Source organism: uncultured Winogradskyella sp., from assembly GCF_947495255.1.
Lineage (GTDB): Bacteria > Bacteroidota > Bacteroidia > Flavobacteriales > Flavobacteriaceae > Winogradskyella.
This window is the reverse complement of sequence record NZ_CANLYI010000009.1, coordinates 1-115,343: the sequence shown is the minus strand read 5'-3', so window position 1 is coordinate 115,343 and position 115,343 is coordinate 1. Positions and strand designations below refer to the sequence as shown.

General features: G+C 31.1%; 103 protein-coding genes (1 of these 103 running past the window's edge). 48 read left to right on the top strand and 55 right to left on the bottom strand.

From position 1 onward, the window contains the following. Positions 1–834, top strand: partial view of a peptidase M61 gene (locus Q0807_RS15485; protein ID WP_299111396.1) — the end only. It extends 1,062 nt beyond the left edge of the window; the window shows 834 of its 1,896 coding nt (coding positions 1,063–1,896); its start codon lies beyond the left edge, outside the window; its stop codon occupies positions 832–834. Positions 835–1,004: 170 nt separating this feature from the next. Here Q0807_RS15485 and Q0807_RS15480 read toward each other — a convergent pair whose 3' ends face one another. Beyond that, positions 1,005–1,778: a TIGR02757 family protein gene (locus Q0807_RS15480; RefSeq protein ID WP_299111394.1), complete on the bottom strand. Its 774-nt coding sequence runs from the start codon at positions 1,776–1,778 to the stop codon at positions 1,005–1,007. 238 nt (positions 1,779–2,016) lie between these two features. Here Q0807_RS15480 and Q0807_RS15475 point away from each other — a divergent pair, with 238 nt between their 5' ends. Then, positions 2,017–2,568: a hypothetical protein gene (locus Q0807_RS15475; RefSeq protein WP_299111392.1), complete on the top strand. Its 552-nt coding sequence runs from the start codon at positions 2,017–2,019 to the stop codon at positions 2,566–2,568. Between the two features lie 30 nt (positions 2,569–2,598). Further along, positions 2,599–3,195, top strand: coding sequence for an ASCH domain-containing protein (locus tag Q0807_RS15470; RefSeq protein ID WP_299111390.1), 597 nt, complete (start codon positions 2,599–2,601; stop codon positions 3,193–3,195). Positions 3,196–3,212: 17 nt separating this feature from the next. Here the strand turns inward: Q0807_RS15470 and Q0807_RS15465 are convergent, their stop codons facing one another. Continuing rightward, positions 3,213–4,253: a GMP reductase gene (locus tag Q0807_RS15465; protein ID WP_299111388.1), complete on the bottom strand. Its 1,041-nt coding sequence runs from the start codon at positions 4,251–4,253 to the stop codon at positions 3,213–3,215. A 199-nt stretch (positions 4,254–4,452) separates the two neighbouring features. Between Q0807_RS15465 and Q0807_RS15460 the strand changes: the two genes are divergently transcribed. Beyond that, positions 4,453–6,510 carry a M48 family metalloprotease gene (locus Q0807_RS15460; protein ID WP_299111386.1) on the top strand — a complete coding sequence of 686 codons (2,058 nt, stop codon included), beginning with the start codon at positions 4,453–4,455 and terminating at the stop codon, positions 6,508–6,510. Between the two features lie 8 nt (positions 6,511–6,518). Here Q0807_RS15460 and Q0807_RS15455 read toward each other — a convergent pair whose 3' ends face one another. Both Q0807_RS15455 and Q0807_RS15450 read right to left on the bottom strand, forming a co-directional pair. Next, on the bottom strand, positions 6,519–6,899 hold the full coding sequence (locus Q0807_RS15455; RefSeq protein ID WP_299111384.1) for a RidA family protein: 381 nt from the start codon (positions 6,897–6,899) through the stop codon (positions 6,519–6,521). A gap of 118 nt (positions 6,900–7,017) precedes the next feature. Beyond that, the gene (locus Q0807_RS15450; RefSeq protein ID WP_299111382.1) at positions 7,018–9,786 is read right to left on the bottom strand and encodes a putative LPS assembly protein LptD; all 2,769 of its coding nucleotides are present in this window, start codon (positions 9,784–9,786) and stop codon (positions 7,018–7,020) included. A 108-nt stretch (positions 9,787–9,894) separates the two neighbouring features. On the opposite strand from Q0807_RS15450, the gene Q0807_RS15445 reads away from it, so the two are divergent. From Q0807_RS15445 to bshA, 14 genes are all read left to right on the top strand, one after another. Next, positions 9,895–11,022 (top strand): N-acetylmuramoyl-L-alanine amidase, encoded by a 1,128-nt coding sequence (locus Q0807_RS15445; RefSeq protein WP_299111380.1) that lies wholly within the window; start codon positions 9,895–9,897, stop codon positions 11,020–11,022. 54 nt (positions 11,023–11,076) lie between these two features. Further along, positions 11,077–12,024, top strand: coding sequence for an MlaD family protein (locus tag Q0807_RS15440; protein ID WP_299111378.1), 948 nt, complete (start codon positions 11,077–11,079; stop codon positions 12,022–12,024). An 11-nt stretch (positions 12,025–12,035) separates the two neighbouring features. Then, positions 12,036–13,349: a (Fe-S)-binding protein gene (locus Q0807_RS15435; RefSeq protein ID WP_299111377.1), complete on the top strand. Its 1,314-nt coding sequence runs from the start codon at positions 12,036–12,038 to the stop codon at positions 13,347–13,349. Beyond that, the gene (locus tag Q0807_RS15430; RefSeq protein WP_299111376.1) at positions 13,342–13,542 is read left to right on the top strand and encodes a hypothetical protein; all 201 of its coding nucleotides are present in this window, start codon (positions 13,342–13,344) and stop codon (positions 13,540–13,542) included. Before Q0807_RS15435 ends, Q0807_RS15430 begins: the two co-directional genes overlap by 8 nt. A 69-nt stretch (positions 13,543–13,611) precedes the next feature. Continuing rightward, positions 13,612–14,394 (top strand): (Fe-S)-binding protein, encoded by a 783-nt coding sequence (locus Q0807_RS15425; RefSeq protein WP_299111374.1) that lies wholly within the window; start codon positions 13,612–13,614, stop codon positions 14,392–14,394. Between the two features lie 39 nt (positions 14,395–14,433). After that, entirely contained in the window at positions 14,434–14,919 is a 486-nt protein-coding gene (locus Q0807_RS15420; RefSeq protein WP_299111371.1) for an ABC transporter ATPase, read from the top strand. Positions 14,920–15,045: 126 nt separating this feature from the next. Next, positions 15,046–15,270 carry a hypothetical protein gene (locus tag Q0807_RS15415; RefSeq protein ID WP_299111369.1) on the top strand — a complete coding sequence of 75 codons (225 nt, stop codon included), beginning with the start codon at positions 15,046–15,048 and terminating at the stop codon, positions 15,268–15,270. 158 nt (positions 15,271–15,428) lie between these two features. Next, on the top strand, positions 15,429–16,652 hold the full coding sequence (gene serB, locus Q0807_RS15410) for a phosphoserine phosphatase SerB (protein ID WP_299111367.1): 1,224 nt from the start codon (positions 15,429–15,431) through the stop codon (positions 16,650–16,652). An 88-nt stretch (positions 16,653–16,740) separates the two neighbouring features. After that, a complete protein-coding gene (locus tag Q0807_RS15405; RefSeq protein ID WP_299111365.1) occupies positions 16,741–17,178 on the top strand; it encodes a thioredoxin family protein in 438 nt (145 codons plus the stop codon). 73 nt (positions 17,179–17,251) lie between these two features. Continuing rightward, on the top strand, positions 17,252–18,151 hold the full coding sequence (locus Q0807_RS15400) for an FAD:protein FMN transferase (RefSeq protein WP_299111574.1): 900 nt from the start codon (positions 17,252–17,254) through the stop codon (positions 18,149–18,151). A gap of 2 nt (positions 18,152–18,153) precedes the next feature. Beyond that, the gene (locus Q0807_RS15395; RefSeq protein WP_173300108.1) at positions 18,154–18,363 is read left to right on the top strand and encodes a DUF4266 domain-containing protein; all 210 of its coding nucleotides are present in this window, start codon (positions 18,154–18,156) and stop codon (positions 18,361–18,363) included. 13 nt (positions 18,364–18,376) lie between these two features. Next, positions 18,377–19,762: a DUF3570 domain-containing protein gene (locus tag Q0807_RS15390; protein WP_299111361.1), complete on the top strand. Its 1,386-nt coding sequence runs from the start codon at positions 18,377–18,379 to the stop codon at positions 19,760–19,762. Positions 19,763–19,871: 109 nt separating this feature from the next. Then, positions 19,872–22,829 carry a glycoside hydrolase family 3 N-terminal domain-containing protein gene (locus tag Q0807_RS15385; protein ID WP_299111359.1) on the top strand — a complete coding sequence of 986 codons (2,958 nt, stop codon included), beginning with the start codon at positions 19,872–19,874 and terminating at the stop codon, positions 22,827–22,829. A 155-nt stretch (positions 22,830–22,984) separates the two neighbouring features. Beyond that, positions 22,985–24,121 (top strand): N-acetyl-alpha-D-glucosaminyl L-malate synthase BshA, encoded by a 1,137-nt coding sequence (gene bshA / locus Q0807_RS15380; RefSeq protein ID WP_299111357.1) that lies wholly within the window; start codon positions 22,985–22,987, stop codon positions 24,119–24,121. On the opposite strand, the gene Q0807_RS15375 is transcribed toward bshA, so the two are convergent. The 5 genes from Q0807_RS15375 to thrA all read right to left on the bottom strand — a co-directional run bounded on the left by Q0807_RS15375 (position 24,118) and on the right by thrA (position 29,663). Beyond that, a complete protein-coding gene (locus Q0807_RS15375; protein WP_299111355.1) occupies positions 24,118–24,468 on the bottom strand; it encodes a ribose-5-phosphate isomerase in 351 nt (116 codons plus the stop codon). The two genes, bshA and Q0807_RS15375, sit on opposite strands and share 4 nt — an antisense overlap. A gap of 33 nt (positions 24,469–24,501) precedes the next feature. Continuing rightward, complete coding sequence (locus Q0807_RS15370) at positions 24,502–24,837, bottom strand: hypothetical protein (protein ID WP_299111353.1); 336 nt, start codon at positions 24,835–24,837, stop codon at positions 24,502–24,504. A gap of 133 nt (positions 24,838–24,970) precedes the next feature. Then, complete coding sequence (gene thrC, locus Q0807_RS15365; RefSeq protein ID WP_299111351.1) at positions 24,971–26,263, bottom strand: threonine synthase; 1,293 nt, start codon at positions 26,261–26,263, stop codon at positions 24,971–24,973. After that, the gene (locus Q0807_RS15360) at positions 26,263–27,186 is read right to left on the bottom strand and encodes a homoserine kinase (RefSeq protein ID WP_282030918.1); all 924 of its coding nucleotides are present in this window, start codon (positions 27,184–27,186) and stop codon (positions 26,263–26,265) included. Before Q0807_RS15360 ends, thrC begins: the two co-directional genes overlap by 1 nt. Positions 27,187–27,188: 2 nt before the next feature. Then, positions 27,189–29,663 carry a bifunctional aspartate kinase/homoserine dehydrogenase I gene (gene thrA, locus Q0807_RS15355; protein WP_299111348.1) on the bottom strand — a complete coding sequence of 825 codons (2,475 nt, stop codon included), beginning with the start codon at positions 29,661–29,663 and terminating at the stop codon, positions 27,189–27,191. 392 nt (positions 29,664–30,055) lie between these two features. Here thrA and Q0807_RS15350 point away from each other — a divergent pair, with 392 nt between their 5' ends. Beyond that, positions 30,056–31,618, top strand: a complete 1,563-nt coding sequence (locus Q0807_RS15350; protein WP_299111346.1) for an NAD(P)H-hydrate dehydratase — start codon at positions 30,056–30,058, stop codon at positions 31,616–31,618. 80 nt (positions 31,619–31,698) lie between these two features. Here Q0807_RS15350 and Q0807_RS15345 read toward each other — a convergent pair whose 3' ends face one another. Then, positions 31,699–32,733, bottom strand: a complete 1,035-nt coding sequence (locus Q0807_RS15345; RefSeq protein WP_299111344.1) for a TlpA disulfide reductase family protein — start codon at positions 32,731–32,733, stop codon at positions 31,699–31,701. 126 nt (positions 32,734–32,859) lie between these two features. Here Q0807_RS15345 and hutH point away from each other — a divergent pair, with 126 nt between their 5' ends. Beyond that, the gene (gene hutH, locus Q0807_RS15340) at positions 32,860–34,389 is read left to right on the top strand and encodes a histidine ammonia-lyase (RefSeq protein WP_299111342.1); all 1,530 of its coding nucleotides are present in this window, start codon (positions 32,860–32,862) and stop codon (positions 34,387–34,389) included. A gap of 1 nt (position 34,390) precedes the next feature. Here hutH and Q0807_RS15335 read toward each other — a convergent pair whose 3' ends face one another. Both Q0807_RS15335 and Q0807_RS15330 read right to left on the bottom strand, forming a co-directional pair. Further along, positions 34,391–34,768: a hypothetical protein gene (locus Q0807_RS15335; RefSeq protein ID WP_299111340.1), complete on the bottom strand. Its 378-nt coding sequence runs from the start codon at positions 34,766–34,768 to the stop codon at positions 34,391–34,393. 82 nt (positions 34,769–34,850) lie between these two features. Beyond that, positions 34,851–37,400: an ATP-dependent Clp protease ATP-binding subunit gene (locus Q0807_RS15330; RefSeq protein ID WP_299111338.1), complete on the bottom strand. Its 2,550-nt coding sequence runs from the start codon at positions 37,398–37,400 to the stop codon at positions 34,851–34,853. 274 nt (positions 37,401–37,674) lie between these two features. On the opposite strand from Q0807_RS15330, the gene gyrA reads away from it, so the two are divergent. Both gyrA and Q0807_RS15320 read left to right on the top strand, forming a co-directional pair. Then, the gene (gene gyrA, locus Q0807_RS15325) at positions 37,675–40,227 is read left to right on the top strand and encodes a DNA gyrase subunit A (protein ID WP_299111336.1); all 2,553 of its coding nucleotides are present in this window, start codon (positions 37,675–37,677) and stop codon (positions 40,225–40,227) included. Between the two features lie 28 nt (positions 40,228–40,255). Beyond that, on the top strand, positions 40,256–41,545 hold the full coding sequence (locus Q0807_RS15320; protein ID WP_299111334.1) for a tetratricopeptide repeat protein: 1,290 nt from the start codon (positions 40,256–40,258) through the stop codon (positions 41,543–41,545). 51 nt (positions 41,546–41,596) lie between these two features. Here the strand turns inward: Q0807_RS15320 and Q0807_RS15315 are convergent, their stop codons facing one another. Beyond that, positions 41,597–42,346 carry a C40 family peptidase gene (locus tag Q0807_RS15315; RefSeq protein ID WP_299111333.1) on the bottom strand — a complete coding sequence of 250 codons (750 nt, stop codon included), beginning with the start codon at positions 42,344–42,346 and terminating at the stop codon, positions 41,597–41,599. Between the two features lie 9 nt (positions 42,347–42,355). Further along, positions 42,356–43,534 carry an acetyl-CoA C-acyltransferase gene (locus Q0807_RS15310; protein WP_299111331.1) on the bottom strand — a complete coding sequence of 393 codons (1,179 nt, stop codon included), beginning with the start codon at positions 43,532–43,534 and terminating at the stop codon, positions 42,356–42,358. A gap of 114 nt (positions 43,535–43,648) precedes the next feature. On the opposite strand from Q0807_RS15310, the gene Q0807_RS15305 reads away from it, so the two are divergent. From Q0807_RS15305 to Q0807_RS15290, 4 genes are all read left to right on the top strand, one after another. Beyond that, positions 43,649–45,700: an HDIG domain-containing metalloprotein gene (locus Q0807_RS15305; RefSeq protein WP_299111329.1), complete on the top strand. Its 2,052-nt coding sequence runs from the start codon at positions 43,649–43,651 to the stop codon at positions 45,698–45,700. 309 nt (positions 45,701–46,009) lie between these two features. Further along, positions 46,010–46,168 (top strand): hypothetical protein, encoded by a 159-nt coding sequence (locus Q0807_RS15300; protein ID WP_299111327.1) that lies wholly within the window; start codon positions 46,010–46,012, stop codon positions 46,166–46,168. Positions 46,169–46,559: 391 nt separating this feature from the next. Continuing rightward, on the top strand, positions 46,560–47,012 hold the full coding sequence (locus Q0807_RS15295; protein ID WP_299111325.1) for an Hsp20/alpha crystallin family protein: 453 nt from the start codon (positions 46,560–46,562) through the stop codon (positions 47,010–47,012). Positions 47,013–47,144: 132 nt separating this feature from the next. After that, a complete protein-coding gene (locus tag Q0807_RS15290; RefSeq protein ID WP_299111323.1) occupies positions 47,145–49,790 on the top strand; it encodes a cation-transporting P-type ATPase in 2,646 nt (881 codons plus the stop codon). Between the two features lie 181 nt (positions 49,791–49,971). Here the strand turns inward: Q0807_RS15290 and Q0807_RS15285 are convergent, their stop codons facing one another. The 3 genes from Q0807_RS15285 to Q0807_RS15275 all read right to left on the bottom strand — a co-directional run bounded on the left by Q0807_RS15285 (position 49,972) and on the right by Q0807_RS15275 (position 53,936). Further along, positions 49,972–50,472, bottom strand: a complete 501-nt coding sequence (locus Q0807_RS15285) for a nicotinate-nucleotide adenylyltransferase (protein WP_299111321.1) — start codon at positions 50,470–50,472, stop codon at positions 49,972–49,974. Between the two features lie 143 nt (positions 50,473–50,615). Then, entirely contained in the window at positions 50,616–52,892 is a 2,277-nt protein-coding gene (locus tag Q0807_RS15280; protein WP_299111318.1) for a glycosyltransferase, read from the bottom strand. Between the two features lie 6 nt (positions 52,893–52,898). After that, a complete protein-coding gene (locus Q0807_RS15275; protein WP_299111316.1) occupies positions 52,899–53,936 on the bottom strand; it encodes a pesticidal protein Cry7Aa in 1,038 nt (345 codons plus the stop codon). Positions 53,937–54,082: 146 nt separating this feature from the next. Between Q0807_RS15275 and Q0807_RS15270 the strand changes: the two genes are divergently transcribed. After that, a complete protein-coding gene (locus Q0807_RS15270) occupies positions 54,083–56,026 on the top strand; it encodes an erythromycin esterase family protein (RefSeq protein WP_299111313.1) in 1,944 nt (647 codons plus the stop codon). 332 nt (positions 56,027–56,358) lie between these two features. Continuing rightward, on the top strand, positions 56,359–57,489 hold the full coding sequence (locus Q0807_RS15265) for a T9SS type A sorting domain-containing protein (protein ID WP_299111311.1): 1,131 nt from the start codon (positions 56,359–56,361) through the stop codon (positions 57,487–57,489). Between the two features lie 109 nt (positions 57,490–57,598). Here the strand turns inward: Q0807_RS15265 and Q0807_RS15260 are convergent, their stop codons facing one another. The 4 genes from Q0807_RS15260 to Q0807_RS15245 all read right to left on the bottom strand — a co-directional run bounded on the left by Q0807_RS15260 (position 57,599) and on the right by Q0807_RS15245 (position 60,080). After that, positions 57,599–58,234: a phosphoribosyltransferase gene (locus tag Q0807_RS15260; protein WP_299111309.1), complete on the bottom strand. Its 636-nt coding sequence runs from the start codon at positions 58,232–58,234 to the stop codon at positions 57,599–57,601. Between the two features lie 4 nt (positions 58,235–58,238). Continuing rightward, on the bottom strand, positions 58,239–58,874 hold the full coding sequence (locus Q0807_RS15255; protein ID WP_299111307.1) for a dienelactone hydrolase family protein: 636 nt from the start codon (positions 58,872–58,874) through the stop codon (positions 58,239–58,241). 184 nt (positions 58,875–59,058) lie between these two features. Then, on the bottom strand, positions 59,059–59,283 hold the full coding sequence (locus tag Q0807_RS15250) for a heavy-metal-associated domain-containing protein (RefSeq protein ID WP_299111305.1): 225 nt from the start codon (positions 59,281–59,283) through the stop codon (positions 59,059–59,061). Beyond that, positions 59,280–60,080, bottom strand: a complete 801-nt coding sequence (locus Q0807_RS15245; RefSeq protein WP_299111302.1) for a patatin-like phospholipase family protein — start codon at positions 60,078–60,080, stop codon at positions 59,280–59,282. Before Q0807_RS15245 ends, Q0807_RS15250 begins: the two co-directional genes overlap by 4 nt. Before the next feature lie 606 nt (positions 60,081–60,686). Between Q0807_RS15245 and Q0807_RS15240 the strand changes: the two genes are divergently transcribed. The 3 genes from Q0807_RS15240 to Q0807_RS15230 are packed head-to-tail and all read left to right on the top strand — an operon-like array spanning position 60,687 to position 66,110. Continuing rightward, the gene (locus Q0807_RS15240) at positions 60,687–63,959 is read left to right on the top strand and encodes a PAS domain S-box protein (RefSeq protein ID WP_299111299.1); all 3,273 of its coding nucleotides are present in this window, start codon (positions 60,687–60,689) and stop codon (positions 63,957–63,959) included. Between the two features lie 37 nt (positions 63,960–63,996). Beyond that, positions 63,997–65,067: a response regulator gene (locus Q0807_RS15235; protein ID WP_299111296.1), complete on the top strand. Its 1,071-nt coding sequence runs from the start codon at positions 63,997–63,999 to the stop codon at positions 65,065–65,067. A gap of 11 nt (positions 65,068–65,078) precedes the next feature. Further along, positions 65,079–66,110, top strand: coding sequence for an AI-2E family transporter (locus Q0807_RS15230; protein ID WP_299111293.1), 1,032 nt, complete (start codon positions 65,079–65,081; stop codon positions 66,108–66,110). 307 nt (positions 66,111–66,417) lie between these two features. Here Q0807_RS15230 and Q0807_RS15225 read toward each other — a convergent pair whose 3' ends face one another. Genes Q0807_RS15225 through Q0807_RS15215 form a run of 3 tightly spaced genes read right to left on the bottom strand, consistent with a single transcriptional unit; the run spans position 66,418 to position 67,315 of the window. After that, on the bottom strand, positions 66,418–66,630 hold the full coding sequence (locus tag Q0807_RS15225; protein ID WP_299111290.1) for a DUF6327 family protein: 213 nt from the start codon (positions 66,628–66,630) through the stop codon (positions 66,418–66,420). Then, positions 66,627–66,977, bottom strand: a complete 351-nt coding sequence (locus Q0807_RS15220; RefSeq protein ID WP_299111287.1) for a hypothetical protein — start codon at positions 66,975–66,977, stop codon at positions 66,627–66,629. Before Q0807_RS15220 ends, Q0807_RS15225 begins: the two co-directional genes overlap by 4 nt. A gap of 8 nt (positions 66,978–66,985) precedes the next feature. After that, on the bottom strand, positions 66,986–67,315 hold the full coding sequence (locus Q0807_RS15215; RefSeq protein ID WP_299111284.1) for a YtxH domain-containing protein: 330 nt from the start codon (positions 67,313–67,315) through the stop codon (positions 66,986–66,988). A 213-nt stretch (positions 67,316–67,528) separates the two neighbouring features. On the opposite strand from Q0807_RS15215, the gene Q0807_RS15210 reads away from it, so the two are divergent. Next, complete coding sequence (locus Q0807_RS15210; RefSeq protein WP_299111282.1) at positions 67,529–67,999, top strand: hypothetical protein; 471 nt, start codon at positions 67,529–67,531, stop codon at positions 67,997–67,999. Positions 68,000–68,035: 36 nt separating this feature from the next. Here Q0807_RS15210 and Q0807_RS15205 read toward each other — a convergent pair whose 3' ends face one another. From Q0807_RS15205 to ppsA, 3 genes are all read right to left on the bottom strand, one after another. Beyond that, positions 68,036–68,464, bottom strand: coding sequence for a S1C family serine protease (locus Q0807_RS15205; RefSeq protein ID WP_299111279.1), 429 nt, complete (start codon positions 68,462–68,464; stop codon positions 68,036–68,038). A 1,021-nt stretch (positions 68,465–69,485) separates the two neighbouring features. Continuing rightward, the gene (locus Q0807_RS15200; protein WP_299111276.1) at positions 69,486–69,935 is read right to left on the bottom strand and encodes a DUF2267 domain-containing protein; all 450 of its coding nucleotides are present in this window, start codon (positions 69,933–69,935) and stop codon (positions 69,486–69,488) included. A gap of 192 nt (positions 69,936–70,127) precedes the next feature. Continuing rightward, the gene (gene ppsA, locus Q0807_RS15195) at positions 70,128–72,539 is read right to left on the bottom strand and encodes a phosphoenolpyruvate synthase (protein WP_299111274.1); all 2,412 of its coding nucleotides are present in this window, start codon (positions 72,537–72,539) and stop codon (positions 70,128–70,130) included. A gap of 169 nt (positions 72,540–72,708) precedes the next feature. Between ppsA and Q0807_RS15190 the strand changes: the two genes are divergently transcribed. After that, a complete protein-coding gene (locus Q0807_RS15190) occupies positions 72,709–72,918 on the top strand; it encodes a dodecin family protein (protein WP_299111272.1) in 210 nt (69 codons plus the stop codon). Between the two features lie 133 nt (positions 72,919–73,051). Here Q0807_RS15190 and Q0807_RS15185 read toward each other — a convergent pair whose 3' ends face one another. From Q0807_RS15185 to Q0807_RS15165, 5 genes are all read right to left on the bottom strand, one after another. Beyond that, positions 73,052–73,729, bottom strand: a complete 678-nt coding sequence (locus tag Q0807_RS15185) for a hypothetical protein (protein WP_299111269.1) — start codon at positions 73,727–73,729, stop codon at positions 73,052–73,054. Positions 73,730–73,732: 3 nt separating this feature from the next. After that, entirely contained in the window at positions 73,733–74,890 is a 1,158-nt protein-coding gene (locus Q0807_RS15180; protein WP_299111265.1) for a hypothetical protein, read from the bottom strand. 119 nt (positions 74,891–75,009) lie between these two features. Next, the gene (gene ligD, locus Q0807_RS15175; protein WP_299111264.1) at positions 75,010–75,909 is read right to left on the bottom strand and encodes a non-homologous end-joining DNA ligase; all 900 of its coding nucleotides are present in this window, start codon (positions 75,907–75,909) and stop codon (positions 75,010–75,012) included. Positions 75,910–76,023: 114 nt separating this feature from the next. Then, positions 76,024–76,692: a BON domain-containing protein gene (locus Q0807_RS15170; protein WP_299111262.1), complete on the bottom strand. Its 669-nt coding sequence runs from the start codon at positions 76,690–76,692 to the stop codon at positions 76,024–76,026. A 363-nt stretch (positions 76,693–77,055) separates the two neighbouring features. After that, on the bottom strand, positions 77,056–77,790 hold the full coding sequence (locus Q0807_RS15165) for a TIGR00730 family Rossman fold protein (RefSeq protein WP_299111260.1): 735 nt from the start codon (positions 77,788–77,790) through the stop codon (positions 77,056–77,058). A 125-nt stretch (positions 77,791–77,915) separates the two neighbouring features. On the opposite strand from Q0807_RS15165, the gene Q0807_RS15160 reads away from it, so the two are divergent. Together Q0807_RS15160 and Q0807_RS15155 are read left to right on the top strand one after the other, a co-directional pair. Next, on the top strand, positions 77,916–78,365 hold the full coding sequence (locus Q0807_RS15160; protein ID WP_299111258.1) for a pyridoxamine 5'-phosphate oxidase family protein: 450 nt from the start codon (positions 77,916–77,918) through the stop codon (positions 78,363–78,365). A gap of 192 nt (positions 78,366–78,557) precedes the next feature. Next, complete coding sequence (locus Q0807_RS15155; RefSeq protein ID WP_299111256.1) at positions 78,558–79,574, top strand: 2-hydroxyacid dehydrogenase; 1,017 nt, start codon at positions 78,558–78,560, stop codon at positions 79,572–79,574. A gap of 10 nt (positions 79,575–79,584) precedes the next feature. On the opposite strand, the gene Q0807_RS15150 is transcribed toward Q0807_RS15155, so the two are convergent. The 12 genes from Q0807_RS15150 to Q0807_RS15100 all read right to left on the bottom strand — a co-directional run bounded on the left by Q0807_RS15150 (position 79,585) and on the right by Q0807_RS15100 (position 89,911). Continuing rightward, complete coding sequence (locus tag Q0807_RS15150; protein WP_299111254.1) at positions 79,585–80,682, bottom strand: DUF6544 family protein; 1,098 nt, start codon at positions 80,680–80,682, stop codon at positions 79,585–79,587. A 534-nt stretch (positions 80,683–81,216) separates the two neighbouring features. Beyond that, on the bottom strand, positions 81,217–82,437 hold the full coding sequence (locus tag Q0807_RS15145) for a metallophosphoesterase (RefSeq protein ID WP_299111252.1): 1,221 nt from the start codon (positions 82,435–82,437) through the stop codon (positions 81,217–81,219). Positions 82,438–82,533: 96 nt separating this feature from the next. Continuing rightward, on the bottom strand, positions 82,534–83,139 hold the full coding sequence (locus tag Q0807_RS15140; RefSeq protein WP_299111250.1) for a CDP-alcohol phosphatidyltransferase family protein: 606 nt from the start codon (positions 83,137–83,139) through the stop codon (positions 82,534–82,536). Between the two features lie 170 nt (positions 83,140–83,309). Further along, the gene (locus tag Q0807_RS15135; protein ID WP_299111248.1) at positions 83,310–84,395 is read right to left on the bottom strand and encodes a site-2 protease family protein; all 1,086 of its coding nucleotides are present in this window, start codon (positions 84,393–84,395) and stop codon (positions 83,310–83,312) included. A gap of 7 nt (positions 84,396–84,402) precedes the next feature. Beyond that, positions 84,403–85,017, bottom strand: coding sequence for a WG repeat-containing protein (locus Q0807_RS15130; protein ID WP_299111246.1), 615 nt, complete (start codon positions 85,015–85,017; stop codon positions 84,403–84,405). A gap of 423 nt (positions 85,018–85,440) precedes the next feature. After that, positions 85,441–85,581, bottom strand: coding sequence for a BON domain-containing protein (locus Q0807_RS18955; RefSeq protein ID WP_367180268.1), 141 nt, complete (start codon positions 85,579–85,581; stop codon positions 85,441–85,443). 14 nt (positions 85,582–85,595) lie between these two features. After that, complete coding sequence (locus Q0807_RS15125; RefSeq protein WP_299111244.1) at positions 85,596–86,099, bottom strand: BON domain-containing protein; 504 nt, start codon at positions 86,097–86,099, stop codon at positions 85,596–85,598. A gap of 13 nt (positions 86,100–86,112) precedes the next feature. Continuing rightward, positions 86,113–86,616, bottom strand: a complete 504-nt coding sequence (locus Q0807_RS15120) for a hypothetical protein (RefSeq protein ID WP_299111243.1) — start codon at positions 86,614–86,616, stop codon at positions 86,113–86,115. Between the two features lie 114 nt (positions 86,617–86,730). Beyond that, positions 86,731–87,114, bottom strand: a complete 384-nt coding sequence (locus Q0807_RS15115; RefSeq protein ID WP_299111241.1) for a hypothetical protein — start codon at positions 87,112–87,114, stop codon at positions 86,731–86,733. A 45-nt stretch (positions 87,115–87,159) separates the two neighbouring features. Next, positions 87,160–87,546, bottom strand: coding sequence for a hypothetical protein (locus Q0807_RS15110; protein ID WP_299111239.1), 387 nt, complete (start codon positions 87,544–87,546; stop codon positions 87,160–87,162). Between the two features lie 11 nt (positions 87,547–87,557). Further along, positions 87,558–89,498, bottom strand: a complete 1,941-nt coding sequence (ftsH, locus tag Q0807_RS15105) for an ATP-dependent zinc metalloprotease FtsH (protein WP_299111237.1) — start codon at positions 89,496–89,498, stop codon at positions 87,558–87,560. 62 nt (positions 89,499–89,560) lie between these two features. Then, complete coding sequence (locus Q0807_RS15100) at positions 89,561–89,911, bottom strand: carboxymuconolactone decarboxylase family protein (protein ID WP_299111234.1); 351 nt, start codon at positions 89,909–89,911, stop codon at positions 89,561–89,563. Between the two features lie 133 nt (positions 89,912–90,044). Between Q0807_RS15100 and Q0807_RS15095 the strand changes: the two genes are divergently transcribed. From Q0807_RS15095 to Q0807_RS15080, 4 genes are all read left to right on the top strand, one after another. Then, on the top strand, positions 90,045–90,440 hold the full coding sequence (locus Q0807_RS15095) for a hypothetical protein (protein ID WP_299111233.1): 396 nt from the start codon (positions 90,045–90,047) through the stop codon (positions 90,438–90,440). 17 nt (positions 90,441–90,457) lie between these two features. After that, positions 90,458–90,943, top strand: a complete 486-nt coding sequence (locus tag Q0807_RS15090) for a hypothetical protein (RefSeq protein ID WP_299111230.1) — start codon at positions 90,458–90,460, stop codon at positions 90,941–90,943. A gap of 245 nt (positions 90,944–91,188) precedes the next feature. Then, on the top strand, positions 91,189–94,152 hold the full coding sequence (locus tag Q0807_RS15085; RefSeq protein ID WP_299111228.1) for a CheR family methyltransferase: 2,964 nt from the start codon (positions 91,189–91,191) through the stop codon (positions 94,150–94,152). Between the two features lie 4 nt (positions 94,153–94,156). Then, positions 94,157–95,875 carry a PAS domain-containing sensor histidine kinase gene (locus Q0807_RS15080; protein ID WP_299111226.1) on the top strand — a complete coding sequence of 573 codons (1,719 nt, stop codon included), beginning with the start codon at positions 94,157–94,159 and terminating at the stop codon, positions 95,873–95,875. Positions 95,876–95,922: 47 nt separating this feature from the next. Here the strand turns inward: Q0807_RS15080 and Q0807_RS15075 are convergent, their stop codons facing one another. Next, positions 95,923–96,762, bottom strand: a complete 840-nt coding sequence (locus tag Q0807_RS15075) for a 5'-nucleotidase, lipoprotein e(P4) family (protein WP_299111225.1) — start codon at positions 96,760–96,762, stop codon at positions 95,923–95,925. A 172-nt stretch (positions 96,763–96,934) separates the two neighbouring features. Between Q0807_RS15075 and Q0807_RS15070 the strand changes: the two genes are divergently transcribed. After that, positions 96,935–97,417 carry a DinB family protein gene (locus Q0807_RS15070; protein WP_299111223.1) on the top strand — a complete coding sequence of 161 codons (483 nt, stop codon included), beginning with the start codon at positions 96,935–96,937 and terminating at the stop codon, positions 97,415–97,417. 14 nt (positions 97,418–97,431) lie between these two features. Here Q0807_RS15070 and Q0807_RS15065 read toward each other — a convergent pair whose 3' ends face one another. The 6 genes from Q0807_RS15065 to Q0807_RS15040 form a co-directional block, all read right to left on the bottom strand. Further along, positions 97,432–97,797 carry an arsenate reductase family protein gene (locus Q0807_RS15065; RefSeq protein ID WP_299111221.1) on the bottom strand — a complete coding sequence of 122 codons (366 nt, stop codon included), beginning with the start codon at positions 97,795–97,797 and terminating at the stop codon, positions 97,432–97,434. Positions 97,798–97,815: 18 nt separating this feature from the next. Then, complete coding sequence (locus tag Q0807_RS15060) at positions 97,816–99,036, bottom strand: ABC transporter permease (RefSeq protein ID WP_299111219.1); 1,221 nt, start codon at positions 99,034–99,036, stop codon at positions 97,816–97,818. A 91-nt stretch (positions 99,037–99,127) separates the two neighbouring features. Continuing rightward, positions 99,128–99,883, bottom strand: coding sequence for an ABC transporter ATP-binding protein (locus Q0807_RS15055; RefSeq protein ID WP_299111217.1), 756 nt, complete (start codon positions 99,881–99,883; stop codon positions 99,128–99,130). Positions 99,884–99,885: 2 nt separating this feature from the next. Further along, positions 99,886–101,106 carry an efflux RND transporter periplasmic adaptor subunit gene (locus Q0807_RS15050; protein ID WP_299111216.1) on the bottom strand — a complete coding sequence of 407 codons (1,221 nt, stop codon included), beginning with the start codon at positions 101,104–101,106 and terminating at the stop codon, positions 99,886–99,888. Positions 101,107–101,301: 195 nt separating this feature from the next. Continuing rightward, positions 101,302–102,444: a saccharopine dehydrogenase C-terminal domain-containing protein gene (locus Q0807_RS15045; protein ID WP_299111213.1), complete on the bottom strand. Its 1,143-nt coding sequence runs from the start codon at positions 102,442–102,444 to the stop codon at positions 101,302–101,304. A 69-nt stretch (positions 102,445–102,513) separates the two neighbouring features. Continuing rightward, complete coding sequence (locus tag Q0807_RS15040) at positions 102,514–103,953, bottom strand: PAS domain S-box protein (RefSeq protein ID WP_299111211.1); 1,440 nt, start codon at positions 103,951–103,953, stop codon at positions 102,514–102,516. 265 nt (positions 103,954–104,218) lie between these two features. Here Q0807_RS15040 and Q0807_RS15035 point away from each other — a divergent pair, with 265 nt between their 5' ends. From Q0807_RS15035 to Q0807_RS15025, 3 genes are read left to right on the top strand one after another with little or no spacing between them, the layout of a single operon-like run. Beyond that, positions 104,219–105,091 (top strand): universal stress protein, encoded by an 873-nt coding sequence (locus tag Q0807_RS15035; RefSeq protein WP_299111209.1) that lies wholly within the window; start codon positions 104,219–104,221, stop codon positions 105,089–105,091. Between the two features lie 25 nt (positions 105,092–105,116). Continuing rightward, positions 105,117–105,413 (top strand): hypothetical protein, encoded by a 297-nt coding sequence (locus Q0807_RS15030; RefSeq protein WP_299111207.1) that lies wholly within the window; start codon positions 105,117–105,119, stop codon positions 105,411–105,413. 48 nt (positions 105,414–105,461) lie between these two features. Then, positions 105,462–106,097 (top strand): hypothetical protein, encoded by a 636-nt coding sequence (locus Q0807_RS15025; protein WP_299111204.1) that lies wholly within the window; start codon positions 105,462–105,464, stop codon positions 106,095–106,097. A gap of 562 nt (positions 106,098–106,659) precedes the next feature. Here the strand turns inward: Q0807_RS15025 and Q0807_RS15020 are convergent. Genes Q0807_RS15020 through Q0807_RS15005 form a run of 4 tightly spaced genes read right to left on the bottom strand, consistent with a single transcriptional unit; the run spans position 106,660 to position 109,752 of the window. Beyond that, a complete protein-coding gene (locus Q0807_RS15020) occupies positions 106,660–107,148 on the bottom strand; it encodes a hypothetical protein (protein ID WP_299111202.1) in 489 nt (162 codons plus the stop codon). 34 nt (positions 107,149–107,182) lie between these two features. Then, positions 107,183–108,172, bottom strand: coding sequence for an MlaD family protein (locus tag Q0807_RS15015; protein WP_299111200.1), 990 nt, complete (start codon positions 108,170–108,172; stop codon positions 107,183–107,185). A 39-nt stretch (positions 108,173–108,211) separates the two neighbouring features. Beyond that, a complete protein-coding gene (locus Q0807_RS15010) occupies positions 108,212–108,973 on the bottom strand; it encodes an ABC transporter ATP-binding protein (RefSeq protein WP_299111198.1) in 762 nt (253 codons plus the stop codon). Continuing rightward, positions 108,970–109,752: an ABC transporter permease gene (locus Q0807_RS15005; RefSeq protein WP_299111196.1), complete on the bottom strand. Its 783-nt coding sequence runs from the start codon at positions 109,750–109,752 to the stop codon at positions 108,970–108,972. Before Q0807_RS15005 ends, Q0807_RS15010 begins: the two co-directional genes overlap by 4 nt. 121 nt (positions 109,753–109,873) lie before the next feature. On the opposite strand from Q0807_RS15005, the gene Q0807_RS15000 reads away from it, so the two are divergent. The 5 genes from Q0807_RS15000 (at position 109,874) to Q0807_RS14980 (ending at position 115,001) form a co-directional block, all read left to right on the top strand. Beyond that, a complete protein-coding gene (locus Q0807_RS15000; protein ID WP_299111194.1) occupies positions 109,874–110,116 on the top strand; it encodes a heavy-metal-associated domain-containing protein in 243 nt (80 codons plus the stop codon). Positions 110,117–110,138: 22 nt separating this feature from the next. Continuing rightward, entirely contained in the window at positions 110,139–110,876 is a 738-nt protein-coding gene (locus Q0807_RS14995; RefSeq protein ID WP_299111192.1) for a peroxiredoxin, read from the top strand. Continuing rightward, complete coding sequence (locus tag Q0807_RS14990) at positions 110,873–111,799, top strand: L,D-transpeptidase (protein ID WP_299111190.1); 927 nt, start codon at positions 110,873–110,875, stop codon at positions 111,797–111,799. Before Q0807_RS14995 ends, Q0807_RS14990 begins: the two co-directional genes overlap by 4 nt. A gap of 1,451 nt (positions 111,800–113,250) precedes the next feature. After that, positions 113,251–113,418, top strand: a complete 168-nt coding sequence (locus Q0807_RS14985; RefSeq protein ID WP_299111188.1) for a hypothetical protein — start codon at positions 113,251–113,253, stop codon at positions 113,416–113,418. A 326-nt stretch (positions 113,419–113,744) separates the two neighbouring features. Continuing rightward, a complete protein-coding gene (locus Q0807_RS14980; RefSeq protein WP_299111185.1) occupies positions 113,745–115,001 on the top strand; it encodes a site-specific integrase in 1,257 nt (418 codons plus the stop codon). The last annotated feature ends 342 nt before the right edge of the window (positions 115,002–115,343 follow it).

Genomic DNA, 115,343 nt, shown 5'->3' with positions numbered 1-115,343 from the left:
TATGAAGGTGTAACAGAGTATTTTGCACAACACTTTCAGGTTTATGAAGGTTTAGTTGATGAAGCTACTTTTTATAAAACAATGAAATCTAAAATAGATATTTCTACTCAACGTTTAGATGACGCTATGAGTTTCACTATTATGAGTGAGAATGTATTAGATGAGCCATATGCATCACAATATTACAACGTGTACATGAAAGGTGCATTAATGGGAATGTGTATTGATATTTTAATGCGAAAAGAAAGTGATGGTAACAGAAGTATGCTAAGCTTAATGAAAGAATTATCTGCTAAATACGGTAAGGAAAAGCCATTTGTGGATGATAACTTGATTGCAGAAATTACAGCAATGACATACCCAAGTGTTGGTGGATTCTTAAAAACACATGTAGAAGGTGATGTGCCAATTAACTATGACGAGTTTTTTGCTATGGTAGGTTTAAAAAAGGGAGAATCTCAAGTTGAAACTAACTATATTTTTGCAGGTGGACAAAATGTTATTTTTGATGGCGACCAAGAAAAAGGTGTGATTTTCTTTTCACCAATGGTAGAAAAGAATTCTTTTTGGAAATCTCAAGGTGTTAAAGCTGGTGATGTTATTAAGAAAGTAAACGGAACCGATTTAACTTTAGCGAATGCACAAGGTGTTATTGGTGGAATGTTTGGATGGCAAGAAGGACAAGAAATCACTATGGATTTAGAACGTGATGGAAAACCTATGCTAATTAAAGCTACATTAACAAAAGCTTACGCAACTGATGAATCAATCGTTGAAGATGAGAATGCTAGTGATGCTCAGAAAGCATTAAGAGCTGCTTGGTTAAAAGGATAATTTATTTGTCATTTCGAGCGAAAGCGAGAAATCTCATATGATATAAAAAAGGCTTCCGTTTTGTAAGCCTTTTTTTTACTTTTTTTAATAAATAATTATTTGACTATAGAATAATCAGATACCTCTTTGTATCTCAGTCGGAATGGTATACTGACTTCAAATAAAAATATTTAAAACCCTTCAAAAACACCTAATCCAAAGAGTGCAAAATCATATTTTACAGGATCATTAGCATCTAACTGACGCAATGCTTTGTCTAATTCAGCAAGTGCCTTACCATCATTTTGTTTTCTTTTAAGCACACCTAATTTTCTAGCAACATTACCAGAATGCACATCTAAAGGACAACTTAATTGCGATGGTGAAAGGGAATTCCAAATACCAAAATCAACACCATGGTTGTCGTTTCTTACCATCCAACGTAAAAACATGTTAATGCGTTTGGCTGCTGAGTTTTTAAGAGGGTCACTCACGTGTTTTTTGGTGCGCTCTAAATGCTCAATTTCAAAGAATACTTTTTTAAATTGATGGATACTGTGTTGAAGGGAATCTTTCTCTGCATAATTTGCAAATACTGCTTCTAAGCCTTTATGATTTTTATAAATGTGTTTTAGGCTTTTAACAAACTGCGTAAAATCCAAACTGTTGAAGGTACGATGTACAAAAAAATTCAATTTTTCTAAATCAGATTCTTGATGTTGCATAATAAACTCAAAAGGCGATTGGTCTAATAACTCCATCATTTTGTGAGCATTTTTTATAATACTCTTTCTGTTTCCCCAAGCAATGGTTGCAGTTAAAAATGCAGCTATTTCAATATCTTCTTTTTTAGAGAATTGATGCGGAATTTGAATTGGATCACTTTCTATAAACTTTGGGTTGTTATAAAGCACCACTTTTTCGTCTAGGAAGTCTTTTAATTCTGATTTTTTGAGTTTTGACATAAGCGATGTAAAAATATTAAAACATTTTCTTTATTTTAGAATTTCAAATTCGAATTAAAAACAGATTTTAATTTATTATTCTATTAGGTTTACTTTGAGAATTAATTAGAGTTAATTAATATATTTTCTTAATGAACTTAAATAGTACAGAAACGATAGAATTTAAATTTATTGGTTTGGGTAATTACGATAGTTTTTATTGACATTTATAATCAACGAAAAAATAGAGTAACAATAATTGAGTAATAAAGAAATTAAGTCTGAAATCATAACAAGATTAAGTCAAGGTGATTTAAAATCAGAACTATTTGACCAATATAAAGATGATGTAAACGAAGATGTAATTAGGACTATTTTAGCATCAAGACCATCATACTTACTTTGGCAAAAGTTTAAACGAAAACATTTATTGCTATCATTAATTTGGGGATTTTTTATTTTTTTTGAGTTATTTAGAATTTTAGAATTAGTCATAGAATTTAATATTGAAATCGTTATTTCAATAATTCTATCAACATACATTACAATTAATATTTGGAAATTTGATGGTCGATTTTTCCTTATTGGTATAATTTGGTTTTCCCTTACTATAGTAGGTTCATTTATTGAAATGAATAGTCTTTATTATTATAACGTTGATTACAAGTATATCATGATTTTTGTAAGTATGTATAGTATAGTTCTTTCTGTTGGTATTTATTTGATGTATCACCTTAGAGAAACCGTTTTTAGTTATATGGAATGGTTTAGGCCTTTTTTGGGTAATGAAGAAAAAAGAAAGTTTGAATAGTTAATCAATCGAAATTAAAATCATTTATCCATGAAAATAATCATCATCATACTACTTGTCTTCATTGTTAGCTGTAAAAATGAAACTAGAACAAAGGTTTCACCTGAAATAGAAATTGAAATAGAAAAAGTTTCAGAAATTAACACTGAAAATCAAATAGACCAAAGTGTTTATGACATTTGGAATCGCTATACTAAGTCTAACGCTAAATTTATAAATGACGAATTACCAGATTCTTGGTTTTTTCATAATAATGAAGCAGATGCTAATCGTTTAGCAGACTTGGTTGTAACTGGTAAAAAGAAAGCTAGTTCTGGTTTATATTATAAGTATAAAGAAGCAAAAGCAGATTTACCAGAAGCAGGAACCAAACATATCATCACAAATTTTTCAGGAAAAGCACAAGCTATAATTGAAATCGTAAAAGTGGATACCATACCATTTAATGAAATTACAAAGAGATATGCTGAATTAGATATGGGAACTCACAAAGAACCTCTAAAGCAATGGAAAAAAGTACATTGGGATTTTTTTTCTAATGTATTTGAAGATAGTGAAGAAGAACCTACTGAAGATATGTTAGTAGTTTGCGAATGGTTTGAAACCATCTGGAATCGCCAACAATAAGAATCAGTAGCTTAAAACTAAGGATTATAAACCTGATTTTCTTGTTCTGCTACACGTATAAATGTAGTGCGTTTTGTTAATTCCTTTAAACGTTCTGCACCAACATAAGTACAAGTACTACGTAAACCGCCTAAAATATCTTGCAATGTATTTTTTACGTCACCTTTATACGGAACATCAACAGTTTTACCTTCGCTAGCTCTATACTCGGCAACTCCTCCAACGTATTTATCCATAGCGGTAGAAGAGCTCATGCCATAAAATTGTTTGTATTGTTCTCCATTACGCGTTATTAATTCTCCACCACTTTCAGTATGACCAGAAAACATACCACCAAGCATTACAAAATCTGCACCTGCACCAAAAGCTTTAGCAACATCACCAGGAGTAGCACAACCACCATCGCTTATAATTTGTCCTCCTAAGCCGTGCGCAGCATCAGCACATTCAATAATAGCAGATAATTGCGGATAGCCAACGCCTGTTTTAATGCGAGTTGTGCATACACTTCCTGGTCCAATTCCCACTTTAACAATATCTGCGCCAGAGAGTAAAAGTTGCTCTACCATTTCGCCAGTAACAACATTACCTGCAATTATAACTTTATTGGGATATTGATTTCGTGTTTGTTGTACAAAGTTTACAAAATGCTCTGAGTAGCCATTTGCAACATCAATACAAATAAATTTTAAGTGCGGATTACTATTAAAAACAGCTTTTAGTTTGTTTGAGTCTTCTTGTCCTGTTCCTGTACTAATGGCAATATAATCTTCAATATGCTTAGGTGATTTTGATAAAAAAGTATTCCATTCTTCAATAGAGTAGTGCTTATGAATAGCTGTAAATAGCTTTTGTTTAGATAACTCTAAAGCCATTTCAAAAGTACCAACCGTATCCATGTTGGCAGCCATTATTGGCACACCTTTCCAAGTAGTTGTACTATTTAAAAAGCTAAAGTCGCGTTCTAAAGTTACCTGTGATCTACTTTTTAGTGTAGAGCGTTTAGGGCGAATCATTACATCTTTAAAGCCTAATTTAATATCGTGTTCTATACGCATTTTAGAAGAGTATTTGGTTACTACCAAAAGTACAATTCTTTAAAAACCGCAAGGCCATAAATAATTATTTGGAGAAATGTTTTATTAACAATTGTTTATAGTGCTATTCAATTTATAGTAAAACAATTTTTTTCTATTGTATATATAGGAAATTTCTTAAGTTAGTTACCTCATAATAATTCTAACCAAATTTTTGCCTATGTCTGCAATTTCTGTAAGCGTAACGGATAAGTTTAAAAAGCAAAGTAAAAAAGCTGTGAATGCTATAGCTCTATTTATGTTTGCTTATGTCACTATTTTATTACTTGCAATCGCCTTAACGATTGGTTGTGTTTTTGCAGGATTAGGACTTATAGTTTCATTTCCACATTTTATTACATTGGCAGTTGGTGTAGGTTTAGCGAGTTTAGGTGTTTTTGTATTGATATTTTTGGTTAAATTCTTATTCAAGAAAAACAAGATAGATTATTCTCATTTAAAGGAGATTAAAGCAATTGATCATCCAGAATTATTTAAAATGATAGACGAATTAGTAATGGACATTGGCACTATGTATCCTAAAAAAGTTTATGTTTCTCCTGATGTAAATGCCTCTGTTTTTTATGATTCTAGTTTTTTGAGTATGTTTATGCCAATTGAGAAAAATTTGCAAATTGGTATTGGTTTAGTCAATTGTATTCATGTCGATGAATTAAAGTCCATTTTGGCTCATGAGTTTGGTCATTTTAGTCAAAAATCTATGAAAGTAGGGAGTTATGTTTATCATGTTAATCAAATTATTCATAATATGTTATTTGATAATGAGTCTTATGATAAAATGGTGGCAAAGTGGGCAGAATCTAGTGGCTATCTTGCTCTATTTTTAATAGTTGCCGTGAAAATAGTTGCAGGTATACAATGGTTATTGGTTAAACTATATGCAATTGTAAATAAAGCTTATTTAGGTTTATCTCGCGAAATGGAATTTCACGCAGATGAAATAGCCGTAAAAGTATCAGGTTACGAGCCGTTAAAATCTTCATTATTAAGAATGAATTTGGCAGATTATGCTTTTAATTCTGTTGTAGGTTTTTATGAAAAAAAAATAGATACTAACATAAAAAGTTCAAATGTCTTTAAAGAACAGTTTTATGCAATGTCATTTTATTCAGAAATAGATAATTTAGAATTGAATCATAAATTACCAATGGTTACTTTATATGAACAAACCAAGTTTAATAAATCTAAATTGGTGATAAAAAATCAGTGGGCTTCTCATCCTAGTGTTGAAGATAGAATAAAAGAAATGGAAGTGAAAGGGGAGAAGATAGTAAGTGCTGATAAAAGGTTAGCTAAATGCTTGTTTAATGATTTTGAACTTTTAGAAAAAGACTTGACGTCTTTTATGTTTTCTAGTGTTATTTATAAAGAAACTCCTGAAGTTTTGGGATTTGATAAATTTAAAACTCAATTTAATGAGGCTTTTGCGGAAAACACTTTTTCTAAAATTTTTAATGGCTATTATGATAATTATAATACACAAGAGTTCAACTTAGAAAACGAGATATTAATTACAAATACTGATGTATTTAATAATCTATTTTCTGATGAAATTGTGGATAAGTGCTATGAGGCATTTGCCATAGAAGCAGATATAGAAGCTTTAAAGATAGTCTCGGAAAAGCAATCTGAAATAAAAACGTTCGATTATGACGGTAATCGTTACGTAAAAAACGAAGCGCTTAAACTTGTAGAAAGTATAAAGAATGAGCAGGCTAACTTAAAGGACGAATTGAAATCTAACGATATTAAAATATTCAATTATTTCTTGCAAATAGAAAAAGACCTTGATAAGCAGACTCAACTAAAAGAACTTTATAATGATTGTTTTGAGTTTACAGATGAGTATGATGAAAAGTTAGCTTTAATAAATGACTTGTTTAATAAACTAGAATTTGTGAGCCAAACTACAGAATATAAGCAAATAGAAGTTAATTTTTTAGAATGCGATAAATTTGAGAAAAAACTTAAACTCCATATTGATGCATTATTATCTAATTCAATTTATGAAGTAGAGTTGACAGAAGATATAAAAAGCAATTTTGAAAAGTATACGTCAACAAAATTGCTTTATTTTAGTAATGAGAAGTATATTGACGATAACCTGCAAGTACTTTTTAAAGCTATAAATGACTATGGGTTATTACTTAATTATGGCTATTTTAAATATAAAAAACAACTCCTAAACTATAAGGAGTCATTAATGATAATGAGTTAAATTTTTAATTACTTCACAGCAATCATACTAATTTCGACATTTACAAACTTTGGTAAGTTTGCAACTTCAACAGTTTCTCTTGCTGGTGCAGTAGCTTCATCAAAATAACTACCATAAACTTCGTTTATTTGTTTAAATGTATTCATATCGCTAATGAAAATTGACGATTTTATTACATTTTCAAAAGTCATATCTGCAGCTGCTAAAACGGCTTTCATGTTTTTCATTACTTGTCTAGTTTCTGTTTTAATGTCATCATTAACCAATTCCATAGTTTCAGGATGTAATGCTATTTGACCTGAAGTATACAGAGTGTTTCCTGTTAAAACGGCTTGGTTATATGGTCCTATTGGAGCTGGTGCTTTAGAAGTATTTATAATTTTTTTCATCTTAAATTGCTTTTGCTTATTTTAAATTTGAATCCGTATTAAATTCCCTAAAAAAGGAATCCATTATTAATTCAAATTTAATATAAATTTTAATAAAAGTAAATTGGGAATTTCTTTTTTAATTTCCGACTGTTTTGTCAGATTGACGGCGCTTATCGTATTTTAAATCTTTAAGCAAACTAGATTTAATACCAATAAAGAAGTTCCAAGAGCTACGATCACTAAAGGGAATCCAACTAAAATTCATTCGCCAACTTAATAAATCACGTTCAAATCGCAATTGCGTGTAAGTGAACCCTTGATTTAAAAAATCATACCCAGAAGATGCGCCAACTGTCCAGCGTGGAGATAAATCTATATCGCCGGAAAACATTAAGGAGTGCGATGAAATGGCATTCTCTCGTTTTGTATTTCCATAATTTGCAGAATATGCTAATCTCATACTCCAAGGCATTTTATAGTTATAGAAGTCATTTTTCTCTTCTTTATCTTCTTTATTCTTGTCATCATCAGATAGTCGTTTGTCTGCATAATCTTCAGACTTACCAAATAAGTCATCAGTTCGTCCTCCAGAACGTGCAGACTCTCTAGAAGATGAACTCTCTTGCGCAGATTCGTCACCAGAAAAACTTTCATTAGATAACGTATAACTCATAGTTAAGTTTGCTGATGTTAAACGGAATAAGCTACCACCATTATTAACGTTAAATGTGTTGATTACATTATTATTACTATCTAAAGCGTATGGGTTTAACGTCATCCCAAAATTAATACTCATCTTATTGTCTAAGATTTGAGTTCCTCCACTAACTCTCACAGGACTTATATTAAGTGAGTCAGCAGCCAAATCATAAGACGTAGAGAAGTTAAGATTATTTAATATAAATCTTTTTTCAGGTTCAGTTTTTGTAGAATCTTTAGATTTTATTTTAGCTTCAAGATTATTTCCTAATGATAACCCTATACTACTAGAATATCTATTTCCTGGACTACCATATAATGAGTTTTCAAAACGTGTATACTCAACTTCAGAGGTGGTACCATCTGCATCAATAACATCGTAAGTTTCATAATAATTGTCAAAAGCAGGTGTTATAGAGTAACTTAAAGATGGTCTCATGACGTGCCTAATAGCTTGTATTTTTGGGTCTTTACCTTCTTTTTCAAAATTATACATACCATAAATGGTAGTACCAACACTTGCACCAAAGTTATACGTTAAGAAACGGTCAAATCCATTTTGGTCAATTGATACAACCTCTTCATCGGTTTGGTTATAATATTTACTAACGGTTTTAAACGTCCAGTTTTCTTCTAAATTAGCATTTGCACTCACACTAAAATAATCAAAGACTTTAAAGTTTGTAGTTAATGGTATTGTGTGTTTCATGCCTATTTCAGCATCGTCAAACATTTCGCTTGTTCCGAAGATAGAATCGTTGGTATCAAATGAATATTCTCCTCTTGTCGTAACTTGAAAATTAATATTCTGAATGATACCTTTCTTTGATCCGGTTTTAGGAGCAAAAGGGTAAACTCTTCCCATAGAGGCTTGCAATGTAGGTAGCGTTAAATCTATATCACCTGTATTTGTGTTTTGGCTATGTGTTGCTGTTAAGCTAAGATTAACCTGAGGTTCTCCAACAAAAGTTTTTGAATAAGAAACAGATGAGGCTAACGTATTATTTAAAAAACTAGATTGATTCAGTTGGTTTACAGATTCTTGAAAATAAGAACTACTACCTAAGTTTACAGATGCAGAAAAACGTGCATTAGGATTTGCCTTAGAATCTTGGCTGTGCGACCATCTTATATTGTAAATAGTACTTTGGCTAAAGTCCGAAAAACCACGTTCACTATTCAGTAGGTTTTCATATCGAAAACTAACATTTCCTCTGTATTTATAGCGAAGCGCATAATTGTTTTCAATTCGTAAACCATAACTACCATTAGTATAATAATCACCTAAAACGGCTAAATCTAAATAGTCACTAATTGCAAAATAATAACCACCATTTTGCAGAAAATAGCCTCTGTCGTTACCAGAATCCTCACCAAAGGATGGGAATATGATTCCTGAAGTCTGTTTCTGTGTCATAGGGAAAAATGCAAATGGCAACGCAATAGGTGTTGGTACACCATAGATTTCCATATAAGTTGGTCCTACAATAACTTTTTTGTTTGGCACCAACTTCATTTTAGAAGTTATAAATTGATATTCTGGATCTTCTTCATCTTCAGCCGTTGTAAATCGGCCGTTTTTCATAAAATATACAGAGTCATTTTCCTTTTTTGTAATAGGAGAATATACTTTAAAACCTTGTTGTTCTGTTCTAGAGTTAAAGACTAAAGCTTTTTTAGTTTCGGTATTAAATACAATAGAATCTGGTTCTATTACATTTTCACCTTGTGTAAAAACAGGTCGTTGAGAGTAACCCGTAGAATCTTTTATTCTACCAGCATAGACTAAATTTTTACTGTAATCAATTTCAATTACACCAGCCTGAATCTGCATATCTTGATAGATAACTTCAGCTTCATTATACATGTAGATTTTCTGTTTCCTTTGGTTCATAGAAACATAATCCGCAGCTTTATATTTAACAATACCTTCTAAAAGCTCCTTTTTCTTTACAGAGTCTTTTTTAGTAGAATCAATCTCAGTAGTCTTAATAGGTGGTTTTATTATAGAATCTATCGCAATTGAAGCTGTGTCTTTTTCTTTCTCAGCTGGAATTGAAACTTTAGGTTTGGGTAATTCTTGAGCGAAGCTCAAAGTGTTTATAAACACTGTAAAACTCAAGAAAAAAAGTATGTTTATTCTATTTGTACGCAATGCTTTTAAATGTATTTTTGTAAAAGTATGGCTCGGTTTTTGAAACGCCAAAAGTACAGTTATTTTTTGTGATTAATTTATTAAAATCATAAAGTTAAAAAATAGACTGTAACAATTTAAAACATGTAATAAACCGAGACAATAAATCGTTAATAAAATATGCAAACGACGCAAAAACCTTTAATAGTATTCTTATTCCTTTTATTTATAAGTTCTTTAACATCTTATTCCAATTTGCATGCGCAAGATGATAAGTTTGTGGTAGTCTTAGATGCTGGTCATGGTGGGAAAGATCCAGGACGTCCTACTAAAAATGGGTATAAGGAAAAAGATATTGCTTTAAAAGTTGTTTTAGAATTAGGGAAACAATTAGAAAAGAATCCAGATGTAAAAGTCATATATACCAGAAAAACTGATGTGTTTTTAGAATTACATGAGCGTTCTGCTATTGCAAATAAGGCAGATGCAGATTTATTTGTGTCTGTGCATTGTAACGCACATCACACTCAAGCATACGGAACAGAAACTTATGTGTTAGGAGCTAAAAATGATGAGAGAAATATGTCTGTGGCCAAAGCAGAGAATGAAGTTATTTTTCTTGAGGATGATTATCATGAGCATTACGAAGGTTATGACCCAAGTTCACCAGAATCAACAATAGCTTTAGGGATTGAACAAGAAATTTATGTAGAACAAAGTATCATTTTAGCGCGAAAGGTTGAAGATAATTTTTCAGGAAATCTTAAAAGAAAGAGTAGAGGAATCAAGCAATTAAGTTTGTGGGTTTTGCATAACACATATATGCCAAGTGTTTTAATTGAAACTGGTTTTATTACTAATAAAACAGAAGGTGCGTATTTAAATTCAAAAAATGGGCAAACTAAAATTGCATCAGCTATAAAAGATGCAATTATTGATTATAAGGAAGAATTAGATCAAAATGTTGGGAATCATATCTATCATACAGATACAGTAGAAAGTGAAAAAATAACAGAAACTAAAGAAACTCCTCCCAAAATTATTGAAGGTATTACTTTTAAAATACAGATTGCTGCGAGTTCTAGAGAGTTAGAAGCTAAATCATTCAACTTTAAAGGGCTTAGTGATATTTCAAGAGAGAAATCTGGTAATATATTTAAGTATTATAGTGGCAATACATCAGACTATAATAAGATTCAAAAGCAATTAGAAGAAGCTCGTAATGATTATTCAGGAGCATTTATTGTAGCATTCAAAGGAGGTAAAAGAATTAGCATGACAGAAGCATTGAAATCTGCTAAGGATTAAGAATATTATTAATATATTTATTCCTAATTTTGTTTTAAATCAAAGAATAGCCCATTGAAAATCTCAAGAGAAGTTAAAACAGCCGTACTAGTAATTGCTGGTATTGCTTTTTGTATTTATTTGTTCACTTATCTTAAAGGTGAAGATTTATTTACAAGTACAAATACCTACTACACAGAATTTGATTATAATGCTCTATCCATGGCATCTCCAGTCACTGTAAAAGGAAATAAAATAGGAAAGATTGAAGAAATCAAATACGATTTTGAAACTGGTAAAACAAAAGTGTCTTTTAATGTAACTCCAGATTTAAAATTTTCTAAAAACAGTGTAGTTAGACTTTATCAAGATGGTTTAATGGGTGGAAATGCATTAGCTATTGTTGATGCTGAAGATGGTACTACGGCTCAAGCAGGTGATTTTATTAAGTCTGAGGTTAAACCAGGAATGATAACGTCATTAGAAAAGAATTTTTCTGGTATTAGTGATGATTTAGGGTCTACACTTCGTTCTTCAGATACTTTACTAACTAATTTAAATGCTTTAGTAGAAGATGATTCTGAAAAGGGATTGAAACGAACTATCGCAGAACTGAATTCAACTTTAAAATCTTTTCAAAACTTATCTTATTCTGCTAATAATTTAATTAAGCAAAATGATGAAAAGATAGCTTCAATGCTAGAAAATTTTGAGAAAACAAGTGCAGAATTTGCAATTTTATCTAAAGGCCTAAACGAAGCTAACTTGGCGCAATCAATTAAGAATTTAGATGAAATGATTTTGAAATTCACTGAATTAGCTTCTGGATTGGAAGCTGGTGAAGGTTCAATGGGTAAGTTATTAAAAGACGAAAAACTTTATGATAACTTAGAAAACGCTACTAAAGAATTAGAATTATTACTTTTAGATATAAAACTACATCCTGCACGTTACAGACGTATATTATCTAAAAAAGAGATTCCTTATCAGGAACCTACTGAAGCTGAACTAAACAACAACTAGATCCATCCATTATGGAATACTTACCAAATATAATTTTTGCTATAATTTTAATCGCTGGTATTGGCTATTTTGCAAACAATGTAAAAAAGCTCGTCCGAAATATTAAATTAGGACATAAAGTAGATGCAAACGACCACAAATCTGAGCGTTGGAAAAACGTAATAAATATAGCGTTAGGACAAAGCAAAATGGTAAAACGACCAGTCTCTGGTTTTCTTCACGTTATTGTTTATGTTGGTTTCGTTATCATAAATATTGAAGTTTTAGAGATTATCATAGATGGCCTTTTCGGAACACATCGTGTTGGTCAAGAATTTTTACCAGCAGCATTATATGGTTTCTTAATTGGAGCATTTGAGGTTTTAGCCGTTTTAGTTTTAGTCTCTGTAATTATATTTTGGATTAGAAGAAACGTGATTAAAGTTAAACGTTTCTTAAGCTCAGAAATGAAAGGTTGGCCAAAGAGTGATGGTAATATCATTCTTTATTTCGAAGTTGTACTAATGTGTTTATTCTTAGTGATGAATGCTACTGATACGGTATTTCAAAGCGCTAATTCTGGTAATGTTATTTCACAATTTATTGCACCTTGGTTTAATGGTTTTTCACTTGAAGCTTTACACACCATTGAAAGAACAGCTTGGTGGTTGCATATCGTTGGTATTTTAGCTTTTTTAAACTATTTATATTTTTCAAAACATTTACATATTTTATTAGCGTTTCCTAATGTGTATTATGGAAGTGTTGAACCAAAAGGAAAATTCAATAACCTTGAAGCTGTTACAGCAGAAGTGAAATTAATGATGGATCCAGAAGCAGATCCTTATGCTGCGCCACCAGAAACAGCAGAGGATGAAGTGCCTGCAAAGTTTGGTGCAAGTGATGTTATGGATTTAACACAAGTACAATTGCTTAACGCATATACTTGTACTGAATGTGGACGATGTACGTCGGCATGTCCTGCTAATCTTACTGGTAAGAAATTATCGCCTCGTAAGATTATGATGGATACTAGAGATCGTTTAGAAGAAGTCGGGAAAAATATAGACATCAATAAAGGGAAATTTGTAGATGATGGTAAACAGCTTTTGGGTGATTATATTACTAATGAAGAACTTTGGGCTTGTACAACATGTAATGCATGTGTAGAGGAATGTCCTGTAAGTATAAACCCATTATCTATTATTTTAGAAATGCGTCGTTATTTAGTAATGGAGCAGAGTGCTGCACCACTGGAACTAAATAACATGATGACCAATATAGAGAATAACGGAGCACCTTGGCCTTATAACCAAATGGACCGTTTAAATTGGAAGGATGAATAATTTACTTGAAAGATTAAAACCAAACCAACAATTATTAATAGGGATAATTGGAGCAATCATTGCTTTAATTCTGTTATATGTTATGTATTCTTTTAATACTGGATTTATTGTAAGTTTTGTTTGCGGCTTGTTTTCTGCACTTTCATTTTATATGTTAGTAACGTACAGTTTTAATAGTATAAGTAAACAATAATAGATTGCTTTTTAGTGACCGTGAATTCATTTCATTTTGAATTGAATTCAAAATTAAGAAATAATAATTATGAGTGAGCAACTAAAAGTGCCAACAATGGCAGAAATGATGGCAGAAGGTAAGCAACCAGAAATTTTATTTTGGGTTGGTTCTGCCGGTAGTTATGATGATAGAGCAAAGAAAATCACAAAAGCTTTTGTTAAAATTTTAAACAAAGCAAATGTAGATTTTGCGGTTTTAGGAACAGAAGAAAGTAATACTGGAGACGTTGCAAAGCGTGCTGGTAATGAGTTCTTGTTTCAGATGCAAGCTGTTATGAATATTGAAGTGCTTAATGCATACGAAGTAACACGCATTGTCACTTGTGACCCTCATTCTTTTAATTGTTTAAAAAACGAATATCCAAGTCTTGGTGGTAATTATGATGTTATTCATCACACGCAATTTATACAAGAATTAATGAGTTCTGGACGTTTAACTTTAGATGGAAATACATATAAAGGAAAACGCATTACGTTTCATGACCCTTGCTATTTAGGTAGAGCAAATAGCGTTTATGATGCACCAAGAGATGTACTTAAAAAAACCAATGCAACTTTAGTAGAAATGAAACGACATAAAGGAACAGCTTTATGTTGTGGAGCAGGAGGTGCACAAATGTTTAAAGATGCAGAACCAGGAAATAAGGAAATTAATGTTCTTAGAACTGAAGATGCTTTAGAAACACAACCAGAAATAATTGCAACAGGTTGTCCTTATTGTAATACAATGATGACAGATGGTGTAAAATTTAAAGAAAAAGAAAATCAGATTTCAGTGATGGATATTGCTGAATTGATTGCCAATGCCTAACTTAAATTATTTTAAATATTTCAACCTTATATAAATTTTATGCTAGTCGATTTTAATACCTTACCAGAAGAATCTAGAGTTTGGATTTACCAATCTAATCGTTCGTTCTCAGATGAAGAATTAGAGCAGCTTAAATCGCAATTAGACACATTTATTGAAGCTTGGACAGCTCACGGTAAAGATTTAAAAGCAGGTTATAAGTTAGTTTATAAACGATTTATAGTTATTGCAATGGATCAAAGTTTAAATAGTGCAACAGGTTGTTCTATAGATTCTTCGGTTAATTTTATTCAACAATTAGAACAACAATATAATGTTGATTTAATGGATAAAATGAATGTATCTTATAAGCAAGGTGAATTTATAGCCCATAAATCATTATTAGATTTCAAAAAAATGGCACAACAAAAAGCAGTGTCTAAAAATACTATTGTCTTTAATAATTTGGTTACTAATATTGCGGAATTCAATGAGAATTGGGAAGTACCTGCAAGCGAAAGTTGGCATAATAGGTTTCTGAAATAAATTAAATCTATTATGTCTAATGTATGAAGAACCTCTGTATCTTAATTTGCTTTATAACGTTTTTCACATCTGTTGCTCAAACAGAAATAAAAGAAGTATTTCCGGAATCTAAATTCTAGTAAGCGTATGGGCGGTAAAGTAGGATTGATTGACTATTCAGATAATAAATTTGTAGATATTGCTTATAACACAGCTCGTGTAATTGTAAATAAAGGTTATTTTATTAATGGCTTAAAAACTGGAGAGTGGAAGGTTTATATAAAAGATAGACTCTGGCGTTTAGAAAATTATAAATATGGTGAAAAAGATATTTTCTGCTATTCTTATGATGACCAAACCAAAATCAATTAGAAGACGTTATAGAATCTGTAGAAATAGAAGGTAACTAGCTTTCAAATGCAGATTTTTCATTATTGTTATATAATTATTGAATATATCTTAGGCTTTATTATTTTTATATTTCAATTAGAATAGTCACTTTTACAGAGACAAACAACAAACTTCACATTGTGGCAACAGACATTTTTTTACTAAATATTTCAGGACAAGATAAACCAGGTTTAACTTCTAGCTTAACAAGTGTTTTAGCGGAATATGATGCAAAGGTTTTAGACATAGGACAAGCCAATATTCATGATACTTTATCATTAGGTATTATGTTCGAAATAAAATCAGGTAAAAAATCAGCTGCAGTCCTTAAGGATTTACTGTTTAAAGCTTACGAATTAGGTATTACAGCAAAATTTTCAACTATATCTCTTCAAGATTATGAAAATTGGGTAAGTCTTCAAGGTAAGAATCGTTACATTATTACAATTTTAGGCGAAAAATTAACGGCAGAGCAAATTTCTGAAGTTACCAAAGTAATTTCAAGCAAAAATTTAAATATAGATTCTATAAAACGATTAACAGGACGATTATCGTTAGTTAAAAAAACAGATTACCCAAGAGCATCTATTCAATTGTCTATTAGAGGAAGAATTGAAGATAAGTCTGATTTTACTCAAAAAATCATGGACATCTCAAAGCAGCTCGATGTTGATATTGCTTTCCAAGAAGATAATATTTTTAGAAGAAACAGACGTTTGGTTTGTTTTGATATGGATTCTACTTTAATTCAAACTGAAGTTATTGATGAATTAGCAGAATTAGCAGGTGTAGGTGATGAAGTAAAAGCGATTACAGAATCTGCAATGCAAGGTGAAATTGATTTTAATGAAAGTTTTAAAAGACGAATGAAACTTTTAGAAGGCTTAAGCGAATCTGTTTTACAAGAAGTTGCAGAACGTTTACCTATTACAAAAGGAGCAAGACGTCTAATAGATACATTACATAATTACGGATTTAAAACAGCTATTTTATCTGGTGGTTTCACGTACTTTGGCCATTATTTACAGAAAAAATTAGATATCGATTACGTATTTGCTAACCAATTAGAAATTAAAAATGGTGCTTTAACTGGTGGATATCTTGGCGATATTGTTGACGGTAGTAAAAAAGCAGAGTATTTGCAATTACTAGCGGATGATATGGGAATTGATATTAGCCAAACTATTGCTGTTGGTGATGGCGCAAATGATTTACAAATGCTTAACTTAGCAGGACTAGGTATTGCTTTTCATGCAAAACCTAAAGTTAAGGATAATGCACAAAGTTCTATTTCTAGCATAGGATTAGATGGTGTGTTATATTTGTTAGGTTATCACGATCGACATATTGATTTAATTGAATAAACCATAAACACACATCAATTACTTTATGTAATTATAATTTATAGGAAGTGTTTACGTTTAATAATAGTTATATAATAAACTTTGCACTATGAAAACAAAACTCCTTTTTATAATATTTCTGTTTCTTTCAATTCAAGCATATTCGCAAGATTGGCAAACTGATTTTGAAACATCTAAAGAATTGGCTTCTGATGGTGATAAAATAATCGTTCTCGTTTTTCAAGGTTCAGATTGGTGTGCACCATGTATTAAATTAGATAGAGAAGTTTGGAGTACTCAAGAATTTCAAGATTTGGCTGAAGATAAATTTGTAATGCTACAAGCAGATTTTCCTAGACGCAAGAATAATAAATTAACTACAGAGCAACAAGAACACAATAATGCTTTAGCCGAGAAATACAATAAAAATGGATATTTTCCATTTGTTGTAATTTTAGATTCCGATGGAAATGAACTAGGTAGTTTAGGCTACGAGAAAACAACACCAACTAAGTATTTCGAAAAAATAGTGTCTTTTGAAGATTAAACTTTTCATACTAAGTGTCTTTATTTATACGTTAGGCTATGGTCAAGATGTATATTCAAAATCTCTAAAATTAATGGGAAGTCGCTTCGATATTTCTGTCGTGGCAAATGATTCTATAGAAGGACAACAATATATTTCATCAGCTATTGATGAAATTTCAAGAATTGAACGTCTCATTTCTTCTTGGGATGAAAACTCACAAACAACTCAAATAAATAAGGCTGCAGGTATAGAAGCTGTAAAAGTTGATTCGGAATTATTTCAACTGATTCAACGTGCTTTAAAGATTTCGAAACTCACAGATGGAGCCTTTGATATTAGCTATGCTTCAATGGATAAAATCTGGAAATTTGATGGCTCTATGACCAAAATGCCTTCAGAAGAAGCCATTACAAAATCTGTTGAGAAAGTAGGTTATGAAAACATTGTTTTAGATATAGAGAAACAAACTGTGTTTTTGAAGCTCAAAGGTATGAAAATTGGCTTTGGAGCAATTGGTAAAGGTTATGCTGCAGATAAGGCTAAATCTTTACTTATGAGTTCAGGTGTGGTAGCAGGTATAATTAACGCTTCTGGTGATTTAAATACTTGGGGAACACAACCTAATGGAAAAGAATGGATGGTTGCTATTGTGAACCCGCTGAATAAAGAAAAAGTGTTTTCTTGGATGCCAGTTACAAATAGTGCCGTTGTAACTTCTGGTAATTACGAAAAGTATATTACCTTTAATGATGTATTATATTCACATATTATTGATCCAAGAACTGGCTATCCAGCCACAGGAATTTTAAGTGTTACTATTTTTACAAAAAATGCAGAATTAGCAGATGCTTTAGCAACGTCAGTATTTGTGATGGGAGAAGAAGCTGGCTTAAACTTTATAAATCAATTAAAAGGAGTTGAATGCATTATTGTTAACCAAGACAATAAAATTGTATCTTCATCAAATATAGAATTACAAAACAAAGAGTAATTATGAAAAAGCTATTAATTATCGCCTTAATTACAACAACACTTTCATCTTGTGTGGCTGTAAAAGAATACGAGAAAGTAAATTTAAGTGATCCAGATATGGCTTTAGCTCAGAAGAAATTTGATCGCTTTGAAACGAGTTATCAAGTCTATAGAGAAGCTGCATCAGGAGCAAATGGTGGTAAGTCTGGTGGTGGATGTGGTTGTAATTAATAATAGGTATCTAATGAGGAACATCTTATTTTTTGTGTTTATTTCACTTTTTGGGTTTTCATTTGCACAGCAAGACTCAACCAATGTTTATAAAAAAAGAGTTTTAGAAACTGCCGAAGTCGATTTTTTAAGTAGTTATTATGCTCAAGAAGGTAACAATGCATCAGTAACTGGTGGAATTGGAACAGAAGAGTTAACAGATTTAACAGGTACAATTGTGGTGAGTATGCCATTAAACGCAGATGATGTACTTACGGTAGATGTTGGTTTTTCAGCTTATACCTCTGCATCGTCTAGTAATGGAAATCCTTTTGACCTTTCAGGTGCTTCTTATCAAGGGAGTCCTTGGGTAACGTCTTCTGGAGCTTCTGCTTCTGATGTTTGGACTAGTTTAAATGCCGATTTTTCACATAGCTCAGATGATAGAAATACCATTTGGAATGCAGATGTTTCTTTTGCAGCAGAATACGATTATACATCCATTGGTTTTGGAGGTGGGTTAACTAAGTTATTTAATGAAAAGAATACCACGTTAGGTATAAGTGGAAAAGTCTATTTAGATACTTGGAATCCTATTTACCCAACAGAGTTAAATGCTTATGACGATGTCAATGGTGATTTAAGCCAAGGTTATTTTTATGGAGTTTCAATATTAGATGAATTTGGTGATACGTCTACAGACTGGAGTCCTATTAATGGATTTGAAGTAATAAAAGACAAAGCAAGAAACTCTTACTCACTATCTTTAAGTTTATCACAAATATTAAGTAAAAATGCTCAGTTTTCTATCTTTTTAGATATTGTGAAACAGCAAGGTTGGCTAGGGAATCCGTTGCAACGTGTTTATTTCTCAGATGTAGATAATTATTATATTGGTAATGCTGCAAGTATTCCAAATTATACTTCTAAAAGTAATACGGATGTTTTTCATTTAGCAGATGATATTGAAAGATTACCTTCAAGCAGATTGAAAGTACCTTTTGGTTTTAGATTAAATTATTATTTAAACGAGGTGTTTGTACTTAGAACGTATTACAGATTTTATTCAGATGATTGGGGAATTCAGTCCCATACATTCAATCTAGAAGTTCCGATAAAGCTTTCAACAAAATTCACTTTATATCCTTCTTATAGATATTATAACCAAACGGAATCTGATTATTTTGCGCCTTATGATTCGCATTTGTCAACAGATAAGTATTATACCTCAGATTATGACTTGTCTAAATTTAATGCCAGTCAATATGGATTTGGTTTGAGTTACACAGATATTTTTACAAAAGTTCATATTTTTAAATTTGGATTAAAGAGTATAGATTTTAAATACAATTATTACCAACGTAACTCTGGCTTAAGTGCAAATTATCTTGGGATTGGCTTTAAGTTCATTAAAGATTAATTGTATAAAACTTCTTTATAATTCTATCTTAAAGTCTTTATTCTTCCTCTTAAAAATGCTAATTTGGCACAATATTCGTTACCTTAAATAAAACGATAAAATATTGTCAATGCGTTACTTTTTTCTTTTCCTTATATGTGGTTGTTTTCAGTTTAATTTTGCACAAGATTATTCAATAAAACCACTTCAAACCAAAGATTCTGTCCAACAAAAACAATGGGTAGATAGTCTTTATAATTCCATGTCTATTAATGAAAAGGTTGGCCAATTATTTATGGTGCAGGTCTTTTCAAATAAAGGAAAAACTCACGAAAATGGCATTGCTAGTCTTATAAAAAACCAGCATATTGGTGGTTTAATATATTCTAATGGTGGACCAGTTCGCCAAGCAAAATTAAATAACGAGTTACAAGCTGCTTCTAAAATTCCTTTATTAATTGGTATGGATGCAGAATGGGGTTTGAGCATGCGTTTAGATTCTACGTACGCTTTTCCGTGGAATATGACACTTGGTGCTATTTCAGATGATAAATTAGTAGAGCAAACAGGAAGACAGATTGGTGAACATTGCAAACGCCTTGGTGTACATTTTAATTTTGCACCAGCTGTAGATATTAATACCAATCCTAATAATCCAATTATTGGAAATCGCTCTTTTGGAGAAGATAGAGATAATGTAACGGATAAAGGTTTGGCTTTTATGAAAGGGATGCAAAGTGCCGGTACATTAGCAAATGCAAAACACTTTCCTGGTCATGGAGATACTGAAGAAGATTCGCATTTAAAATTGCCAACTATTAATTTTAGTGCACAACGAATTGATTCTATTGAGCTATATCCTTATAGAAAACTGATTAAGCAAGGTTTAGCTAGCGTTATGGTTGCGCATTTAAATGTCCCTAGTTTGGAAAAGAGAAGAGGTTTTCCTTCTTCTTTATCTAAGCATATAGTTACAGATATTTTAAAAGAACAATTAGGCTTTAATGGTTTAATATTTACAGATGCCTTAACTATGAAAGGTGCTGCAGATTATGTGGAAAAAGGCGTAGATGGAACAAATAAGAAAAGTCTAATTAAAGGAGGCGAAATTGATTTAATGGCATTTTTAGCAGGAAATGATGTGATGCTAATGTCTGAAAACCCAGAAAAAGGTATCGCTAAATTTGTTGAAGCTTTTAATAATGGAACTATTACTGAAGAGCGTTTAGCACATTCGGTAAAGAAAATATTAATGGCGAAATATAAAGTAGGATTAAACAACTATTCGCCAATTGGAATCTACAATTTAGAAAAAGATTTAAACAGACTTAAAGATGATGCACTCTATGAAGAACTCATGGAAAATGCCATTACAGTAGTAAAAAATTCAAATTCAATATTACCACTTAGGGATTTAGAAACTAAGAAAGTTGCTTATGTTTCACTTGGTGACGATTCTGGTTCTGCCTTTTTAGAAGAATTAAAAAAATATACAAAAGTTCACGAGATCAAAGCAGAGAAGCTTGATGAGATAATAACAAAACTTCAAAATTATAATACCGTTGTTGTAGGTTTTCATAAGTCTAACGCTAATCCATGGAAGGGATTTAAATTTTCTCAAAAGGAAATGGCATGGCTGTACGAAATTGCGAGAACGAATACCATAATTTTAGATGTTTTTGCAAGGCCTTACGCTTTAAACGATTTGCTTTCTGTAGAAAATATAGAAGGTATTGTTATGAGTTATCAAAATAGTAAGATTGGTCAAGAAAAATCAGCTCAACTTATTTTTGGTGCAATTGCAGCAAAAGGAAAATTGCCTGTGAGTACAGGTCAGTTTTTTCCGGTCGGTACAGGTGAAACTTATAACTCTTTAATGAATTTAAGTTACGGTTTGCCAGAGCGCGTTGGTATGGATTCTAAATTATTAAGTAGAATAGATTCAGTGGCCAACCATGCTGTAAATGGTAAAATGACTCCTGGTATTCAATTAATAGTAGCCAGAAAAGGGAAAGTTATTTATAATAAAAACTTTGGTTACCATACGTATTCTAAGAAGAATAAAGTTGATTTTGATGATATTTATGATGTTGCGTCTTTAACAAAAATATTAGCTACACTGCCAGTTTTAATGGAGCTAGAGGAACAAGGTTCTGTATCATTAGATGATAAATTGGGAAATTTAATGCCAGAATTTAAAACGACGAATAAGAAGAATATTACCTTAAAGAAAATGCTGTCTCATTATGCACAATTAAAACCTTGGGTCCCTTTTTATTATGCCACTTTAGATTCAGTTACCAAAAAACCAGACCCTAAGTATTATAGAAAAACACGGACAAAAGGTTTTGAAGTTGAAGTGACTAACACGCTTTTTATGCGTAACGATTATCAAGATTCCATACAGAAAATTATAAGAGAAAGTGATTTGCTTTCTACATTACGCTATCGCTATAGTGATTTACCATATTATATACTTAAAAAATATCTTGAAGGCTTTTATGATAAACCACTTAGTGAGATTACGCAAGATCGCTTCTATAAATCACTAGGAGCAAATTACACTACTTATAATCCACGTAAAAAATTCAGTTTAAAAGATATTGTGCCTACAGAAATAGACGATTATTATCGTTATAAAAAAGTACATGGTTATGTGCATGATATGGGAGCAGCTATGCAAAATGGTGTAGGAGGACATGCAGGTGTTTTTAGTAATGCTAATGACGTAGCCAAAATTATGCAGATGTATTTGCAAAAAGGGTTTTATGGAGGAAAACGCTATCTAAAAAGTGAAACGATAGATAAATTTAATCACTGTTATTATTGCGAAAGTGATAATAGAAGAGGAATAGGCTTTGATAAACCTCAATTGGGTGATACAGGTCCAACTTGTGGATGTATTTCTATGACTAGTTTTGGACATTCAGGTTTTACTGGTACCTACGCTTGGGCTGACCCAGAAGAAGAAATTGTTTATATATTTTTAGCTAACAGAACTTATCCTAAAGCAGGTAAAAACTTGTTACTACGAGAAAATATTAGAACCGAAATTCAACGTCTTATTTATGAGGCAATTATAGAATAACAATTAAAATTGAAAGTTAAAAAGGTATTAAAGTGCAGGCATGAATTACTCAAAACCAATAACTTTAAATATTGTTATAGAAGTTAGAAAGCATTCAGAATAGATTACGACTACAAACTGACATTTAACTTTAAATACTTTTGAATTAAGAACATATGAAAATAGGAATAGTTTGTTACCCAACATTTGGTGGAAGTGGAGTAGTTGCAACGGAATTAGGCTTAGAGCTTTCAAAACGTGGTCACGAAATTCATTTTATTACTTATAGTCAGCCAGTACGACTAGAATTGTTGAGTAGCAATGTTCATTTTCATGAAGTACACGTCCCAGAATACCCACTGTTTCATTACCAGCCATATGAGTTAGCGTTATCTAGTAAATTAGTAGATATGGTGAAGTTATATGGTATAGAATTGTTACATGTTCATTATGCTATTCCTCATGCTTATGCGGCTTATATGGCGCAACAAATGTTAAAAGACGAAGGTATTTATATTCCTATTGTAACGACTTTACATGGTACAGATATTACATTGGTAGGAAGTCATCCATTTTACAAACCTGCAGTAACTTTTAGTATTAACAAATCAGATGCTGTTACTTCAGTATCCGAAAGTTTAAAGAAAGATACATTACGTTTATTTGATATTAAAAAAGACATTCATGTAGTTCCTAATTTTATAGATTTAGAAAAACAAGAGCATAATTTCACAGATTGTCAACGTGCTATGATGGCAGATGATAATGAACGTATTATTACTCATATTAGTAATTTTAGGGAAGTAAAACGCATACCTGATGTGATTAAAATCTTTTATAATATTCAAAAGGAATTACCCGCAAAACTAATGTTAGTTGGTGAAGGTCCAGAAAAAGAAGGAGCAGAGCTATTAGTTGAAGAATTAGGAATTACTGATCGCGTTATATTTTTAGGAAATAGTAATGAAATTGATAGAATTCTTTGTTTTAGCGATTTGTTTTTATTGCCTTCAAAGACAGAGAGTTTTGGTTTAGCAGCTCTTGAGGCTATGGCAAGTGGTGTTCCTGTTATTTCTACTAATACTGGTGGATTACCTGAAGTAAATGAAGACGGTTTTTCTGGTTATTTAAGTGATGTTGGTGCAATAAAAGATATGTCTGCAAATGCTGTAAAAATCTTATCTGATTTAGATACATTAAATCAATTTAAGGCCAATGCAAAAACACAGTCTCGAAAATTCGACCTTAGAAATATTGTTCCTATGTACGAAGCCATTTATGAGGAAACTTTAAAGAAATTTATGGTTGTTTAATTAGACCAAACAGCGTAACCCTCGCGTCTTAATTCTAATGTAATTTGTTCTTCAGCTTTAAGAGCATCGGCTCTTGTAAAAAAAGGATCTATATGATTGAATAAACTTGGACGCAAATATGTGCCATATTTCTCAACAATATTCGAAGAAATTTTATACCCTTTTTTATTACGATGACCTGTTTTATGTTGAAGGAATCGTTCCTTTGGAGTTTTACTCGTCATACCTACGTATAAACATTCTAAAACACCATTAAACTGCGGATTAGCTTTTCTAAACTTCGTATTTTCTGTAAAAACACGTTTAGAAAGTTCTATAACGTAGATAGTGTAAAGGTTTTTTTGCATATTAAGAAAAGACTAATGTTTAAATATATATATCTATTCATAAATAACCTCTAAATCAACATTATAGTCATAAAGAGAGTAAGTCGTATCTTCTTCTTCAGGGTATGGTTGTAGGTCAATTAACTCAATATTAAGGTCTAAAATAGATATGCTTTCGAAATAGTTTGTACCAGCATAAATTTCTCCAGCCGTATTTAGAGTAAAATATAATGTTTCATTATCTTTTTCAATTCTCATGTCGATGGCAGCATTACCTTGCCACCAGCATATTACCTCTGTTGGACATCTATTATCTTCAACACCTAATAAGGTTATAGTCGTATTTTGGTCTTGATATATAACTATATCATCGATTGTGTTATCATCCAAATTAGTACAACTTGAAAAAAATATATACATTAATAATATATAACCAAATCTCTTTTTTAAATTCATAGTTGTGATTTTTTAAACGATAACTATTCATTAGATGCCGAAAAGTTGAATTGGTTGCGTCAAGTTATTACTTTTTTAACAAAAACGCTTTTAAATCTTCATAAGAACTTACTTCAATAGACACTTTTTCTTTATCCATTACAGCTTCAATTTGCGAAGGTAAAGGCAATGTTTTTTTAATGACATCTTCCACAACATCTAAAAACTTTGTTGGATGTGCTGTTTCTAAAAACACAACATGTGCATCATTGTTTTCTAAGTATTTTTTGGCACCTAAATAACCAACAGCTCCATGTGGATCAGCAACATAATTATAGTCTTTATAGATTTCTAATAACGCTTCTTTGGTTGCTTGGTCTGTAAAACTATAGGATGATAAATTGGCTTTTAATGTATCAAAGTCATTATTATGTAATTCTTGGATGCGTATAAAGTTACTTGGGTTACCAACATCCATAGCGTTACTAATAGTTTGTGCCGATGGTTTTGGGTCGTAAGACTGTGTGGCCATATAATTTACAACGGTATCATTAGCGTTATTTGAAGCTATAAAATGCTTTACAGGTAATCCTAATTTTTGAGCCACCATACCAGCACAAATATTTCCAAAGTTTCCACTTGGTACAGAGAACGCAATGTCTTTATGCTTAGATTTTAATTGTTTGTATGTAAATAAAAAGTAGAAGAGTTGTGGCAACCAACGTGCAATATTTATTGAATTTGCAGATGTTAATTGCATTTTACTAGTCAACTTCTCATCCATAAAGGCACGTTTTACCATGTCTTGGCAGTCATCAAAAACGCCATCAACTTCTAAGGCTGTAATATTTTGACCTAAAGTTGTTAATTGCTTTTCTTGTATGTCGCTTACTTTACCACTTGGGTAAAGAATCACAACGTTAACACCTTTAACACCTAAAAAACCATTGGCAACAGCGCCTCCTGTATCTCCAGACGTTGCTACTAAAACAGTGACATCATTAGTATTAGTTTTATTAAAATAGCCTAAACATCTGGCCATAAAACGAGCGCCAACATCTTTAAAAGCCATGGTTGGTCCATGAAACAACTCAAGTGTAGAAATATTTTCATTTATTTCAACTACTGGAAAATCGAAATTTAAGGTTTCTTCAACAATTGTTTTTAAAACGTCCTCAGGAATTTCTGGTACAATGAACTGCTTAATCGCTTCAAAAGCAATTTCTGTGTTTGATTTATCCTCAATAGTTTCAAAAAATGAAGCCTCTAAAGGTGTAATCGATTCAGGGAAATATAAACCTTTATCTGGTGCAAGTCCTCGGACTACGGCATCTGCGAAGGTTGTATTTGGTGCTTTTCTATTTAGTGAGTAATAATTCATTATAATATTTTTATACCTTGGGTATTAATTTTAGAAACGTAAGTTTCAAATTGTATGTTAGATTTTGAGTATACATTCTGCATGGCTAACTGAACCGCTTTGGCAGTGGCTTCACTTTTACTCAACGCGAAAATTGAAGGGCCAGAACCAGAAATAGCGCAACCTAAAGCTCCAGCTTCTAAAACTGCTGATTTTACGTCATCAAAATGTGGAATGAGTTGTTTTCTGTAAGGCTCTATAACCACATCGTTTAAAGATTCTTTTATTAAATCGTAGTCAGATGTGTGCAAAGCATGAACCAGGCTTCCAACATTTGCCCATTGCGTAATGGCATTACTTAATGGAATTTCTTTTGGAAGAATTGCTCTAGATTCCGATGTTTTAATTTCTATTTGTGGATGGATTAATGTCGCAAATAAATCGGAAGGTGTTGGTAATTCTAACACTTTAAGTGGACATGCACTTTTTACTAATGTAAAACCACCAAAAATAGCAGGCGCCAAGTTATCAGCATGCTCGCATTTACTAGCTAAAGCTTCACCTTTCATGGCGAAATTTGTAAGTTCAGTTTTGTTTAATGGATTGCCTAATAAGGCGTTCATTCCAAAAACACTTCCTGCTGCACTTGCTGAACTACTACCAATACCACTGCCTGGTTTAATTTTTTTGTAAATTTCAATTTCGAATCCACAGTCTGGTTGTAAAGCATTGTACATGGCTAATGCCGAAACACCAGCAACGTTTTTTTCTGCTTCAAAAGGAAGGTCGTAACCTTCAATCTTTGTAATTTTAATGCCTTTTGCTTCTGTTTTTCTTATCACCATTTCATCTCCAATGGTATCTAAACAAAAACCAAGGACATCAAATCCACAAGCGACGTTAGCAACTGTTGCAGGCGAAAATATTTTGATTTCGTTTTTCATGCTTAATTATTAGCGATTCTTATAATGTCTGCAAATAAACCAGAAGCCGTAACATCTGCACCAGCACCAGCACCTTTAATAATCATAGGTTGTTCTGGATAACGTTGTGTGTAAAACATAACGATATTATCTTTTCCTTTTAGGTTATAAAATGGATGACCTTCTGGTATTTCTTTTAATCCTACTTTAGCTTTTCCGTCGTTAAACTCGGCAACAAATTTTAGTTGACAATTTTTATCTTCAGCAGATTTAAATAAGCTTTGGTAATAAGCTTCGTCAGTTTTTAAGGTTTCAAAGAAATCATCCACAGATGCTGCTTTCATGGCTGCATCAGTTAAGAAATTATCACTTTCTAAATCGGCAAGCTCAATAGCGTGTCCACTTTCTCTAGCTAAAATTAAGACCTTACGCGCTACATCAATTCCACTTAAATCAATTCTTGGGTCAGGTTCTGTGTAACCTTCTTCTTGTGCTTGTTTTACCACATCATAAAATGTAGTTTCAGCATTAAAGTTATTGAATATAAAGTTTAAGCTACCAGATAAAACAGCTTGTATGGTATTGATTTTATCTCCAGAAGTTATTAAATGACTTAATGTGTCAATAACTGGTAAGCCAGCACCTACATTGGTTTCAAATAAGAATGAAGCATTGTATTTACGCGATAAAGCTTTTAACTCATTATAGTATTCAATATTTCCAGAACATGCAATTTTGTTGCATGCTACAACAGAAATGCTTTGTTTTAAATATTCTCCGTAAATATTAGAAACCGCTTCGTTTGCAGTAATATCTACAAAAACAGAGTTTCTTAAATTTAAGGATTTTGCATGCTGAAAGAAACCATCTAAACTTGCTGTTTCGCCAGCTTCTAATTGTTCTTTCCAGTTTTTAAGATTAATACCTTCATCATTTACAACCATTTTTCTAGAGTTTGATAAACCTGCAACTCTTAGATTGATTTTAAAGTTTTCTTTAACGTATGCTTTTTGTTGTTTTATTTGTTCTATAAGTCGTTCGCCAACATTACCAACACCAGTAATGAACAAATTAATTTGTTTAGTTTTTATTTCAAAAAACTGCTCGTGTAAACTATTCAAAGCCTTTTTTACGTCATTTTTATGAATAATAGCAGAAATATTACGCTCAGATGCACCTTGTGCAATCGCTCTAATATTGACGTTGTTTTTTCCAAGTGTACTAAACATTTTTCCGCTAATACCTTGATGACTTTTCATTTTATCACCAATAACAGCAATAATGGATAGATCCGTTTCAACGACTATTGGGTCAATTTTTTGAAGCGTAATTTCGTATTCAAAAACAGTATCAATAACTTCTTTTGCGCGTTGCGCATCATTAGTAGAAATTCCGAAACAAATAGAATGTTCAGAAGACGATTGTGTTATTAATATAATATTGATTTTTTCTTGAGCAAGCGTTTCAAATAAACGTTTACTAAAACCAGGTACTCCAACCATTCCGTTACCTTGTAACGTTAGTAACGCAATGTTCTCAATATTACTAATTCCTTTTACAGGAGAATTATCATTGTTAGACGTATTTTTAGTAATAGTTGTACCAATTGCTTCAGGATCCATTGTGTTTTTAATTACAATAGGAATTTGCTTTTTAAGCACAGGCATTACGGTTGGTGGATATAATACTTTTGCACCAAAATGCGATAATTCTACCGCTTCTTGGTAAGATAACTCAACAATAGGAGAGGCTTGTTTTACCAGTTTTGGGTTTGTAGTGTACATACCACTAACGTCTGTCCAAATTTGTAATTCGTCAGCATCCATAGCCGCAGCAATAATAGCTGCTGTATAATCAGAACCACCACGACCTAATGTTGTAATTTCTCCATGTGCTGACTTTGAAACAAAACCAGGAAATAAAACAATGGCATTAGAATTTGAACTAAAAAACTCTTGAATATTAGTATTTGTAATTTCAAAATTTACAATAGCATTGTTAAAGTTAGAATCTGTAACAATAACCTCTTGTGAGTTTTTTAAAGCAGCATCTATCTGTCTCGCTTTTAGAGTATGGTAAATAATAGTTGAAGATAATGCTTCACCAAAACTTAATAGTTTATCTTTTGTTTGAGGTGATAATTCGTTAATAAGATAAATACCATTTAAAAGACTTTTAAGCTCATTTAATTTTTCTGAAATTAATTCGCGTAAATTATCCTGATGTTTTTGTAATTCACTATCATTTTCTGAGTTTTCAAATAACCCTTCAATAACTTTATTGTGTATAGACCAAATAACATCGTATTTCTGTTTATAATCTTCGTTTTTATCACAAGCTAAATTAGCTGCTTCTAATAATTTATCCGTAATACCGCCAACGGCAGATACTACAACAGCAATATTTGTATTTTTAGATTGTTGATCTAATATATTTATAACTTTATTTATGTTTTCGGCTGAACCTACTGATGTTCCACCAAATTTAAGAACTTTCATATTTTATAGAATTTAAGAGAATAAGATGTCTGTATAGACAAAAAGGGACGGAAAGCATATTATAAATTACCCCAAAGGGTAATAATAGTTGAAATGAAAAACATAGAAATAGACATACGGAATGTATGTGCGATTGTATTTTCTGTTGTGTTTATTTTTTTCGTCATTACACGTCAAAAGTATTATTTTTACAACAATAATAAAACTAATTTTTCCTTTTTAGGGAATTGGTAAAAAAGTGCTAGTCTTTGCATTTAAATTGAATTATTGCTAGCGTTTTATAATAAGTATTAAACTATTCACATGAAACAAATACAATTATAAATTAAATTCTTAAAATGAAATTATTAATAATGTTACAGGTGATCACTTTAAAATAATAATTAGTACAGATGAAATTATTTTCAAAAGAACAAATTTATGAAGGCGATAAATTAACAACAGAGCGTCAAAAAATAACATCAACGGATTTAATGGAGCGTGCCGGAATTCAGATATTTAATTGGATTCACACGCGTATGCAAGGCGCGCAAGTACCAATACATGTGTTTTGTGGAATTGGCAATAATGGAGGAGATGGTTTAGTATTAGCTAGACATTTGGTGACACATGGTTATAATGTAGTAACATATATTGTGAACTGTAGCGATAAACGTACTAAAGATTTTTTGTTCAATTATGATCGCATAAAAAACGTAACTAAGGATTGGCCAAAAATGCTAAGTTGCAAAAATGATTTCTCAGAAATAGTTATAAAAGAAGAGGATATTATTGTAGATGCCGTTTTTGGTATTGGGTTAAACCGTCCACCAAATGATTGGGTTAAAGCTTTGTTTGCGCAATTTAAGACTTCTAAAGCCTTTACATTATCTATCGATATTCCTTCTGGTTTATATACAGATAAAGTTATTGAAGATGAGAATAATGTAGTTAATGCTAATTATACTTTAAGCTTCCAATCACCTAAATTAGTATTCTTTTTACCAGAAACAGCTAAATATACCGTACAATGGGAAGTGTTAGATATTGGAATAGATCGCGATTATCTAATACAGACAGAAACAGATATAGAACTTATTTCAAAACATGAAGTGTTACCATTATATAAGCCAAGATCAAAATTTTCTAATAAAGGCGATTTTGGACATGTGATGATTTTAGGTGGAAGTTATGGTAAAATAGGAGCGGTTAATTTAGCTAGTAGAGCAGCATTAGGTGCTGGCGCAGGTTTGGTTACAGCATATACTCCTAAATGTGGTTATCATAGTTTACAATCTGCAGTACCAGAAGTTATGCTTATAACAGATAGTGACGAAACCCATATAACTAATATATCTTATGATATTGAACCAACAGTTATTGGTGTTGGAGTAGGATTAGGTACTTCTGCTAGAACGGCTAAAACGTTTGAAGCATTTCTAAAAACAAACAAAACACCTTTGGTTATTGATGCAGATGGATTAAATCTATTATCCAAAAAGAAGGCTTTATTAAAGTTGTTGCCCGAACAAACTATTATTACGCCACATCCTAAAGAGCTAGAACGCTTAATTGGAAAATGGTCTGATGATTTTGAAAAGCTAAAGAAAGTAAAGGCATTTTCTAAAAAGTATAATGTAATAGTCTTAATAAAAGGGGCTAATTCTATAACTGTATATCAAGATAAGCTTTATATTAATACCACAGGAAATCCAGGAATGGCGACTGCGGGTTCTGGTGATGTCTTAACGGGAATTATTTCTAGTTTAGTAGCGCAAGGTTATGAACATTTGTCTGCAACAATTTTTGCAGTTTATTTACATGGGAAATCCGCAGATATAGAATTAGAAGATTATGGTTATCAGAGTTTAATTGCTAGTCATATTATAGAAGGTATTGGGAAAGCTTACATAGATTTATTTAAACAACCAGAGCAACCAAATGAGGTAGAACAGCAAGAAGAAACACCGCAATAGAGATTGAAAAAATAAAGTAAATAAAGCCTGTCTAAATTATTTTAGACAGGCTTTTTATTATAACTGAATAGTGTTAAAACTTACAACAATTCGTTTAGTAATTTTACTAATGCAGGATTAGATGGTCTAGGAGCATCCGCACTTACAATATTTCCATTTGGATCAATAAGAATAAATCTAGGAATAGAATTTACTTTATAGCTTTTCATAAATTCAGAAGAAAAAGCCTTATCGGCCATAAGTTGAATACCTCCTAATTCTTTATCTACAATCATTTTTTTCCAACCTTGGTATGCAGCAGCAGCGTCATTTTTATAGCCACGACCATTATCTACTGATATACTTACAAATTCAATGTTTTTATTATGAAATTGTTCTTCAACTTTTTTAAGTGAAGGAATCTCTTTAATACAAGGACCACACCAGGTTGCCCAAACATCTATATATACAAATTTCCCTCTTAAATCAGAAAGTGAAGTGTTTCCACCAGCATTATTTTCATAGTCTTTAAAGTCAGGAGAAGGCGAACCTTTTGGCATTGCATCTCGTGTTGAAAGCTTTGCTGACATAAATTTTGTAACCTGACCTAATGTGCCATTAATATTTTTATCCATCATAGCAATATGTGTAGAATCAACATCTGAAAATTTTGTTTTTAAACCTTCATAATCAGTTTTGTATTGCTTAGTAGCATTTTCAAAATCTTCTTTAGTTCCGTTTGCAATAAGATCTTCAGTGAAATGCTTTTTTGATAATAGAAATGATTTTAATGAAAAGTTGTTAATATCTGATGCATCACCTTTAAATTCCATAGAATCAACAAAAGAATTATAGTCGGTTTCAAAAGAAGTAACATTGTCGTTTTTTAAATAAATAGGACCAAATTCTTTACCATGCTGAAAATTATAATCACCAGCAATAACTTTTAAGGTATCCTTAAATGTACCGTCGTCATTTAAAGTGATTGTTTTTTCATAATTTCTACCTTGAAAAATTCTAAGTGTTTTACTTTCATCTGGATTTGCAATTTTCCCAGAAAGTGTAACATAATCTTTAGGTTCACCTTTGCATGCAACTATTGTAACTGCTAAACAAAGTAATAATATTTTCTTCATAATATGTATTTTTTTCGAATGCAAAAATAAACATTAAAAGCCAATAACAAAGACGCAATGAATTATTAACAAATCCTTGTAAAGTGCAAAATTATTCTCAATTTTGAATACTAAATAATATAACTAATGGATAACTATCATATCATCTCTTCAGACGCTTTAGATATTGTAACGATTTACAATATTTTTTATGAAAACAAAAAATTAAAACTGTCTGAAGAATCAATAAATAGTATTAAAAAATGTAAAGCATATTTAGATGGTAAATTGGCTAATAATAAAAAACCAATGTATGGTATTAATACAGGTTTTGGCTCTTTGTATAATGTGAAAATTTCTGATTCAGATTTAAGTCAACTGCAAGAAAATTTAGTAATGTCTCATGCTTGTGGAACAGGAGAGCGTGTACCAGAATCTATTGTTAAAGTGATGCTGCTTTTAAAGATTCAGTCATTAAGTTATGGCCATAGTGGTGTACAATTAGCCACTGTAGAAAGATTAATAGAATTTTTTAATAACGATATATTTCCATTTGTATTTACGCAAGGGTCATTAGGTGCTTCGGGTGATTTAGCACCATTAGCACATTTAGCTTTACCTTTATTAGGAAAAGGTAAAGTGGTACATAACAATAAAGAATACGAAGCAGCAACACTTTTAGAAGAATTTAATTGGCAACCAATTACACTAGAAGCTAAGGAAGGTTTGGCTTTATTAAATGGTACACAATTTATGAGTTCTTATGGTGTTTATTTATTACTAATGTCTCATAAAACATCTTACTTAGCGGATATAATAGCTAGTATTTCTTTAGATGCTTTTGACGGTCGTTTAGATCCTTTTCATGATTTAGTACATGCTGTAAGGCCACATCCTGGTCAAAGAAAAGTAGCTAGACGTTTTAATGAGTTCTTAAAAGGGAGTGAACTTATTGAGCGCGAAAAAGAACATGTACAAGATCCCTACTCTTTCCGTTGTATTCCGCAAGTTCATGGTGCCACAAAAGACACCTTAGATTTTGTTGAAAAAGTAATTTTAACGGAAATTAATTCGGTAACCGATAATCCTAATATTTTTCATGAAGAAGATTTAATTATTTCTGGTGGAAATTTTCATGGTCAGCCTTTAGCATTAGCACTAGATTATTTAAAAATAGCAATGGCGGAAGTTGGAAATATTTCTGAGCGAAGAGTTTTTCAATTAGTGTCTGGCTTAAGAGGTTTACCAGCATTTTTAGTTGATAACCCGGGATTAAATTCTGGTTTTATGATTCCTCAATACACAGCTGCAAGTATTGTTAGTGCAAATAAGCAATTGGCAACGCCTGCTAGTGTAGATAGTATTGTTTCGAGTAATGGACAAGAAGATCATGTAAGTATGGGAGCAAATGCAGCTACACAAGCTTATACTTTGGTGAAAAATGTAGAACGAGTTATTGCTATTGAATTAATGAATGCATCTCAAGCAATAGAATTTAGAAGACCATTGAAAACCTCTCCATTATTGGAGTCATTTTTAGAACAGTACAGAAAAGTAGTACCATTTATAAAAGTAGATGAAGTTTTGCATGATGATATACAAGCTTCAATTCAATTTTTACAAGATGTTGATATTGAAATAGAAGAGTTGTTTTTAAATCATTATGATCTAAAATAGATTAATTAGGGCTATTGCTAACTAATTCATCGGTCCATAATAAAGCTTCCTTCATATCTGAGAAGATTTTATAAGGCTTTTTAAAAAATAGTCGCTCTATTTTTGCATTTCCTAATGCTTTATGATTGCTAGAAACAATGGCAAGACCTAGTAAGTTTTTTACTTTAAAAGTTTCGTAATAAACTTTTGGGTCAAGTGAATAAGAATTAATTCTATTAGAGATATAAACAAATTTGCTATCGCTAAAAAATTTCTCTGCGACTTCTATTAAAATATTATTATCATCAGAAGTGAGGTGTATTCCTTCATTAACGGTTGTAATAATGTGGTTGTCATATATTTCCATTTGACAGATGTCAAAAGTAAGCAGTTCTCTCATACTAAATCTTTGGTTGGGCATTGTAAAATAAAAAAAAACTCCTTCATAACGAAGGAGTTTTTTTAATTTAGAATGACTTTTTTTAAGATTCAGTCTTCTTTTCCGAAGATTTTATCTTAATACTTAATTCATCATTTTTTTCATCTAAATCCATGGTAATGGTATCACCTTCATGGATTTTTGAATTAATGATTTCCTCAGCTAAGGCATCTTCAACGTATTTTTGAATAGCCCTATTTAAAGGTCTTGCTCCATATTGTTTATCGAAGCCTTTTTCAGCAATATAATCTTTTGCTTTGTCTGTAAGTTTAAGGGAATATCCTAAATCTTTAATTCTTTCGATAAGTTTAACTAATTCAATATCAATAATCTTGTTAATGTCTTCTTTTTCTAGAGCATTAAAGACAATTACGTCATCTATTCTATTAAGGAATTCTGGAGCAAATGCTTTCTTTAAGGCATTTTCTATTACTGCTTTAGCATGATCTGATTCTTGAGCAACTGCTGCTGAAGTACCAAAACCAACACCTGTTCCAAAGTCTTTAAGTTTTCTAGCTCCAATATTAGATGTCATAATAATGATAGTATTTCTAAAATCAATCTTACGACCTAAGCTGTCAGTTAGATAACCATCATCCAAAACTTGTAATAGCATGTTAAACACATCTGGATGCGCTTTTTCAATTTCATCTAATAAAACTACAGCATAAGGTTTACGTCTTATTTTTTCAGTTAATTGTCCACCTTCTTCATATCCTACGTATCCTGGAGGCGCACCAATTAAACGAGAAATCGCGAATTTCTCCATGTATTCACTCATGTCTATACGCACAAGAGAATCATCGCTTTCAAACAACTCACGAGCTAAAACTTTTGCTAACTGTGTTTTACCAACACCAGTTTGACCTAAAAAGATAAATGAACCAATTGGTTTATTAGGGTCTTTTAGTCCGGCTCGGTTTCTCTGAATAGCTTTTACAACCTTTGCAACGGCTTGATCTTGTCCAATTACTTTACCTTTAATTAGATCTGGTAATTGTGAAAGCTTTGTGATTTCTGTCTGTGCAATTTTGTTTACAGGAATTCCTGTCATCATAGAAACCACATCTGCAACATTATCTTCAGTTACAATTTCTTTATGTTGTTTTGTTTCTTCTTCCCATTTTTCTTGGGCAGTTGCTAATTCTTTTTCAAGTCGCTTTTCATCATCTCTAAGTTTTGCAGCTTCTTCGTATTTCTGCTTTTTAACAACACTATTCTTAGTTTCTTTAACTTCTTCAAGTTTCTTTTCTAATTCTAGAATTTGTTTTGGTACATCAATATTTGTAATATGAACACGAGAACCAGCTTCATCTAAAGCATCAATAGCTTTGTCTGGAAGGAAACGCTCTGTCATATAACGATTTGTTAACTTTACACATGCTTCAATTGCTTCATCAGTGTAATTCACATTATGGTGTTCTTCATACTTACCTTTTATATTATTAAGGATTTCAATTGTTTCTTCAACGGTAGTTGGTTCTACAATTACTTTCTGAAAACGACGTTCTAAAGCACCATCTTTTTCAATATATTGTCTGTACTCATCTAGAGTAGTAGCACCAATACATTGTATTTCGCCTCTTGCTAATGCTGGTTTAAACATGTTAGAAGCATCTAAACTTCCGGTTGCACCACCTGCACCAACAATGGTATGAATTTCATCTATAAAAAGAATAATATCATCATTCTTTTCAAGTTCATTCATAACAGCTTTCATACGTTCTTCAAACTGTCCTCTATACTTAGTTCCAGCAACTAAACTTGCCAAATCTAAAGTTACAACACGCTTATTAAATAAGGTACGTGATACTTTACGTTTAACGATTCTAAGCGCGAGTCCTTCTGCAATTGCAGATTTACCAACACCAGGTTCACCTATTAATAAAGGGTTGTTTTTCTTTCTTCGACTTAAAATCTGAGATACACGTTGTATTTCTTTTTCTCGACCTACAACTGGATCTAATTTGCCTTCTTCTGCAAGTACAGTTAAGTCTCTTCCAAAATTATCTAATACAGGAGTTTTTGATTTCTTGTTTGCTTTGCTTGCTTGTCCACCAAATGGATTTTGCTTAGCATCCTCTTCTTCATTCATATCATCATCAGAAAACGACTCTGCTTTTGGAGTTTCTAAATAATCATCTTCGCTAGTTGCCATAGATTTAAATTCTTCTTTTACGTTATCATAATCTACTTTAAGCTTGTTTAAAAGCTTAGTTGTTGGATCATTTTCATTTCTTAAAATACACAATAATAAATGTGCTGTATTAATTGAGGTGCTTTGAAACAATTTAGCTTCTAAAAACGTTGTTTTTAATGCACGCTCTGCTTGCCTTGTTAAATGCAAGTTCTTTTTTTCGTTAGATGTTGTAACGATATTTGGGTTAGCAGGACTTAATATCTCTACTTTACGCCTTAAGTGATTAAGATCAACTTCTAATGCGCCTAAAATATCTATTGCTTTACCGTTGCCATCTCTTAATAAGCCAAGCATTAAATGCTCAGTGCCAATAAAATCGTGACCTAAACGTAGCGCTTCTTCTTTGCTGTAAGCAATAACATCTTTAACTCTTGGGGAAAAATTATCATCCATACTATATTCCTTTCTGCTTTAAAAATAATAAAAACATATTAGGTATAAGGCAAAAACCATACCTTAAATTATATGTTTATTTTCTGTAGTAAACGAAGAGAGTAAAAAAGCATTTTAAATCAAAGGAAAATAGGAGATACTTATTAACGAAAAAGATATTAAATATTGTTAATAAAAAATCCTAAAAAGCAAGTCGAATTTATTTAAAAACAGTGGTATTTTGGTTATATTAGCACGTTATGAAAATTCACAAAAAAACTAATTAATTTTATATATGGCAGAAGGAGAAAAACTCATTCCAATTAACATTGAAGATGAAATGAAATCGGCTTACATTGATTATTCAATGTCAGTCATTGTGTCACGTGCGTTACCAGATGTAAGAGATGGTTTAAAACCGGTTCATAGACGTGTACTTTATGGTATGCATGAACTTGGTATTAGAGCAAATAGTGCACATAAAAAATCAGCAAGAATTGTAGGTGAAGTTTTAGGAAAGTACCATCCACATGGTGATACTTCCGTTTATGATGCAATGGTACGTATGGCTCAAGAATGGAGTTTACGTTATATGTTAGTCGATGGACAAGGTAACTTTGGATCTGTAGATGGCGATAGTCCGGCAGCAATGCGTTATACAGAGGCAAGAATGCGTAAGATATCTGAGGATATGTTGGCAGATATTGACAAAGAAACTGTAGATCATAAATTGAACTTTGATGATACTCTTGAAGAACCAACGGTATTGCCAACTCGTATTCCTGGTCTTTTAGTTAATGGAGCTTCTGGTATTGCGGTTGGTATGGCTACGAATATGCCTCCTCACAATTTAACTGAAGTTGTAGATGGAACCATTGCTTATATAGAGAATAACGATATAGAGATTGATGAGTTAATGCAACACATTAAAGCTCCAGATTTTCCAACAGGTGGAACAATTTACGGTTATGATGGTGTAAAGGAAGCTTTTCATACAGGTCGTGGACGTATTGTAATGCGTGGAAAGGCAATTATCGAAGAAGTACAGGGTAGAGAATGTATTATTGTTTCTGAGATTCCTTACCAAGTTAATAAAGCAGACATGATTAAGAAAACTGCTGATATTATTAACGATAAAAAATTAGAGGGTATTTCTACAATTAGAGATGAGTCTGATAGAAATGGAATGCGAATTGTTTACGTATTAAAACGTGATGCTATTCCTAATATTGTACTTAATAAATTATATAAATATACTTCGTTGCAGACGTCTTTTAGTGTAAATAATATTGCACTTGTCAATGGTCGTCCTCAATTATTAAATTTAAAAGAGTTAATTCATTATTTCGTAGAGCACAGACATGATGTTGTTGTTAGACGTACCACTTATGAATTACGAAAAGCAGAAGAACGTGCTCATATATTAGAAGGTTTAATTATTGCTTCAGATAATATTGATGAAGTAATTAAGATTATTCGTGCATCATCTAATGCAGAAGAAGCTCGAAATAATTTAATTGAACGATTTAAACTGTCAGAAATTCAGGCAAAAGCTATTGTTGAGATGCGTTTACGTCAGTTGACAGGTCTAGAACAAGACAAATTGCGTGCTGAGTATGAAGAAATAATGAAAACAATTATAGATCTTAAAGACATCTTAGACAGGAAAGACCGTCGTATGGATATTATTAAAGGAGAACTTGAAGTTGTTAGAGATAAATATGGTGATGACCGTCGTTCTGTTATAGAATATGCAGGTGGAGACTTGAGTATTGAAGATATGATACCAGATGCACAAGTTGTAATTACAATTTCTCATGCTGGTTACATTAAACGTACTTCGCTTACAGAATATAAAACTCAAAATAGAGGAGGAGTTGGGCAGAAAGCTTCAACAACTCGTAATGAAGATTTCTTAGAGCATTTATTTGTTGGTACTAACCATCAATATATGTTATTCTTTACACAAAAAGGAAAATGTTTCTGGATGCGTGTTTATGAAATTCCAGAAGGTTCTAAAACTTCAAAAGGTAGGGCAATTCAGAATTTAATAAATATTGAGCAAGATGATAAAGTGATGGCTTTCATTTGTACTCAAGATTTAAAAGATGAAGATTATATTAATAGTCATTATGTCATAATGGCGACTAAACAAGGTCAGGTTAAGAAAACTTCATTAGAACAATATTCTCGTCCTAGATCTAATGGTATTAATGCTATTACTATTAAAGAAGATGATGTTTTATTAGAAGCAAAGTTAACAACAGGTGAAAGTCAAGTAATGTTGGCTTTAAAATCAGGTAAAGCAATTCGTTTTGAAGAAGCTAAGACAAGACCAATGGGTAGAAATGCCTCTGGTGTTCGTGGAATTAGACTTCAAGATGAAAAAACAGATGAAGTTATAGGAATGATTGCTGTTGATGATATGGAAAGTAACATTCTTGTTGTTTCTGAAAATGGATATGGAAAACGTTCTAGCTTAGAAGATTACAGAATTACCAACAGAGGTGGAAAAGGTGTGAAAACTATTTCTATCACTGAAAAGACTGGTAATTTAGTATCAATTAAAAATGTAACAGATGAAGATGATTTAATGATCATCAATAAATCTGGTATTGCAATTCGTATGGCAGTAGCAGATTTACGTGTAATGGGACGAGCAACTCAAGGGGTGAAACTAATTAACCTTAAAGGTAACGATTCTATTGCAGCTGTGGCAAAAGTGATGAAAGATGATGAAGAGGATATAGAAGATATAGAAGGGGAACTTATTGAAGATAATGTAACTGATAATGAGGACTCTAATGAGGGTGGCACGGCTATTGATAATAATGAAACTGAAAATTAATATTAAACAATAAACTATTTATTACAAGATGAAAAAATTAATGACATTAGTGCTTTTATTGGCAATTGGATCAATGTCTTATGCTCAAAAGAATGAGTTAAAGGCTATTGAAAAAGCACTTAAAAATGTAAACTTCTCGGATGCCAAAGCAGCAATATCATCAGCGGAAGCCTTAATTGGAAACATGGATGATAAGTCTAAAGCAAAATTTTATTATTTGAAGGCACAAGCTTTATATGCTAATGGTGCTGGTACAGACGCAAATATTGATGATGCAATTGAGACTTTGGATCAATTAAAAACATTAGAATCTTCAATTGGTAAGCTAAAATATACAGAGCAGGCTAATGATATGAAATCTAAAATGTTTAACACTTTTATTACCAAAGCAAATGATGCTTTTAATAGTAATAACTTTGAAGCAGCAGCTGACAGATTTGAAAAAATCTACAGAATTTCTCCACAAGACACTTCATATTTATATAGTGCAGCTTATTCATCAATAAAAGCAAATGATTATCCTAGTGCATTAGGTTACTATATAGAACTTGGTGATTTAGGTTATACAGGTATTGCAATGAATCACTTTGCTACGGATAAAGAATCTGGAGAAGAGGTGTTGTATGCTGATAAAGCTGGAAGAGATTTCGCTGTAAAAACCTTAAAAACACATATTAAACCAAGAGATGTTAAAACAGAATCTAGAAGATCTGAAATTGTAAAAAACATTGCCCTTATTTATGCGGATCAAGGAGAAAGTGAAAAAGCTTTAGCAGCAACGGTAGAAGCAAGAGCTGAAAATCCAGACGATTTAGGATTGATTGTTGTGCAAGCACAGACTTATTTAAAGCTAGGTAATAAAGATAAGTTTACTGAATTGATTGATGAAGCTTCTGCAAAGGCTGATGGTAATGCAGAATTCTTATATAATTTAGGAGCATTATTAGGAGAGTCTGATAACACTGAAGAGGCAAAGAAATATTATCAAAAAGCTTTAGATGTGGATCCAAATTATAATAATGCTAACTTAAATATGGCATTTGTAATTTTATCGGATGAAGCTAAGTATATTGAGGAAATGAATGCTATTTTAGAAAGCAATTCTCCTAATTATAACAAATATGATGAAATTAAAGCTAAAGTAAACAAACTTTATTTAGAGGCTATTCCATATTTGGAAAAATCATTAAGCTTAAATGAAAGCATTAATACAGCTAAAAACTTAATGAATTTATATAGTGCAATTGGAGACACTGATAAATTTAAAGCGATGAAAGCTAAATATGAATCAATGGAAGCAGCAGCTGGTGGAAATTAATTCTAATAGAATTTGTAAATAAAAAAAGCGGCTAATTTTAGTCGCTTTTTTTTATACTATTTTTTTTATTACTCTGAGTTTATGAGTATGCATATTTTTCTCTTTGTTATAAATACCACTATGATCTAAACGGTCAATTCTAACTTTGCCATGTGCATGTATAATATAATTATCTTTCATAATAATACCAACATGTGTTATGTGGCCTTCATTATTATCAAAAAATGCTAAGTCTCCAGGTTCGCTTTCTTCAATAAAACTTAAAGCTTCTCCCTGAGTTGCTTGTTCTGAAGCATCTCTGAGTAGAGAATAACCATTAAGTTTATAAACCATTTGTGTAAAGCCAGAACAATCAATACCAAATGGTGTTTTTCCTCCCCAGAAATATGGTGCATTTAAATACAAAAACGATGTATTGATAATGTTTTCTTTATTACTTTTTGAAGTCAAAGAAGATCCATCAAAGTTATGATTTAGCAATTGTAAACCATTTAAATCTGAACCTACGGGAATTGGATAAAGGTTGTTTAAATCATCTGAAACAAACTCAATTAAATCTTTAGATAATTTTATACCTGCTGATTGAAGTTCAATATAATTAGACTCTTCAATTTCTAAGTATTGCTTATTATCGATCCAACCTTCATAATTATCGAAAGCAAAGCGAATACGACTCCATTTTTTTCGCTGCTCTAGCACTTTAAAAAAATCACCGTACAATGCTTGCGTTACCATTTCACTGGTATCGCTAGGTTCTAATCGTATGGGTACAATGCCAAGATTGCAAATGCCGTATTGCATAAAATTTGGTTAAGCGATTTCTAATACTAAAGCGGAAGCGCCACCACCACCATTACAGATAGCAGCAGCTCCTAGTTTAGCATTATTTTGATGTAAAACATTAATTAATGTTACAAGAATTCGAGCTCCTGAGCATCCAAGTGGATGACCTAAAGAAACAGCGCCTCCATTAACATTTACATTACTATCGTTTAATCCTAAAATTTTCATGTTTGCTAATCCAACTATAGAAAATGCTTCGTTAAATTCAAAATAATCAACATCACTTAACTCTACATTAGCCTTTGCCAACGCTTTCGGTAATGCTTTTGATGGTGCCGTTGTAAACCATTCTGGTTCGTGTGCAGCATCAGCATACCCTTTTATTGTTGCAATAGGTTTTAAACCTAATTCATTAGCCTTGTCTTTACTCATTAATATAAGTGCAGCAGCACCATCATTAATTGTAGATGCATTTGCAGCAGTGACGGTTCCGTCTTTTGTAAAAGCAGGACGTAATACAGGAATCTTTTCCATTTTAACATTAGTATACTCTTCGTCTGTATCAACAATAACAGGTTCTCCACGACGTTGAGGAACTTCAACTGGTATTACTTCTTCTTTAAATTTTCCAGCATCCCAAGCAGCTTTAGAGCGCTCGTAAGATTGAACAGCAAATGCATCTTGATCTTCTCTAGAGAATTTATATTCTGTAGCACAAGCATCAGCACTAACTCCCATTGCATTATTATCGTAAGCATCAACTAAACCATCTTTTTGCATACCATCTTCAAGTGTAGCAGGCCCAAATTTTGTACCAGTACGTGCATGGTAATAATGAGGTATTGAACTCATGTTTTCCATTCCACCAGCAACAATAATATCTGCATCCCCTAATTGAATAGCTTGAGCAGCTTGCATAACAGCTTTCATTCCAGAAGCACAAACTTTATTAATCGTAGTACAAGGTGTTGTATTTGGTAAGCCAGCATAAATTGCAGCTTGTCTAGCAGGTGCCTGACCTGTACCAGCTTGCACTACATTACCCATAATGACTTCATTGACCAGTTCTGGTTTCAAATTAATCTTATCTAAAGCTCCTTTTATAGCAGCAGCTCCTAATCTTGGAGCAGGTACAGAAGATAAACTTCCTAAAAAACTTCCAATAGGTGTTCTAACCGCAGAAACGATAACGACTTCCTTGTTCATAATAAAATTGTTTGATGTTATTTAATGCGAAATTAAACATTTTTTAAGAGATTTTAGAATGTATTATTGATATTAGCCGTCTAAAATTTTAATATTTATTACATTTGATTGTATATGAATGGATTCCTTAATAAATGGTATAAGAATCACGCTTTAGGCTACAAAATATTGTTGTACTTGGTTACCACATTATTTATAGTTTACCTTTTCCCAAAAACAGGAAAATTTAGATATTCTTTTGAAAAAAGTAAACCTTGGCAATCAGAGAATTTATATGCACCTTTTAACTTTGCAATAAAGAAATCTAGTGCCGAAATTGAGAAAGAAAAACTTGAAATTGAAGCTCAAAGCCCTGTTTACTTCGAAGTAAATAAGAATATGGAGAGTCAGGTTTTATCTAATTATTTAGTTAGGTTTAATCAGGTATTTGAGGACTCAAGTGCATATAGTATTGAAAATTCTAATTTATATAAAGAAGGGAAATTTATAGTCAATAAATTATATAATCCAGGAATTTTAGATTTAGAATATAGTTATTCTGATGATCGTACTGCAGTGTTGACAATTTCTAACAAAGTTCAGAGTGAGTTGCAATATGGTAGTTTAAATGAATTAGGAGAACTTCGGCAACTTGTAGAAAAGGATTTAGGTAGTAGTCTATCCATTGATGTTAAAAAGCGAATGATTTCAATTTTTTTCGATGTCATTAAACCTAATATTAGTCTAAATAAAAGTTTAAGTCAAAAAGTTCTTGAAGAAGAATTGTCTAAAATAGCTTTGACTAGAGGTCAGATTGAAAAAGACCAGTTAATCGTTTCAAAAGGACAAGTAATAGAAGCAGACCAATATGATATTTTAAGTTCATTAAAATCTGAATATGAGTCTCATGTTTGGAATACAACCAACTATAATTGGGTACTTGTAGCTTATACGCTTTTAGTGGCATTGGCATTGCTAATGTTGCTTTTGTTTTTACGAAAGTATAGAATTGAAGTCTTTTTAGATAATACTAAAGTCACTTTTATATTTTTCAATATTGCCTTAATGATATTGTTAACCACTGTAGTCATTAATTTTAATTCACAATATATATATGTAGTGCCACTGTGTATATTACCATTGGTTTTAAAAGCCTTTTTTGATGCGAGATTAGGCTTATTTGCTCATGTTCTTACAGTATTACTTTTAGGGTTTATTGTACCTAATAGTTACGAATATATGTTTCTTCAAATTATTGCAGGAATGGTAACTATATTGACTGTTTCAGAATTATATAAAAGAGCAAATCTATTTATTTCTGTAGGACAAATTACCTTTATATACATAATTGCTTATTTTGCTTTTTTCGTAATTCACGAAGGTCAATTAACAGGACTAAAATGGGAAACATTTGGTTTGTTTATACTGTGTGGCCTTGCTACATTATTTGTGCAGCCCTTAATTTATATCTATGAGAAGATATTCGGATTAGTCTCAGATGTATCATTACTGGAGTTATCAGATACCAATACTAAATTATTAAAAGAATTATCTAATAGAGCACCAGGTACATTTCATCATTCATTAAACGTGGCGAATTTGGCAGAAGCTTCAGCTAATGAAATTGGAGCCAATGCTATGTTAATTAGGGTAGGAGCATTGTATCATGATATTGGAAAGATGAAAAACCCAACGTATTTTACAGAAAATCAAAGTACTGGTATTAATCCTCATGACGAACTCTCTAGTAAGGAGAGTGCTAAAATTATTATTGAGCATACCTTAAATGGTATTGAAATAGCAAAAAAACATAAATTACCAGATCGCGTTATTGATTTTATAAGAACACATCATGGTACTAGTTTAGTTTATTATTTTTACATGAAAGAAAAGGCTGTTAATGAATTGGTTGATATTAAAGATTTTACCTATCCTGGACCTAAACCATTTAGTAAAGAAACAGCTATATTGATGATGTGTGATAGTGTAGAAGCCGCTTCTAAAAGCTTAAAAGAGCCTACAAGTACTAAAATAAATGAGTTTGTAGAAAATATTATAGATAAGCAGATGGAAGCAGGTCAGTTTTTAAATGCGGATATTACATTTAAAGAAATTCAATCCATTAAGAAAGTTCTTAAACATAAATTGGCTAATATTTACCATCTAAGGATTGAGTATCCTGAGTAAATTTTACGATTCTATTAAGTAAATATAAATCTGTCGTTATACTTTAATTAAAGAAAAACCTATAGAAAACAAAAAAGCCTCAACATAAATATGTTGAGGCTTTTTGTGATCGCACTAGGATTCGAACCTAGGACCGCCTGCTTAGAAGGCCAAAAAATCGACTGTTTTCACACGTAATATTATTATTAAATATCTGATTTTGTTACGTTTAATTGGTTTTGAGATTGTTTGATATGAATTGTGTTCAAACAAAAGTGTGCGTAAAGTGTGCGTAATTTTTGCTAACTTTATATCTAAAATTACAGAGAAATGGCTCGAGCAAAATTAATTTTGGATACTAGAGCTAAGTCAAAAACTGAGAATGAAGGGGTGTTTCCAATCGTAGTTAGAGTTTTTCATAAGGGACCTAGAATGATTCGTCTTCCTTACAAGACTTCTAAAGTTGGATGGGATGCTGAAGTGCTTTAATTCTAGATATTTCGTCTTTTGTTTCCTCTTTTACTCTGGTGTTCATTAAGTCTTTACGATTGTACTTTTTAATCCACACATTTACTGTCGTAGGTGCAATTGAGTAGAGTTTACAAAGTTCACTCTTTGTGTGTTTACTGATAAGATCATTTACTTGAACAACGATATGATGTTAATCACTAAAATTACTATAAAAATTAGTGTTAATATGGATCCAAAAGGATTAAATGTATATTAAAAATTTTAATTGGATACTTCATATAAAATGAAATTATGCATAAAATTTTGTTTAAATAAAGTTTAATAATCCTACTGACCTAGGTCATTTCTAAAACTCTAGTTTCCATATAATTTAGCAGTAAATAAATTATTTAACTTAAATTATAAAATTATGTCACTAGTAAAATTTAGAAACAGAAGACCATGGGGAAATCTTGTTACATCAAATTTTTTTGATAATGATGATTTTTTTAGTAACCCATTATTGAGCAATGAACTTTGGAATACGCAATTGAGTGAGCCAGCGCTAAACATTAAAGAAACCAACGAAGCTTTTGAGGTGGAATTAGCAGCACCAGGATTTTCCAAAAAAGATTTCGAAGTAACCATCGATGACGGATGCTTAAATATTTCTGCAGAAAATTCACATTCTGAAGAAGAAAAAGAAGACAACTATAAACGTAAAGAATTTAGCTATAATTCTTTTGAAAAAAGATTGCAACTTCCAGACTCCATAAAAGAGGAAGATGTTAAAGCAAAATATAAAGATGGCGTACTTCGATTTAATCTAATTAAAAAGGAAGAAGCTAAACTACACAAGCCAAAGAAAATTGAGATTGCGTAAGGTGTGATTTTCAATGAAGATGTTTAGAGATTACCCTCTTGCCAAAATTTTTTATCAAAAAGTTTTAGTAAGAGGGTTTTTTAATCTTTTACTTTTAGTAGTGATTGATTATAATTTAAAATACAAATGACCATGTTAGAACCTTTTTCTCTTTCCATAAAATCTGTAGTAGACAGGTTAAACAGTAATACTGATTCTGGTTTAACTGAAAGTAAAGTAAAGGAACGTATTAAGGAATATGGCAAAAATGAGATAGCAACAAAACTACCAAAGAAAAAAATAAAAATTTTAATAGACCAATGTAACGATCGAATCATCTTCATTCTCGTGGTTGCAGCAGGTCTTACTTTCGTTTTTAACGATGATTTGCCTGAGACTATAGCTATAATCACTGTTATCCTAATTACAGTAATTATTGGTTTTATAATGGAGCTACAAGGCATTCGTTCTCTTGAAGCACTTCGACAGATGGGATTTACTGAGAGCACGGTTTTGCGCAACGGAAAAATAAAAACTATAAAATCATCTGTACTAGTACCAGGTGATATTATTTTAATAGAAGCTGGAGATGTCGTTTCAGCGGATGCTCGGCTCATTACTGTTGAAAACTTAGCAATTAAAGAAGCATCCTTAACTGGTGAAAGCAGAGCCATCCATAAGCACATAAACTCGCTATCCCAAAACACTATATTATCAGATAGGAAAAACATGGTGTTTAAAGGAACAACTGTAGAGCAAGGTTCTGCAAAAGCAATTGTGGTTTTCACTGGGAATAACACGCAACTTGCTAATATTCAGGAAATGGGAAGTAGGATTGAAGAACAACGAACACCATTAGAAAAAAAATTAAGTGCATTAAGCAAAAGGCTTATATTCCTGACGTTATTTTTTGCAATCCTCATTATTTTTACTGGTTATCTAAGAGAATTGGATATGCTCTTAATCATAGAAACAGCAGTGGCATTAGCTGTTGCAGCAATACCAGAAGGGCTTCCTGTTATAGCCACTATTGCTTTGGCAAGAGGTATGATGAAACTATCCAAGCGAAATGTTATTATTAAAAAAATGGAGGCTGTTGAAACCTTAGGAGCTACAAACATTATTTGTACAGATAAAACAGGTACGCTTACCGAAGATAAAATGCAAGTACATACCTTGATTTTTGAAGATGAAGTTTTAAGCGAAGTACATAACAAAGACTTTGCTTACTTTGAGAATACAGAAAAACCCAAAGCTTTAAATGCCATGATAATGACTAGTGTTTTGTGTAACAATACTATTTTAAAAGCTGAAGACATGAGGGGAGATAGTATTGAATTAGCACTCATACAATTTGTTAAAAAACTGCATATTAATCCCAAATATATTAAAGAAAATAATCCGGAAGAATTAGAGATTCCATTTAATACCTCTAGTAAATTAATGGCAACATTAAATGCAACAGAGAATGGGTTCACGGTTTACGTAAAAGGCGCTTTTGAGAGTGTTATAACCCTTTGTAATACAATTCTTAAAGACAACAAATCACATTCATTTAGGAATAAAAAAGAATGGACTAATCGCGTTAATAATTTGGCATCTCAAGGGTTAAGAGTATTAGCTTTTGCTTATAAAGAACAAAATGAAAAACCAGAAAAAAATAAGGTGTTATCTCAGTTAACTTTTATTGGAGTTATTGGATTTTTGGACCCAGCTAGAGAAGATGTAAAAGCAACCATAAAAGTGTATAAAGAAGCGGGTATAAAAGTGGTAATGATGACGGGAGATCATCTAGGAACTGCAAAAAAAATAGCTCAAGAAATTGGCTTATTACCTCAAAATTCGGCTTTAAGCAGTATTTTACATGGACAAGACTTACATTTTGAAACTGAACCAAACCCTACTATGGTAACAAATATATTGAATGCTTCCGTTTTTGCGAGGGTAACACCAGAGCAGAAATTAAAACTGGTTTCCCTTTATCAAGCCAATGATAATGTTGTAGGTATGTTTGGTGATGGTATTAACGACATTCCTGCTCTGCGTAAAGCAGATATTGGGATTGCTATGGGAATTAGAGGTACACAAGCAGCAAGGGAAGCAGCAGATGTTATTCTAAAAAATGATAAATTTACTGCAATGGAATTCGCCATAAAGCAAGGACGTGCCATTTTTGATCATATAAGACAGTTTGTGGTATATCTGCTGTCCTGCAATCTGGCAGAAGTAGTGTCTGTAGGTTTGGCAGCTTTACTCGCTTTACCAGTACCATTATTACCTTTACAAATATTGTTTTTAAATCTTGTTACAGATATATTTCCTGCGTTGGCATTAGGTATGGGAAAAGGAGAAGTGGATATTATGAAACGTCCACCAGGAAAAGCGAACGAACCGATTATGTCTGTAAAACGATGGAAATCAACCATTATCTTCGGGCTTTGTATAACTGTTGCTGTTATTGGTATTACTGCTTATGCTCACTTGGTACTTCAACTAACATCTAAAATCATAAATAATATGGCATTTTATACCTTAGTTCTAGCACAATTATTAAATGTATTTAACATGGCAGAAAGCAGAGTTTCATTTTTTAATAATGAAATTGTAAAAAATCTTTGGATATGGTCTTCTATTGTAATATCACTAGTGATAACCGTGGGTGTCTATTATATTCCGCCTGTGTCAAACGCACTTTTCTTAACCAATTTATCTTCAGAACAAATAGGTTGGGTAATCATTTTTGCTTTTGGTTCATTAGTTTTATCGCAGATTTTTAAACGATTAGGATTTACAGTTTAATCGCGTTTTACGCGCTTTTTTTATACATAGATTTTAGACTATTTTTCTAATTGTTAATGTAGCAATTATTAGTAAAATATAAAAAAAGACCATTACACCTATCAAAGTTCATTGGTCTTTTTTATAATCTCATTTGTACAGTAATGAGTATTTTATTTAATTTTTATATCATGTTTCAAATTTATAAAAAATTACCATCTTGGTCAGTTTTAACTCTAATAGTTTTCTCACCATTTGTCAATTTTAATTTATAGGTTTTTTTAGATTCCCACTTTGGCTCAGAATAACTCACTTTATAAATGTCTTTATCTATAGACCAATTAGGAAACCGTTCTGCTACTGCTTCAATAACAGCTAAAGGTAATTTTACATTTTTATAACGTTCAATAGTTCTAAGTAACTGACCGTCTTCGTCATAAGTAGCTACAGCATATCCTTTTGGAATATAAAATGACACATTGTAACTATCATATTCATCGCTGTAATACTCTTCTTTTGTTACATCAAACTTAGCCAGTTTTATTTGTAAATCTTTAACGCTTTGATCAATGTCTTCATCCACCACTTCATAAATGTATTTGTATTTGATAGGACGGACGACAACTGTATCGAGTTCAACTATTTGTGCAAATATTGGTGTGGTGAACGCACAAACCACTAAAAAAAGAAATAAATTTTTCATAATATTAAAGATTAAAAGTTAATAATATTCAAATTTAACCATCAGACAAAAGCTGCAAAATGACCTAGGTCATTAGATTGATTTTATTGTAGTAGAAGCATCTTGGAATCTAGCTATAGATTAAATTTTGGTTTTATTAAAACTCATTTATTTGATAATCTAAAAGAGGCTTTCATAGTTGCTTTTTTTTGTTGAAATAGCTTTATAGATGAAACAGCCTTTTGTTGTTCCATAATAATGCGTCCCATCAAATAACAAATAGTGGACTCGGCACCTTGGTTTAAATTTACGTTCGTTTTTTCTAAGCCGTCATAACAACCACCAGTTATTGGGTTATACATAATTTGATTGAGATGATTTTTACCTAAAAACCAATCAAATGCTGTTTGCATCATCGTTTTATACATAGGATCTTCAAACGTTTTATAAAAGAGACTTAAAGTCTGTATGGTATAAGAAACATCAATAGGTTGTTCTCCAAATTTACTTGGAATACTGTCTTTTTTATACCATCCTTGATTAGAAATTACTTTAAAATGCCCATTTATAAACATCTTTGATAGTAGAAAATCAAACGATTCTATAGCGACTCTCTTATAAGAATCTTTACCTGTTACTAGATAACTATAAAGTATAGCTTCTGGAAGAACACTATTAGCATACGTTAAGTAATTTTCAAACCAGTTCCAGCTTCTTATCGCATTGACATCGTAATTTGAAATAAGGTTTTTTGATAGTTTTTTAATAATTGATACCGCATTGTTATCTTTATCTGCAGAGTTATATAAATATAATCCTTTTATCACAAAACCAATAGCTCTAGGAGACAAAATATTGCTCATCCATGGTATACTTCGTAAGAGACTTAATTTCGCTCTAGTTACAAAAGTTTTCGGTAAATGTTCTTTTAAAGAAACAACGGTTCCCAGAGCCCAAATAGCTCTTGCATTAGAATCCTCTAGATTTACATAGTCGTTTTTTATATGCGTGTGGTTGTGCTCATCCACATAGTTTATAAAAGTGCCATACTCTGTTTGGCAACGCTCAATAAAAGATAAGTATGTATCTATAAATAATAAGTTTGAAGATTTTTTAAACACATTATAATGCATACACATAGTGATTAACGCACGAGCATTATCATCCAAGGTATATCCAGAATTAATATCTGGTTCAGAAATTTTGCTAAACTGAATTATGCCTAAAGCTGTGGTCATATTTTTTAAATGGTTTAGCTTTATTGGAGGATAGTTGAATGTGGTTTTCAACGATTCATCGATACTTTTTTTATAAATATCAATTTGTTTTATAGCGACATTATTCCATGAAGATGCTCTTGTTTTTTCAAAAGCGGAGAGTGCCATAGACTCTCGTAATGTGTTATTATGTAGTATTTTAATTGTTTCTTTCGCCATTTGTTCTGAGTCTTCAATAGGTACTAATATTCCTTCGTTAATTGAAAGCACTTCGTTAGTATGCGGAATAGCTGTTGCCACGATAGGACAAGCGCAACTCATGGCATAAGCAAAAGTGCCACTTACGGCTTGGTTGGCATCTTTAGAAGTAAATAGGTAAATATCTGTTGCCTTTAAATAGTCCAAAAGCTCGTCTATTTCTAAATAGCGATTAATAAAACTGACATGGTTTTTGAGTTTGAGTTCTTTAACAAGCAATTCTAAAGAATCTCTATAGTCATCTTTGTTGTTTACTAAGGTATTGGGATGTGTTTTGCCTAAAATTAAATACAAAACATTAGGTGTGTGATTAATAATTTCTGGCAATGCTTTTAAGGCTGTCTCAATACTTTTGCCTGAACTTAAAAGCCCAAAGGTTGACAAAACTGTGCGATTTTCTAAATTAAATTTACATTTAGCATTTTGAGTATTTTCATAATTAACGTTATGAGTGCCATGTGGAATGCATGCAATACTATTTTCATTAATATCATAATCGTCTACTAGTATCTTTTTAGATTTTTTAGTCATTACAATAACAGAATTACTATAAGAAATAAGTAGCTTAACAAAAGCCATTAATTTTTTATCAGGAGTTGGTATAACGCTGTGAAATGTGAAAGTTACTGGTTTTTTTAGTACGTCCAGAAAACCTAATAAATAGTTTCCATAAGTGCCACCAAACAAACCAAATTCATGTTGTATATGTACCAATTTTATAGTATTGTCGCCATTTATTTCTCTGCCAATTTTAGTGTAATCTGACTTTAATGTGGGATTGATGGTAAAATGAACATTATGATTTACATCTATATTATCTGAAATATCACAGATTTCGCAAGCCAAGTTTTCACCAAAAACATCAGTAATAGCAGAAATAATATCTTGGGTATAAGTAGCAATGCCACATTGTGTTGGAGGAAATGTTGATAGAAACAGTATTTTAGGTGGTGAATTTATTTTCATGTGTTTTTATTGATTTTTCAGTTCATCTAATAGTGTATTAATATTAACGGATGCCACTGCTACGCAACTATCTGCTGCGCCATAATAAATATAAAGCTCATCATCAAAAAGAGCTGTTCCTGTTGGGAATACTACATTGTTTACGTAGCCTACTTTTTCATAACTTTCAGTAGGAGAGAACAAAGGTTTATTAAGTCTTCCTAGTACTTTTCTAGGATCATTCAAGTCTAATAAAACTGCAGAGGCATGATAAATTAAGTGTTTTGTATGGTTTTCTACACTGTGGTATATAACCAACCAGCCTAAATCAGTCTCAATAGGAGGACATCCACCACCGATATGGCTACTTTCGTGTTTATATTTTGGTTGTAATACAATATGTTGTCTTAAATTTGAAATGTAGGTCTCCCAAAATGCTACCGTTAACTCAGAAGGGTCATTGAAATATAAGATTTGAATAGAGGGAAAAAGTCTGTGGAATACGGCAAATTTTCCATTTATTTTCTTCGGAAAAAAGATAATGTTCTTGTCCCAAACATATATTTTTCCTTTCATTAATCGCTCAAGTTTATACCGACAATATAAATCGTAGAAAAGCGTATGATGGATACTTATTTTTTCATAATTATTTTTAATAAGCTCTGAATATTCTTCAAAAGTAAATTTGGGTGTAATAATGCCTTGTCGCTCAAAGGTTTTTAAATCTTTTGAAGTGGCATAGGCACCAAAAACGTTAATCCCGTCGTAAGCAGCATACGACAGATAATAGGTATCATCAATTTTTGTAATTCTAGGATCTTCCACACCTTGAAATTCTTCTGGAGTTTCTGAAAAAAAGACAGGTTCTATTAATCGCTTAACAACTTTTAAAGGACCTTCTAATTTGCTATAACCTATTGTAGAGAAGTTTCCGTTTCTAACGGCACGATATAATAAATGTACGGTATTTCCTTCTTGCATTACAGCAGGATTAAAAACTCCTAAATTTTCAAAGCTGTTATTCGTTTTTTTGAGAATAACACCATGTTTAGTTACTAAAGTCATAATAATGCATTAGATTTTTGATGAAATTAACTTTATTTAATAACAGCTAAAATGACCTATGTCATTCCAAAACAGAATGACCTAGGTCATTTCAAATCTGTTTCATTGGTAATACATTTGGTTGTCGATTTTTAAATACAGAAAAGATGAAGGACATTAGTATTGAAGAACAATTAAAAGATAAAGGCATAAGAAATTCATTGCTTATTGAGGCGTTTCAAGATATTCCGGAAGCTTTTTTTTTATCAGAAAATTTACATCCCTATTTTTATGAAGATATAAGAATTGAAAAATCTATAGAAAAGACAGAGCCTAGGGTCATTGTTGTTGCAAGAATGTTAGAGCAGTTACAAGTAAAATCGGAAGAAAACATCCTCATTATTGGTGTAGATTCAGTTTATATTTTGGCTGTACTTTCTAAAATATATAAGGAGGTTTATGCCTTAGAAACTGCCAAAACCTACTCAGATTGGGCATTAGAAGTTTTAAAGAATATAGATATTACCAATGTGCATATAAAAACAGGAAAGCTTGAAAACGGATGGAAAGCAAAAGCACCATTTAATGCTATTCTAAGTGCTTCAGAATTCAATGAAATCCCAAAGACCATAAAGTCACAGTTAAAAATTGGTGCCAAATTATTGGCACCAGTAGGGCCAGATTGGGCACATGTTATGCTAGAGACTATAGAACGTGTTTCTGAAACCGAATACATCACAAAGGCGCTACGAGATAACTATTTTATTCCAAAGCCAAAACTGATTCCTAAAATTGGGACTAAGATGTATCCTGAAAATGAAATTATAGACGAAATAGGTATTAGTTCCATTCCTTTTAAAGCGATTATAAAGTTTCCAATAGATGGGTTGTTAGAGCGCATAAGTGATGCTAAAGTGGTGTTATTAGGAGAAGCCTCACATGGAACTTCAGAGTTTTATGCCATGAGGCAAGAAATCACAAAAGCATTAATAGAAAAAAAAGGGTTTAACCTTGTTTGTGCAGAAGCAGATTGGTCCGATGCAGAGCAGATTAACAATTATGTAAGAAACCAATACCAATCTCAAGATTGGATGCCTTTTTCACGTTTTCCAGAATGGATGTGGAAAAATAAGGAAGTACTCGATTTTGTAGAATGGCTTAAAAAAAACAATACTAAACATAATAATACAATAGGTTTTTATGGCCTTGATTTATATGGATTAGAAAACTCTATTGATTTAGTTATTAATTATCTTGAAGAGATTGATTCAGACTTAGCAGCACTTGCAAAATTGCGTTATTCGTGTATTATGCCTTATATGTCAAATCCTACCGTATATGGTAAATTAGTAAAAAATCAGAAATTAGAGAGCTGTGAGAAAACCGTGCTAAAAATGTTGTTTGATTTGTTAAAAAACAAAAATAAACTCAACCATTCTCAAGCCTATTTTTATGCCTACCAAAATGCGACAGTTGTGGTTGACGCAGAGCGGTATTACAAAGCTATGTACTATGGTAGCGCAGAATCTTGGAACTTGCGTGATTTTCACATGTTTTATACCTTAAAATCATTACTATCTTATCATGGTAAAGACTCAAAAGCGGTTGTTTGGGCGCATAATTCGCATATAGGAAATGCTTTGGCTACAGAAATGTACGCGAGAGGGGAAATAAATATTGGGCATTTATGCAAGGAACATTTTGGATCTAAATCTTATAATATTGGTTTTGGAACCCATACAGGAACCGTTGCTGCAGCTAAAAACTGGGGTGATGCAATGCAAGTTATGCCTATTAATGATTCTTTAGCAGAAAGCTATGAACATTTATGTCATAAAACTAACGTTACTAATTTTACATTGCCTTTAAGAGAACAACATTCAGAAAAAAACTTGAGGGAATTATTAAGCACACCAAGGTTAGAACGCGCTATTGGCGTTGTTTATATACCAGAAACAGAATTGATGAGCCATTACTTTAAAACTGTTTTACCATCTCAATTTGATGAGTATATATGGTTCAATAAAACAAAAGCTATAACACCACTTAAAATAAAAACAGAAAAGCCTGAGCTAAAATACATGCATCCATTTGGCAGAATAGACAAATAAATAATTTCAATTTATTAATACTGGCTATTAAAACTTTTGTATTTGTACAAACTTATATTTTCTGTTTGTTATAGGTTTTTATAACTCTATACTAGCATTACTCTCAATAAATGTTAAAGGATAAACATGATTCAAAACTAAAAATCAATGATTTAGGTCATTATGTTTAATCACAAGCAAACTGACTCACATCATTTTAAAAACGCATTACTACTGCTATTTTTATTGAAACTATTGATTAAAATTAAATTAAAACGTGAAAATCAATATCCAATAGTTCATACATGTTAATGTATTATTTGAATTTTCAATTAACCATAAAATATTATGTTATGAAAAAAATTACTTTATTACTATTATTTACATTTTCGAACTTTTATGCACAGCAGCAATCCTTCGCAGTTCCCGAAACTTGGGAAATTGATTCTTGGGATGGAACAAATTGGAATTTGTCGTCTAGAACAAGCAATACGTTTAATGAAGATTGTTTTCCCATTGAAACATTACAACAAGTAGATCTCGGAGGCGTTCTTATTAATTCAATATTTATTAATACTAGTTATAATGATAGTAATCAGCCAATTTTAATGATTGCACAACTTTGGAATTCTAATACAAATTCTTGGAACAATTTATTCAAAGAGAATTATACATATTCAGGAGGTAACTTAACAGAATTACTAACTTCTGTTTGGGTAAATAATACATGGCAGCAATCAGAGAAGAAAACTTCGACTTATTCTGGCTCAGAAAACCTTCTAATAAACAGCATTACTGAAGAGTGGGAGACGTCTTCAAATTCTTGGAAAAATGATGAGCGAGAAGTGTATTCTTATGAGGTGTATTCTTGTTCAGTTTTTTTTATTTCAACCATTGAAATTCAAGATTGGAATGGGACAAGTTGGGAAAACGATGCTCGTGAAGTCTATTCTTATGCTAATTGTTTAATTGCTACGTTAGAGTCTCAAGATTGGGATGGAGCCAATTGGGAAAATGAATATCGTGAAATATTTTACTATGACGGAAATGATTATTTAATAGAAATAGAAGAGGAAGACTGGAATGGTGCTACTTATGAAATCGATTCTAGAATTTTAATAACAAATAGTACTGACGGAAACCCAACGGAAATGATTTCGCAAGATTGGCTCGATAATAATACATGGTTAAATACAATTAGAGATACAAGAACCTATTCTTGTTTACCATTAGCTATTACTGAAGTAGGCGAATTAATAAATTTACGGATATACCCTAATCCTGCTTCAAATAGAATTCACATTAATTCAAATTATAATTTAGATGTTATTATTTATGATACTAATGGAAGAGAATTATGTTCAAAATTTATAAAGCAAGAACATGATATAATTGATTTAACTAACCTTTCAAATGGAATTTATATTATGAAGCTCGTTTACAATAATTCTGTACATATTACAAAATTAGTTGTAAAGCATTAATCATTAATTCTCAGCAAGTAATACAATAGGTACTTGTTGAGAATTATTTTTGTTATAAAGCATCTTAACTTTGCAATTTTATAAGTATTTGAGGTTAGTTAAATAAATTTTAACTTGTGGTTTTCTTGTTGAGATATGTTTTAACTTCAGTATCATTAACTTGGTCGAAGTTTTCATAAAACTGACCTACAGCTCTGAAATTTTGGGGTGTTGATAGACAAATAACCTCGTCAACAAAAGGTGTGTTTTTTAGTTTTTGTAAAGCACTTTTAGATGATACTGGAATAGCAACCACAATTTTTTTTGGCTGTTCTTCGTGCAACATTTCAATGGTAGATATAATAGTATTACCAGTGGCAATACCATCATCTACAATAATTAAGATTTTATCTTTTAGTTCTTGCGGTTTTTTATGACCATAATAATCTTGATACCGTTTGCTAAGCAAAGTTCTAATTTTTTTAGTTTCTTCCTCAATATAACTCGTAGAGACGTCATTAGCGGCATCACTTAAAACCAAACTTTTTAAGGTTACTGCACCAATAGCAAATTCCTTATGCATTGGATGCCCTATTTTTTTAGAAAGCACCACCTCTAATGGTAAATGTAGTTGTTTTGCTATGACATAGCCCATAGGCACACCACCTCTTGGGATGGCTAAAACAATAGCGTTGTTTTTATCTTTATAAGCTTGAAGTTTATCTACTAATAGATGAGCAGCTTCAATTCTATCTTCATAAATCATGGCTTTAGTTTTTTAAATATTTAGTAAACCAATTACTGGTTAATTTTGCCACAGCTTCTAACTTGCCAGGTTCGGAAAACAAATGGGTGGCACCTTCAATAATTTCTATTTTTTTAATGCCAACAAGTTTAGCGTAGGCTTTTCTGTTTAAATCAATTACAACACCATCATTACCGCCAACAATTAAAAGGGTTGGGCTCTTTATTTTATCTAAAATAGGTATGGCCATATCTGGTCTACCACCTCTAGACACAATGGCTTTTATCCTTGTTCCTAAAAATGGTGTTGCCTTTAATGCAGAAGCGGCACCAGTACTTGCACCAAAAAAACCAATAGGTACATTTTGCATGTCCTTTTGTTTGGTTATCCATTTTGTAGTTGCCACCAATCGTTCAGCAAGTAAATCAATGTTAAACCTATTTTCATAAATAGTATCTTCTGCTTCCGTTAATAAATCAAATAATAACGAAGAAAAGCCTTCCTTTAACAGTAAATCTGCAACAAAATTATTTCTGCTGCTCATTCTACTACTGCCACTTCCGTGAGAAAAAATAACAAGTCCTTTTTGGTTTTCTGCTATACGCAGTCGTCCTTTTAAGATTGTGTTTTTTATTGGGATACTTATATCTTTATAATTCATAATTTTAATTTATGCTTTAATTACAATAACTAAACTTGGTTGTTATTTTAGAATACCATCCGTAATTATAGAAGTCAAACCATTCAGTTTTTTGCTTTTATTGTTATTTTTTAATCATGTAATAAAACCTTCATTTTGTAATGCCTTATTGATTGAAAGCAACATTTTTTTTCTTTGATTAGTTTTAATTGTGTAAAATATTATCATGCCCAATTATAGGATATCCCAATGCTTCTAATACATGCTTTGCATGTTCAAAATCATGTTTAGAAAAAAAGTCAAAGCTTACGGTTTGCATGTCTAAGTCAACTTCTACATCGCTAATATGTTGTAATTCTGTAAGTCTATTTGTTATAGTTTTTACACAAGCGTCACAGATTAGATTTTGTATGTGAACTGTTTTTCTCATAGTAGCTCTATTGAAGGTTTTTGTTTTTTTAAGTTTAATAAATTGTTTGTAAGTGTCTTATTCATATTGTCATAACCTATTTTATAAATAGTATCAATATTTTTTTTATCAAATAGCCCGTAATGCGCCAAGTTTTTTGGTGCAATTACGACATCAAAGTGTATAAATTTTTTTTCATCACTTTTGGCTATTCTAATGTTTATAGCACGTTCAATAACGTTATAAAAGTGTTTAAAATCACTGATAGCAGCAGTTTCAAAGAGATTTAAATAGACACCGATTAAAGTGCCACAATCTTTTCTAATAAGTTCTAAAGGGAAATTATTAAGCACACCACCGTCAATATATAACTTGTCCTTAATTTTAACTGGAGAAAACAATCCAGGAAAAGCAGAAGAAGCTAAAATCGGTTTTATAAGTTCACCCTCACTAAAGGTTTCAAGTACTCCATCAGTTATATTGGTAGCGGTAATAAATAGTTTCTTTTTGAGTACACTAAAACTGTCTTCTGAAAATTTTTTCTTGAAAAAACTGTAATACTTACCACTATCTATAAAGCCTGGTTTGCTGAGTGCATATTTTTTATAGTCCAAAATTTGTACGGTTTTAAAAAATTGCATCATCTCATCACAGGTATAACCATAAGCATATAATCCACCTACAATGGCACCAGTACTTGTACCTGCTATATGTGTTGGGTAAATGTTATGCTCTTCTAAGGCTTTTATAGCACCAACATGGGCTACGCCTCGCATACCACCTCCAGAAAGTACTAAACCTATAGTCTCACTATTCATTGCTATATAAAATATTAAAAAACTGAATTTGGTTATAATTACTGAAGTTATACCTTAAGAAATGTTTTTGAAATGACCGTGGTCATTTAGTTAAAAATAAGATTAACTTAAATTCAATTTTTCATGATGTAATCCTTTTTTTTCTAAAGATATGAAGTTAGTTTTTTTGTTTAGTGCACTAATTCAAAACCATTTCCGATTGTGTTTTTGAGGTTGTAATATGTTGATATATATCATATTAAATAAGATTTAAAATTATTATTTTTATAGTAGATTATTTTTTTATTGCAATTAATATATGCGTTTTTCTTATTTGTAGATTAGTAATTTTTTGATACTCAATTCTGAAAAAAGATTAAAACTGTTGTTTATGAAAATCAATTATGGATAAAATATGCAGCTACTATTGATTACATTAAATGATTCAAATAATATGAAAATAAAAAATATATAATTAACTAAAATGTTGTCTAGGATATCTCCTAGTAAATTAGAGAATTACTAAAAGTACTAATAGAAGATTAAGTCTATAGTCATTATAAAAATTGCGAATAGAGCTAAGTATCAATTAATAACTTTTTAACCCAACTAAATGGCAGCAATTACATGATAGGAAGTTTACAAAATGAAGGTCTTTTTCAAAGTATGTTCCAATTAACTACTGAAGGTGTTTTAGTACTAGATAATGATGGAACTATCTTATTGGCAAATTCTGCATGCGAAAATCTGTTTGGAATTGACTCTGATAATTTATTAGGTATGAATTTAGAGACTCTAATAACAAAGAAAAATAGAGAACAACTTATAAAGCACATAATAAACTTTAAAAAAACAAGGACTAATATAAACTTTGAAATATTTGGGGTAAAAAATGATGGAAGAGAATTTAGTTTAGAAATCAGGTTAAGTTATTCAGTAATTGATGGTAAAAATTTAATCATCACTTTTTTGCGAGATATAACCAATCGCACTGAAAGTCTTCAAGAACTAAAAAAAATAAATGATAAGTTAATAGAAAGTAACCATAAATTTAACACATTAATTAATAATGTAAAAGGAATATTATTTCGTTGTAAGAATGATAAGAATTATACAGCAGAATATATTAGTGAAGGTTGTTTAGAAGTCACAGGATATCCTTTTCAGGATTTTAAAGATAAGACCATAAATTTTGGCCAACTTATTATTGAAGAGGATCGAAATAAAGTATGGAAACATTTGCAAACAGCTATAAATAAAAGAAAAGCATATGATTTTGAGTATCGCATTCATCACAAAAATGGAAGTTTAAAATACGTTTGGGTAAAAGGCGAAGCTATTTATAATAAGCAAAATAAGGTTATTGCATTAGAAGGTTTTGTAGCAGATATAACATCATATAAAAAGCAAGAGCTTACCATAAAAGCCAACAAAGCTAAAATGAAGGCATTATTAGAAGCCATGCCTGATATGATGCTTATACAAGATAGAATAGGGAACTATACAGATTTTTACGCCAAAAACCGGGATGATTTAATTATTTCACCAGAAAAATTCATTGGTAAAAATATGAAAGATATTTTGCCTGCATCTATTTATAAAAAAGTGAAACTTTCACAGCAAATTGTGTTAACCTCTGGAAATATGCAGATTACAGAGTATAGCTTAAAAATTAAAGAAACGATAAAACATTTTGAAGCTCGTACGGTACTTATGAATGAGCATAATCTTTTAACAATAGTTAGAGATGTTACTAAAGAAAGAGAAAAGGATGAACAACTAAATATAAAGAACAATGCTTTGGCGTCCACAAGTAATAGTATCACAATTGCAGATGCACAAAAACCACATCCACCAATTATTTATTGTAATGCTGCATTCGAAAAAATTACAGGCTATAATAAAGAAGAAGTATATGGCAGAAACTGTAATTTTTTACAAGACGATGATAGAGATCAAAAAGAGATTAATGTCATGAGAAATGCTATTACAGAAGGTGAAGCTTGTAATGTTGTGTTACGTAATTATAGAAAAGATGGAACACTGTTTTGGAACGATGTTACAATTACTCCTATATATAATAACAAAAATAAATTAACGCATTTTATAAGTGTGCAAAATGATGTTACAAATAAGATAAAGTCAGAAGATCTTAAAGATAGAATTCAAAAAATATTAGAATCAATAGCTCAAGACAAGCCTTTAAAATCGATAACTAAAAAAATTATTGATACAGCAGAAATATATCTTAAAGACTGTATAGGTTCTATTTCTGTATTAGATAAAGTAGATAAAACATTACACATATTAGCGGCACAAAATTTACCAAAAGCATTCTGCAATTTTATTGATGGTACTGTTATTAGTCCAAAAGCAGGCACGTTTGGTGCTGCAGCGTTTTTAAAAAGAGAAGTTATTGCCTCTGATATAGAAACTAACGTGTTTTGTGAAGGTTATAAACATATGGCCTTAAAAGATGGTTTAAAAGCGTGTTGGTCATTCCCTATTATGTCATCTACGAATAAAGTACTAGGTGTATTAAGTTTTTATAGCTTATCTGCAAGACCACCTATAGCAAACGAAAAAGAAATGCTTTTAGATATGACATATCTAGCTAGTATTGCCATTGAAAAAAATAACAATACAATTGTACTAAAAGAAAGTAAAAAGCAGTTAGAAATATACGCTAAGCAATTAGAGGAAAAAGTAAAAGAGCGCACACAAGAAGTTATGGCAACCGTACAAGAGTTGGTGGTTACTAATCTTAATCTTGAAGATCAAATACAGATTACCAAACAAGCAGAAAGTGAAACTATCATTAGTAAATCAATTACTACTGCAATTGCAAAAAATTTCCCAAAAGGCATTATTGCTGTTGTAAATAAAGATTTTCAATTAGTTTTAGCCGAAGGAGAAGCGTTAAATAAACTTGGTTTTAAATCACTTGTTTTTGAAGACATGATGCTAGATGATCTTTCCTTTTTTTCTGAAGAACGAAAAACAATACTAAAACAATACATATCTAAAACACTCTCTGGAACCAATCTCTCTTTTGAGATTGAATATAAAAACAGATACTTCTCTGTAAACACTGCACCTTTATTTGATGAAAACAACCAAGTATCTAATGCCTTAATGGTTTACAACGATATTTCAGAGCAAAAGGAAATTGAATTTAGAATACAAAATGCACTAAAAAAAGAGCAAGAATTAAATCAACTAAAATCGCGTTTTGTATCTACAGCATCTCACGAGTTTAGAACGCCTCTAAGTGCTATACTAACTTCTGCTATTTTAATACGCAAGCAAAATGGATATGGAACAGAGGTAAAAAGAGAAAAATACGTATTACAAATTGAACAGAATGTAAATCACCTTGTCACTATTTTAAACGATTTTCTCTCATTAAGTAAATTAGAAGAGGGTAAAACAAAAGCTGTAAAGGAACACTTTGAAATTATCAATTTTGTTAAAATTTTGATTAATGAAAGTAAAGTGACTCTGAAAAAAGCACAGCAAATCAATTTTAATTCAAGTCTGTTGCATCTAATTGTAAATCTAGATGCTAAATTACTTCGTCAAATAATTACCAATCTCATATCTAACGCATCAAAATACTCCTCAGTAAATTCAATTATAAATTTTAAAATATCTAAAAACAATGATAAAGTATTAATAGAAATTAGAGATAGCGGTATTGGTATTCCTCAGGAAGAACAAGACCAATTGTTTAATCGTTTTTTTAGAGCAAATAATGCTATAAATATAGAAGGAACAGGTTTAGGATTAAATATAGCGAAGCACTATACCGAGCTAATGGATGGAACTATTAGTTTTAAAAGTAAACTAAATGAAGGCACAACGTTTTGCGTTGAATTGCCCATTAATAATAATGAATGAGGTCTCAATAACTTGGGAATAAAAATATAATTTTTCGATGAAAAAAGTACTGATTATAGAAGACAATGAGATTGTTCGCGAAAATACAGCAGACATTCTAGAGCTTGCAGGTTATAGTACTGCAACAGCCGAAAACGGAAAAGTAGGTGTTAAAAAGGCAAAAGAACTACTTCCAGATGTTATTGTGTGCGATATTATGATGCCAGAATTAGATGGCTATGAAGTATTACAAGATTTAAACCAAAACACCAATACAGCCAGAATTCCATTTATTTTTCTCACTGCTAAAACAGAAAAAATAGACATGAGAAAAGGCATGAATTTGGGTGCTGATGATTATTTAACAAAGCCTTTCAGCGAAAAAGAATTGCTTGAAGCAATAGATTGTAGACTAAGAAAACACGATTTTTTAAAAGAGCACTATTCTTCTTCCATTGAAGGTGTTACACAATTTATAAAAGCAGCCTCAAACTATTTGGATTTAGACCATCTATCTAGAGATTATTCATCACAAAATTATAGAAAAGGAACCGTACTCTATAGAGAAGGCAATAGGGCTAATTGTTTATATTTTATACAACGTGGAGCTGTAAAGACCTTTAAAACAACCGAAAAGGGAAAAGAGTTTGTTACTGGTTTATATAGTGATAGTCATTTTGTTGGGCAGTTATCGTTATTGTCAGACCATGGGAGCTATATAGAATCTGCAGCAATACTTGAAGATGCAGAACTATATGAAATTCCGAAATCTGATTTTACTAGCCTTTTACATGCCAATAAAGATGTAGCCAATAAGTTTGTGAGTATAATATCAAATAATTTAGTAGAAGTACAAGAACAATTAATTAACGTGGCTTTTGGAACTGTAAGACAACGTGTGGCTAAAACCTTATTAGACATACATAACAAGTCTATTTTACTAAATAACGAAAACAATGGTATAAGTATTTGTAGAGAGGATTTTGCGGGTCTTATTGGTACAGCTACAGAAACAGCCATTCGTATGCTCACCGAATTTAAGAATGAAGGCTTAATAACCATTGGCCATGCTAGAAAAATAGTGATAGAAGACAAAGAAACCCTTGAGGACATTGCCCTGTTTGGTTAAACCTACATTTTATGACACATATTGAGCCTAAAATAATCCGTCAAATTTTTGTGTTACTATTAATTATATTTACTGGTAGTTTAATTTTTTACGAAATATTTCCTTATTTAACAGGTGTTTTAGGCGCGATTACATTTTACATTTTATTAAAAAGCATAATGAAAAAATTAGTGTTTCATTACCGCTGGAAACCCGCACTAGCTGCTGCGACATTAATGATAGGTTCTTTTTTTGTTATTCTAATTCCTCTTATTGGTTTTGGATTATTGTTAGGTAATAAAATTTCTGAAATAACTCGTAATAGCGAAAAAGTAATAATTGCTCTTAAAGATTTGATCGGAAATCTAGAAACTGAAATAGGAATAGACATTAATTCTCAGATCGATACACAAGCAGTTACCACTTTTTTAACAGAGCGTATACAAAATATGGCAGGCGGTACTTTAAATCTATTTATAGCTATCAGTATTATGTACTTTATGCTTTATTTTATGCTAATTAACTTTAAAAAACTAAGGGTGGCTTTTACTGATTTTATTCCTATGAGTTCTAAGAATATTGATGAAATTAGTAGCGAAGTACAATCCATGGTAAAATCTAATGCTATTGGTATTCCTTTAGTTGCTTTGGCACAGGGTTTTATTGCGCTTATTGGGTTTGTGATTTTTGGTATTGAAGATGCGCTATTTTGGTTTGCAATTACAACTATTGGTTCGCTAATTCCTTTTGTTGGTATATCGATAGGAATTGTACCCGTATTTTTACTTGCTTTATCTTATGGTAATTCTTTTCAGGCTTGGGGAATTTTAACTTATGGTACTGTAGTCGTTGGTGCTACAGATAACCTTTTAAGGTTATATATTCTCAAAAAACTAGATGATGTACATCCATTGATTACGCTTTTTGGAGTACTTGTAGGTATTCCTTTATTTGGGTTTATTGGAGTGATTTTTGGTCCTCTGTTAGTAAGTGTCTTTTTAGGATTGATTAAGATTTATATGGCTGAATATGGAAAGTTATCGGAATATAGCACTGACGTTTAATGATGAGAATTAATTATAGTAAATTCATTCTAAAAAAATCGATAGTCTTTTGGATTCCAATAATCGTCAAGCATAAGTACCCATAATGCAAACGCTAATGTTATGCCGTTAAATAGATTTAAGACAATGTGGTAAGTGTATTTTGTTTTTACTTCTGAAAAATTTTGGAATATTAATCTACCAATTAAACAGCAAAATTTAATTATGTTTTAAGAAATTTATGCCTAGAACTTTTGTTTTGTAAACTAAAGCTATAATCTACAGGTTATTATGCTATACACTTATATTAAATCTCAGTAGGTATTAGTCAAAATATCCAATAATAGCGATTTAGAAGTATCTTGATAATCTTATCTTGAAGAATGTCACCAATTTCTAATGCAATATGTTTTGGATAAAGCAAATATTTCACTTTATGGTAATTATAAACCAACAGCTCTTTTTCTATGGACTTTTGTAGTTTTAGTATGTTGAGATGTGTGTCAATTTCTTCAAAAGAATTGTAGTATTTGTGTATCATAATTTATTAAAATAATGTGAAGAGAAAAACCTGATTATTGGTTTGTTTAGTTTTTTCCGAAATTTATAAGAGAGTAGAGCTAAAAGCATTAAGAACACGCTTACAATTACAAACCCTAGCCAGGTGCTTTCCAGCGTTTGTCCTATGACATAAGCTATTGCAATAGATAAAACAAATAAGGCTAGTAACAAGAGTGATCCTACTAATGCAGTTTGAAAAAAACTAGTTACTAACCTCATAAGTATTTTAAATACTTTTAGTTCTAGATACGATTCGCTATATTTTAAATAACTACGTGCATCTACATCTACTTCTTTAATAGTTTCTTTAAATTGATCAAAAGCCATATAAGTCTTTATTTATGCAGTTGTGCATTTTTCTTCTTAAGATCTTCAAGTTTAGCCTCTAAGGAAGTAATTAGATCTTCTGCTTTATAACTCATGTTAGAAACAGTCTCATCTAATTTTTTATCAAAAGCTTCCTTTTTTTCATGAGCAGTTTTAGTAAGTTCGTCTTTAGCTTGTTTTAAACGATCAGAAATATCGTGTGTGGTATCTGCTACTGTATGTTTTATTTTTTCTCTAGTTTCGCTACCTTTAAATGGTGCAAATAGAATACCTAGACCCGCACCAATGGCTGCGCCAGTTAAAAAGGATATAAATAGATTTCCATTATTATTTTCCATGGTGTAATTATTTAAGTTGTTATTATTTATATACTATAAAGATAATTAGCGATTGCCTTTTCTAAAATGATACAGATCAGTTGTTAAAGTTTTATTTACGGTTTTAACATATCAAATTGGGTTTGTTTTTTTTGATTGACCTACATCATTTACAATAAGCCTTAAAGGACTTAACTTAGTTTTGTTAGGTATTATACCAACTATATTAAAATAATGATGTCAAATAACTTCAACACAGAGCAAAAACAAGTATCTTTTAAAGCCTATAAAGATTTACGGCAATTAGAAAATGCTTTGAAAGATTTAAAAGAAGCAAATACCAATCTTTTTCATCTTTCTATTTTAGGAAAAGTGAACCAATATTGTATAGATAAAGATATTATGTATTCAATGGATAATAGTATTATTAAGTTATATTGGCAGGATTTAATGGGTAAGACTGTAAATTTTGGTTCTTATTATAATCCAGAAAGCGGATTTGTATTTATTGTAGGATATTTAATGACAATATTTCTTCATAAAATAAACGGGAAATCTTTAGCGACATTATCTTCTGGTTCTTACGGAATTTTTAGAGGAATTGGTGGTAGTGAAGCACAAGCAACAATGTCTTTAAAAATGTTGAATAGCGGTTGTTATTTGTTAATTTTAAGAGGAGACAAAAGTGAATTGAATTTTCTTTAATGTTGAAAATGATTTTAAAACGTAAACAAATTCAATTTATTCCTTGATAAATTCTAGGCTAATTATTTTTCCTTGCCTTAAAATAGTCATAGAAAGACTATCGCCTTTTTTGTTCTTTAAGTGAAATTCACCTTTAATTTTGATTAATGCAACATCCGCTAATGGGTTTGATGACAAAACATCAGCTTCAAAAAGTTCACCATCTAAAAATTCTACCTGAACTAATTCAGCAGATTGCACCACATGGGCTGCGGTCCAAATTAGACCATCTTCAGATATTAAAACACCGGATCCTTGAGTGGCTTTTGCTAGTAAATTTAAATCATCATTAACTTTTCTTGATTCTACAGTAATAATATTGATGACTACTACAGACGACTTTACGTCATTATAAAGTTCGGAAAGATTTTGTGAATTTAAATTAACAGTAAATAAGAGTAATATAGAAAGACATAGTTTATTCATTTTTATTAGTTTGATACATTTAGAATATGTTCTAAATCAAAAACGGGAAGCCAAGGCTTCCCGTTTTCTAATGAAGTGACTATTTTTATTTATACCTACACTAAAATACTCTTTTTCTAACATTAGAATACATTAGTTTTAGTAATAAACAATTTCAATCGCTCCATATAGGTTATAGTTGTTCTATGGTATTTAATAACCAATACTTAAAATAATCTGGGACAACTAAATGTCCCAGATTACTGGTGAAAATGTTCTTTACAGTCTTACTCTGATATTGCATACACTTCTTTACAAAGTCAACACAATACGTTTAAAGCTTTCAAGTACAGTTTTGCACCTAAGGCCATTGTTGTATTGCTACACCAAGACCCTATATTTTTATATTTTCAAAGAACTATCTTATTAATTATACTGCTAATTTACAACGACTTGTAAGATTGCGAACTGACCCAAGTCAGCCTGAGTAATATTTTTTAAAATAGAAACTGGAAGTCTAAACTTCCAGTTTCCTGTTGAGACGATTCATTTTATCTGTACGTCTAACCAACCAATCAAACCTCCCATTTCTGGATTTTTTAAAAGACCAATTTTAGTAAAATAAATTAAATCATTTCAAACTGGTTGCACTTACTTTACAGTAGTTGACAACCAATGTTTTAAATAATCTGGGACAACTAAATGTCCCAGATTACTGGTAAAAAATGTTCTTTACAGTCTTAATTCGATATTGCATACACTTCATTACAAAGGCAACACAATAAGCTTAAAGCTTTCAAGAACAGTTTTTCACCTTAGGTCATTGTTGCATTACTACATCAATAACCTATGTTTTTATATTTTCAAAGAACTGTTTTAATAATTATACTGCTAATTTACAACTGCTTGTAAGATTATGAACTGACCCAAGTCAGTTAGAGCATTTTTTTTTAATTTATTTTCAAATTTGCTCTATAGATTATTTACTTTATATTCATTTTCAAAGGCTTTAGGTTTATCAAGATGAATTGTTTCATTGATACTAAATGAATATGTGGTTGAAAATAAGACCTTTTAATCGTTTTGGTAATTCACCTCTTATATCATCCAACTCGCCACTGGAGACATATCTTCTTAAAACCAAGAATGTTGAGTATATATAATCTTCGGCGATTTCATCTGACTCAAAATCATACAAAGATGTTTTGCCATCAAACGACCTAATGAGATCTATAAAACCTTCCACATCTTTTACTCTTTTTTTATTTGTTTTAATTGACCATCCATTTACATAAACTGCTTTTAAAAACATAGGAAATTGGGCCACAAGTTGTAAGGATTCTTCAACTGAAATTATAGAACGCAAGCCGTGTAAAATAGAACTAAGTACACGACCAGCTCTTTCTGGATCTTCAGAGAGGCATAGTTCTTTTGAATATTCTTTGAGAAACGTATTTCCTTCTGCTGCGTATTGATTAAAATTTAGTGACATAGTATCTGTTTTTAGATTAAACTTATCTTTTTATTAGCCTCTTCTTAAGCTTTTTTAAACTAAAATAGCTATCAAAAATTGGTTTTAAAAATTGACTGATAGTAATTTTTTTATGTTTTTTAAAATTGAGTTACATTCAATGAAACTTATACTAATTAAGGCTAAATATTTTATTTATTAATAGTTAAGTTGTTATTCAAAAAAAATATAGTCATTGGCTTGTTTATAAATTTTCAAACTTTTTTCTGCTTTATTAATATTCTCAATACCTTGTAATAATGCATCTGGATTAAATGAAATGCTATTAATACTTTCATTAACTAAAAAAGCCGCAAATTCAGGGAAGTCACTTGGTGCTTGTCCGCATAATCCTATTTTAGTCTGGGTTTTTCTAGCCGATTGTATGGCCATTTTAATCATCTGTTTTGCCGCCTCATCGTTTTCATCAAATAGTTTTCCCATTAATTCTGAATCTCTATCAATACCTAATGTAAGTTGTGTTAGGTCGTTTGAACCAATAGAAAAACCATCAAATATCTCAGCGAATTTTTCTGCTAAAATTACATTGCTCGGAATTTCAATCATGGTATATATTTCCAACCCATTTTCACCTTGCTTCAACCCATTTTCGGCCATTGTAGCTACTACTTTTTTACCTTCATCTAAAGTTCTGCAAAACGGAATCATTACTTTTAAATTTGTGAGTCCCATTTGTTCTCTTACTTTTTTAATAGCTTCACATTCTAATGCAAAACCTGATTTATATAAATCACTATAATAACGAGAAGCGCCTCTAAAGCCTAACATGGGGTTTTCTTCATGAGGTTCAAAATCTTTTCCTCCTATTAAATTGGCATATTCATTAGTTTTAAAATCACTTAAGCGCACAATCACTTCTTTTGGATAAAAAGCAGCTGCAATGGTTGCGATTCCTTGTGATAGTTTATCTACGAAATATTCTTTTTTGTCTTTATAAATCTCAGTGATTTTTGTAATTTCTTTTTTTAACGAGATATCTGTTAGTTGATCAAATTTTACTAATGCCATAGGATGAATCTTGACATTATGGGTTATGATGAACTCCATTCGTAATAATCCCACCCCATCGTTAGGATAAAAGGATAGGGGAAAGGCATTTTCAGGATCAGCAAGAATCATCTTTACCTCTGTTTTTGGCATTTTGATGTTTTGAAAATCTATCTCTTTTTCTTCAAATGATAGTTCTCCCTTATAAATATATCCCGTTTTTCCCTGAGCACAGGATATAGTAATTAGAGTGCCGTCTATAATAGTTTGTGTGGCATCTCCACAGCCAACAATGGCAGGTACACCTAACTCTCGTGCAACGATGGCTGCGTGACTAGTTCTACCGCCTTTATTGGTAACAATACCAGCGACTTGCTTTAGTAGAGGATCCCAATCTGGTGTAATAGTGTCAGTAATTATTATTGTATTTGGAGCCAAAGAACCTACGTTTTTAGGGGATTTTAAAAAGCATGCTTTTCCAACTTTAATTTTAGAACCAACTGCATTTCCTTGTGATAGAATTGTACCTTTTTCTAAGAGTTTGTATTCAATAAGACTATTTTTATTTCGTTTTTGGTGTACAGTTTCTGGTCGCGCTTGAGTAATAAATAACTGATTTGTAATGCCATCTTTTGCCCATTCTATATCCATGGGTTTTTGGTAATGATCTTCTATCAGTTTTGCCCAATTTGCAAGTTTTATAATTTCACCATCGGTCAATACAAATTGTTGTTGTTTATTTTTAGGTGTTTCTGAATTGACTATCGTTTTCTCTTGCTGTTTATTTGCATAGATCATGGTTAATTTTTTGTCACCTAATTTTTTTTGAATAATAGGATATTTACCTTGCTCCAAACTTGGTTTAAAGACATAAAACTCATCCGAATTTACAGTACCCTGTACAATGTTTTCTCCCAATCCCCAAACACCAGATAATACAATAATATTCTCAAAACCAGATTCTGGTTCGATGGTGAAACCTACGCCAGAACAGCCTTTGTCTGATCGCACCATAAGCTGAACTCCAACAGATAAAGCAATAGTATCATGTTTAAAACCTTTGTCTTCACGGTATTTTATGGCTCGATTGGTATATAAGGAAGCAAAACATTTTTTTACAGCTTCTAATAATTGATTCTCGCCTTTAATATTTAAATACGTTTCGTGTTGTCCTGCAAAGCTAGCATCTGGAAGATCTTCTGCTGTGGCGCTACTTCTTACCGCGACTTCTTTTAAGTCCTTGCCACATAAACTGGTATAAGATTTCTTTATGTCTTTGGAAAATGCAGATGAAAAACTACCACTTAGGATATGTTCTCGTGCCTGTTTTCCAATAGTTTCTAGGTTGGAATAGTCTTTTCTATTAAGCTTTGTTAGCAGTTGTTTTAGAGGTGTTTCAATTTTATTATCTTTTAAAAACTCCCAAAATGCATATGATGTAGTAGCAAAGCCATTAGGTACGGTAACACCTTTTGAAGTTAACCTATTATACATTTCGCCTAATGACGCATTTTTACCTCCTACAGTAGCAACATCTTTTATTCCAATTTCACTGAATTTTTTAATAAGAGCTTTCATTGCTATTCGATTTATATATAACTAAAATTAGTTAGAGTATCTCTTTTCTGAAATGACCCTCGTCATTATATAATGAAATAAAAAATTAGTGCAATTGACCTGGGTCATTTCTAGATAGTGAACCTCAAATTATTTTCGTGGCAGTATTAACAATAAAAAAACATAAGTTATGTCAGTATTAAAAGTAATAGAAGTCTTAGGGAACTCGACAGTGAGCTTTGATGATGCGGTTAAAAATGTTGTTAAAGAAGCCTCACAAAGCGTAAAGAATATTAAATCTGTTTATGTAAAAGATATGCAAGCCACTGTTAAAAATAATGCCGTTGTTCAATATCGGGTAACTACTAAAGTGTGTTTTGGAATAATGGATACAGAATAATTAGTATTAGTTAGGGTTGAAGAGGATTCCTGAAAGCGCGGAAAAGATTGAGGGTCTTTGCTTTTAGGAATCTCTTCTTTTATTATTTTATTAGATATAATATCTAAGGTGAAATGCTACAAATAATCTGCATCTATTTTTTCAATAGGATAATGGGCCTAAACTCCTGACAATTGTCAATAAAAATTAATTTTTTATCCAATATCTGGTTAAACTCAGCCTTTGTTGGCGTAACCAAAATCTGTTCTCTTTCTCTTTTTTCAATTATTTTTACAGTAGTAATGGTTTCTAGTGCTGCAAGGTTTTCTGGATAATTTACTTTTGAAATGATAAGAGAGCCTTCTGGTTTTAAGCTCATAATTTTCACTTCCCAATGATTATCCTTTATTTGATTATTCAGAATTAAATGCCCTTTAAACTGTTTTAAAACATGTTTGGAAATACGATTTGAAAAAAGTGTGTCTTTCAGATTTATTGTAGAATAAATAATTCCATTTTTTTCGATGGCAGGGAAAGATTCATTTACGTCCTTTATAACTAATTGTTCGTTCTCTATTTTAATATCTTCTGTAGCTTCTATTTCTTGTTGCGTAAATGTTACATCAAATAGTTTACTTTTATAAATAAGGTTTTTATCAATGCGCAAACTTACACTGTCATTTTCACACCAATAAATGCCTTGAAAATGTTTAGGAATTGATGTTAAGGTAGCAATGCCTTCAGGCTGAGGTTTATAAAAAACCACAGGAGGCTCACAAGACCAAAATAAGGTTAAGCATACTGCAAATATTATAAATTTATAATGCTTCATTTTTTAATATCTAAATAGCGCATTGATTTTTGAATTTGGATTTGGCATCTCTTCTTTGTCTATCAAATAAACAGAACCACCATTTAAAAATGTTTTTATGGCTGCCAGATTCATCAATGAGATCGTTGTATCATTTTCTTCAGTTTCGGTAATAGTTATGATGTCGTTTTCTAATTTATATATCCCAAAAATATCTTCTAAATTTTCACAGAATAATGTATCAACTTTTCCTTCAAAAGCACTAGGTAATATTATTTCTATTTCAATAGCTGTTTTTCCTGTGCCTTGTGCTTCTAAGAAACGTGTTATTTTATCTTTTCTTTCTTGGTCAAAAGTAGGGGATATAGTTTCCCAAGCTATATCATGTACATCTAAAATATCTTTGGCTTTAAGATGATTATTGATGTTTTTGTTAGAGAAATTTGAGTATGTATTTACGCTTTTGTAAATATCAAAAAGATAGTCTTGAGATGCTACAACTAAGGGGATGTTTTCATCTTTTAAGATTGGTTTAAGACCATCATTAATAGCTCTAAAATATGTTTTGATTTCATTTTTTCTTTTTCCTGTAGCAGCTTCTTGCCCATGGAAAATTGCTTGTCCTCTACCAGCTTGCAGTGTTCTAAATTGGAGATTTTTTTCTTCGTAATCATAACCAATAATGTCTTGTTGATTTTTAGGTATTAAATCATCGATAATAATTTCGGTAATACTATGTTGAGTACATTCATATAATTTAACCTTGCCTAATTCTAATGTCATTAAATAAAAATGACCATCATCAACAAAAAGTGGCATCAAAGGTTTTAGGTAAAATGAATTTGAGATATAATTATAGGCTTCAAAATGAATAGGGAGTGTATATTTTTGAAAATAATTTTCGGCTATATAAATAGCTAAACCATCGGATTGTTGCCTCCAAAATAAATTGTCATCTATTAATTCCTGAACTGGTGCCGTAATAGTATCAATAGTGGTTTTATGAATTCCTTTTTTTGCTAATTTTTTTTTTACAAGTTGTAACTGTATTTTTAAGGATAAAGAATCCTCCTCTTGTAGTACTTCTTTTCCTAATCTGTGTGTAGGTATAAAAATTGAAATACAATTTTCTTGATGGATATGATGTAAGTTGGCTAATTCTTTTTTAGATAGTAAAGTCATGATATTTCGGATTTAATGAACCAAATTTGTATTAACTTGTTTACTAAAGTCGTAAAATAGCAAAACTTATAAAATGACCCACATCAGTAGCGCTGTATTATTAATGTTGTTTAAAAACATTAATTAATAAGTGTTTCTATTGTATTTATTGCTTTATCAATTGAATTAGCATTTTGCTCAAAATTTTTCCAAGGATCGTCTATTGTTTCTAATCGTTTAAAAATAGTATCCATAGTATAATATTGGGCATTTAGTGAGGCGTCATTTAATTCATTCCAATGTAAAGGTGTCGCTACAGGTGCATTTTCTATAGCCCTAATTGAATATGGAACAACACTAGTTTGTGCATAAGAATTTCTAAGAAAATCAATGTATAGTCTGCCTTCGCGTTTGTTTTTTCTAATTGCAGTCGTAAATTCTGTTGGGTTATTGTTACAAATATAATTTGCTACGGTTTTTGTGAAATTATGTATTACATCAAAATTTTGATTCGTTTTTAATGGTACTGCTATATGTAAGCCTTCAGAACCAGAGGTCATTACATAAGTATTTAGCTCTAACTTTTCTTCTAAAAGAAAACGTAATGCTTTTGCAACTTTAACAGCTAATTTAAAATTTCCTTTCGGCGGATCTAAATCAAAAACTAATTTATCTGGATGATTTATTTTTTCAACTTTACTTAAAGTAACATGAAAGGTTAATACATTTTGATTTATAAGATAAAGCAAAGTCTCTTTAGAATTACAGACCACATGATTAACCCAACCATCCAATTTTTTGATTTTTACAGTTGGAATCCATTTTGGAAAATAATCTGGAGCATTTTTTTGAAAAAAGCCTTCTTCACCTATACCTTTAGGGAATCGTTGCATGGTTAAGGGACGGTCTTTTAAATATGGAAGTATATAATTTGCAATTCTATCATAATATAGAATCAAGTTATTTTTTGTGATTCCGGATTCTGGAAATAACGCCTTCTCTTTATGCGTGATTTTTATTTCTTGAGTGTTAATGTTCATCAGAATATATTTTATGTTAATTATGTATTGTTCTAGATATTAAAACAACCTTGATTTATGAGTTAAAATCAAGGTTGTTTTGATAAAATAAACTCATACAATAGTGTGTCTAGTCTATGCATACTCTGTATAATATTGTACTTTAAGTTTATTTTTAACATCATAAACACCAGGTGCATTATAAGCAGCAGTTTCAGCATCTTCTTTTTCTTTAATAGAATGTACTTTTCCACGTAAAGTCACCGTATGACCATGAGTTTCTAGAATAATGCTATCTGCATCTAGAGTTGCCATTCGTTGAAATGCTTTTTTGATTTTATCTTTGACTTCTGAGGGTTTAATATTATTTTTTAATGAGATAGAATTACTCACACCCTTTACTCCTAATAAATTCTTAATAGCATTTTTTGCAGCATTTTTTTGGTAAGACCATAGTACTTCACCTGATAAATAGGCCCAACCATTTTCAACTTTTACTGTAATATCGTCTTCAGGAACTGAAGAATTCCATTCAAAAGCATCGACAATAGCTTTGGCTATCTCTTTGTCGGTTTTCTTAAAATCAGTGCCATACTTAACCTCTATATCAAGAGCGACAGCTTTTACTCCTTCAACACTTTTTGCAGCTTTTTCTGCAGCTAGTTTTTTAGAGTAATTATTAACTACACCGCTAAGTGTTACTACTCCATTTTCGACAATGACTCCTATCTGAGTTTCATCGATATTAGGTTGCCACGCTAATTCGTCTAATACATCGTCTTTAATTTCTAAATCTGTTTTCATTTTTTAAGATTTTAATTAAACATTAACTAATCCCATTTTTACAATAAGATTGATCTTGTGATACAAATGTATTTAGATTGTAAGTGGTTGAGAATGATCTAGATCAGTCTGTGTGATTTTAACATTTTTGTTTTTTTGACTTTGTAATTTTTTGTTGTTATAGCATTGCGTCTTGATACTTTTATTTAAAGTATATACGTTAAAAACAACTTTTAGAAATACATTATAACTATAAAAAGAATGAGCATTTGCTAACAGCATGTAAAAAAACAATAACAAAAAAACTACTTTTTTCCATTCCCTGAATAGAGAATTTGCGCTTTAATTGAAAAAGTACATTATTTTAGGAATTAGATTTAGTTGTTATAAATTCCTTTTTTCTCCATACCACCATCTGCTTTTAGATGTCTTAATTTTAAGCGGAGCACCATATTTACTTTCTAATTTTATATTGATATAATTCATACCTTCTGAAACAGAATCTGTAACCAAAAACAAATCTAAATCGTTTACTGAAATGGTTCCTAGCATTTGCATTACTTTTATTTGTTCTAATAATTTAGACCAATAATCTTTACCAAATAGTACTACTGGGAAATTGGATATTTTTTTGTTTTGAAGCAGTGTTAGTGTTTCAAAAAGTTCGTCCATAGTGCCAAAACCACCAGGAAACACAACAAATGCATATGAGTATTTTAGTAGTAGTACTTTTCTAACATAAAAATGATTCATGGTAATATTAAAATCAAGATATGAATTGGGATGCTGTTCTTTTGGTAATTCAATATTACAACCAATAGACATCCCAAAAACGTCTTTTGCACCACGGTTAGCAGCTTCCATAATACCAGGTCCACCACCAGTCATAACCGTGAATCCTTTTTTAGCAATAAGTTGTGCAAGTGCTCTAGCTTGTTGGTAATATAAATTATTCTCTTCAAACCTTGCAGAGCCAAAAATGGTTATGCATGGTTCTAGAAAATGGAGTTTCCTAAAGCCATGAATAAACTCGGATACTATAGAAAGCAAGCTAATTAATTCTTTAATACGATTTCTTTTGCCACCTAGAAATTTTGCTTCACGATTATTATGTTTCATAATTAATATATGGTTTTTTAAAAATAGGAAGCGTTCCTTAATCTTCAACTGATATTGGTCATTTCAGAAGTAGTTTTTTTGAGCTTACTTTGTTATATAGGTGTAATTAATTCATAAAAGAAAACATGTTAGGCTATTTAAATAATAAACAAATTGAACACGTATTGCAGAGTTTAATTATCGGTAGAATAGGTTGCCATGCGGATGATAGAACTTATGTAGTACCTGTAACTTATGCTTACGACGGAAAATATATTTATGGTCACACCAAAGAAGGCTTAAAGATTAGCATGATGCGAAAAAATCCTATGGTTTGTTTTGAAGTTGATGTGATGGAGAATATGAGCAATTGGAGAAGCGTTATTGCTTGGGGGAAATTTGAAGAATTAAAATCACCAGAGCAACGTAAAGAAGGCCTTAAAATATTAATGAATGTAGTAATGCCATTAATGACTGGTGAAACCACAATTAGTCATCCTATGAGTGACTCACACCAAAAAACTATTGAAGCTATGAAAGGTGTTGTGTATAGAATTGAACTAACCAAGAAAACAGGACGGTACGAAAAAACGTAATTAACAAATTCTTATTTGAATAAAGGTTAATATTTTGTTTAATAGATTATTAATTAGATTTTAAATTTACTCAAATCCGTAATTTAATATGAAGCGAGCTTGTAGAGCATTATTGTATATATGAGTTCGTTAGTAGTGAACGGTATTTTAATCATAATAACTGTTGAGATAGAGAATAATACATATAAACAGATGAAAGTACTTATATTTAGTGCCAAAGATTTTGAAATTCCTTATTTAGAACAAGCAAATAGGGGAAAGCATAAATTCGTTTTTGTTAAAGAAGCTTTATCATCCCAAACAGCTATGAAGGTTATAGGTTATGACGCCATATCTATATTCTCAGCAGATGAAGCATGTTTTAATACCATCGAAAAACTTAGAGATTTTGGTGTGAAATATATAGCACTTCGGTCTGTTGGTTTTGATAATGTAAATATAAAATCAGCAACTAGGTTAGACATTAGAGTAGCAAATGTACCTGAATATTCGCCTTATGCAATTGCAGAACATGCTGCAGGTTTATTATTAGCAGTAAATAGAAAATTAATTGAATCTAATCGAAGGGTAAAACACTTTAATTTTAATATCAATAATCTCGTTGGTTTTGATTTAAATACTAAAACAGTTGGTATTATTGGCACCGGAAAAATTGGAGCTGTAATGACCAAAATAATGCATGGATTTGGTTGTCATATTTTGGGTTATGATATTAAGCAAAATGTGGAATTAGTTACTAATTATAATTTGCGTTATACAACGCTTAAAAAATTATGCGAACTAGCAGATATTATATCTATACATGTGCCTTTAAATAGAGAAACTCATCAACTTATAAATGAAGATTTAATTTCTGAAATGAAACAAGGGGTTGTCATTATAAATACTGCTAGAGGCGCGGTTATTAATGCAAAAGATGTTATTGAAGGCATTAAAAATGGAAAAATTGGCGCTTTAGGTATGGATGTGTATGAAAACGAAAAAGGAATTTTTTTTAGAGATCATTCTCTTAATATTCCTGATGATAATTTATTATTAGCACTAAATGCCAGACCCAATGTGTTAATAACAGGTCATCATGCTTTTTTAACAGATGAAGCTTTAACTAATATAGCAGAAACTACAATCTATAATTTAGACTGTTGGGAAGCAGGAAAAGAAACAGAAAATGAATTAACTAAAATAGATAACACAACACAAACTTTATAAAATTAGACTTTTAATATATTTCTGTTGAATTATAATCTATAGCCACGACTTCTAAATTTAACCAATTAAAATCACCTTCTTTTAATTTCCAAGTTACATTAGATTTATATGGGATTTTTATATGGTGAAAGACCCTATAAGCTTCCACTGTAATTTGCCATTTTTCTAATTTAGAATTTTCACTACCACCATAATAACGTTTTGCCTCAAATGTAATTAAATCTCCTTTGTCATTAAAAGAAAAGATACCTGAAACTGATTGGTCTTTATAAGTAAAGGTTGCTTTAGCAGCATTAAAATTTATGATTTCCCAACTTAAATAATTGCTTAATGCAGCAGAAGGAAACCAACATATTTCAGCCAAATATCTATGCATTGCGCTAGAATCTATTTTAGGATTATCTGATGCTTTTACCAAAGGAAGAAGTCCTGCAAGTTTAATAAGCATTTCTCCTTTACCATCTTTCAATTTGTCTCTACCATGTATGTTGATTAATGGTAATGCAGCAACTTTTGTTTGCCATACAAATGAAGGATTCTCAACATTAAAGTATTGTGTAGCTTCAAATGGCATCCATTTGCTATTTGGTTTAGTTCGCATGTTTCCTATTTGTTTTAATCTTACAGATTGTACTATTGGGTTGCCTATAGAACCAGAATTAATAATCCATTTCTGAACAATCTGCGGTAAATGCACAATATCATTTTCCGAAATTATCGGAAGATTTTTAGTTTTTATATTCTGAAGTATTTGTTTTGATTCTTTTTCAACTAGTGCATCAAATTTATCCGAAGCAAAAGCCGAAATACTCACTAGTAATATCACAATATTGATAATGGTACCAAACTTAGCATCGCTCCAAGCTAGAATAATAAGAATTTGAGATACTAGGACAGCAATAAGCCCTAAATAAAACCACTTTTTACCAGTTTGAACTTGTATTGAGACAACTATAAACATAATAAAAGTGACTAACCATATAGAGCCAATAGGTTTTGAAACTCCTACTAGTTGTTTACTGATGTCTGTTTCAAAAAAAGCTTTCACATAGCCTATTAAGTGAATAAGACCATGGATTATTAAAATAAAACTGAAGGCAGATTTCATTTGTTTAGATTTACTATTGTTTCAATTGTCATATTTAATGATTATTGATAATCATTTACATGAGAGATTTTACAACTAACAGATTTTTTTAGTATTACTAACTCAAAAGAAACCTTTTTAATACTGAATATTTACAATATTGTATAGCATTAGTTTGTTGGGATAGTTTTGTGTTTTTTTAGTATTAGAACAATAACTTAATTTTATAACAGAAAAATTGTACAAAATATAAGTATGATTACTGCAATATAAAGTTTAGTATAGATTTTCATAATAGCACATTATTTATAACCTAAAGTTAATTAATGAAGTATTTTGTCAGAATGATGCAGGTCAGTTGAACTCAATGAATCCATTTTTTAGAATATTTAATAGTCTATTAGTTATAGAAGGTGTATTTACATTTTCTTGTACTTGCTAAATAAGAGGTTCTTCTCAAAATGTATGATTAGGCAATCTTAAATTCTAGTTATTAGATACCTTATATCTCAATTTTAATAAGGTTTTAACATGTATTATTACGATATGAATCTCTTAAGGTTTGGTTTTTAGTTCTATAAATGTAATTTCTGGACGCATACCAATTCTGGCCGGAAAACCTAACCAACCCAAACCTCTATTAACATAGAGATATTGCGTGTTATGTTTATATAAACCTGCCCAATGTTTAAACTTGTATTTTATAGGACTCCATTGCAAATTTTTATATTGAAAAGCAGCCTGCATGCCATGCGTATGACCTGCAAGTGTTAAAATGATATCTGTATTGTCTATCACTTCTTCTGGCCAATGTGTTGGGTCGTGAGATAATAGAATTTTAAACGGAACGTGTTGCACTTTAGTTATTGCTTTTTCTAAATCTGCATATTGTTTAAGTGGTGGTTCTCCCCAATTTTCTACTCCAATTATTGCGATTTCTTCGCTATTTTTTGAAATAATTTCGGCTTCGTTCAATAATAATTTAAAATCAATAGTTTTGTAAAATTGCTGAATAGCTTCAAAATTTTCTTGTTTTGCTTCTAAAGTTTCCCATAGACTGTAATCTCCATAATCGTGGTTACCTAAAATAGCATATTTCCCTTTTTTTGATTCTAATCGTTTAAAAACTTTACCCCAACCACGTAATTCCCATTCAAAATTATTTACTAAATCTCCTGTAATGAAAATATAATCTGGTTTTAAATGGTTAATTTTTTCAATAGCAGATTCTAGTTTTTTATATCTATAATTAAAACTACCTAAATGCAAATCGGATAGCTGAACAATCTTTAAACCATCAAAAGATTTTGGTAATAGCTTAGTTCTAATAATATGATGATGAACTTTAAATCTATATTTAGCTTTTAAAATACCATACAGAATTACAAAAAAAGGAAGAAACCCAGAAAAGAGTCCAACAATGGGCACTACAATTAGTGACTTACTTTCTGAAAACATGAAATTTGTAAAATACAATATAGAGATAATAATTACGAAGATGAGTTTGGGCACAAATGACAATATGGCAAGACCATAAAACCTAGATATTAGTAATTGTTTTCTAATGGGACTTATAGCATCTAAAATAACTTTAAATACTAAGATGGATGCTATTAAGCCAACTGTAAATATCCAGAACAACACATGGATACTTATGCTAAAAAAAGCAGAGTCTATAAGATTAGTTATAGATTTAAGCCAATAAAAAGCAGTGATATCTACTAATAAAATAGCGCAACACAATAAAAAAATTGTAAAAAGAGAAACTGTTCTCATGTGTTTTATTTATTAGTTTTCTGAGCTTATAATGTACATTCATATAATCACTATCTTCAGTATTGATAATTCCCTATGGTATTTTCATGTGTTTGATTACTGTTTTTCACTCGGACTATTTTTTTTAAATCTTCTTTTATCTCTTAAAGCCCAATAAATACCTTTAACATCAGAGGCCCAATTATTATACATGAAAATCAATGTTATTTCTTCAAATGTTTCTAAAAGTCCAATCCCTATCATAATATAAAACAAAGTATATTCAGGGTGAAAGAACAAAGAACAAAGAATAAATATACTTTGCATAACAGCAGAAAATTTTGCTAAATAGGTATGAAATGCAGTAGCCTTTCCATATTTTATATAAGCGATAACCATTTGTATAATGTAAGGTGTAAAGGCAATACCAATTAAAATAAGATTAGTTTTTATAAAATTAGTTTCAAAGACATACAGACCAATTAATCCTACAATTAATGTTATTTGGTCTCCAAAGGAATCTAGCTGTGAGCCTCTAGAGCTTGTGATTTTTAATTTTCTGGCTAAAAAACCGTCTATAGCATCAGTAGAATAGCTAACTAGTAACAACCATGTAAAAATTAACCTAAAATCTAACCAAATTAAAAGCAACAAAAAAGGTGATGCAAAAATGCGATAGAACGAAAACCAATCAGCAATATTATAATTTTTGAATGTCAGCATATATTTTTTTAAATAGGAACTTATCAATCATTGGGTTGGCATAACACTAAGTTTAGAAATATTTAGGCTAAAGAGATGATTTTTTAACCATTGTAGTTTCTATTTTAATTGTAACCTAATAGTATTAGGAGCAAATATTGAAGCGTTTAAATAACTCTATAATTCTATGTTTAAAAGGCTAATTTTGATTGTAGCAAAATGTATTCGTTTAAATTTACGGCATCAATTGCACCAATAAGTTTACCATTCTCCATTACTGGAAATAATTCTTGTTTATCATTATAAATAAGTTGATATACCTTTTTAATACTATCTGTACCTTTTATGGTTTTGAAATTCACCTCCATTATTTCTCCAACCAAAACCATTTTATTAGAGTTTTCAATAATTGTTTTATGATGTAAAAGCCCTATAATGGTTTGGTCTTCAACAACAATAAAATTAGTTTCGGTGCCAGAAATTATTTTATTTACAACAAGGTCTATAGAGTCTTGAGGTTTAAAAGTTGTGATATTAAGTAGCATAGCTTCTTCTACCGTGTGACCATCAAGTAAAGCTATTTGTTGCACCATCAGGTTTTCGCCAAAAGCTCCCAAAAAGATAAATAAGGCTATAAATACTAAAAACGGATTGTAAAGCAGACCAATTAAAAAGAATAGAACGGCTATTATAAGTCCGAGATTAGATGCAATTTTAGTAGCCTTAACACGACCTATTTTTATAGCTAATAATGCTCTGAGGATTCGACCTCCATCCATAGGAAATGCAGGTATACTATTAAACACGGCTAAACCAATGTTAACAATAAATAAAAAAAACAAAAAACTTTGTAAATTATAACGTACTAAAACGTCAAAAGATTCGGTAAAGTTTAATTGAATAAAATCTTTAACAGGCACAATAAAAAACAATAAAATAGCTATAATCACATTGATTAGTGGGCCAGCTATGGCAATCAATATTTCTTGTTTTGGTGATTCAGGAAGCTTTTCAAAAGTTGCCATTCCTCCAATGGGAAGTAGTGTTATTTTCTCAGTTTTAATATTATAATGGTTTGCCATAAAAGCATGACCTAATTCATGCAACACAACACATAAAAAAACAGCTAAAATAAAAGTTGTATTAAATAAAATATTTTCAGTATTGCCCCCTTGTGTTAGTTCGGCGAAAATAACCCATGCCATGAGTAGAAAAAACGTCCAATGGACTCTAATCTTAATACCTGAAACTTGACCTAGATTTAAATTCGCTTTCATATTAGGCTTATTCTTTAATTTTGATGATGTTCCATAAGTTTTTCTTGTTTTTAACTGCGTAAAGATCTTCTGAAATTCGTTTAGAAGTGATTTGAGGAACTGCTATTAAAAAGTCTTTATCCAAAACAATGTTAACTCCATCTTGATTGAGGTAATAAGTAATTTTTCCTTGAATATCAATAAGTACTTCAAAATACCTATAGTTAACAATATCCTTATCTAAAGCTGTGTTTTTTGCAATGACTTTTTTATTTACTTTTAAAGCAATGGCAATACCGTCCTTAAAGTCGGTGCTATTTAAAAATTGTGGTTCAATAATTGTATTTCCAGATTTATCAATAAATCCAAAATATGAAATACCATCTTTAACTGCTACTATTGGGCATCTATCATTATTAAACATAGGATAGTCTCCATCTTCCGTATTTGTTGTAACCAAATCGGTTCTGAAATTTATAATTTGTTGGCCTTCTTTATTTATAAATCCCCATTTTCCATCTTTTTGAATGGCTGCAACATCATTGTGAATTGGTGAAATATAATCAACATTATTTACAGATTGTGCTACTGCTAAAATTGGAATGGTAATAAAGGTTAGAAATAATATTACTGCCTTTTTCATGATATTTTTGTTTTATAGTTAATATTTTAAAATTAATATTGAATATGTAAGTATGAAATGATTTAGGTCAGACTAGAGCTTATTATTATTATTATTATGTAAAATTTATAAATTCAGTTCTAATAGGATAGGGCAGTGGTCTCATCCGTAATATTTAGACCTTAGGTCTACAGATTTAATATTTTAGCTAAGGCTTTCTTCTTTAGCTTTAACGATGATTGCTCAGCTTTTTTTTATAATTATAGTTTTTGTTATTTAAAATATTGAAGCCTAAAGAATTTCTGTTTTTAAATGGTGAATTAACAAATTGTTTGAAATACACAAAAATTCAAGAGCTATAAACACGATTTGGTCTTGTACTTTTGTTACCTGAAGACCTAAAATATATGGATTCATTTATATTTTAGGTAATGATTGTTGTTTTTAATGAACTACTATTAATTCGTTTTGTACAGCATAAATACCTGCTGCATTAAAAGCTACTTTTTCGGCTTTCTTTTTTTCTGTGACAGATTGTACATTGCCTGTTAATTTTACAGCATGGTTGGTGGTTTCTACAGTAATACCTAAAGCTTCAACTAATGCAGATTGTTCGAAGGCTTTAGTTTTTTTTTTTTTTTTTTATCTTCTGGTTGAAGAGCAAATTGGTTTAAGGTGATGTTGTTGGTTACTCCTTTTACAACTGATAAATTTTCTACAATTTGTCTTACAGCATCTTTTTGGTAAGCCCATTCTAACTCACCTAGAAGCGTAATCCAACCGTTATCAACTTCAACAATAACTTTATCGTTAGGTACTGAAGCATGCCATTCTATAGCGTTTATTGCAGCATTTGCTATTTCTGTATCGGTTTTATTAAGATGGGACAAATAACCAATTTTAATGCCTTCTGCTATGGCTTTTACGCCTTCTATTTTTTCTATAATTTGTACAACTGCAATTTTTAAAGCGCTAGGAAAAACCAATCCTGTAAGTGTTACAATACCGTCTTTAACCACCACACCAATTTGGGTTTCATTAATATTAGGTTGAAATGCTAGTTCATCTAATATGTCTTGCTTTATTTGTGCATCTGTTCTCATTGTATAATTTATATTAGTTATTCATATTGTCTTTAAATAAATCTTTTAAAGCTTGATTTAATGTTTTCATATCGTGATTAAATTCGCGTTCAAATTCCTTTTCGATGTTTTTTGCTTTTTCATTAAATTCTATCCTATTTTCTTTAAATTTTTCAGTTCTTACAACAAGCTTGTCTTTTAAAACAATATGTCTTTGTTCTAATTCATTAAGTTTTTGAGTGAGTCTCTCATGTTCATTTTTATTGGCCTTAGAAATTTTTTTTCGTATTTTTTTTATCTCTTCTTCTGTTTTTTCAATGGCTTTTTCTGAACTTGCCTTAAACTTATCCCATTCTTGTGTAACAGCTATTTTAATTTCTTCTGCTGTATCCATGGCTCCTCTCGTTAAATCTTTATTAAGTTCTATTACATCTTCTTTAACTTCGGTGGCATCTTGTTTAGATTTTTTACCACAGCTTGTTAAGAGGATTACTGCCAAAAATATTGTTGTAATTAAGTATACTATTTTTGTTTTCATAATTTCTATATTTAAAATGTTACTACTACTACTAATACCTCATTTTATTCTTTTATTATTTGTAAAATCATTTAAAAACAGAAGACATAAAAAGTATGCAATCAGGTTTAAGATCTAATCTCTCTGGCCTTCCCAAGTTCCGTTTAGGTCTGATGTGTTATCTTGCCAAGTTCCAGAGGCCGTATTACCATCTAAATTCCCAATAAAATTGCTATCGCCTTCAGTATAACCAGCTGTAGCAGTAAATAATCCTTCTACTGTTACCGATCCACTTAGACTACCTGATTCGCCAAAACTTGTTGTTACTGTTCCGCTTACAATTCCTGAATTTGAAATAGTTGCAACCCAAATTCCGTTTAAATCTCCTGAATATGTTCCATTCCACTCTCCTGCAAATTCAGATTGAGGCGTAATAGTAGTATTGTCATCATCACATTTACATGATTGAAGTGAAAATGTAAATATTATTGTTATTAATAAAAAAGCTATTTTTTTCATAATTGATAGTTTTGTTAAACATTTGTTTTTGAGTTATTTTTCTTGTTACATATACTTGCTTATAAATCGAAAAAAATCCTTTTTTAATTCACTATAAATATGTCTTTGTGTTTCCATTTTATTTCTAAATTCAATGTGTTTTTTTACAAATGAATAGTTGAGTACGTCTTCATCTTTTTTGTAGTGTGCACTCATATTAACTTCGTGCATGGTAATATTTTCTTGCAATTTGTCTATAACTGTGCCATGCAGTATAAACTGATTTTGATAATAATCTAATTGCGCTAGAATTTTTTTATCTGTCCACCTTGTTACTAATTCACTTAATCTATTGTTAAATGATTTAAGTTCGTCTTCCCAAAAAGTAAGTTCTCTTTGCCATAACTTATGTTCAAAATGTAAATCTGTATTATAAATAACTTGTGTTTCCATGATATGTTTGATTAAGTAATTTTTAGTTTTGATGTATTGAATAGCACTTTGTTTTCCTTCCGTTTTCCTAATATTTTTTCTAAATCGTCTTTGTCTGCTACTTCTTTTACTAATAATAGTTGCGCCAATTCTTGTAATTCATTTTTGTGTGTAGTTAAAATCTCTTTAACTCTTTTATACTGTGTTGTTATTAGATTTTGTACTTCAGTGTCAATTAGTTTTCCCATATTTTCACTATAGGGTTTTCCTAAAATTCTATCGTAAAGTCCTGTAGAATCATAAAAACTGATAGGTCCAACTTCTTCGTCAAGTCCAAAATAAGCCACCATGTTATAGGCTTGCTTTGTTACTTTTTCTAAATCATCTAATGCGCCAGAAGAAATTTCATTGAAAATAATTTCTTCTGCTGCTCGTCCGCCTAATGCTGAGCACATCTGATCCATAAATTGGGATTTGGTTACAATTTGCCGTTCTTCTGGTAAATACCATGCAGCGCCTAAAGATTTCCCTCTAGGAATAATGGATACTTTAACTAAAGCCTCAACATGCTCTAAATGCCAACTCGCAACTGCATGGCCAGCTTCATGATGTGCTACAATTTCTTTTTCTTTAGCAGAAATTATTTTACTTTTCCGTTCTAAACCACCAACAATACGATCTCTAGCTTGGTTAAAATCTTCCTGATCAACCTTTTTCTTCTTCTTTCTGGCAGCAATTAATGCGGCTTCATTACAAATATTTGCAATATCAGCTCCAGAAAATCCTGGAGTTAATGAGGCTAACATTGCTACATCAACATTGTCTTCTTTTTTAATGAGTTTGAGATGGACATTAAAAATTTCAATCCGTTCTTCTTTTGTGGGTAATTCTAGATAGATATGCCTGTCAAATCTTCCGGCTCTAAGCAAAGCTTTGTCTAAAATATCAGCTCTGTTGGTAGCTGCTAAAACAATAACACCTGTATTAGTACCAAATCCATCTAATTCGGCTAATAATTGGTTAAGTGTATTTTCTCTTTCGTCGTTAGATTGAAAGGCGTTTATTTTATCTCTAGATCGTCCAACGGCATCTATTTCATCTATAAACACAATACTTGGGGCTTTTTCTTTAGCTTGCTTAAAGAGGTCTCTAACTCTTGATGCGCCTACACCAACAAACATTTCTACAAACTCTGATCCAGACATAGAAAAAAAAGGAACTCTAGCTTCTCCTGCAATTGCTCTTGCCAATAGGGTTTTTCCTGTTCCTGGAGGTCCTACTAATAATATTCCTTTGGGTATTTTGGCACCAAGTTTGGTGTAGTTTTCAGGATTTTTTAGAAAATCTAAAATTTCCATCATTTCAATTTTAGCTTCTTTCAAACCTGCAACATCTTGAAATGTTACTTTGCTTTTTGTATCTATATTAGATAATTTTGCGGTTGATTTTCCAAAATTGAACATCTTTCCACCCACACCACCAGCTCCCATTCGTTTTATTATTAGTAACCAGAAAACTAAAATTAAAGCAAATGGTAAAATCCATAAAAATGTATCTAACCAGTTTAGTCTTGATTCATATTTAATTTCAATTTTTTCTTCTGATGTATAATGTTGCTGGGCATTTTCAAGCTTGTTTTCAAAACTTTCTACGGCGCCTATTTGTATGTAATATTGAGGTCTGGTTTCTCCTGTTATTATATTTTTAGAAATTGATTTGTCTTCATCGTCTTCTAGTTTCTCTTGTTTTATATAAATTTCAGCAATCTCTTTATTAAGAATTACAATTTTTTCAACATCTTGTTCTTTTAAAATGTTTTGTTCAAATTGTAACCAGCTAATCTCTTCGGCGGTAGAAGTTGGGTTAAAAAAAAATGTGGTAATTATAAAAAGTAGAAGCAAGGCGTAAATCCAATAAGGATTAAACCTCTTTGGTAATTTGTTATTCTTATCACTATTTTTATTGGTTGCCATTAGGACTTTAATTATTTAGAAATCAAATGTTTTTAGCGCTGTACTGTTTTTAGATTTATGTATTACTGTTCTAAAACAATAAATTGCTCTAATGCTTCCATAGCTTGGCATCCATACACAAGAGCTGGACCTCCACCCATAAGTATAGCAACGCTTATAGTTTCCATAATTTCTTCAGAGCTAGCACCTGCTTTTAACGCATCGTGTACATGAAAAGCTATACAGCCATCGCAACGTACAGTAATAGCAATACCTAGCGCAATAAGTTCTTTTGTTTTAGAAGGTAAGATACCGTCTGAAATACTGGCTTTATGTAGGTCATTAAACCCTTTCATTGTTTCAGGCAGCTTAGTCGCCAATTCACTCATTAATTTGGTGAGATTGTTATAGTTTTTAGAATAATCTTTTATCATAACTCAAATTTTTAATGACTACGTTTTGTTTTTATCAAAGCTATTTTAAAACAATTACTCTCAAAATGACGCAGGTCATTTGGGATGTCTTGTTTGTTTGATTCCTTTATAATAATTTATAAATATTACGGTTATGAAAAAAAGAAATTATATAGCGCTATTACTCATATTAATGAGTGCCTTGATTTTAGAAAGCTGTGGTCCTGTCGTTCTATCTTCGAGATTTGAGTCTCCACCACCTTGGTTTTATCCAAATAGAGTAGAGATGGTTAGGTATGTGTACTTCCCAGAATATTCAATCTATTACGATTTAACCCTTAGTAATTATCTATATCTAAACAATGGAGTATGGATGCGTGTAAAAGTACTGCCATCTCGATATCATAATATAAATCTAAATCGAAGTAAATATGTACGTGTAAAAGATTATAGAGGTGATAATATTAGAACATATCACAATGAGAATAATGTGCGGAGTAATACAAGAACTTCAAGACGAACTAATACTGCAAGGACACGACGAAATTAATTATAAACTTTTTAATTATGAAAAACTTGATTTATTTACTATTTGTATTATCTATAATAGGCTGTAACAGCCAAGAAAATAAGGAAAAAGAAACGCAACAATCAAATAAACAAGAGCAAGATACTATTAAGCCTATAGAAACGTGGGATGTTAAAAAGCAATATGATGAGTTTGGAAATCTTGTAAAGTATGATTCTATATATTCTTACTCTTATTCAAATATTAAGGGTGATTCTTTGAGAGTAAATTTAGACAGCATCATGGATTCTTTTAAAAATTATGTTGATAAAAATGCATCTTTTAATTGGAAAGGTAATTTTTCCTTTTTTCCTGAAAATGATTCCCTTTTTATGGATGATTTTTTTAAGGAAGATTATTTTTTTAAAAATTGGCAAAATCAGAATACGGAATTGGATAAAATGATAAAGAGGATGGATTCTTCTCGAAATGATTTTATAAGACAATTTTATCCAGGATTGTATGAGTCTAAAGATAAATCTTAGATGTATAAAGTCTTACTTATTCACGTTAGGTGATTAAAAGTATAATGAAACCTTTGCATTAAAATTAAAGCAACAAAAATCAATATTGCCAATATTGTTCTTGAATGTATTTATTAGTGCCAATATGCACTATTTAGTCTTGTTGTAACCAATTAATATGATTTTTAAATACAGAAGAAGTATATTTATTATATTGTAAAAATGTAATTTGCACAATCTTTTATCTTTATAACGAAAACTATTTCATGGCAAAAAGAAAAACGTCATCGCCAAAAGCTACAACGAAAAAAGTGGCATCAATAAAAAAGACAATACTTAAAAAAGAGGATGCATTTCTTATTGTTGGGATTGGTGCATCTGCTGGTGGTTTAGAAGCCTTGAAAACTTTTTTTTTAGAATTACCTGATGCACCAGGAATGGCATTTGTAATTGTGCAACACTTAGATCCTACACATAAAAGCCTAATGGTGGACTTGCTTAAAAAGTACACTAAAATACAAATAAGTGAAGTAAAAGATCATACAGAAGTCTTAAAAGATCATGTTTATATTATTCCACCAAATAAAGACATGGCTATATTTAATGGCATTCTTCACTTATTGGAGCCTTCTTTACCTAGAGGATTTAGAAAACCAATTGATTTTTTTCAACGTTCATTAGCAAATGATCAAGGTGTACGTGCTGTTGGTATTATATTGTCTGGTACAGGTACAGAAGGCACTATGGGACTAAAAGATATTAAAGGTCATGGAGGTCTAACTATAGTGCAAGATCCTGAAAATGCCCAATATGATGGAATGCCTCGCAGTGCTATAAATGCTGGTGTGCAAGATTTTATATTACCAATAAAAGAAATACCAAAACTGCTCATAAAATATTCTGAAAATAGAAATTTAAAACCCTTAGAGAAGCCAGTAGAAATCATTAAAACCAAAGATCAATTAGAAAAAATTTTTATTCTCATACGTAATGAAACGGGATGTAATTTTGGTGATTATAAAGATAGTACAGTGATACGTCGCGTTGAAAAACGAATGGCTATTAACCAAATAGCCAAGTTGGAAGACTATATTAAATACCTACAGAAAAATACAGAAGAAACTATAAAACTATTTAACGAATTACTTATTGGAGTAACCAGTTTTTTTAGAGATAAAGAACCCTTCGAGATTTTAGAAAAAGAGGTCGTACCAAAAATTATCGAAAACAAATCTAATGGCGATACTATAAGAATATGGATTCCGGGATGTTCTACAGGTGAAGAAGCTTATTCTACTGCTATTATTTTTGACGAAGTCATTTCTAAACAAAATAAGAATATAAAATTACAGATTTTCGCATCAGATATAGATGAAAGGGCTATATCTATTGCTCGTTTAGGTGTTTATCCCGATACTATAGTAACCGATGTGGAGAAACATCGATTACATTCTTATTTTCATGTTGAAGGACAAAGCTACTGTATTAAAAAAAAAATACGAGACCAAATAGTCTTTGCAGAACATAATCTAATGAAGGATCCACCATTCTCAAAATTAGATATGATTAGTTGTAGAAATCTATTGATTTATTTAAATATTGAAGCACAGAAAAAGGTATTCTCTATTTTTCATTATGCTTTAATAAATGAAGGTGTTTTATTTTTAGGAAGTTCAGAGTCTCTTGGAGAATATGCCGATGCATTTGAAGTCATTGATCGCAAAAATAAATTTTTTAAACGAAAAAACCTTCAATCTGATAAAATGCCGCAATTAGGATTTAACTTTCAAGATCAATTACCAACTATAAAAACGGCATCAGTCCCAATACTTAAAAAAGTTCAGCAAGATAATTTGGCTATAATAACAGAACGCCTTTTACTTTCAAATTATGCTCCTGCTTGTGCAATTATTGATAATAAAGGGGATGCTGTTTATTTTTCGGGTAACACTGGGAAATATTTGCAACCATCTCCAGGTGAAGCCAGTTTGAATATTGTTGATATGGCAAGAGATGGTCTTAAAACTAAATTGCAAACTATTATTTTGAAAGCTCGAAAAAGTCAAAAAATTGAAGTTTCTGCCAATATAAAAGTAAAAACAGATGGTTACTATCAAACCATTAAGCTTACCTCAAGACCATTAAGTCAATCTTTAAATGATAATGGCTATCTCATGATTATTTTTGAAGATATTGATACAATTACCGAAAATTCTGCTAATGACAAAAAGAAAGAAATCGAAAATGTTTCAGAAGTAAATGCATTACAACAAGAACTTGATACCACTAAAGAATTCCTAAGATCTACTATAGAACAATTAGAAGTTGCTAATGAGGAGTTAAAATCGTCAAATGAAGAACTACAATCTAGTAATGAAGAATTACAAAGCACTAATGAAGAATTAGAAACCTCTAAAGAAGAACTACAAAGTGTAAATGAGGAAATTGTTACTGTAAATACAGAATTACAAGGTAAGATAGATGAATTAGCTCAGTCTTATGATGATATGAATAATTTATTGGCGAGTATAGAAATAGGAACTATTTTTCTGGATGATAAATTGACAATTAAGCGTTTTACACCATCTATGTCTAAAATTATTAATTTAATTCAAAATGACATAGGACGTCCTGTAGAGCATTTATCTTCTAATCTTGATTATGATACTCTGGTGGCTGATGTTAAAAATGTACTAGAAAAACTTACACCGTTTACCACATCGGTAAAAAGTCATGATGGTGTTTGGTATCAAATGCAAATTATGCCGTATAGAACGGCGCAGAACGTAATAGAAGGAGTTGTTATTACTTTTGTTGATATAACAAAAGAAAAAACATTGGCGGATGAGCTGAATAAAATTAAAGAAAACTATGAATTTTTGTTAGAATCTACCAAGACTGTTGTATACACACAAGATAAAAATCTTTGTTATACTAGTATTGCTAATATGTATCCAGATGTGAAATACAGAAATTTTAAAGGAAAAACGGATTCAGATTTTTTTTCAGAAAAAGACACCAAGAAACTTGAGGAAATAAAGAAAAAAGTTCTGGATACAGGCCATCCAATACGGCAAACAGTTTCCATAGAATTGGGAGGAAGTATAAAACGCCATGATTTAACGGTTAGACCTTTGTTTGAGAAGGGTAAGATTAATGGCATAGCTTGTATTTCGACCGATGTTACAGAATTAAGTGAAGTTCAAAAAAAATCATCCGAAAAGAAATAATTAAATGTCTAGTGGTGCAGAACATAATTTACGTGCTAAGGCTGAGGCTAAAATTCGAGAAAGATCGCAAGCCATACAAAACCTTACTTTAGAGGAATCTAAATCATTGCTTCACGAATTAGAAGTGCATCAAGTAGAGTTAGAAATGCAAAATGAAGAGTTGCGAGAAGCGCAGCATAGGCTAGAGGAAGTCCGTGACCAATACACAGACTTATTTGATTTTGCACCAATTGGCTACTTAGTATTAAATGAAAAAGCGATTATAATAAATAGCAACCTCACAGCCTGTGATTTACTTGGTATAGAACGTTCTTATATTATCGGAAAACCATTTTCTGCATATATAACAAATGGCGAATCTCGAACATTATTCTTTAATCTTCGAAAAGCTTTTGAAACAGGTATATTACCTTCCTTCGAAATTAAAATGAAACACAAAAGTAAGGGAGAGTTTACAGTCTTACTTCAAGGCACAATCACAAAAAATAAAATATCAGAAAGTACCGTTTGCAGAGTGTCATTAATAGATGTTTCAGAGCTCAAAAAAGCCGAGATTTTACAATTAAAACATAAAAGCTTACAAAAGGAAAAAGAAAAAATACAAGAATATCTTAATCTAGCTCCTGTAGTTTTTCTCTTGATAGATACAGAGTATAACGTGCAATTAATCAATAAAAAAGGGTGTGACCTTCTTGGATATAATAGTATAGAAATTTTAGGAAAAAATTGGTTAAACAATTTTATAAGTTTAGCAGATAGTAAAGGCTCAATTTTGTCGCATAAGTACATAAAGAATGAAAATGGATTGTTAAATCCAAATTTTGAAAGTTTCCTAAAGTGCAATAACAATAATATGCCTTTAATGTCTTGGACCAACTTAACATTGTTAGATGAGAATAATAAATACATAGGTACTCTAATTGCTGGTGAAGATATAACTGAACGAAAGAAATTAGAATCGAGAAAACAAAAATACACTGAAGAATTAGAAGGCATTGTAGCAGAGCGTACAAAGGAATTAAAAGAAGCATTACAACAAGAAAAAATTATTAATGAAATGAAAAGTGCTTTTGTTTCTATGGCTTCGCATGAGTTTCGTACACCGCTTACTAGTATTCTTTCTTCAACTATTTTAATTGAAAAATATAACGATTTAAACGAGTCTACCAAAGTAGAACGACATGTTGAACGTATTAAATCATCCGTAAATCAACTAACAAATATTTTGAACGACTTCCTCTCTATGGAAAAGCTAGAGCGTGGTATTGTAACAACTAGTAAGGAAAATTTTACCTTAAAAGTGCTTATTAAGGATATAATTGAAGATTTGCATTGGATGTTTAAAGAAAATCAAAAAATCAATTATGTAGAAAAAGACTCAATTGAAGTTTTTATGGATAAAAAGATTTTGAGAAATATACTGATAAATCTAATTTCTAATGCTACAAAATATTCACAAACTGATATTCAAATAACAGCTTTCATAAAAAAGAATGTTTTATTTATAGAAATTGAGGATAGAGGTATAGGTATTCCTGAAAATGAACAAAAGTATCTGTTTACAAAATTTTTTAGGGCTAAAAATGTGACTAATATACAAGGAACAGGCCTCGGTTTAAGTATTGTAAAACATTATGTTAATTTATTAGAAGGTACTATTGCTTTTATGAGTGAAATTTGCGAAGGCAGTACTTTTAAACTGGCATTTCCTTTATGTCCATAGAATTTAAATAGTGTTTTGAAGGCTAATTATAAAACATAAAATTTATTTTAATACGATATTATTTTTTGATGTCTAATAGAATCTTTTTGAAAATTAGTCCAATTATGTTTTCCTTCTAAAATGCCTTTGGTTTCCCAATCGCCATAGATTGTATTGGGTAATACAATGAATTTCTTGCCGAAAAAAGCTTTCAAACTATCTACATTTCTATTTCTTTCCATGGTAGAACGTTCCTCAAATACGTCTGAGAAATCAGATAAATTATCGCCAAGTAGTAATACAATTTCGTGGGTTTCTTGTACATGAAGTCTTCTTGGTTGTTTTCCACTAAGACTGTCTTTTAATAAAACATGTGCTTCATCAGCAAAAGGAAATCCTATTATTTGTAGATTATCAATGGTTTCATTTTTTTGATTTATGGACCTATTAGAAATATAAAAAACTTCAATACTCTTACTTTTCGCATAATTAAAAAAATCAAGAGCACCTGGTATTACTGCTGCTTTTTTCTTCTTTACCCATTCCGTCCATCTTAGGGTATTGTAGTCTTCATCTAATTCAACTTGTTTACCGCTATAAGGACTGTTATTCAACACCGTTTCATCAATATCTGTGACAATTGCTAGTGGTTTTTTTAAGTCCACTTTATTGGCAATTATATCATTTAATCGCATTTGAGCCAAATAAAAAGCCTGATACGTTAATGCACGATATTCTGCCGCATGTTGTTGCCATAAAACAGATTGGATGGAATACTCACGAATAGGGATATTTATATTTTCAGTGATTACTTTCTTTTGTTTATCTTGATTTACCGATAATTCATGAACTCTACATCCAAAAAATAAAGTCATTGCAAAAAGGGTAATTAGTATATTGTTTTTCATGTGTATATATTTATTTGGTTTTTATACTTTACGCTATACCAGAAGAATTTTAAAAAAAATAAAATTAGTAACAGATAGTTTTATGAGCAATGATACTAATCAGTTTGGAATGATGTAGGTCATTGTGAATAAAGCTCTTTCTCTATAAATTTAGAGACTAAACTTTAAGATTATGGATACTAAAGAAAGTATACAACGGTTAGCAGAATTTTCTTCAGAAATACGTGAAATCACACTTATAAGACTCGAAGAAGTTCCTGATGGATTTATAAATTGGCGATTAAATAATACGGCTATGAGTTTTGCCCATTTGGTAAAGCATATAATTGATGTGGATGAACTCTTCTATAGTCTTTCAACAACCAATAAAAGAACCTTTAAATGGGAAATGGGTTCTGAAGAACCTCACTTAGATGTTGATGAAACTATATACAAGAGTTTGATTAAAACCTTAAAATCTAATGGTGAAAAACGAAACGTTATAATTTCTGAGTTTAATGCTACAACCATTAACCATTTAGTTCGTAATGAAAAAGGAAAAGAAATGACATTTTGGTGGTTTATTATGCGCAAGGTTTTAGAACACGAAACTTATCACAGAGGGCAAATTGCTGCTTACTTAAAAGTTTTAAAAGGTGAGTCTTCTCAACTTTAAAAAGCATGTTTTTATTATATTTTAATACTATCCGTAGGTGTTTCTACCAATATGGTTATGTCGCCTCTCAATGCAATGGGGTGTTTCATGATTTCAGGATTGTTCCGTCTCGTCTTTATCCAATCCACTGAAGAAAAATCATGATGCTCAAATTGCGATTTATAAGCTCGATGTTCTTGGTTCACTAAATCTTTTATTTCTATATGTAATCTATCAGCCAATGCTGCGATTTGTGTTCCTGTAAGAGGTGTTTTTAAAATATCTATTTCTAGAATAGGTAATCCTTCGGCTTTGGCATATGCCAAAGTTTGTTTTGCTCTTACAGATTTAGAGCTGTAAAACAAGGTAATTTGTCTGTTTGATGTTGCAATCTCTCCCATAATTAAAATATTTTAGTATTATTCATATCTCAATGCATCAATAGGATTCAATTTTGCCGCTTTACGAGCAGGAAAATAGCCAAAAACAATTCCGACCAATGTAGCAAATCCAAAACCTATTAATATGGAATAGGCAGCAGTAGGTATGTAAAAGTTAGTTGCTTTATAAATAATTTGATTTCCAATCACACCAAGTACAACCCCAAGAACACCACCTGCCAAACTCAATACAACCGCTTCAATTAAAAATTGCGTAAGAATATCACTCTCTCTAGCACCAATAGCTAATCGTGTTCCTATTTCTCTTGTACGTTCTGTTACAGAAACAAGCATAATATTCATAATTCCAATACCACCAACAATTAGTGAAATACTGGCAATAGCTCCCAATAATAGCGTTAAAATTCCTGTTATATTACTTGTAATTTCTTGTAACTCAATTTGTGTCATAATTTCAAAATCATCTTCATCGTTCGCTTTAATTTTATGAGACTCACGAAGCAATTCTGTTGCTTCTATTTTGGCATCCACAATATGATCTTCACTTAAGGCACTTGCCAAAATCATATTATAACCTCTTTTTCGATTTCCAAATATTCTGTTTTGTATTGTTGTATATGGTGCCAAGACTATATCGTCCATATCTTGTCCCATACCACCAGATCCTTCCTCTTTTAATAAACCCACAACGGTAAAGGGAACTTTGTCTATACGTATTTGCTTGCCAATAGGGTCTTGCCCAGGAAAAAGCTCTTCTCGTATAGTTTGTCCAATTACGCAGAATTTTCTTGCAGTTTTTACATCTTCATCACTAAAGAAACTACCTAATTGAATTTCTCTACTTGTGATATAAAAATAGTCGTAAGAAACACCATAAACCATGGTAGATTTGTAACCATCTGGCCCAATGGCTTGTGCACCAATGGCTAGTAAAGGGGACAAGTTTGGCATATAAATGGCATTTTTTTGTAATATTTCAAAGTCTTTTTTATATATAGGTTTACCCATTCTCACATTTATACCTGCCTTATGCTCAGATTTAGTTTGTATCATTAAGAGATTAGTTCCTAGGCCTGAAATTTGATTTTGAACCTGCATTGTAGCACCTTCACCTGCAGAAATGGTCATAATTACAGCTGCAACGCCAATAATAATACCCAACATAGTAAGAATACTACGTGTTCTATTTTTATTAATAGCCTGAAAAGCAACCTTTAATATTTTTAATGTCTGTTTCATGTGTTTATATTTATTGTTTTTTAACAAGACACATGCTGCTCATTAATAATCATTTACTTAGGTGTTAAAACCTTTAGTTTATTCGTTTCATCTATTCTTTAGGTTCTGTGGTTAACTCCAAATCTTTTAATGCGCTTTCTTTAGTGCTACGATCTTTAATGATTTCATCGGTTAGTATACGACCATCTCTCATATAAATCATGCGTTTTGCAAATTGGGCTATTTCTGGCTCGTGGGTAATCATTAAAATGGTTTTTCCTTCATTGTTAAGTCGCACAAATAAATCGGCGACCTCTATACTGGTCTTACTATCTAGATTTCCTGTGGCTTCATCAGAAAGAATGAGTGCAGGTTCATTAACTAGTGCTCTTGCAATTGCAACCCGTTGTTGTTGACCTCCAGAAAGTTCGTTGGTTTTATGGTAAATTCGGTCCTCAAGACCCACTTCTCCTAAAGCTTTTGTTGCTAATTCTTTTGAGTTTGAAAACCGCCCGGTTCTATCGTAAACAAGTGGCAATTCCACATTTTCTAATGCGGTTGTACGCGATAAAAGATTATAACTCTGAAAAATGAATCCAATTTTTTGATTTCGGATATCTGCTAGTTGGTTTTTACTCAACTTATTTACATGAACACCGTCCAAATAATAGTCTCCTGATGTTGGTTGGTCTAAACAACCCAAAATATTTAAAAAAGTAGATTTACCTGAACCTGATGCTCCCATAATAGCCACAAATTCTCCTTCTTCAATAACCAAATCAATATCAGTAAGCGCATGGACTTCTATATCTCCATTTTTGAAAATACGACTTATTTTTTTTGTTTCTATGACTTTTTTTAAAGGCATAACTATTTCTCTTTAGACTTGATACCATTAATGGCTTTGATATTTTCTGATATTTCAGAACCATCAAGAAATCTTTTAATTTCAGATTGTAAACCAGTTTTAATTCCTATTTCTATAAATTTGAAATCTAGTGTTTCTCTTTCATTCTTATAAAAGAAGCCATCAATGTGGTTAGGTAGATTTTTCTTAAAATTTGCTGGTGTATATATATCAACATTATTAATTGCTTTGTTAAATTTTTGTTTGAGTGAATCTGGAAGCATTGTATTTCCTTTTTCTTCCAATAATGGTTTAATTTCTTCTAGCATGGCTTCGTTGGGTCTAAATCGTAATGCCGAATTATTTATTAAAAATACATCCTTTGCAGCTGCTGTAATAAATTCTAGATTAGCGGTCATACCTGGTAACAGTAATCCTTTCTTATTATCAACAGAAACGACAACTTGGTAATTAACCACATTATTTATTTCAATAGGCTGTAATCGTATTTGGTTTACAATGCCATAAAATTCTTTTTCTGGATAAGTTTGTACTGTGAAACGTACTTGCATGCTATCTTTTATATAACCAATATCGCTTTCATCGACATCGGCTAGAATTTGCATTTTAGATAAATCTTCAGCAATAATAAACATGGTAGGTGTAGCAAAAGATGCAGCTACGGTTTGTCCTTCTTCAACACTACGTTCTGTTACGGTACCACTTATAGGTGACGTAATATGTGCAAAGCCAATGCTTACTTTTATGTTTTTTACAGAAGCCATTGCAGCTTTTTTTGCACTAACAGCTTGGTTGTATGCGTATTTTGAATTGGTATACTCTTTATTTGAAATAACACCTTTATTATATAATTTTTTATTTCGTTCATATTCATCTTTAACCTGATTTAGTTGTGCTTGGCTAACAGCTACATTAGCCTCTGCGCTATGCAGATTAGTGTTCAGTAATTTTAAATCCATTTCAGCTAAAACTTGTCCTGCATTAACCTTATCATTATAATCTACATAAATCTTTGTGATAGTTCCAGATATTTGAGTACCAATTTCAACGGTGTTTATGGCTTCTACCGTTCCTGTACTTGATACATCTGCCTCAATATTTCCTTTTTCTATAGCAGTATAAGTATAGTCTAGTTTTTTGCTGTTAAGCGTTGGCTTTAGAATAAAATAGCCGATTACAACGATAACTATAATTCCGAGTATGAGCCATTTTGACCTTTTCATTCTAATCTGTTTTCTGTACTAAAATTATCTCAATATCTTAAGATAAACTATGATTTGAATCAGTTTGCATAGAATCTATATTGTAAACATTAGTAAAACTAATAGGTATTTAAAAAATATGTCTATTGAAAAATGTTTAATGATTTTTTGAGGTAAACTGCGAACCAAAAAAATCATATTACTAATGAGATTTATTTATATATTACCATAAATAGGAACTATAAAGTTTCCGTTTAAAAAAGACTTTGGGTCAATATCACTTTGTAAAACAGTTCCTTTGTACCGAGATTCAAGTAACATCTGTGCGCACTGTATTATAGGTGTTGCAGTAGTTGTTTGGATAGCTCGTAATTGATGCTTGCCCACTTTTTGTGGTAAAATTTGCTTTGAAATTTCTCGTCTTCTTAATATGCTATTTTTGTCTTTACCTTGCACTGCAGCATATAGTATGATTTGGTCATTTTCAATATGTGGAATTTGTTTTTCCATAATTTGCTGTAAGGCTTCAATAGGTTTTTCAATGGTGTCTAGCTTATTAATTTGTTCTTGTATCCAAGCGTAGTGACCTGGGTGTCTTAAGGTTTTATAGTCTAGTATATTGACTTTTCCGGCTAAAGCATCTGGTAAATTAGCAGCACCTCCAGATGTTAAATCGTCTTCATAAGTAATTCCATCAATTATTATTGTAGCTCTTTCGGTTAATGAAGGAAGTCTTGCTTTCTTGAAATTACGAATCACTTCAGCATTTTTTATATATTCTGTAGCAACACCCACAGGACTCCAAGTGAAGCCATAATAATGAGGGGCAACAGCATTTTTTGTAAGTGCACCTACTTTAAATTCTAACTTGTCAACTTTATGTACTTGGTAGTCTTTACAGAATTCTAGAAAAAGATGATTTGCCAATACATTAATATAGCCAGGTGCAAGACCTGATTGTAGTATAAAACCTGTAGTTGCATTTTTTGCTAATTTTATGATTTGTTGGGTTTCTGCAATATATTCGGTGAGGTTAGCATAATGCATATTATAATCTTTGGCATAACCTGCCATTTTTGGTGCTTGGGTTCCAGGTAAACAATCTAGAATGATTTCTCCCTTATTAAATACACCTTTCATTTCTTTAGTAAGACCTTCTTCAGAAATATGAAAGGGTATCAAAATACAAGATTTGGTAATGCCATTTTCAATCCATTGGACTAGTTTTTTTGCTTTAGAAAGTGTTCTATTCCCTATGTAAATTGTTGGCGGCACTTTACTCCATTCTGCAAGTATTAGTGCCACGGCCTGGGCAATGCCACCTGCTCCAGCTATTATAATAGTATGGTGTTTTTTCATGTGTTAATATCTTCTTTTTTAATTGTTATTTGAAGTTTAGTTAGAGCAACATGTATAATTTTGTAAGTGTTATTTTACCTTTTTTCGCTTTGTATTCTTAAAGCCAATCTTAGGTCTAGAATCTAGTTTCTTTTGTTCCAATTCCTCTTCTAGTTTTTTATATCTACTAATGTCTTTTATAGTTACAACTATAGCAACTATATGATTTTCATTATCAATTATGGGTCTGCCGCTTAATAAAACCCTGCGCATTTCATTGGTTTCTAAATTTTTTAATATTACATCTACGTTTTCTGTGATTTCGCCATTTAAAGCACGTTCTGCAGGAAGGTTTTGAGCTGGAAATATTTTTTTTTCGTCTGGAAACAGCACTTTAAAATGGTCAGAAAAATTTATAGAAATTTTAGAATCATCTTCTATTTCAAAAAGGGCGTTGGCAACATCGTTGGCTAATATCACTTCTTTGTTGGCATTTGCAACAAGTACTCCATCATTAATATTTTCAATAATCATATTTAATTGTTGTTGACTTTGATAAAGAGCATTTAATGTGTTTTCTTTTTCATCTTCAAGCTTTAGTTTTTCAGTAATATCTGTAACAATAGCGTATAATGTCCCTGTGGTTTTATCTGCTGCCGCATTCCATGACAACCATTTAACTGAGCCATCTTTGCATAACCAACGATTTTTAAAATTTATTAGGTTTGTTCCTTTTTTTAGTTTTTTTATTTCTTCTTCCGTAGAGGCAACGTCTTCTGGAAAAATAAAAGATTTATATGGTTTACTTAAGAGCTCTTCATTGCTGTAGCCTAACAGTTTACTTAAAGATGGGTTTATTTTTATGAATTTATCTTGTGACGCAACAACCAAACTATCTATAGACATATTAAAAAAAGCATCGGCAGCTTTTAGGGATTCTGAGAGGTTTTTTCTTTCAGTTATATTTGTAGAAATGGTTCCGATAGCATACACACGGTTTGAAGTATCTTTTAAAGGGAACTTAACTGATAAAAAGGTATGCGTACCTTCCGGTGTTTCTATAAGTTCTTCCACTTGAATGTCTTTTCCTGCTTTAACAACATCCAAATCTGCACTTCTATAGCTATCCGCAATGTCTTTTGGTAAAAAATCTGCATTTGTTTTTCCTATTAAATCTGCTTCTTTGTCTTCAAATAGGGATTGATATTGTTTGTTAACTAATAAGTATTCACCATTAATTTTTTTTACCGAAATAGCGTTTGTAGTGTTATCAATAATAGATTGTAGTAAGTTTTTATTTTTGTGTAATTCTTGTTCAGACTGCATTTTTGCTTTAAGTTGTGCGTTCAGAATAAAAAAAACGGTGGTTAACATTCCTAGGGAAAACACAATTAAAGACAATGATACCCAATGCCATAATTTACTGGTAGATAAGGGGAGTTGTCTCCAATATATTAGTCCAAGTGCTATAATTACAATTATGTTAATCACATAGCCTATTAAAATTTTTCTTTCAATCGAGACTTTCATTTCCTTGTATTTAAGTTAGCAAATAGTGAACACTCTAATTTTTCTGGAATTGTTATAATTATTTTAGTATATCTATTGTCAATTGTTTAATAGTGTTTTGTTAGTTGAAAATGCAGTTATTTTTATCTCTTAATAGAAATGATTTATAATTTTTAATGTTAAGAAGTAAAGATAGAATGGTTTCTTTTTTTAGTAAATGATCTAGGTCATTTACTAAGTAAAGTTAGGAATGTAAATTTGGTTTTAAATCAATATTAGTATTGCCATGAAAACTATTTTATACGCTACTGATTATTCTGAAAACTCCGAACTAGCTTTAAAATTTGCTTATAATATGAGCATAAAATTAGAGGCTAAATTATTGGTAATTCATGTTTTTGATTATCCCACTTTTTTTGATGATATCACCTTAAATCCTGAAGCTCCATTTCCTGATATTGAAGGCCATGCTTTTAAAATTCACAACAGAAAGCTTCATACGTTTTGTAACCGTGTTTTAAAAAAGGATACAGCCACTTTAAATATTACAATAGAGGCTATAGAGGATAGGTCTGTAGTAAATGGTATAGTAAACAAAGCGAATAAAGTGGATGCTTTGTTTATAGTTACCGGAATGAAAGGCTCTAGTAAATTACGTGAATTGATTATGGGTAGTATCGCTAAAAAGCTAATTAAAAAAGCTCCTTGTCCTGTTTTAGCAATTCCTAGTGATTCTGTAAAAATAGAAATTGAAACTATTGTATATGCAACAGATTTTGAAGAAGAAGATTTTGGTGCATTAGCTAAGTTAGCCGAAATAGCTAAACCTTTTAATGCTAAAATTAGTGTTGTTCATTTTTCGTCATCAGAAGAAACTGTTCTGAAAAAGCAACAAGAAGAATTGAAAGAAAAACTACAAAAACATATTAATTATGACAATCTAAAGTTGGATATTTTATATGCAGATGATACTTTTAAAGCGCTAAAAAGTTACTACAGAAATTCTAACGCAGACCTAATAGCAATGCTAGAACGTGAGGATAAAGGAATAACCTCGAAGGTATTTCATCGTGATTTAGTAAAACGAATAGAATCTTATGGTAAAATACCTTTACTAAGCTTCAATGCAAAGAATTACGGCATATTTCATTTAGAATAAGTGATTAATTTAAATTATTTGAACGATGACAAGACGAGTATATAGAATAGTAATTGTAATAGCCATAGTACTATGGATTAGTCTTTTTATTGTAAAAGACTCGTATTCAAATAGTTTATTGATTATTGCTTCTTCACTAACATTTTTGGTATTTAGTTTTGGTATCCATGGATTGATTGCTCATTCTATTCATCCACCTTCTACAAATGGTAAGTTGATTACATTTCCACTTTTAATGTGGATGCTTTGGGCTGTAATGTTTTTAGTGTTTGTGTTTTTAATTATTCCTGTTTATTGTCCTGATTTTTTTATGGATATGTAATGAGAATTTTTAAAAATGAAAAATAATGTAACTTAATTATTAAAAATTATGAAAGCAATTATATATGTTATTATTACATTGATTTTAGTGAGTTGTTCATCTGTTAAGATGACAGATACTTGGGTTGATAAAGAGCTTATTATTTCTCATCCTAAAAAAGTTTTAGTTGTTGGATTAACGGATAATTTAACAGCCAGAAAAATATTTGAAGAACAATTAAAAACAAAACTTAAAAATAGAGGTATAGAAGCTATTGAAAGCTATAATGTATTTAAACCAACGTTTACAAGTTTAAAGCAAACAGAAGAAGATATTCAAAATGAAATAGTAAAACTTACTAACGATGGTTTTGATGCAATATTGATATCAGCAGTTAAAGGTGTTAATGAAAAAGAATCATATAGTGGTGATAAATATATTGTGGATTATTATTGGCGAGGTTTTGGTCTTTATTATTTTCTATATCAAGATGTTTACCTTACAGAGGGGTATTATGAAAAATATAAAGTTTACCACATTGAGTCTTCTTTGTATAATTTGAAAACAAATGAAGAAAAATCCTTGGTATGGGTAGCATCTTATAATTTGGTAGATCCTAAAAAAATTAATTCTTCTGTTTCAAGATATGTAAAAGCAATTATAAAGTCATTAGAAAAAGAACAAATAATACCTGATAAATTATAAAAAATATTTTTTTTGAATAAAAACAATCATTTCATTTATAGAATGGTTATAAATATTGATGGTTTTTGTAGAGTAAGAGATTAATTTAAACTTTATGTTTGGTATTTTTTGTATATAATTATTTTCCTTTTAAGAAAAAGAAATAATCTATCTATAATCGCCTTTGATTGGCCAGGTTAATAACTAATAAGTTAGCATAACTTGTAAACTTTAGCAGAATTATATTGGTTTACTCGAGCTGTACTAAAAGATTATTTGCATTGGTAAATTATAGATACTACTTCTAGAAAAGTGATATTGAGTATAAATAACAAAGGTGTTTCAGGGCTATTTAATTTTAATAAAAATGTAACGTTGCCATCCTTTGAAGCCTTCCGTTATTCTGGTGGGAAAAATCATGCTCAACTTAAAAAAAATGGGTTATTCTTAACTAAGAACACAGACCAAATAAAGGAGCTATAATTCCGAACAAAAGTAAAGTCATTTGGAAGCTTAAAAATGAATATTTTCAATGGTTCAAATTAGAGATTATTGATATCGAATATAATGTATCAGTTATCAATTAATATCCCAATTTCTTTTTAGTAGAAGGGACTTCCCAGCTAATCATTTCTTTTAGAAATTCATCAACTTTTTCAATTATCAATTTTTCTGTAATCTCATCAGGTGCATGTATTTCTAGTTCAACACTACTATTTTCTATTGGGATTTGTTCTACATAAGGAAATAATATGAACATGTGTACATCGCCACTATATGATTGTGAAAATACCAATGCACCACCTTGTATAAATTGATAAGCTGGTATTTGGTTAGTACAATCAATGAGTTCTTTTGGGAAAGAATCAAACGTTATGTTTACGGCTTCGTTAGTACCAATCCAATTGAGTTCTTGTACTTTCCAGCCAATATCATATTTCTTGCAAACTGCATTGAGTGTCGTAATAATTAGTGATTTGGTCTTGGTTTGCCAAACCGTTTTTTTATCAACTACAGTTTTAATGGATACCTTATAATCCTTGACGTGTTCTTCTAAGTGTTCTATTTTCATTTTTTGTACTATTCTAAAGTTGGACATGTAACTACTATTCTTTCTTTTTAACCTCTTTTTTCTCTTGTCGCTCTAATTTTCTGAAATAACCACGAGTTAAAAAGTTATGCTTTAAGGCTTCCATATTTTGATTGAATTTATCAGTGCCTTCGTTTATATTTTTAAGTGTAGATTTTAAGCCATTAACTAAAGCGGTATCCTTTACGATGTAATTATAAGTTCCATCGCTAGAATTAAAATCATTTACAACCATATTTGCATTGTTTAATAAAGTCTCAATTTCAGTACTCGATGTCTCAAGATTAGTTACAATAGTTTTTAGTTTTCTAGTAGAAATAGAATCATTCAGTAACATTCCTAAAACGGTGTTATCATCAGTTTTTACTGAAGAAACAATAGTATTTAATTCTGCAATAGTATGAGAAGCACCACGACTTGCTATTTTTAGATTATTTATAGATTGTTTTAAATCTTGTGCCATAATAGTGTCATTGAGAAGAACTCCAAAAGTGCCTTTTCCTTTTGTAATACGGTTGGTGATTTTTAATAAATCTGAAGTCAGAATAGCAGCGTTTTCAGAACTTGTATTAAGAGTATTCAAAATATCGTCAGTTCCAATTTTGCTGTAAGATTCTATAATATCTTCATTTTCTATAATCTCAGAAGCTCCTTTCCCTGGAACAATATTTACAATCATATTACCAACCAATCCATCGGATCCAATGGTGGCAATAGCATTTTTCTTGATATGAGAAAGTATCTTTTCCTCAATAGCCATGTCTACTTTTATTGTAGAATCGTTTATCATTTCGATATTTTTAACCGTACCAATATCAATACCAGCATAGCGTACATTATTTCCTTTTTGCAAACCATTGACATTTTGAAAATAGGAACTCAAAGTAAAGGTCTTTATAAACATCTCTTGGCGTTGCCCTATTAAGTAAACACCAACAATAAAAAGAATGGTGCCAATGAGGACAAAAGATCCTAATCGTAGTTTTTGTGAGTTTGTGTTTTTCATGGCATCTAATTTTGTTTATTCCTTTGTAAAAGGTAAACATTAATGTTTAAAAAAGGCTTTAATCTTTGGGTCAGCAGACGTTGATAATTCAGTAAATGTGCCAACAGCATAATCGATACCGTCAATAAGCAATAGCATTCGATGTGAAATAACACGAGCACAATCCACATCATGGGTTATAATGAGTGAAGACGTGTTATATTTTTTCTGAATATCTTGCATAAGAATGATAATCTCTTTTGCTGTAATAGGGTCTAGTCCACTAGTGGGTTCATCATAGAGAATAATTTTTGGTTTTAGAATTAAGGTTCTTGCCAAAGCCACACGACGTTTCATACCACCAGATAATTCGGAAGGCATTAAATCTATGGCGTGAGCTAAACCAACGTTAGTTAAAGCTTCCAGAACAAGTGTTTCGGTACTAGAGTCTTTTGTGATTTTTTTGGTGTGATGCCTTAGAGGAAATTCTAAATTTTCACGAACAGTCATAGAATCGTATAGCGCACTACCTTGAAACAGGAATCCAATATCTGCTCTTAAAATATCTAAAGCCTTTTGAGTTAATTTGGTTATGTCTTTGTTCATAACTGTAATAGAGCCACTATCAGCTTCCATTAAACCCACCAAACATTTTATCATTACTGATTTGCCTGAGCCAGATTTTCCCATGATGACTAGGTTTTCACCTTTATGAAGTTGCATATTAAAGCCATTTAGCACATGATTATCTCCAAAGCTTTTGTGTAAGTCCCTAATTTGAAGCACTATTTCTGGATTTGATATGTTTTTGTTGTCTTTCATAAATCGTAAAAAATATCTGTTACAAACACAGCAATAAAATCGATAATAAATAGCAATAAAGAACTAACCACTACGGCAGAGTTAGCAGCTTTACCAACACCTTCGGTACCTTTAGTGCAATAATAACCTTTGTAACATCCCACAATTCCGATAGCCAAACCAAAAAAGAAAGATTTAATAGTCGCAGGAATGATGTCGCCAAATTCAATAGAATCAAAAACTTGATTAAAATAAAGTATAAAAGACACGTTACCTTTTATATTTTCAACTAAAAAAGAACCAAACAGCCCAATGGCATCACCAATAATTACTAATAAAGGCAGCATTAAAGTAACTGCTAGTACACGTGTTACAACAAGGTATTTAAAAGGGTTAGTCCCAGAAACTTCCATAGCATCAATTTGTTCGGTAACGCGCATTGACCCCAATTCGGCACCTATACCAGAGCCAATTTTACCAGCACAAACCAAAGCAGTAATAATAGGTCCAATTTCTCTTACGATGGAAATACTAACCATGGATGGCATCCAAGACACAGCACCAAATTGCATTAATGTGGGCCGCGTCTGCAAATCCAAGACCAAACCTATAATAAAACAAGTTATACCAATCAATACTAATGAACGATTGCCCATATTATAGCATTGGCGCAGCAACTCTTTTGTTTCTAAAGGTCGCTTAACTATTTCTTTAAAAAAACGACCCGTAAAAAACGATAAGTCGCCTAGTTCAATTAAGAACATATGTAATCGATCTTTAATTTTAGAATTTCCAGACATGCTTTGTTTAAGAGTGTAACCAAATATATTGGAATGATGTATTTTACAAAATGATATAAGTCATTTTACATGAACCTTATTCCAACTAATTTTAGTGAAAGCAAAAATCAATATGAGAACTATGGTTCATATACAAAACTTAAAATGTCGTGGTTGTGAAAACACTATTATTAAGAGACTTTCTGAGATTAAAAATATCAGCGAAGTAAAAGTTGCGCAGGATGATGAAACGGTCTCGTTTGATTATCATACCAAGCACGATTTTGAAAAAGCTAAACATGTGCTTTCTGCTATTGGTTATCCAATTGTCGGAGCAGATAATAATTTAAAAACAAAAGAACAATCCAAAGTAAATGTGCTATAGTTAGAGTTTAAAAATAAAAATTATGGAAACACTACAAGATCATGAGCAAATAATATCAATGCCAAGAATTGGGGATAAAGCACCAGATTTTAAGGCGGTAACAACACAAGGTGATATTAATTTCCCTTCAGATTATAAAGGCGAATGGGTTATTTTATTTAGCCATCCGGTAGATTTTACACCGGTTTGTACAAGTGAGTTTATAACTTTTGCTTATCTAGAAGATAAGTTTGATAAGGCCAATTGTAAATTGGTAGGACTTTCAATAGATGGTTTATACAGCCATATTGCATGGTTGCGAACTATTAAGGAAAAAATTGAATTTAATGGAATGAAAAACATTGAAGTCAAATTTCCATTAATTGAAGACATCACTATGGAAGTCGCCAAAAAATATGGTATGATTCAGCCTGGCGAAAGTAAAACACAAGCGGTTAGGGCGGTGTTTTTTATAGATCCTAAAAGCATGATTAGAGCGATTATTTATTATCCGTTAAGTCTTGGTAGAAACTTCGATGAAATCTATCGCGGTTTAATTGCGATGCAAACTTCAGATAAATTTGAAGTGGCTACACCTGCTGATTGGATTCCTGGTGATGATGTTATCATTTCGCCAGCAGGTTCTTGTGGTGGTGCAGAAGAACGAATGACATCTACAGATGAATTAAACTGTAAAGATTGGTTCTTTTGCACAAAACCATTAGGCAAAGATGAGGTGTTAGATAAAATTCTTAAGAAACCTAAACTCCTTGCAAGATGAAAAAACTTGTGATGTTTTTAGTTATATCCATTACTATTATCTTATTGTTTGCACTAAAACCGTACAGTTCAAAAGATGAGGTTCTTAATTTGTCTTTAAATTTGGCAAATACTGAAATTTTCTCAAAATCCATTTCAGCAAAAAAAGTAGTTGTACAGAAAGAGGTGTTAATTGAGAATTACTTCAACTATTTAGATTCTATTGTTAAAAAATTTCAACCTTTAACAACTTATAATTTAAACGAACATCTTTTAGTAAGAGCTAATCCTTGGATTATAGATACTCTTCAAAACACGGATTATTACCGGATGATGGCAAAGGATTCTTTTGTTTATAATCAAAAAAAGATGATAGCCTTACCGATGGGAAATACAATTGTAATTCCAGATTCTATGAAAGCTAAAAAAATATTGAATTCATTTGAAAACACAACGATAGATATCAATATCCCTGAATTTAAACTTCGCATTTATGAGGACTCAGTTCAGCTTTTTGAATTTCCTATCCGAGTTGGTAGAGATGAGAAGAAATATTTAGAAATGTCAGGAAGAATTCAGGATTTAAAAACAAAAACAGGAAAGGGGTTTATTATTAATCATGTGCGTAATCCCAGATATGTAAATCCGGTAAATAATCATCAATATTTTGTAACCAAACGAGATGATGGGAAAGTGACCAAATTGCCCCAAATTCCATTTATAGAGACAGAAATAAACGGGCTACGCTACGGACAGCTTATTCATCCGACTACTAATCCTAGAACCTTAGGGAAAGCTTATTCTAATGGCTGTATTGGTGTTAAGGAAGCCGATGCTTGGGTTATTTATTTTTATGCACCTATCAACACCAAGATAAATATTCGATACGATTTGAGTGTCGTTAATGAAATGGGCGATATTATTACCTTAAAGGATATCTATTAAATAAACTAATTTGTAACTCTTTTCAGCTTCATTCAATAATTGTTTAATTTCTTCAAGAGTATTATTTCTTAAAAATGCTATTTCTTCAAACGTTAAATGTGGGCCTGTAAACAACTAATATATGTTACGGATTTTAGAAGGTAAATGGTGCAGGACCAAAGTTGCAAAGTCGATGCCACAACTGAAATTATGTATATCAGTTTAAAAAAAATACTGTTGATTCTTGAAATTCGCAAATATTGGGTAGTTGACGACAATAACTAGCTAACTATACCGTAATTGGAAAAAAGTGGATTGAAAGTCTACCTTCTGAATAATATTGAAATAATTGAAGTTCCGATTAAACCTACTATAGAAGCAATTATGAAAGAATACTAACGTTACGACTATTCTGAATGTGAGCTGAAAACTGAACGTTAAAATCAACGAAAGAGAAACCCGTAAGAGGCATATTGAGAATAGCAAGTAATTTGAAGTTAGGTTTAGATGATTCGTCAAACCGATTATATCGAAAATAAAAAATCAATTTCGGTAGATGAAATGGTGCCTTTCTTATATTTAATTCGACAATTCGATGCAAGGGTATTAAAACCAAAATTGCCAATATTGAAAAGAAATATGCAGAAGAGATAAACAAGCGTGAAGCACGTTTGAAAGAGTGTATAGGAAATTTTGATAAGAAAATTCAAGAGTTAAACGATTAGCTTTTGTTGTTGTAAGTAAGGGGCAGATTTGTGCTGGTTCTTATTTTTTTATATAGTCCTTTATAAAAAAAAGATAAGTAGAAAGTATTTAATCAATATCAGCACAAAGATAAACTCGTAAAATACCCCCTATAAAAGATCACGACATAAAGCTTATGTATCATCAAATACTTATTTATTCCGCTTCCTTTTATGCTGTAATTCTAGCTTTCGTATAGAGACTGCTCAAATATTGTTTAATCAAAAAAAACTAAGTATCATGAAGCAAGTATCTGAAAAACCCAATATGTCAGTACAAGAAGTTGAAAGTATTATCAATTATATAGTGAAAATTACGATGCCGATAGTGGAGAAAGTCATTTGGTTTAGTGAAGAGATAAGTATCCTGCGAATTATCAAGTATTATTAGATAACGTTTAATTTAAAATCTCACATCAGGGAAAATTTAAAAGTAGTTCAGTTCGATTTCGTCTTCGATTTTATGGATTGCATTATAAGTCATATAACCGTTTTTAAATTGGAATGGAAAATACCATACCAAAAGACATACTCAGAAGAATACAATTATCACGAATAGCTAGCTCAATGACTGGAGATAGAATGGCATCACTTATTGAGACTTTAGCCTATATTATACTTAATTACCTTTGAAGGACCCATGTAAACAGAATGGGCAAACATTTACACATGGCATGACTAGTGTTTCAATATGCAATGTAGACTAAAAGAAAAGACCAATTAGAAATTATGATTGAAATAGCACAAGAAGAACTTTCGGATTATGAAATGGGTATGTTGAATAATCTTAGAAAATGGATTTATGAGAAACGACGAAAAGCTCTAAAAGTCATTTTTAAAAAGAATAAAGTTTCAAAAGACGATGGTATTTTGGATATTCAAGTAAAGTTGTTTTAAAATAATGTTTAGTTTACAGGAGAAGATTATATTATCAATCCATTCAGCACATTTCGCTACATTCCGCAAAAATCTTCATTCCGATAAAAGACCTTCATTAAAAAAGGTCTTGAAGCTAATCCCTACTTTTGACGCTTCATTCCGTTAACCCTTTCCGCTCTGCAGGCCAAAAAATCGACTGTTTTCACACGTAATATTATTGTTAAATATCTGATTTTGTGAAGTTTAATTGGTTTTGAGATTGTTTGATATGAATTGTACTCAAACAAAAGTGTGCGTAAAGTGTGCGTAATTTTTGCTAACTTTATATCTAAAATTACTGAGAAATGGCACGAGCAAAATTAATTTTAGATACCAGAGCTAAGTCAAAAACTGCGAATGAAGGGTTGTTTCCAATCGTAGTTAGAGTTTTTCATAAAGGACCTAGAATGATTCGTCTTCCTTACAAGACTTCTAAAGCTGGATGGGATGCAAATAACATGACAATGAAAAAATCCGTTTCAGTAAATAAGAATTTGGATTGTGATCAGATTAATAAAGCGTTATATGAAAAACTTCATTCAGCAAAGTCTTTGATCAATGAACTTGGAGACACCCTTAATCAGATAACAGTTGATAGACTAGTCGAGAATATTAAAAAAATATGGGATGATAAATTAGATTCAAAGATTAAGAAAGATCTGTCTAATGAAATTACCCTTGAGGAATGGGGTAGAGTTTTAATAAATCGAAAACTGAAATCTAACAAGCCAGCTACTGCCAATTGGTACAAAAATGCAATAACAGCTTTTGAGAAATTCAATAATAATTCCCCTGTAAAGTTTCATCAGATTACAGTAACTTTTTTAACTGATTTTGAGATAGAACATTTATCAAAAGGAAATTCTAAAAATTGTATAAGTTCATACGCTAGAGCAATTAGAGCTATTTATAATAGTGCCATTAAAGAAGATGTATTTATACCATTTAAACATCCTTTTTCTAGTTATAAAATTCCATCTACAACAAGAACAAAAAAAAAGGCATTGTCTAAAGAAAAAATAATTGCTATTCGAAATTTGAAATATGAAGAAAACAGTAGTCTTTGGCATACAAGAAATTATTTCTTAGCCATGTTTAACTGTAGGGGTATGAATTTAATTGATCTTGCTAAATTGAAATTAGGTGATATAAAAGGAAATAGAATATTTTATGGCAGAAGTAAAACCAACGATCCGTTATCAATTAGAATTACCACAGAATTTTCTGAAATACTTAAGAAGTATACTCAGGATAAGGATCCAAATGACTTTATTTTTCCAATAGGTTATGACGGTTCTGTTGAAACATTTAAAAAATATCGGTCAGATAGAAGATTAGTCAATAAATTATTAAAGAAGATTGCGAAAGATGCAAATATCGAAGAAAAAATTACTTCTTATTATATAAGACATTCTTGGGCAACTATTGCAAAAAACATGGGGATTTCTACTGAATTAATAAGCGAAGGGCTAGGTCATCAGTCTATTCGGACAACTGAGGTTTATTTAAAAAGTTTCGAAAATATAGTTTTAGATGAAGCAAATGATCTTATAGTAGGTTAATAAATATAGACCAGTAATGATAATAGAATATTTTGGTATATTTTTTAGGTTTAGAATTATATAACCTTTATTCAGGACGGGTCATAATTGTAGGTAACGGTTTTGTGTATGGTTAGTTGCGTGGTTAAGCAACTAAGTTAACAAACATTTACGAACCCTTGAAAATTCCGCAGGAATTTTCAAGGGTAGGCTAGAACCTAGCAATTAATTATACACGGCTTAAGTTAGCATTTTTAATAAAAGTACTAATTTTAAGATATAAATAGAAAGAACAAAAGAGAGAAATAAGATTAGTATACACGGTGAAGCTTAAGACTTCGACAACATTGATAATCCTCTCTC

Bases quoted from the DNA above. Each gene is read 5' to 3' on its own strand.
- Q0807_RS15480 (WP_299111394.1), bottom strand. From the start codon at position 1,778: ATGTCAAAACTCAAAAAATCAGAATTAAAAGACTTCCTAGACGAAAAA.
- Q0807_RS15470 (WP_299111390.1), top strand. From the start codon at position 2,599: ATGAAAATAATCATCATCATACTACTTGTCTTCATTGTTAGCTGTAAA.
- Q0807_RS15465 (WP_299111388.1), bottom strand. From the start codon at position 4,253: ATGCGTATAGAACACGATATTAAATTAGGCTTTAAAGATGTAATGATT.
- Q0807_RS15460 (WP_299111386.1), top strand. From the start codon at position 4,453: ATGTCTGCAATTTCTGTAAGCGTAACGGATAAGTTTAAAAAGCAAAGT.
- Q0807_RS15455 (WP_299111384.1), bottom strand. From the start codon at position 6,899: ATGAAAAAAATTATAAATACTTCTAAAGCACCAGCTCCAATAGGACCA.
- Q0807_RS15445 (WP_299111380.1), top strand. From the start codon at position 9,895: ATGCAAACGACGCAAAAACCTTTAATAGTATTCTTATTCCTTTTATTT.
- Q0807_RS15435 (WP_299111377.1), top strand. From the start codon at position 12,036: ATGGAATACTTACCAAATATAATTTTTGCTATAATTTTAATCGCTGGT.
- Q0807_RS15430 (WP_299111376.1), top strand. From the start codon at position 13,342: ATGAATAATTTACTTGAAAGATTAAAACCAAACCAACAATTATTAATA.
- Q0807_RS15425 (WP_299111374.1), top strand. From the start codon at position 13,612: ATGAGTGAGCAACTAAAAGTGCCAACAATGGCAGAAATGATGGCAGAA.
- Q0807_RS15420 (WP_299111371.1), top strand. From the start codon at position 14,434: ATGCTAGTCGATTTTAATACCTTACCAGAAGAATCTAGAGTTTGGATT.
- Q0807_RS15415 (WP_299111369.1), top strand. From the start codon at position 15,046: ATGGGCGGTAAAGTAGGATTGATTGACTATTCAGATAATAAATTTGTA.
- Q0807_RS15405 (WP_299111365.1), top strand. From the start codon at position 16,741: ATGAAAACAAAACTCCTTTTTATAATATTTCTGTTTCTTTCAATTCAA.
- Q0807_RS15400 (WP_299111574.1), top strand. From the start codon at position 17,252: ATGGGAAGTCGCTTCGATATTTCTGTCGTGGCAAATGATTCTATAGAA.
- Q0807_RS15395 (WP_173300108.1), top strand. From the start codon at position 18,154: ATGAAAAAGCTATTAATTATCGCCTTAATTACAACAACACTTTCATCT.
- Q0807_RS15390 (WP_299111361.1), top strand. From the start codon at position 18,377: ATGAGGAACATCTTATTTTTTGTGTTTATTTCACTTTTTGGGTTTTCA.
- Q0807_RS15385 (WP_299111359.1), top strand. From the start codon at position 19,872: ATGCGTTACTTTTTTCTTTTCCTTATATGTGGTTGTTTTCAGTTTAAT.
- bshA (WP_299111357.1), top strand. From the start codon at position 22,985: ATGAAAATAGGAATAGTTTGTTACCCAACATTTGGTGGAAGTGGAGTA.
- Q0807_RS15375 (WP_299111355.1), bottom strand. From the start codon at position 24,468: ATGCAAAAAAACCTTTACACTATCTACGTTATAGAACTTTCTAAACGT.
- thrC (WP_299111351.1), bottom strand. From the start codon at position 26,263: ATGAATTATTACTCACTAAATAGAAAAGCACCAAATACAACCTTCGCA.
- Q0807_RS15360 (WP_282030918.1), bottom strand. From the start codon at position 27,186: ATGAAAAACGAAATCAAAATATTTTCGCCTGCAACAGTTGCTAACGTC.
- thrA (WP_299111348.1), bottom strand. From the start codon at position 29,663: ATGAAAGTTCTTAAATTTGGTGGAACATCAGTAGGTTCAGCCGAAAAC.
- Q0807_RS15350 (WP_299111346.1), top strand. From the start codon at position 30,056: ATGAAATTATTTTCAAAAGAACAAATTTATGAAGGCGATAAATTAACA.
- Q0807_RS15345 (WP_299111344.1), bottom strand. From the start codon at position 32,733: ATGAAGAAAATATTATTACTTTGTTTAGCAGTTACAATAGTTGCATGC.
- hutH (WP_299111342.1), top strand. From the start codon at position 32,860: ATGGATAACTATCATATCATCTCTTCAGACGCTTTAGATATTGTAACG.
- Q0807_RS15335 (WP_299111340.1), bottom strand. From the start codon at position 34,768: ATGAGAGAACTGCTTACTTTTGACATCTGTCAAATGGAAATATATGAC.
- Q0807_RS15330 (WP_299111338.1), bottom strand. From the start codon at position 37,400: ATGGATGATAATTTTTCCCCAAGAGTTAAAGATGTTATTGCTTACAGC.
- gyrA (WP_299111336.1), top strand. From the start codon at position 37,675: ATGGCAGAAGGAGAAAAACTCATTCCAATTAACATTGAAGATGAAATG.
- Q0807_RS15320 (WP_299111334.1), top strand. From the start codon at position 40,256: ATGAAAAAATTAATGACATTAGTGCTTTTATTGGCAATTGGATCAATG.
- Q0807_RS15315 (WP_299111333.1), bottom strand. From the start codon at position 42,346: ATGCAATACGGCATTTGCAATCTTGGCATTGTACCCATACGATTAGAA.
- Q0807_RS15310 (WP_299111331.1), bottom strand. From the start codon at position 43,534: ATGAACAAGGAAGTCGTTATCGTTTCTGCGGTTAGAACACCTATTGGA.
- Q0807_RS15305 (WP_299111329.1), top strand. From the start codon at position 43,649: ATGAATGGATTCCTTAATAAATGGTATAAGAATCACGCTTTAGGCTAC.
- Q0807_RS15300 (WP_299111327.1), top strand. From the start codon at position 46,010: ATGGCTCGAGCAAAATTAATTTTGGATACTAGAGCTAAGTCAAAAACT.
- Q0807_RS15295 (WP_299111325.1), top strand. From the start codon at position 46,560: ATGTCACTAGTAAAATTTAGAAACAGAAGACCATGGGGAAATCTTGTT.
- Q0807_RS15290 (WP_299111323.1), top strand. From the start codon at position 47,145: ATGTTAGAACCTTTTTCTCTTTCCATAAAATCTGTAGTAGACAGGTTA.
- Q0807_RS15285 (WP_299111321.1), bottom strand. From the start codon at position 50,472: ATGAAAAATTTATTTCTTTTTTTAGTGGTTTGTGCGTTCACCACACCA.
- Q0807_RS15280 (WP_299111318.1), bottom strand. From the start codon at position 52,892: ATGAAAATAAATTCACCACCTAAAATACTGTTTCTATCAACATTTCCT.
- Q0807_RS15275 (WP_299111316.1), bottom strand. From the start codon at position 53,936: ATGACTTTAGTAACTAAACATGGTGTTATTCTCAAAAAAACGAATAAC.
- Q0807_RS15270 (WP_299111313.1), top strand. From the start codon at position 54,083: ATGAAGGACATTAGTATTGAAGAACAATTAAAAGATAAAGGCATAAGA.
- Q0807_RS15265 (WP_299111311.1), top strand. From the start codon at position 56,359: ATGAAAAAAATTACTTTATTACTATTATTTACATTTTCGAACTTTTAT.
- Q0807_RS15260 (WP_299111309.1), bottom strand. From the start codon at position 58,234: ATGATTTATGAAGATAGAATTGAAGCTGCTCATCTATTAGTAGATAAA.
- Q0807_RS15255 (WP_299111307.1), bottom strand. From the start codon at position 58,874: ATGAATTATAAAGATATAAGTATCCCAATAAAAAACACAATCTTAAAA.
- Q0807_RS15250 (WP_299111305.1), bottom strand. From the start codon at position 59,283: ATGAGAAAAACAGTTCACATACAAAATCTAATCTGTGACGCTTGTGTA.
- Q0807_RS15245 (WP_299111302.1), bottom strand. From the start codon at position 60,080: ATGAATAGTGAGACTATAGGTTTAGTACTTTCTGGAGGTGGTATGCGA.
- Q0807_RS15240 (WP_299111299.1), top strand. From the start codon at position 60,687: ATGATAGGAAGTTTACAAAATGAAGGTCTTTTTCAAAGTATGTTCCAA.
- Q0807_RS15235 (WP_299111296.1), top strand. From the start codon at position 63,997: ATGAAAAAAGTACTGATTATAGAAGACAATGAGATTGTTCGCGAAAAT.
- Q0807_RS15230 (WP_299111293.1), top strand. From the start codon at position 65,079: ATGACACATATTGAGCCTAAAATAATCCGTCAAATTTTTGTGTTACTA.
- Q0807_RS15225 (WP_299111290.1), bottom strand. From the start codon at position 66,630: ATGATACACAAATACTACAATTCTTTTGAAGAAATTGACACACATCTC.
- Q0807_RS15220 (WP_299111287.1), bottom strand. From the start codon at position 66,977: ATGGCTTTTGATCAATTTAAAGAAACTATTAAAGAAGTAGATGTAGAT.
- Q0807_RS15215 (WP_299111284.1), bottom strand. From the start codon at position 67,315: ATGGAAAATAATAATGGAAATCTATTTATATCCTTTTTAACTGGCGCA.
- Q0807_RS15210 (WP_299111282.1), top strand. From the start codon at position 67,529: ATGATGTCAAATAACTTCAACACAGAGCAAAAACAAGTATCTTTTAAA.
- Q0807_RS15205 (WP_299111279.1), bottom strand. From the start codon at position 68,464: ATGAATAAACTATGTCTTTCTATATTACTCTTATTTACTGTTAATTTA.
- Q0807_RS15200 (WP_299111276.1), bottom strand. From the start codon at position 69,935: ATGTCACTAAATTTTAATCAATACGCAGCAGAAGGAAATACGTTTCTC.
- ppsA (WP_299111274.1), bottom strand. From the start codon at position 72,539: ATGAAAGCTCTTATTAAAAAATTCAGTGAAATTGGAATAAAAGATGTT.
- Q0807_RS15190 (WP_299111272.1), top strand. From the start codon at position 72,709: ATGTCAGTATTAAAAGTAATAGAAGTCTTAGGGAACTCGACAGTGAGC.
- Q0807_RS15185 (WP_299111269.1), bottom strand. From the start codon at position 73,729: ATGAAGCATTATAAATTTATAATATTTGCAGTATGCTTAACCTTATTT.
- Q0807_RS15180 (WP_299111265.1), bottom strand. From the start codon at position 74,890: ATGACTTTACTATCTAAAAAAGAATTAGCCAACTTACATCATATCCAT.
- ligD (WP_299111264.1), bottom strand. From the start codon at position 75,909: ATGAACATTAACACTCAAGAAATAAAAATCACGCATAAAGAGAAGGCG.
- Q0807_RS15170 (WP_299111262.1), bottom strand. From the start codon at position 76,692: ATGAAAACAGATTTAGAAATTAAAGACGATGTATTAGACGAATTAGCG.
- Q0807_RS15165 (WP_299111260.1), bottom strand. From the start codon at position 77,790: ATGAAACATAATAATCGTGAAGCAAAATTTCTAGGTGGCAAAAGAAAT.
- Q0807_RS15160 (WP_299111258.1), top strand. From the start codon at position 77,916: ATGTTAGGCTATTTAAATAATAAACAAATTGAACACGTATTGCAGAGT.
- Q0807_RS15155 (WP_299111256.1), top strand. From the start codon at position 78,558: ATGAAAGTACTTATATTTAGTGCCAAAGATTTTGAAATTCCTTATTTA.
- Q0807_RS15150 (WP_299111254.1), bottom strand. From the start codon at position 80,682: ATGAAATCTGCCTTCAGTTTTATTTTAATAATCCATGGTCTTATTCAC.
- Q0807_RS15145 (WP_299111252.1), bottom strand. From the start codon at position 82,437: ATGAGAACAGTTTCTCTTTTTACAATTTTTTTATTGTGTTGCGCTATT.
- Q0807_RS15140 (WP_299111250.1), bottom strand. From the start codon at position 83,139: ATGCTGACATTCAAAAATTATAATATTGCTGATTGGTTTTCGTTCTAT.
- Q0807_RS15135 (WP_299111248.1), bottom strand. From the start codon at position 84,395: ATGAAAGCGAATTTAAATCTAGGTCAAGTTTCAGGTATTAAGATTAGA.
- Q0807_RS15130 (WP_299111246.1), bottom strand. From the start codon at position 85,017: ATGAAAAAGGCAGTAATATTATTTCTAACCTTTATTACCATTCCAATT.
- Q0807_RS15125 (WP_299111244.1), bottom strand. From the start codon at position 86,099: ATGAGAACAGATGCACAAATAAAGCAAGACATATTAGATGAACTAGCA.
- Q0807_RS15120 (WP_299111243.1), bottom strand. From the start codon at position 86,616: ATGAAAACAAAAATAGTATACTTAATTACAACAATATTTTTGGCAGTA.
- Q0807_RS15115 (WP_299111241.1), bottom strand. From the start codon at position 87,114: ATGAAAAAAATAGCTTTTTTATTAATAACAATAATATTTACATTTTCA.
- Q0807_RS15110 (WP_299111239.1), bottom strand. From the start codon at position 87,546: ATGGAAACACAAGTTATTTATAATACAGATTTACATTTTGAACATAAG.
- ftsH (WP_299111237.1), bottom strand. From the start codon at position 89,498: ATGGCAACCAATAAAAATAGTGATAAGAATAACAAATTACCAAAGAGG.
- Q0807_RS15100 (WP_299111234.1), bottom strand. From the start codon at position 89,911: ATGATAAAAGATTATTCTAAAAACTATAACAATCTCACCAAATTAATG.
- Q0807_RS15095 (WP_299111233.1), top strand. From the start codon at position 90,045: ATGAAAAAAAGAAATTATATAGCGCTATTACTCATATTAATGAGTGCC.
- Q0807_RS15090 (WP_299111230.1), top strand. From the start codon at position 90,458: ATGAAAAACTTGATTTATTTACTATTTGTATTATCTATAATAGGCTGT.
- Q0807_RS15085 (WP_299111228.1), top strand. From the start codon at position 91,189: ATGGCAAAAAGAAAAACGTCATCGCCAAAAGCTACAACGAAAAAAGTG.
- Q0807_RS15080 (WP_299111226.1), top strand. From the start codon at position 94,157: ATGTCTAGTGGTGCAGAACATAATTTACGTGCTAAGGCTGAGGCTAAA.
- Q0807_RS15075 (WP_299111225.1), bottom strand. From the start codon at position 96,762: ATGAAAAACAATATACTAATTACCCTTTTTGCAATGACTTTATTTTTT.
- Q0807_RS15070 (WP_299111223.1), top strand. From the start codon at position 96,935: ATGGATACTAAAGAAAGTATACAACGGTTAGCAGAATTTTCTTCAGAA.
- Q0807_RS15065 (WP_299111221.1), bottom strand. From the start codon at position 97,797: ATGGGAGAGATTGCAACATCAAACAGACAAATTACCTTGTTTTACAGC.
- Q0807_RS15060 (WP_299111219.1), bottom strand. From the start codon at position 99,036: ATGAAACAGACATTAAAAATATTAAAGGTTGCTTTTCAGGCTATTAAT.
- Q0807_RS15055 (WP_299111217.1), bottom strand. From the start codon at position 99,883: ATGCCTTTAAAAAAAGTCATAGAAACAAAAAAAATAAGTCGTATTTTC.
- Q0807_RS15050 (WP_299111216.1), bottom strand. From the start codon at position 101,106: ATGAAAAGGTCAAAATGGCTCATACTCGGAATTATAGTTATCGTTGTA.
- Q0807_RS15045 (WP_299111213.1), bottom strand. From the start codon at position 102,444: ATGAAAAAACACCATACTATTATAATAGCTGGAGCAGGTGGCATTGCC.
- Q0807_RS15040 (WP_299111211.1), bottom strand. From the start codon at position 103,953: ATGAAAGTCTCGATTGAAAGAAAAATTTTAATAGGCTATGTGATTAAC.
- Q0807_RS15035 (WP_299111209.1), top strand. From the start codon at position 104,219: ATGAAAACTATTTTATACGCTACTGATTATTCTGAAAACTCCGAACTA.
- Q0807_RS15030 (WP_299111207.1), top strand. From the start codon at position 105,117: ATGACAAGACGAGTATATAGAATAGTAATTGTAATAGCCATAGTACTA.
- Q0807_RS15025 (WP_299111204.1), top strand. From the start codon at position 105,462: ATGAAAGCAATTATATATGTTATTATTACATTGATTTTAGTGAGTTGT.
- Q0807_RS15020 (WP_299111202.1), bottom strand. From the start codon at position 107,148: ATGAAAATAGAACACTTAGAAGAACACGTCAAGGATTATAAGGTATCC.
- Q0807_RS15015 (WP_299111200.1), bottom strand. From the start codon at position 108,172: ATGAAAAACACAAACTCACAAAAACTACGATTAGGATCTTTTGTCCTC.
- Q0807_RS15010 (WP_299111198.1), bottom strand. From the start codon at position 108,973: ATGAAAGACAACAAAAACATATCAAATCCAGAAATAGTGCTTCAAATT.
- Q0807_RS15005 (WP_299111196.1), bottom strand. From the start codon at position 109,752: ATGTCTGGAAATTCTAAAATTAAAGATCGATTACATATGTTCTTAATT.
- Q0807_RS15000 (WP_299111194.1), top strand. From the start codon at position 109,874: ATGGTTCATATACAAAACTTAAAATGTCGTGGTTGTGAAAACACTATT.
- Q0807_RS14995 (WP_299111192.1), top strand. From the start codon at position 110,139: ATGGAAACACTACAAGATCATGAGCAAATAATATCAATGCCAAGAATT.
- Q0807_RS14990 (WP_299111190.1), top strand. From the start codon at position 110,873: ATGAAAAAACTTGTGATGTTTTTAGTTATATCCATTACTATTATCTTA.
- Q0807_RS14985 (WP_299111188.1), top strand. From the start codon at position 113,251: ATGATTGAAATAGCACAAGAAGAACTTTCGGATTATGAAATGGGTATG.
- Q0807_RS14980 (WP_299111185.1), top strand. From the start codon at position 113,745: ATGGCACGAGCAAAATTAATTTTAGATACCAGAGCTAAGTCAAAAACT.